Source organism: Mesorhizobium sp. M0029 (genome assembly GCF_040323735.1).
Taxonomy (GTDB): Bacteria; Pseudomonadota; Alphaproteobacteria; order Rhizobiales; family Rhizobiaceae; genus Mesorhizobium.
Map to the genome: position 1 here is coordinate 57,040 of NZ_JAMYVF010000017.1, position 81,642 is coordinate 138,681.

The 81,642-nt window shown below is 60.1% G+C and carries 79 protein-coding genes and 2 pseudogenes (1 of these 81 only partly in view); 40 read left to right on the plus strand and 41 right to left on the minus strand.

Features of this window, described 5'->3' with window-relative positions:
* The 4 genes from NKJ76_RS24450 to uxuA form a co-directional block, all read right to left on the minus strand.
* A protein-coding gene (locus NKJ76_RS24450; RefSeq protein ID WP_352538554.1) for an aldehyde dehydrogenase family protein crosses the window boundary here: on the minus strand, window positions 1-1,437 show its 5' portion. Its footprint begins 276 nt before the window's first position; 1,437 of the gene's 1,713 nt are visible here — the first part of the coding sequence; the start codon lies at window positions 1,435-1,437; its stop codon lies beyond the left edge, outside the window.
* Window positions 1,438-1,515: 78 nt separating this feature from the next.
* Window positions 1,516-2,688, minus strand: a complete 1,173-nt coding sequence (locus tag NKJ76_RS24455) for an alanine racemase (RefSeq protein WP_352538555.1) — start codon at window positions 2,686-2,688, stop codon at window positions 1,516-1,518.
* Complete coding sequence (locus NKJ76_RS24460) at window positions 2,685-3,974, minus strand: D-arabinono-1,4-lactone oxidase (protein ID WP_352538556.1); 1,290 nt, start codon at window positions 3,972-3,974, stop codon at window positions 2,685-2,687. Before NKJ76_RS24460 ends, NKJ76_RS24455 begins: the two co-directional genes overlap by 4 nt.
* 877 nt (window positions 3,975-4,851) lie before the next feature.
* Complete coding sequence (gene uxuA, locus NKJ76_RS24465; RefSeq protein WP_352538557.1) at window positions 4,852-6,036, minus strand: mannonate dehydratase; 1,185 nt, start codon at window positions 6,034-6,036, stop codon at window positions 4,852-4,854.
* Between the two features lie 83 nt (window positions 6,037-6,119).
* Here uxuA and NKJ76_RS24470 point away from each other — a divergent pair, with 83 nt between their 5' ends.
* Window positions 6,120-6,905, plus strand: coding sequence for an SDR family NAD(P)-dependent oxidoreductase (locus tag NKJ76_RS24470; protein ID WP_352538558.1), 786 nt, complete (start codon window positions 6,120-6,122; stop codon window positions 6,903-6,905).
* Between the two features lie 49 nt (window positions 6,906-6,954).
* On the opposite strand, the gene NKJ76_RS24475 is transcribed toward NKJ76_RS24470, so the two are convergent.
* Window positions 6,955-7,791, minus strand: a complete 837-nt coding sequence (locus NKJ76_RS24475) for an amidohydrolase family protein (RefSeq protein ID WP_352538559.1) — start codon at window positions 7,789-7,791, stop codon at window positions 6,955-6,957.
* A 69-nt stretch (window positions 7,792-7,860) separates the two neighbouring features.
* Entirely contained in the window at window positions 7,861-9,390 is a 1,530-nt protein-coding gene (locus NKJ76_RS24480; protein ID WP_352538560.1) for an MDR family MFS transporter, read from the minus strand.
* Window positions 9,391-9,507: 117 nt separating this feature from the next.
* On the opposite strand from NKJ76_RS24480, the gene NKJ76_RS24485 reads away from it, so the two are divergent.
* Entirely contained in the window at window positions 9,508-10,146 is a 639-nt protein-coding gene (locus NKJ76_RS24485; RefSeq protein ID WP_352538561.1) for a MarR family winged helix-turn-helix transcriptional regulator, read from the plus strand.
* Between the two features lie 74 nt (window positions 10,147-10,220).
* Here the strand turns inward: NKJ76_RS24485 and NKJ76_RS24490 are convergent, their stop codons facing one another.
* Genes NKJ76_RS24490 through NKJ76_RS24510 form a run of 5 tightly spaced genes read right to left on the minus strand, consistent with a single transcriptional unit; the run spans window position 10,221 to window position 15,151 of the window.
* Window positions 10,221-11,423, minus strand: a complete 1,203-nt coding sequence (locus tag NKJ76_RS24490) for a mandelate racemase/muconate lactonizing enzyme family protein (protein ID WP_352538562.1) — start codon at window positions 11,421-11,423, stop codon at window positions 10,221-10,223.
* An 8-nt stretch (window positions 11,424-11,431) separates the two neighbouring features.
* Window positions 11,432-11,758 carry an NIPSNAP family protein gene (locus NKJ76_RS24495; protein WP_352538563.1) on the minus strand — a complete coding sequence of 109 codons (327 nt, stop codon included), beginning with the start codon at window positions 11,756-11,758 and terminating at the stop codon, window positions 11,432-11,434.
* Between the two features lie 47 nt (window positions 11,759-11,805).
* Window positions 11,806-13,164 (minus strand): mandelate racemase/muconate lactonizing enzyme family protein, encoded by a 1,359-nt coding sequence (locus NKJ76_RS24500; protein ID WP_352538564.1) that lies wholly within the window; start codon window positions 13,162-13,164, stop codon window positions 11,806-11,808.
* Window positions 13,165-13,220: 56 nt separating this feature from the next.
* Entirely contained in the window at window positions 13,221-14,387 is a 1,167-nt protein-coding gene (locus tag NKJ76_RS24505) for a mandelate racemase/muconate lactonizing enzyme family protein (protein WP_352538565.1), read from the minus strand.
* Window positions 14,388-14,440: 53 nt separating this feature from the next.
* Window positions 14,441-15,151 (minus strand): GntR family transcriptional regulator, encoded by a 711-nt coding sequence (locus tag NKJ76_RS24510; RefSeq protein ID WP_027048643.1) that lies wholly within the window; start codon window positions 15,149-15,151, stop codon window positions 14,441-14,443.
* 205 nt (window positions 15,152-15,356) lie between these two features.
* Here NKJ76_RS24510 and NKJ76_RS24515 point away from each other — a divergent pair, with 205 nt between their 5' ends.
* The 6 genes from NKJ76_RS24515 to NKJ76_RS24540 all read left to right on the plus strand — a co-directional run bounded on the left by NKJ76_RS24515 (window position 15,357) and on the right by NKJ76_RS24540 (window position 21,947).
* Complete coding sequence (locus NKJ76_RS24515) at window positions 15,357-16,835, plus strand: ABC transporter substrate-binding protein (protein ID WP_352538566.1); 1,479 nt, start codon at window positions 15,357-15,359, stop codon at window positions 16,833-16,835.
* An 81-nt stretch (window positions 16,836-16,916) separates the two neighbouring features.
* Window positions 16,917-17,876, plus strand: coding sequence for a carbohydrate ABC transporter permease (locus tag NKJ76_RS24520; RefSeq protein ID WP_352538567.1), 960 nt, complete (start codon window positions 16,917-16,919; stop codon window positions 17,874-17,876).
* Window positions 17,873-18,763: a carbohydrate ABC transporter permease gene (locus NKJ76_RS24525; protein ID WP_023714612.1), complete on the plus strand. Its 891-nt coding sequence runs from the start codon at window positions 17,873-17,875 to the stop codon at window positions 18,761-18,763. Before NKJ76_RS24520 ends, NKJ76_RS24525 begins: the two co-directional genes overlap by 4 nt.
* 124 nt (window positions 18,764-18,887) lie before the next feature.
* Window positions 18,888-19,985, plus strand: coding sequence for an ABC transporter ATP-binding protein (locus NKJ76_RS24530; protein WP_027048644.1), 1,098 nt, complete (start codon window positions 18,888-18,890; stop codon window positions 19,983-19,985).
* 31 nt (window positions 19,986-20,016) lie between these two features.
* Window positions 20,017-21,180, plus strand: coding sequence for a mandelate racemase/muconate lactonizing enzyme family protein (locus NKJ76_RS24535; protein WP_352538568.1), 1,164 nt, complete (start codon window positions 20,017-20,019; stop codon window positions 21,178-21,180).
* A 23-nt stretch (window positions 21,181-21,203) separates the two neighbouring features.
* The gene (locus NKJ76_RS24540; protein WP_352538569.1) at window positions 21,204-21,947 is read left to right on the plus strand and encodes a ribonuclease activity regulator RraA; all 744 of its coding nucleotides are present in this window, start codon (window positions 21,204-21,206) and stop codon (window positions 21,945-21,947) included.
* Between the two features lie 83 nt (window positions 21,948-22,030).
* Here NKJ76_RS24540 and NKJ76_RS24545 read toward each other — a convergent pair whose 3' ends face one another.
* Entirely contained in the window at window positions 22,031-23,167 is a 1,137-nt protein-coding gene (locus NKJ76_RS24545) for a DUF930 domain-containing protein (protein ID WP_352538570.1), read from the minus strand.
* Window positions 23,168-23,308: 141 nt separating this feature from the next.
* Window positions 23,309-23,464 carry a YjiS-like domain-containing protein gene (locus tag NKJ76_RS24550; protein ID WP_023681184.1) on the minus strand — a complete coding sequence of 52 codons (156 nt, stop codon included), beginning with the start codon at window positions 23,462-23,464 and terminating at the stop codon, window positions 23,309-23,311.
* A 234-nt stretch (window positions 23,465-23,698) separates the two neighbouring features.
* On the opposite strand from NKJ76_RS24550, the gene NKJ76_RS24555 reads away from it, so the two are divergent.
* The 6 genes from NKJ76_RS24555 to NKJ76_RS24580 all read left to right on the plus strand — a co-directional run bounded on the left by NKJ76_RS24555 (window position 23,699) and on the right by NKJ76_RS24580 (window position 29,327).
* Window positions 23,699-24,568 (plus strand): LysR family transcriptional regulator, encoded by an 870-nt coding sequence (locus tag NKJ76_RS24555; RefSeq protein ID WP_352538571.1) that lies wholly within the window; start codon window positions 23,699-23,701, stop codon window positions 24,566-24,568.
* Window positions 24,569-24,886: 318 nt separating this feature from the next.
* Complete coding sequence (gene ftsZ, locus NKJ76_RS24560) at window positions 24,887-25,867, plus strand: cell division protein FtsZ (protein WP_023702103.1); 981 nt, start codon at window positions 24,887-24,889, stop codon at window positions 25,865-25,867.
* 454 nt (window positions 25,868-26,321) lie between these two features.
* Window positions 26,322-26,963, plus strand: coding sequence for a hypothetical protein (locus NKJ76_RS24565; RefSeq protein ID WP_352538572.1), 642 nt, complete (start codon window positions 26,322-26,324; stop codon window positions 26,961-26,963).
* Window positions 26,964-27,146: 183 nt separating this feature from the next.
* Entirely contained in the window at window positions 27,147-28,118 is a 972-nt protein-coding gene (locus tag NKJ76_RS24570) for an SDR family oxidoreductase (RefSeq protein ID WP_023687856.1), read from the plus strand.
* A gap of 269 nt (window positions 28,119-28,387) precedes the next feature.
* Window positions 28,388-28,705 (plus strand): hypothetical protein, encoded by a 318-nt coding sequence (locus NKJ76_RS24575; protein WP_023687854.1) that lies wholly within the window; start codon window positions 28,388-28,390, stop codon window positions 28,703-28,705.
* A 193-nt stretch (window positions 28,706-28,898) separates the two neighbouring features.
* Complete coding sequence (locus NKJ76_RS24580; RefSeq protein WP_081839719.1) at window positions 28,899-29,327, plus strand: GFA family protein; 429 nt, start codon at window positions 28,899-28,901, stop codon at window positions 29,325-29,327.
* A gap of 84 nt (window positions 29,328-29,411) precedes the next feature.
* Here NKJ76_RS24580 and NKJ76_RS24585 read toward each other — a convergent pair whose 3' ends face one another.
* From NKJ76_RS24585 to NKJ76_RS32445, 5 genes are all read right to left on the minus strand, one after another.
* Window positions 29,412-31,448, minus strand: coding sequence for a PAS domain-containing hybrid sensor histidine kinase/response regulator (locus NKJ76_RS24585; protein WP_352538573.1), 2,037 nt, complete (start codon window positions 31,446-31,448; stop codon window positions 29,412-29,414).
* Window positions 31,449-31,497: 49 nt separating this feature from the next.
* On the minus strand, window positions 31,498-37,209 hold the full coding sequence (locus tag NKJ76_RS24590; RefSeq protein ID WP_031198412.1) for a HAMP domain-containing protein: 5,712 nt from the start codon (window positions 37,207-37,209) through the stop codon (window positions 31,498-31,500).
* A gap of 446 nt (window positions 37,210-37,655) precedes the next feature.
* On the minus strand, window positions 37,656-37,931 hold the full coding sequence (locus tag NKJ76_RS24595; protein ID WP_352538574.1) for a hypothetical protein: 276 nt from the start codon (window positions 37,929-37,931) through the stop codon (window positions 37,656-37,658).
* 296 nt (window positions 37,932-38,227) lie between these two features.
* Window positions 38,228-38,848 (minus strand): cysteine hydrolase family protein, encoded by a 621-nt coding sequence (locus NKJ76_RS24600; protein WP_023687850.1) that lies wholly within the window; start codon window positions 38,846-38,848, stop codon window positions 38,228-38,230.
* Between the two features lie 23 nt (window positions 38,849-38,871).
* On the minus strand, window positions 38,872-39,672 hold the full coding sequence (locus tag NKJ76_RS32445) for a DUF6894 family protein (protein WP_502902336.1): 801 nt from the start codon (window positions 39,670-39,672) through the stop codon (window positions 38,872-38,874).
* Between NKJ76_RS32445 and ku the strand changes: the two genes are divergently transcribed.
* On the plus strand, window positions 39,571-40,398 hold the full coding sequence (gene ku, locus NKJ76_RS32450; RefSeq protein ID WP_023704640.1) for a non-homologous end joining protein Ku: 828 nt from the start codon (window positions 39,571-39,573) through the stop codon (window positions 40,396-40,398). The two genes, NKJ76_RS32445 and ku, sit on opposite strands and share 102 nt — an antisense overlap.
* Window positions 40,399-41,041: 643 nt before the next feature.
* Here the strand turns inward: ku and NKJ76_RS24610 are convergent.
* The 5 genes from NKJ76_RS24610 to NKJ76_RS24630 form a co-directional block, all read right to left on the minus strand.
* Window positions 41,042-42,088 (minus strand): ATP-dependent DNA ligase, encoded by a 1,047-nt coding sequence (locus NKJ76_RS24610; RefSeq protein WP_023714624.1) that lies wholly within the window; start codon window positions 42,086-42,088, stop codon window positions 41,042-41,044.
* A 128-nt stretch (window positions 42,089-42,216) separates the two neighbouring features.
* A complete protein-coding gene (locus NKJ76_RS24615) occupies window positions 42,217-42,723 on the minus strand; it encodes a YciE/YciF ferroxidase family protein (protein WP_023668075.1) in 507 nt (168 codons plus the stop codon).
* Window positions 42,724-43,055: 332 nt separating this feature from the next.
* Complete coding sequence (locus NKJ76_RS24620) at window positions 43,056-43,475, minus strand: HD domain-containing protein (RefSeq protein WP_352538576.1); 420 nt, start codon at window positions 43,473-43,475, stop codon at window positions 43,056-43,058.
* Window positions 43,476-43,513: 38 nt separating this feature from the next.
* Window positions 43,514-43,924, minus strand: coding sequence for a DUF427 domain-containing protein (locus NKJ76_RS24625; protein ID WP_352538577.1), 411 nt, complete (start codon window positions 43,922-43,924; stop codon window positions 43,514-43,516).
* Between the two features lie 632 nt (window positions 43,925-44,556).
* Window positions 44,557-44,877, minus strand: coding sequence for a hypothetical protein (locus tag NKJ76_RS24630; RefSeq protein WP_031195797.1), 321 nt, complete (start codon window positions 44,875-44,877; stop codon window positions 44,557-44,559).
* Window positions 44,878-45,079: 202 nt separating this feature from the next.
* Here NKJ76_RS24630 and NKJ76_RS24635 point away from each other — a divergent pair, with 202 nt between their 5' ends.
* On the plus strand, window positions 45,080-45,655 hold the full coding sequence (locus tag NKJ76_RS24635; RefSeq protein ID WP_023748078.1) for a GNAT family N-acetyltransferase: 576 nt from the start codon (window positions 45,080-45,082) through the stop codon (window positions 45,653-45,655).
* Between the two features lie 77 nt (window positions 45,656-45,732).
* On the opposite strand, the gene NKJ76_RS24640 is transcribed toward NKJ76_RS24635, so the two are convergent.
* Genes NKJ76_RS24640 through NKJ76_RS24655 form a run of 4 tightly spaced genes read right to left on the minus strand, consistent with a single transcriptional unit; the run spans window position 45,733 to window position 48,105 of the window.
* On the minus strand, window positions 45,733-46,065 hold the full coding sequence (locus NKJ76_RS24640; RefSeq protein WP_352538578.1) for a hypothetical protein: 333 nt from the start codon (window positions 46,063-46,065) through the stop codon (window positions 45,733-45,735).
* Window positions 46,066-46,067: 2 nt separating this feature from the next.
* Complete coding sequence (locus NKJ76_RS24645) at window positions 46,068-46,427, minus strand: hypothetical protein (RefSeq protein WP_023700045.1); 360 nt, start codon at window positions 46,425-46,427, stop codon at window positions 46,068-46,070.
* Complete coding sequence (locus NKJ76_RS24650) at window positions 46,427-47,647, minus strand: NRAMP family divalent metal transporter (RefSeq protein ID WP_352538579.1); 1,221 nt, start codon at window positions 47,645-47,647, stop codon at window positions 46,427-46,429. Before NKJ76_RS24650 ends, NKJ76_RS24645 begins: the two co-directional genes overlap by 1 nt.
* Window positions 47,644-48,105, minus strand: a complete 462-nt coding sequence (locus NKJ76_RS24655) for a hypothetical protein (RefSeq protein ID WP_352538580.1) — start codon at window positions 48,103-48,105, stop codon at window positions 47,644-47,646. Before NKJ76_RS24655 ends, NKJ76_RS24650 begins: the two co-directional genes overlap by 4 nt.
* 523 nt (window positions 48,106-48,628) lie before the next feature.
* Here NKJ76_RS24655 and NKJ76_RS24660 point away from each other — a divergent pair.
* The 4 genes and pseudogenes from NKJ76_RS24660 to NKJ76_RS24675 all read left to right on the plus strand — a co-directional run bounded on the left by NKJ76_RS24660 (window position 48,629) and on the right by NKJ76_RS24675 (window position 50,770).
* Window positions 48,629-49,426: an SDR family NAD(P)-dependent oxidoreductase gene (locus NKJ76_RS24660; protein ID WP_023696321.1), complete on the plus strand. Its 798-nt coding sequence runs from the start codon at window positions 48,629-48,631 to the stop codon at window positions 49,424-49,426.
* 37 nt (window positions 49,427-49,463) lie between these two features.
* Window positions 49,464-49,765, plus strand: a pseudogene (locus tag NKJ76_RS24665) (glutathione-dependent formaldehyde dehydrogenase); the annotation flags it as partial.
* Window positions 49,766-50,030: 265 nt separating this feature from the next.
* A pseudogene (locus tag NKJ76_RS24670) lies at window positions 50,031-50,433 on the plus strand (SDR family NAD(P)-dependent oxidoreductase); the annotation flags it as partial.
* A gap of 91 nt (window positions 50,434-50,524) precedes the next feature.
* The gene (locus NKJ76_RS24675) at window positions 50,525-50,770 is read left to right on the plus strand and encodes a hypothetical protein (protein ID WP_023691400.1); all 246 of its coding nucleotides are present in this window, start codon (window positions 50,525-50,527) and stop codon (window positions 50,768-50,770) included.
* Window positions 50,771-50,961: 191 nt separating this feature from the next.
* Here NKJ76_RS24675 and NKJ76_RS24680 read toward each other — a convergent pair whose 3' ends face one another.
* Window positions 50,962-51,378, minus strand: a complete 417-nt coding sequence (locus NKJ76_RS24680; protein WP_352538581.1) for a response regulator — start codon at window positions 51,376-51,378, stop codon at window positions 50,962-50,964.
* Window positions 51,375-54,482 carry a CheR family methyltransferase gene (locus NKJ76_RS24685; protein WP_352538593.1) on the minus strand — a complete coding sequence of 1,036 codons (3,108 nt, stop codon included), beginning with the start codon at window positions 54,480-54,482 and terminating at the stop codon, window positions 51,375-51,377. Before NKJ76_RS24685 ends, NKJ76_RS24680 begins: the two co-directional genes overlap by 4 nt.
* A gap of 158 nt (window positions 54,483-54,640) precedes the next feature.
* Here NKJ76_RS24685 and NKJ76_RS24690 point away from each other — a divergent pair, with 158 nt between their 5' ends.
* Window positions 54,641-55,195 carry a response regulator gene (locus NKJ76_RS24690; RefSeq protein WP_050588792.1) on the plus strand — a complete coding sequence of 185 codons (555 nt, stop codon included), beginning with the start codon at window positions 54,641-54,643 and terminating at the stop codon, window positions 55,193-55,195.
* A 2-nt stretch (window positions 55,196-55,197) separates the two neighbouring features.
* The gene (locus NKJ76_RS24695; RefSeq protein WP_352538582.1) at window positions 55,198-55,488 is read left to right on the plus strand and encodes a hypothetical protein; all 291 of its coding nucleotides are present in this window, start codon (window positions 55,198-55,200) and stop codon (window positions 55,486-55,488) included.
* A gap of 222 nt (window positions 55,489-55,710) precedes the next feature.
* On the opposite strand, the gene NKJ76_RS24700 is transcribed toward NKJ76_RS24695, so the two are convergent.
* The 4 genes from NKJ76_RS24700 to NKJ76_RS24715 all read right to left on the minus strand — a co-directional run bounded on the left by NKJ76_RS24700 (window position 55,711) and on the right by NKJ76_RS24715 (window position 58,735).
* Window positions 55,711-55,974 (minus strand): hypothetical protein, encoded by a 264-nt coding sequence (locus NKJ76_RS24700; protein ID WP_023681159.1) that lies wholly within the window; start codon window positions 55,972-55,974, stop codon window positions 55,711-55,713.
* A 340-nt stretch (window positions 55,975-56,314) separates the two neighbouring features.
* Window positions 56,315-56,479 (minus strand): hypothetical protein, encoded by a 165-nt coding sequence (locus NKJ76_RS24705; RefSeq protein ID WP_352497953.1) that lies wholly within the window; start codon window positions 56,477-56,479, stop codon window positions 56,315-56,317.
* Between the two features lie 246 nt (window positions 56,480-56,725).
* On the minus strand, window positions 56,726-58,219 hold the full coding sequence (locus tag NKJ76_RS24710) for an alpha,alpha-trehalose-phosphate synthase (UDP-forming) (protein WP_352538583.1): 1,494 nt from the start codon (window positions 58,217-58,219) through the stop codon (window positions 56,726-56,728).
* 291 nt (window positions 58,220-58,510) lie between these two features.
* The gene (locus tag NKJ76_RS24715; RefSeq protein WP_352538584.1) at window positions 58,511-58,735 is read right to left on the minus strand and encodes a hypothetical protein; all 225 of its coding nucleotides are present in this window, start codon (window positions 58,733-58,735) and stop codon (window positions 58,511-58,513) included.
* Between the two features lie 192 nt (window positions 58,736-58,927).
* On the opposite strand from NKJ76_RS24715, the gene NKJ76_RS24720 reads away from it, so the two are divergent.
* A complete protein-coding gene (locus tag NKJ76_RS24720; RefSeq protein ID WP_023729497.1) occupies window positions 58,928-59,398 on the plus strand; it encodes a GFA family protein in 471 nt (156 codons plus the stop codon).
* Window positions 59,399-59,453: 55 nt separating this feature from the next.
* Here the strand turns inward: NKJ76_RS24720 and ligD are convergent, their stop codons facing one another.
* The 3 genes from ligD to NKJ76_RS24735 form a co-directional block, all read right to left on the minus strand.
* Window positions 59,454-62,099, minus strand: a complete 2,646-nt coding sequence (gene ligD / locus NKJ76_RS24725) for a DNA ligase D (RefSeq protein ID WP_023712195.1) — start codon at window positions 62,097-62,099, stop codon at window positions 59,454-59,456.
* A gap of 153 nt (window positions 62,100-62,252) precedes the next feature.
* Window positions 62,253-62,558: a hypothetical protein gene (locus NKJ76_RS24730; RefSeq protein ID WP_352538585.1), complete on the minus strand. Its 306-nt coding sequence runs from the start codon at window positions 62,556-62,558 to the stop codon at window positions 62,253-62,255.
* On the minus strand, window positions 62,555-62,779 hold the full coding sequence (locus tag NKJ76_RS24735) for a hypothetical protein (RefSeq protein ID WP_156933724.1): 225 nt from the start codon (window positions 62,777-62,779) through the stop codon (window positions 62,555-62,557). The genes NKJ76_RS24730 and NKJ76_RS24735 overlap by 4 nt, the downstream gene beginning before the upstream one ends.
* A 194-nt stretch (window positions 62,780-62,973) precedes the next feature.
* Between NKJ76_RS24735 and NKJ76_RS24740 the strand changes: the two genes are divergently transcribed.
* Window positions 62,974-63,966 carry a YihY/virulence factor BrkB family protein gene (locus NKJ76_RS24740; protein WP_023681152.1) on the plus strand — a complete coding sequence of 331 codons (993 nt, stop codon included), beginning with the start codon at window positions 62,974-62,976 and terminating at the stop codon, window positions 63,964-63,966.
* A 73-nt stretch (window positions 63,967-64,039) separates the two neighbouring features.
* Window positions 64,040-64,336, plus strand: a complete 297-nt coding sequence (locus NKJ76_RS24745; protein ID WP_023668045.1) for a hypothetical protein — start codon at window positions 64,040-64,042, stop codon at window positions 64,334-64,336.
* A 91-nt stretch (window positions 64,337-64,427) separates the two neighbouring features.
* On the opposite strand, the gene NKJ76_RS24750 is transcribed toward NKJ76_RS24745, so the two are convergent.
* Window positions 64,428-65,828: a phospholipase D family protein gene (locus tag NKJ76_RS24750; protein ID WP_352500317.1), complete on the minus strand. Its 1,401-nt coding sequence runs from the start codon at window positions 65,826-65,828 to the stop codon at window positions 64,428-64,430.
* A 423-nt stretch (window positions 65,829-66,251) separates the two neighbouring features.
* Here NKJ76_RS24750 and NKJ76_RS24755 point away from each other — a divergent pair, with 423 nt between their 5' ends.
* The 6 genes from NKJ76_RS24755 to NKJ76_RS24780 all read left to right on the plus strand — a co-directional run bounded on the left by NKJ76_RS24755 (window position 66,252) and on the right by NKJ76_RS24780 (window position 69,048).
* Complete coding sequence (locus tag NKJ76_RS24755) at window positions 66,252-66,779, plus strand: YciE/YciF ferroxidase family protein (protein ID WP_023681150.1); 528 nt, start codon at window positions 66,252-66,254, stop codon at window positions 66,777-66,779.
* A gap of 63 nt (window positions 66,780-66,842) precedes the next feature.
* A complete protein-coding gene (locus tag NKJ76_RS24760; protein WP_155923313.1) occupies window positions 66,843-66,998 on the plus strand; it encodes a hypothetical protein in 156 nt (51 codons plus the stop codon).
* On the plus strand, window positions 66,995-67,207 hold the full coding sequence (locus tag NKJ76_RS24765; RefSeq protein ID WP_245259911.1) for a hypothetical protein: 213 nt from the start codon (window positions 66,995-66,997) through the stop codon (window positions 67,205-67,207). The genes NKJ76_RS24760 and NKJ76_RS24765 overlap by 4 nt, the downstream gene beginning before the upstream one ends.
* A 68-nt stretch (window positions 67,208-67,275) precedes the next feature.
* A complete protein-coding gene (xth, locus tag NKJ76_RS24770) occupies window positions 67,276-68,052 on the plus strand; it encodes an exodeoxyribonuclease III (protein ID WP_023696334.1) in 777 nt (258 codons plus the stop codon).
* Between the two features lie 114 nt (window positions 68,053-68,166).
* A complete protein-coding gene (locus tag NKJ76_RS24775) occupies window positions 68,167-68,736 on the plus strand; it encodes a hypothetical protein (protein WP_031207947.1) in 570 nt (189 codons plus the stop codon).
* Between the two features lie 15 nt (window positions 68,737-68,751).
* The gene (locus NKJ76_RS24780) at window positions 68,752-69,048 is read left to right on the plus strand and encodes a SemiSWEET family sugar transporter (protein WP_023681146.1); all 297 of its coding nucleotides are present in this window, start codon (window positions 68,752-68,754) and stop codon (window positions 69,046-69,048) included.
* Window position 69,049: 1 nt separating this feature from the next.
* Here the strand turns inward: NKJ76_RS24780 and NKJ76_RS24785 are convergent, their stop codons facing one another.
* Both NKJ76_RS24785 and NKJ76_RS24790 read right to left on the minus strand, forming a co-directional pair.
* Window positions 69,050-69,649: a cupin gene (locus NKJ76_RS24785; RefSeq protein WP_352538586.1), complete on the minus strand. Its 600-nt coding sequence runs from the start codon at window positions 69,647-69,649 to the stop codon at window positions 69,050-69,052.
* Between the two features lie 40 nt (window positions 69,650-69,689).
* Window positions 69,690-70,199 carry a pyridoxamine 5'-phosphate oxidase family protein gene (locus NKJ76_RS24790; protein WP_023691415.1) on the minus strand — a complete coding sequence of 170 codons (510 nt, stop codon included), beginning with the start codon at window positions 70,197-70,199 and terminating at the stop codon, window positions 69,690-69,692.
* A 16-nt stretch (window positions 70,200-70,215) separates the two neighbouring features.
* Here NKJ76_RS24790 and NKJ76_RS24795 point away from each other — a divergent pair, with 16 nt between their 5' ends.
* On the plus strand, window positions 70,216-70,518 hold the full coding sequence (locus NKJ76_RS24795; protein ID WP_155923928.1) for a hypothetical protein: 303 nt from the start codon (window positions 70,216-70,218) through the stop codon (window positions 70,516-70,518).
* A 172-nt stretch (window positions 70,519-70,690) separates the two neighbouring features.
* On the opposite strand, the gene NKJ76_RS24800 is transcribed toward NKJ76_RS24795, so the two are convergent.
* On the minus strand, window positions 70,691-71,608 hold the full coding sequence (locus NKJ76_RS24800; RefSeq protein WP_023691417.1) for a glycoside hydrolase family protein: 918 nt from the start codon (window positions 71,606-71,608) through the stop codon (window positions 70,691-70,693).
* 353 nt (window positions 71,609-71,961) lie between these two features.
* Here NKJ76_RS24800 and NKJ76_RS24805 point away from each other — a divergent pair, with 353 nt between their 5' ends.
* Genes NKJ76_RS24805 through NKJ76_RS24815 form a run of 3 tightly spaced genes read left to right on the plus strand, consistent with a single transcriptional unit; the run spans window position 71,962 to window position 74,848 of the window.
* Entirely contained in the window at window positions 71,962-73,134 is a 1,173-nt protein-coding gene (locus tag NKJ76_RS24805; RefSeq protein ID WP_352538587.1) for a glycosyltransferase family protein, read from the plus strand.
* A 2-nt stretch (window positions 73,135-73,136) separates the two neighbouring features.
* Window positions 73,137-74,279, plus strand: a complete 1,143-nt coding sequence (gene glf, locus NKJ76_RS24810; RefSeq protein ID WP_023691419.1) for a UDP-galactopyranose mutase — start codon at window positions 73,137-73,139, stop codon at window positions 74,277-74,279.
* Window positions 74,280-74,326: 47 nt separating this feature from the next.
* The gene (locus NKJ76_RS24815) at window positions 74,327-74,848 is read left to right on the plus strand and encodes a ferritin-like domain-containing protein (RefSeq protein WP_023817826.1); all 522 of its coding nucleotides are present in this window, start codon (window positions 74,327-74,329) and stop codon (window positions 74,846-74,848) included.
* Between the two features lie 69 nt (window positions 74,849-74,917).
* On the opposite strand, the gene NKJ76_RS24820 is transcribed toward NKJ76_RS24815, so the two are convergent.
* Window positions 74,918-76,075 (minus strand): glycoside hydrolase family 26 protein, encoded by a 1,158-nt coding sequence (locus NKJ76_RS24820; protein ID WP_352538588.1) that lies wholly within the window; start codon window positions 76,073-76,075, stop codon window positions 74,918-74,920.
* A 299-nt stretch (window positions 76,076-76,374) separates the two neighbouring features.
* On the opposite strand from NKJ76_RS24820, the gene NKJ76_RS24825 reads away from it, so the two are divergent.
* The 5 genes from NKJ76_RS24825 (at window position 76,375) to cyoD (ending at window position 81,512) form a co-directional block, all read left to right on the plus strand.
* A complete protein-coding gene (locus NKJ76_RS24825) occupies window positions 76,375-77,265 on the plus strand; it encodes an MBL fold metallo-hydrolase (RefSeq protein ID WP_023741832.1) in 891 nt (296 codons plus the stop codon).
* A gap of 233 nt (window positions 77,266-77,498) precedes the next feature.
* On the plus strand, window positions 77,499-78,428 hold the full coding sequence (cyoA, locus tag NKJ76_RS24830; RefSeq protein ID WP_352538589.1) for a ubiquinol oxidase subunit II: 930 nt from the start codon (window positions 77,499-77,501) through the stop codon (window positions 78,426-78,428).
* A 2-nt stretch (window positions 78,429-78,430) separates the two neighbouring features.
* Window positions 78,431-80,431 carry a cytochrome o ubiquinol oxidase subunit I gene (gene cyoB, locus NKJ76_RS24835; RefSeq protein ID WP_352538594.1) on the plus strand — a complete coding sequence of 667 codons (2,001 nt, stop codon included), beginning with the start codon at window positions 78,431-78,433 and terminating at the stop codon, window positions 80,429-80,431.
* Entirely contained in the window at window positions 80,428-81,105 is a 678-nt protein-coding gene (locus NKJ76_RS24840; protein WP_352538590.1) for a cytochrome (ubi)quinol oxidase subunit III, read from the plus strand. The genes cyoB and NKJ76_RS24840 overlap by 4 nt, the downstream gene beginning before the upstream one ends.
* Window positions 81,102-81,512 (plus strand): cytochrome o ubiquinol oxidase subunit IV, encoded by a 411-nt coding sequence (cyoD, locus tag NKJ76_RS24845; protein WP_023748059.1) that lies wholly within the window; start codon window positions 81,102-81,104, stop codon window positions 81,510-81,512. Before NKJ76_RS24840 ends, cyoD begins: the two co-directional genes overlap by 4 nt.
* Window positions 81,513-81,642 lie beyond the last annotated feature (130 nt).

Below are 81,642 nucleotides of genomic sequence, written 5' to 3' on the forward strand. Positions count from 1 at the left end.
GCTCCAGGAATTGATGCCGATGCCGCCATAGCGCAGTTCGGCAATGATTTCCTCGAAGCGCTGCCGGCCGATCTCGGCGATCGTCCTGGGATGGATGAGGATGTTGGCGGCAAGCGTGCCGTGCAGCTTTTCATTGGCGTAGGCGACAGCGGCGCGCAGATAGGATTCCGCATTGCCCGCCGGCAGCCGCATGACGCTGAGCGCCGGCGCGAACACCTCGGCATTTTCGAGATAGGTATCCGTGCCCGGCCGGAACGGCACCACCACGCAGGCCGGCCCGCCGGGCCGCTCGAATTTCTGTACGCTGTCGGCATGCGCCTCGAAGGCGGCGAGGCGCTCGGTCGCGCCGGGATAATAGGCCGGGCGCGACGGGGCTTTCTGCATCACCTTTTCGAGTGCTGCCAAAAGCGCATCGGATTTGCCCCAGCCTTCGGGCAACACGAGCATTTGGCAGGCGATGCAGTTGAAACCGGAATTGTTGAGCTTTTGGGTAGCGATCAGTTCGGCGTGGTAGGCGATATCGGCATCCGACCACGCACCGGGCACCACGATGGTGGGTGCCACGCCGCCAAGCTCCGAGGTGATACGCCGGCTGTTGCGTGGCGTGCCCGCCGCCTTGTTCTTGCGGCCCTCCTCGCCAGGCCCCCAGACGATCGCGTCATGCGAGGCGGCGGCACCGGTGATGTGGATGTCGTCGACGAGATCGTGGTTGCACAGATACGCGCCGACATCGGCGCCACCGCGCACGATGCGCAGCGCACCGAATTCGATCAGCGGCCGCAGCGCCGGCCGCAGGAAATCGATCAGATAGTCGTTGACTAGGTTCATCTTGAGCAGAACCACCTGGTGCTCGACCAAAAGCTTGTGCAGGCAGTCGAGCGGCGCGATCGAGGCGACGTTGCCGGCGCCGAGCACGAGGCCGATCTTGCCCTTGCGGCTGGTGCGCGGCGCGTCATAGGCCGAGGCGGTGTTTGCGGCGAGGTTCGCCTTGGTCACGCCGGGCTGCATCCAGATCTCGGCCTTCAGCCCGGTGAACAGCACCTTGTCCCAGAGCGAATTCGGAACCACCGTCACAGCCACCTGTCCGTTGGGCAAGGTGCGAACCGGCAGACTGTCAAGGAACTTCTTGCCCTCCATCAGGCTCAGCGTGTGGATGAACTGGTTGCAGCCATCCATCAGCGCCGCCGGGCCAGCCAGCCATTCCTCACCTTCCAGCGGCGAGCCGGTCGGGATGCCCTTCTTGCGCGTCGCGGTTTTGACCCACGCCTCGGCGACCTCGCGGATGTGATCCTTGACCTGCCGCAGCAAGGCGATCCGCTCGCCATTCGAGGTCTGCGCCCAGTCGTCCTTCCTGGCGTCGAGATCGGTGAGCGCGAGGTCGAGTTCGGCTGCCCATTCAGGCTGCACGGGCTGGGTTTTGACTGCCTTGGCAACCATCCTATCCTCCTCCACTTCGATCTCTTTGTTTGACGCAATTCCTGTGGGAAACCGCTTCACACTTTTCCTGGAATTGCTCTACGAAAACGGCAGTGCGGCCCATTGCTCGACGAATTTCCCGCCGGAATAGACCTGGATCGAACCGAACTGCTGTAGCACGAATTCGCTCTGCGTCGGACGCAGGAAGGCGTAGTCGTCAGGCCCGACATTGACGTTGTCGGGCAGCGCCATGAATTGCTGATTGGTCGAAAAGCCGAACGTCTTGTCGGTCTTCATCCCCACGGGATGGACGGGCTTCGCCATCCATTTTCCGCCATAGAGAAAACAGCCGCGCCGCGGCAACAGCCCGAGCTTCTGCAGCAGCCAGGAGCGCTGGTCGAGGCCCGGCGCCTGGACATCGACCACTTTCAGGATCGGCGTCGCGATGAATGCGGCAGACCGCAATTGGCTGAGGCTCGGCACATCGAAATCGGTCGGCAGCATAAAAGCCGATCCGATGGACAATTCATTGGCGCCGACCCAGCTGTCATAGAGCAATGCGGTGCTGCTGCCGCCAAGATTGAGGATCTTGCGCTGGTCGGCGGCAAGGCAAGCGACATACTGGCGAAACAGGCTGATCGCCTTGACGCGCGCCTTGGCCGGTCCTCCCAGCAGTTTTGGGATATGGCCGATATGCGCCTCGTAGGCCATGACGCCTTCGCATTTCAGCCGCGGGTAATTCGCCAACGCGGAAACTGCCCGGGCCAGTGAGTCGGGATCGCTGATACCGCCGCGATGAAGGCCGACATCGACCTCGAAGCAGACGCGCAGCTCGCGGTCGAGCTCGGCGGCAAGCGAGCCATAGGCGGCCAGCCGCTCCTCGGTATCGATCAGCCAGACGATGCGCGACGTAGCTTCGCCGAGCCCGGCGAGAACGCCCTTCGTCAGCGCGTGCCTGGCGCCGGCAACCGGCATCGGCTTGCCCAACAGGAGATCGACTTGGGGAAACACTTTCAGCATCTCGGCGCTGATCGGCAGATGAAAGGTCATCAGCCTGTCGGTCGCAAACGCCGCGCGGATATAGTCGATCAGCGGCAGGCATGGCAGCGACTTGTCGACGAGGCGCAGATCTAGGCCCGTGGCGAACTTCGCCTTGATCGCAGCGATGTTGTGATCGAGCCGGTCGAGATCGAGCACCAGGCAAGGCTGAAAGATCCCGGCTGCCCTGAGCGCGCCCGACATTTCCGCGAAATAGGTGTCGGTCAGGCTCATGCCGCGACGCCGAGCAGCCTGGCAATATAGGGCGACACGAAGCGGTTGTCCGGGTCCATCTCGCGGCGGACCGCCATCGCATCGTTCCAGCGCGGATAGAGCGCGCTCAATTCCCTTGATGTCAGGCCGTGCATCTTGCCCCAATGCGGGCGGCCGCCGCGCTTCCTGAAGATCGGCTCGGCGGCGTTGAAGAACGCCATCGGATCGCGCTCGACGCCGTGATGGATGGCGATGGAACAGGTTGGGCGCTTGTAGAAGGGGCTGAGCCAGACATTGTCGGGCGCGACGACGCGCACCTCCATCGGAAAATAGACCTCTGGAAACCGCGTCTCGAGCAGCGCAATGATTTCGCTGAGTGCGGCCGCCCCTTCCTCGAACGGCAGGTGGTATTCCATCTCGTTGAACTTGACGTTGCGCTCGGAGGTGAAGACCTTCAGCCACTCCTCGATATAATCCTCGGCCGGCACCTTGGCGAAGGCCGAGCCGATGAGACGGCGGCGCAGCCAAGGGAGCCAGCTGAGATAGTCGCGCAGTTTTCTCAGCGTCGTCACCGCATCGTCGTCTTCCGTCGGCGGACGCACCGTCGCCGGCGCCTCGGTGGTGTCGCTGGCAATCAGCAGCGCCTGGCCCGAAAACGGCACGTAGTAGAACTCGGCCGAACGATGCGCCGTCATGGTGCTTTCGAATTGCGCAAGCACATCGGCGATCGGCGCCGTCCAGCGGCGGTGCCGCATCCGGTAGCTCGCCACGTTGCGGATCGTCACTTCGGTGACGGCGCCGAAAGCGCCGAGCGAAGCGCCCATGGCTTCGATCATGTCGGGGCTCTTGGCACGGTCGAACTCTTTCAGCGCGCCACGCCCGTCGACGATCTGCATCGCCTCGAGCTGGGTGTGGTAAGCGCCAAGTGTGATGCCCGAGCCGTGCGTGGCGGTGCCGAGCGCCCCGCCGAACGCCTGCTTGTCGATGTCGCCCATGTTCGGCAGCGCCTGGCCGACGCCGTGCAACAGCTTTGCCAGCGCGCCGATCTTGGTGCCGGCGCCGACCCGCGCCGTCAGTTTTTCGGGATCGTGCGACCTCAGGCCCTCGAAGCGGTCGAGCGACAGGATGGTGCCGTCATTCTTGACCAGCGGCGTAAAGGAATGGCCCGTGCCGACAAATCGAACTGGTCCCGGCGAGTTGCGAATGGCACCACTCAGCTCATCGAGACTCTGCGGTTCGGCAAAAGCCTGCGGCGTGGCCGTGACATAGCCCGACCAATTGCTCCACTGGCTGATAGCCTCTCCCACGATCCCTCCCTGGGGCGCCGGCTTTGCCGGTCTTTCTCCTAGCGCTAGATAATATGATACATAGTCAGCTTTTCCGGATATGATACATTGTCAGCTTTCTGTCAACCTGGCAATCGGAGGTGTCTTGTGTGGTCCCGTGTTCAAGTGCATGGCCTTTCGCCATGATTGGGCGCATTCCATAGTGAGATTATCTCTAGGCAATTAAAAGGACAAACAAGGACACAAATATAATTAAAACAATCTGCTTAAATCTCATCACAAGAGCTTGCGCTCATCCCGTTTTATTCTGATTTTTGTTTCATGTTCGTCATGCTTTATATATCCATAAAACATGCAGCATGCTAACAAACCAAAAAAATACCTCTCCTACCATGGCTTTCTCGGAAGTCACTGCTGCCAAACGCAACCACCCATCCGCCAATTCCGTAAATAACCAATGTTGAAGTGAATAAAACGAAAAATATCGAGAAAACGTATAGTTTCTTTAACGCATTCCGACGACCGTCGTGCCCATCCATCACTACAGTTCCCTTGCTTGCACGAACGTAAATCAATACTGCATTATTCGTGATTCATACTTGATTTCCGAGTACCCCTCTAGCTCACCTCGGGGCAACGGAACTTCACTACACAATAGCACGCCGCCAGGTCGTGGGGCGAACGGCTAGGTTCCTCGTCCGTCAGCGAGCCGCGCGCCGTACTAAGGGCCGTGCAAATCCATGAGGGCAACCGGCTGTATCACGAGCCTCACCGCGACCGGGCGATCGTGATCGAGCGTGGTATCTGATTGTCATCGGACGACATTCCGCGCCGGCCGCATTATCTACAGCGACGCACGCTGAGCCGGCGTCGGCATTGAACGCAGTTCGTTGCCCCTTCAAGCCAGCCCAAACGTTTCCACGGCCCGCATGATGCCGCGCAATTCGGCCAAGCCCTTCAGGCGGCCGATCAGCGAGTAGCCGGGATTGATCCTTGTCTTGCCGATATCGTCGGCGAGCAGGTGGCCATGGTCCGGCCGCATCGGGATTTGCCAGTCGGCGCGGCCCTCCTTGCGGCGGCGCGCCTCCTCCTGCATCAGCGCCAGGATGACATGCGCCATGTCGGTGCCGCCTTCGAGATGCTCGGCCTCGTAGAACGAGCCGTCATCCTCGATGGTGATGTTGCGCAGATGGGCGAAGTGGATGCGGTCGGCGAATTCCTTGACCATGGCGACGATGTCGTTGTCGGCGCGCGTGCCGTAGGACCCGGTGCAGAACGTCAGCCCATTGGCCTGGCTGTCGACGGCATTGAGAATGAAACGCGCATCCTCGGCGGTCGAAACGACGCGCGGCAGGCCGTAGAGCGAAAACGGCGGATCGTCGGGGTGGATACACATGCGCACCCCCTCCTCTTCCGCCACCGGAATGATCTCGCGCAGGAACCACGCGAGGTTGCCGCGCAACTCCTTCGGCCCGATTCCGTCATAGTCCGCAAGCGCCTCGCGAAAACTGTCGCGGTCATACTTGCGCTCTGTAGCCGGCAGGCCGGCAATCAGATTGCGCTCGATCTGGTCCATCTTCTCTGGCGACAATTCCTTCAGCCGCGCTTCCGCTTGCGCAATACGCGCCGGCGTATAGCTGTCAGCACCGTTCTTGCGCTTCAGCACGAACAGATCGTAGGCGGCGAAATCAACGGCATCAAAACGCAGGGCGTAGCCTGTCGTCGGGAGACGGTAGGCTAGATCGGTGCGGGTCCAGTCGACCACCGGCATGAAATTGTAGCAGATCGTGGCGATGCCGGCCTTGGCCAGCACGCGGATCGAATCGCGGTAATAGCCGGCATAGCGCTCGCGTTCCGGCGCGCCGATCTTGAAGGAATTGTGGACCGGAATGCTCTCGACGACCGACCAGGTCAGTCCTGCTTCCTGGATAATGCGCTTGCGCTCCAGCACTTCGGCCTCAGGCCACGCCCGGCCGTCATATATATGGTGGAGCGCCGAGACCACGCCGGTGGCGCCCGCCTGCTTGACATGATCGAGCGTCACCGGATCATCGGGCCCATACCAGCGCCAGCATTGTTCCATTTTCGGCTTTCCTTCTGCGAGAGGTTGGCAACTTATTGTTGGACCCCGATGGGAGTCGATAGAAAATGGAGGAGTTTTTAGAAATGATGGATTTCGACGGCAAGGTCGCCCTGGTGACCGGGACGACCGGAATCGGCCTGGCAACCGCCACACGCCTTGCGGCCGGTGGCGCCGCAATCATCGCCTGCGGCATCGACCGCGCCGCCAACGCGTCATTGAAAGCGCAACTGGAAAGCACTGGAGCAGCAGCGCTGGTCATCGACACCGACGTCGCCGTTTCCGATCAGGTGCGCGACGCGGTCGCGGCTGGCGTCGCGAAGTTCGGCGGCCTGGATGTCATCGTCAATTCAGCCGCCGTCCATCCCTATGGCACCGCGACGACGACCGACTGGGAAACCTGGAACCGAACGATGACGGTCAATGTCGGCTCGATCTACCTGACCGCGCATTTCGGCATCCCCGAAATGATCAAGCGCGGAGGCGGCGCCATCGTCAATGTCGCCTCGGTGCAGGGCTTTGCCTGCCAGCAGAACGTTGCCGCCTATGCCACGACCAAAGGGGCCATCCACACGCTGACGCGCTCGCTGGCGCTCGACTATGCGGCATCAGGCGTTCGGGTGAATTCGGTCAGCCCGGGCTCGATCCGCACGCCGATCCTGGAGAAGGCTGCGCGCGGCGACGGCGGCAGCGATGCCGATGTCGAAGAGGCCTACAAGCGCTTCGGCGCGGCGCATCCGCTCGGCCGTATCGGCGAACCGGAGGAAGTGGCGGAACTCATCGCCTTCCTGTGCTCGTCGAAGGCCGGTTTCTGCACCGGCGCGGACTACAGGATCGATGGCGGCCTGACGGCAGGTATTGGCGTGAAGTAGCGCTATGATGGCGTTCTGCGCGCTTGCAGGCAATTGGTGTCCGACCGCGCTACAGCTTCCACATCAGCTTGGCATTGCCCGACAGCAGTTTCGTTCTCTCCTCAGGACTTGCTCCAGCGATCAACGCATGCGTCGCCGCCACCCAGGTCGCAAGGCCACCGCCAAGCGTGCACACCGGCCAGTCGCTGCCCCACACGACGCGGTCCCAGCCGAAGCAGCCGATCGTGTGCTCGACATAGGGGCGCAAGGTCTCGACTGTCCATGAGCCGGCATCGGCATAGGCGACGACGCCGGAGATCTTGCCGATGACATTGGGACGCCGCGCGATCTCACTCATATGCTCGCGCCACGGATGTTCCGCACTGGCCTTGATGTCGGGCACGCCGCAATGGTCGAGCACGAACTGCACATCCGGCGCCAGATCAGCGAGCGCAACCGCCCTTGGAATCTGATGCGGCAGGACGACGAGGTCGAAGGTCAGGCCTGTGCCGGCAAGCCGCTTGATGTTTTCGCGAAACAGCGCGCTGTCCGAAAGCTCGTCCGGCATGACATGCAGCACGCGGCGGAACCCCTTGACGAAGGGGTCGGCTTGCTGGCGCTCGAGATAGACGGCGAAGCCGGCCTCCTCCGGACGGCAGGAGGCGATCGCCCCGCGCAACAGACTACCTTTTTCCAGCGACTGCGCCTTCACATGGCTGGTCTCGGCCTGGATGTCGGCTTGATCGACATCGACCTCCATATGCAGCGCGGCCTCGATGCCGGCCCGGCGGGCCTGGATCGCATATTCTGCGTGCGGGAAATCGCGGTTGAGCGCCGGCTCGCGGCTGAGCCAGGGATAGCGCAGCGCCGACAGGTCGATCAGGTGCAGATGAGTGTCGATGATCATGGCTGTCCTCCTCCGTGATTTCAGATCATCGCCAAATGCCTAAACCCAGCGCATGACACAAGCTTTGGCTCAGGCCCGCTTCGGGATCTCTTTGTCCTCGAGCAGCAGCGTCAGCCCCATGGCGACGAAATAGAGCGCCGCCACCCAGATGAACATCACGTTGAAGCCACTGGAGTAATGGTCAAGCACCACTTCGCGGATCGCGCCCGGCAGGCTCGATGCGAGGTGCGGCGTCAACCCGTTCAGGCCACCCGGCAGCAGGGCGGCGGCGTCCGCAGGAAGCTCGGCTGTCTGCCGGTTCAGCGCCCAGATCATCACCGCGCCGTTCAGCGCCAGTCCGAGCGATGCTCCGAGCGTCCGCGCCTGCGTGATCAGCGACGTCACCGCGCCGATATCCTGCAGGGGTGCTGCCGCCTGGATCGCCACGATCAGCACCTGGAACTGCAGGCCCATGCTGATGCCGAACACTGCCATCATCGTCGCCAGCACCCAGATCGGCGTGTGCTGGTTGGTGAGGACGAAGCCCAGCATCAGAAACCCGCCGATACCCATGGCGACCACCGGCATCCATTTGTAGCGTCCGGTTGCCGCGATCACCCGCCCGGCCACGATCGAAATGACCATCGATGTCAGCGACGCCGGCAGGAACAGGAAGCCGACCTCGGCCGGGCTCAGGCCCGTCAGCGTCTGCATGTAGAGGGCGAAATAGAAGAACATGCCCAGCGTCACCGTTCCGGCGACCAGCGACACGCCCGAGACGATGCTGACCGTCGAATTGCCGAACAGCCGCAGAGGTAGGATCGGCTCTTCGGCCCGCCGCTCGACCATGACGAACAAGGTGATGGCGGCCACTGCCAGCAGCGGCAGCGCGAAGGTGAGCAGGTCCGGCCCGCTGGGGTCGAGCACATGATAGCCCCAATAGACGATCGCCGTCGTGCCGGTGGCGAGCAGCACGCCGCCGAGATAGTCGATGCGGTGCCGCTTTTCGTTGAACCGGCTGCGCATGGCGAAGGCCAGCACCGCCAGCACGATGATCCCTATCGGCAAATTGACCAGGAACACCCAACGCCAGCCGAACAGGCTGGTGATGTAGCCGCCGGCCAGCGGGCCGAGCACCGACGACAGCGCGAACACCGCCGAACTGTAGCCCTGATATTTCGCGCGGTCGCGCGGGCCGAACAGTTCGCCGATCATGGCGAAGGCGGAGACCATCAGACCGCCGCCGCCGATGCCCTGCAGCACGCGCGCGGCGATCAGGCTCTCCATCGACCATGCCATGCCGCAGACCAGCGAGCCCAGCAGGAACAGGCCGATCGCCGTCAGCACGACATTCTTGCGGCCATACATATCGCCGAGTTTGCCGTAGAATGGCGAGACCGCGGCGGTCGAGAGCAGGTAGGCGGCACCGACCCAGCCGAACAAATGCAGATTGCCGAGTTCGCCGGCAATGGTGGGCAAGGCGGTGACGACGATCTGCATGTCGATGGTTGCCATGAACATGGCGATCAGCGCGCCGAAATAGACGATCAAGGTCGTAAGGTCGGGCCTGACTTGGGCCTCCACGGGCGGCGCATCCGGCAGCGTCTGCTCGACAGTCATCGGTGTCTCCGTAGCTTGGGGCGCGATTTATGTCCCCACAACCAAGAGGTGTCAACCAGATATGTGCGCGTAGCATATAATTGACATCAGCATATATTCTTGCTAACGCGCTATGGGATGAGCAGCAACGCATCCGGCAGTCCGGACCGATTTCCAGCCCTGTTCCAGACGCGCGGCGACCGGGATCTCGCCGATCTGGCGCGCGGCAGCGGCCTGTCCGAACCGGCGGCCGAGGCCGTGGCCGCCATCGATGCGGTAATGAGCAAGGTGCGCCGCTCGATCCAGCGCCGCGACTTCGGCCGCATGATCCTGGCGCGCGTAGACCCTTCGCTGGAAGTGAGCCATCTCGATGCGATCAGCGCCATCGCGAACAATCCGGTTTTCAGCGCTACCCAGCAGGATGAGGTGACGGTTGGCGTCATCGCCGAGCGCCTCGAGATCGATCCGTCGCGCGCCAGCCGCATCGCGGCCGACCTCGTCGAACGCCGCTATGCCTGCCGTGTCGCATCGCAACGCGATGCCCGCCGCATCTGCCTCAAACTCACCGCCAAGGGTGAGCGCCTCGTGGCGGCGGTGCGCCAGACCAAATGGCGGATTTTCGCCGGATCGCTGGCACAGTGGGATGAGCAGGACCTAGTAAGGTTCGCCACCTTGCTGGAACGCTTCGCCGGTTGGGCCATGGACGAAGCCGGGATGAAAAGATCCGCCGAGGCCGTCAAGCAGTTGATGGACGAGATGCTGCCCGAAACGAAATAGGCGGCACGGCGTGGACGCTCACCCATGTGTGCGAGCCGTTCGATAGCCCTTGACGCTCGAGTCGCGTCGGATCGTTATCGGTCGAAGAAACCGGCGTCCTCTTCCGCGAGGTACTTCTTCGCTGCCTTGGCGTCGATGTCGAGGCCGAGTCCCGGCGCTTCGAGCAGGTCCACCATACTGTCCCTGACGATCTGCCCCTTGGGCAGGCCGATGACGATGTCCTCCCACCACGGGTCGGAGGCGCTGGGATATTCGAAGGCGATGTAGTTGGCCGGCAGCGTGGCGCAGACATTGATCAGCGCGCCGAGGCCCAGCAGACCGTTCGCCGTGCCGTGCGGCGCCATCATGATCGAGTGCATGTAGGCGTGCTCGGCCACCCATTTGAGCTCGGCGATACCGCCGATGTCGGCGGGGTCCGGGCCGATGACGCGCACCGCCTGTGTTTCGATCAGTTCCTTGAAATTATGGCGCAAATAAATCTGTTCGCCCGTATGGATCGGGGTGGACGTCGATGTGGTGAGTTCGCGGTAGGCCTGCGGATTGACCCACGGCACGTAGTCGCCGGTCAGCATATCCTCCAGCCACATCAGATTGTATTTTTCGACGGCCCGCGCGAAGCGGATGGCGTCGGGCAGGAACCAGCCGGGGCCGCAATCCAGCGCCAGCGAGACCTTATCGCCGAGCACATCCTTCATGGCGATGACGCATTCGACCATATGCGCCATGCCGCGCTCGCTGATCTGCCCCTGGTCCATCGCGCCGTGATAGGTCGGCGGCTGACGCACGCCGTAGTGGAAGTCGGGGACGCTGGTCTTCATGTTGGAATGAAAGCTGATGCCCTGCTTGACCATGAAGAAACCTTCCGGCCGATCCATCATCCATTTGACGTCGGCCGCGTAATCCTCCGGCCTGTCGCCGGTGCGCTTCTTGCGGATGGAGCCGTTATAGACCCGCACCTTGTCGCGCACCTTGCCGCCGAGCAGCTTGTAGACCGGAACGCCTGCCGCCTTGCCGGCGATGTCCCACAGCGCATGCTCGATAGCGCTGACGGCGGCGCCGTAGGGCTTGAACGAGCCGCGCTGGCGGATTTTCAACATCACGCGTTCGACATCGGTCGGGTCCTCGCCGATCAGCGCGTCGCGGAAATGCAGCACCCAGGGTTTCAGATAAGGCTTGGTGTACTCGACCTCGCCGAGGCCATGGAGGCCTTCGTCGGTGACGATGCGCACGATGGGGTGCCTGCCGATGACGGCGCACCTGAGATCGGTGATCTTCATGATGTCCTCTATTTCACCGACGAGAAGGCGGTTGGCGCGAGAAACTGGCTGGAAATATTGGCCAGGATCGGGCCGTCGCGCTCGGACTCGTCGCGGGCCTCGAGCCATGCCGGATCGGTGGTGAAGGCCTTCCATCTCACTTCGCGCTCGGCAAGGGATTCCCAGGCGACGAAATAGGTCAGTCGATTGCTGCTTTCGCCGACCACCGTGGTGAAGAACCCGGCCTGGCGGATGCCATGTCTATCCCACAGCGCCAAGGTATGGTCGTTGAAACGCTTGAGCAGCGCCGGCAGCTGGCCCGGCACGCAGTCGTAAATGCGAAGTTCGTAGATCATGGTCCATCCTTCTGTTCACCTCTCCCTCCGAGGAGAGAAGTGTAGAGTCAGCTCCAGGTGCGGTCCCAGGAGTATTCGTCGTCCCAGTGATCGGTCGGTTGCCAGATGCCGGTGACGCCGGGCTGCAGGTGCTGGCTGATCACTTCGTCGACGATGTCGTCGATGCCCAGACCAGGCTTGTCGGGCACGGTGATGAAGCCATCCTTGACCAGCGGCTTGGGCAGGCCGGTGACGATATCGTCCCACCAGTCGACTTCGACGCTGTGATATTCGAGCGCCATGAAGTTTTCCGTCGCCACCGCGACATGCGCGGCGGCCATTGCCGCGATCGGGCTTTCCGCCATGTGAATGGCCATGGCGACGCCATGCTCCTGCGCCGCGTCGCCGATCTTCTTGGTCTCGAGAATGCCGCCGGTGGTCAGCAGATCCGGATGGATGACCGAGATGCCGGCGTTGAGCAGCGGCTCGAAGCCTTCCTTGAGGTAGATGTCCTCACCCGTGCAGATCGGCACCGAGGTCGCCTGCTGCAACTGCCGATACTGCTCGGTGTACTGCCAGGGGATCACGTCCTCGAGCCAGGCCGGTGCGTATTTCTCGATCCGCCGGGCCAGACGGATGCCGTCCTGCAGCGAGATGTGGCCGACATGGTCGATGGCGAGCGGAACCTCGTAGCCGATCACCTCGCGGACCTCGTGGATATATTGGTCGAGCAGGTCGATGCCCTTTTCGGTGAAGTGGAGGCCGGTGAAGGGATGCGGCACGTTCTGCGCGTCATAGGCGGCATTACGCGCCCGGCGCTCGTCCAGCGTGCGTGCCGGACCGCGCGCGGCATGGCTGCGGAAACCGTCGAGCACGCCGGCCGGCGCCACCACTGCGCCCGATATGTGCGAAATCTGCGCCAGACCGAGATCCATCTTGAGGAAGGTGAAACCGAGATCCATCCGCGCCTTGAGCCGCTTTCCGGTCTCGGTGCCGCTGGGCTTGTCCGCGTCGGTGTCGCAATAGACACGCACCTTGTCGCGAAACCGTCCTCCCAGCATCTGGTAGATCGGCACGCCATACGCCTTGCCGGCGAGGTCCCAAAGCGCGATCTCGATTGCCGAGACACCGCCACCTTGCCGCCCATGGCCGCCAAATTGTTTGATGCGGCGGAACAGCCGGTCGACGTCGCAAGGGTTCTCGCCCAGCAACCGGCTCTTCAGCATCAGCGCATAGGTCGCGCTGGCGCCGTCGCGCACTTCGCCCAGGCCGACAATGCCCTGGTTGGTGTAGATCTTGACCAGCGCGGAGGTGAACGGCGCGTCGACGATCTCGGCAACGCGCAGGTCGGTGATGCGCAGGTCGCTCGGCCTGGAGTTCGTATTTACCCGATTGAGCGCCTCGCCGGCGCTACCCGTGTTTGCCATGGCTTATCCTCGTTCTGATTGGTGGCGCCCCGCACCCCCGGCCTGCATAAGCTTTGCTAGCCAAGCTCTATCTCGTGGGCCTGCAGGTAGTCTCGGTTCATCTCGACACCGAGACCCGGCTTCGACGCCAGCTTGAGGCTGCCGTTCGAGACATCGAGTGGCTCGTCGATGAGGTGATTATATTTGTCCAGGTTCCACTCCGACGTTTCCAGCTTGTAGAAGTTGGGAACCGTCATCATCACCTGCGCTCCCGCAACCACATTGATCGGTCCCGCGGCGTCATGGGGCGAGACCGGGATGTAGTAGGCTTCGCACAGGGCGGAAATCTTCTTCAGTTCGGTAATGCCGCCGGTCCAGGTAACGTCCGGCATGATGTAGTCCGCAAGCCTGTTCTCGAGCACCGGCACGAAATCCCATTTGGTGTGGCCGCGCTCGCCCCACGAGATGGCGGCACTGACCTTCTCACGCACCTGCTTGAGAGCATTGAGGCTTTCTGGCGGGCATGGCTCCTCGAACCAGTCGATCTGGCCGGCTTCCTCGAGGCTCCGGCAGAGGCGAATGGCGGTGGGCACATCGAAGCGGCCATGCGCATCGATCAGAATGTCGACATCGGGCCCCGCCGTTTCGCGGATCAGGGCCGTGAGTTCGGCGGCCTCGCGCTCGTCCTTGCGGGTCATGCTGCCATCGAGGTAGCCGTCCCGCTGTTCGCGCGCCAAGCCATCGGCGGTGCGACCCTGGTGGGGGAAAGGATCGAACTTCAGCCCGGTGTGTCCGGATTCGACAATGTCTCGAATTTCGCGGACCACAGCCTCCTTGCTGGTAAACCTGGCCTGGTTGGGGTGGGTATAGAGCGCGATTTCATCGCGTACCGGTCCGCCCAGCAGCTCGTAGACCGGCTTGCCTAGAACTTTGCCGCGAATGTCCCAGAGCGCTATGTCGATAGCACTCACGCATTCGACCGCGGCGCCGCGGCTGCCCATATAGGTGAAGCTGCGGAAAATCTTGTGCCAGAGATGCTCGATGCGCGCCGGATCCTCGCCTGTGACGGCAACACCGATCTGCCGCAGGATCGTGCAGAGTGCGCGGTTGGCGAGCCTTGTGGTGGTGGTGATTTCCCCCCAGCCGCTCACCCCTTCGTCGGTCGTCACCTCGACAAACAGGAACTCTCCCCAATAGGAAGCATCGGACTTGATCAGCCACGGCCGAACGCTCGTGATTTTCATCTCTCAACTACCTCTGTCTGTGGCCGGACCAATGATTTTCTGGGCTGGAAATTCTATCCGGCCCGAGCGGCGTTGCGCGCACGCATCTGTTCGAGAACGTGCCGGCCGGAACCCTCGACATGGCGGGCAATGAGCTCGGCCGCCTCGTCGGCATTTCCCGCTTTGATATGCGCGATGAGCTCGCGGTGTTCACGCATGATGGCGGCCCGCCGCGCGAGCGTGAAATTGAAACGCCGGCTCACGGCTCGCAGCACTTCGCGATGCTTCCACCAAAGCTCGGCAGCATGGCGGTTGTAGTGGCGCTGGTACATTACGGTGTGGAAGGCGGTATCAAGTTCACTGTGCCGCAATGTGTCGGTGAAGTTGTTCTCTTCGATCAGAGCCTGGATGCGTTCGAGTTCGGCGATGTCCTCGCTGGTCGCCATGTTCACGAACCATCGCGTCAGGGCCGGCTCGATCAGCACACCGATCTCGTAGATATCCCGGACGAAATCCTGATCGATGGGCCGGACGCGGGCGCCACGGTTGGCGACAAAGGTGACGAAGCCCTCCCCTCGCAACAGCTGCAGCGCCTCGCGTACGGGGTTGGTCGAGGTGCCGTGACGCCGGGCGAGATCGGTAACCACAAGTCGTTCGTTGGCGGCGAGCCGTCCCTCGATGATGTCTTCCCGGATCAGTTCATAAAGCGAGGCGCCCTCGCTGGACGCCCCGATGGGATCAATCCCCACGGGTGGCTCTGCTTTGAAATCGCTTGTTTCGGCCAAAGCCGGCTCCCCCGATTAGTACATCACATGCTCGATATCATACACGGGTTTTGCAAACAATGTACGATCGGGTGCGTTGACAGGCAATCCACGATCTGAAAACGTACCAGATGATCGAAGGGATACATTGAGCAGAAGGACGCATCCCGCACGGTCGAACGAGCCCCTTGGCGCACGGCGGCATGGGAGAATCTGGGAGGATACTATGACGAGGATTACACTCGGCGGTGCCGTCCTGCGCGGCACAGTCGCCACTGCTTTGATGGCGTCGCTCATGTCGGGATCGGCGCTGGGTTCGCCGCCGGTCGATTTGAGCAAGTGGTCGCCGGAATATGTGCGCTCCATCGCCGGCACACAGGATTTCGACACGGCCGCCGATTGCGGCAAGGTCACCCCGCTCGACTACAAGGGGCGACTGACGTTCTGGTATCAGGGCGTGTTCGAGGGCGACCCCGATCTCCTGCGTCAGTACTACAAGGATTTCTTCGAGACCTTCCGCAAGACCTATCCGAACATCCAGCTCGAGGATCAGGCCCTCACCTACAACGACCTTCTCGACAAATTCCGCACGGCGCTGCTGGGCAACGCGGCGCCGATGGCGGTCCGCCTGCAAATCCTGGGCGGAACCGAGTTCGCCTCGAAGGGTTATCTGCAGCCGCTCAAGCCGGAAGATGTGGGCTATCCCACAGAGGATTTCTGGCCCGGCGCCATGAAGGCGGTAACCTGGAATGGCGTGACCTACGGCATTCCCACCAACAATGAGACGATGGCGTTCATCTGGAACGCCGACATCTTCAAACGCGCTGGCCTCGATCCGGACAAGGCTCCGGCGACCTGGGACGACGTCGTCAAATATTCCAAGCAGATCCATGACAAGCTCGGCATTGCCGGCTACGGCCTCGTGGCGCGCAAGAACGCCGGCAACACGCCGTACCGCTTCATGCCGCAGCTATGGGCCTATGGCGGCGGTGTCTTCGACGAAGCCTCCGCGAACCCGACCTATAAGGAGGTCGAACTCAATAGCCCGCAAAGCAAGGCGGCGTTGCAAGCCTCCTACGACATGTATGTTCGCGACAAGTCGGTTCCGGTTTCGGCGCTCACCAACCAGCAGGCCGATAACCAGCCCCTGTTCGTCGCCGGCCAACTCGGCATGATGGTCTCGCACCCGTCCGACTATAACGTCATGCTCGACCTGCAGAAGAAGGCAACGGGCGCCGACAAGGACAAGGCGCAGACCGTCATCGACAACATGCGCTATGGCCTGATTCCGACCGGCCCCGACGGCAAGCGGGCCGTCGTGTTTGGCGGCTCGAACATTCACATCCTGAAGCCCGAATATGTCGAGGGCGGCAAGGTGGACGAGCGGGCCGCAAAGGCCATCATCTGCATGTGGACGAGCCCTGAATGGTCGTTGAAGATGGCGTATGCCGGCTCGAACCCGGGCAACCTCAACGGCTTCAAGACCAAATGGATGAAGGAACGTCTGGACAACATCAAGTTCCTCGATGTCACCACCTCGATGTTGCCATACGGCATTCCGTTCCCGGCGCTGCCGCAATCCCCCGAGATCATGAATATCATCGTCCCGGACATGCTGCAGAACGCCCTGACCGGAGCGATGACCGTCGACCAGGCAGCGGACGACGCGGCCGAGAAGGTGAAAAACCTGATGGACGGACTCTAGTCCGGGCCTGACCTGCGATCCGACCGGCTGCGCCGATAGTGCGTGCAGCCGGTTTGCTCCGAACAACAAGGGCACGCCATCGTGACGATCGTGACCGGCAAGGCCGAGGCTCGCCGAAGATTGCAACCCGGTAGCTCCGGCGTGCTGCGGAATATCTGGGAGCATCGCGCCGACTACGCTTACGTGCTTCCAGCGATCGCCGTGATGCTCATCGTCATCGCCTATCCGATCTACTACACGGTCGAGCTGTCGTTCTTTAAGACGCCGCCTGGCCTGCAGCTCCGCGACAAGACCTTCATCGGATTGGACAACTACACGGCCATCCTCACCAGTCAGGTGTTCTGGAAAGTTACCCTGAACACCCTGATCTGGACGATCGCATCCACCTTCGTTGCCTTTGCCCTGGGGTTTGCCGCCGCGCTGGCGCTCCACCGCGAGTTTATCGGCCGGGGCGTCCTGCGCGCTGTCCTGATCATTCCCTGGGTCATCAGCGCGGTTGCCGCCTCCTATATCTGGAAGTGGATCTACCATTCGGACTTCGGCATCATCGGCGCGGTGCTGGTCGGCCTCGGATTGGCCGACCGGCCGCCGAACTTCATCGACAACGTCAGCACGGTGCTGCCCTCCTTGATCGTCGTCAATATCTGGCGCGAGTTTCCGTTTGCCATGATCATGATGATGGCCGGCTTGCAGACGGTCCCCGACCAGTTGCTGCGCGCCGCGGAAGTCGACGGGGCCAATGCATGGCAGCGTTTCTGGCACGTCACCTTCCCGCATCTGCGCAACGTCTCGACGGTGACGATCCTGTTGCTCGCGGTGGCCAATTTCAATTCCTTCATCATCCCGTGGATCATGACCGGTGGCGGGCCGTCGAACGCGTCGCATATCTGGATCACCCACATCTATGAGCTCGCCTTCGGCCGGCAGCGATGGGGTGTCGCATCGGCCTATTCGGTACTCCTGTTCCTCATGCTGATGGTGCTGGGCTACTTCTACGTCCGTGCGCTGGCCGGCAACGAGCGCAAAGAGGGGAGCGCATGAGCACGATCGTCGAGACAGTCCCTCGACGTCCGGCCCGGCGCCGCATGCGCATCGACGGATGGCGTTGGGCCGGGCGCATCTTCCTCGTGTTCATGCTGCTTTACACCGCGTTGCCGATGATCTGGATGCTGATCACCTCGATCAAGTCCGGCTTCGCGGCGATGCAGTTCCCGCCGCAATGGTGGCCGGAAGAGCCTACCCTGGCCAGCTACCAGAAGCTGCTCGATCCGCAAAACAGCGTCGGCCAAGACTTCCTGCGTTTTTTCTGGAACAGCCTCTACGTGTCCACGGTCACCACAATCCTTTCGGTGATCGTGGCCGTTCCTGCGGCCTACGCGTTTTCGCGCTTTCGTTTCCCCGGACGAAACTTCCTGTTCTTCACCGTGCTTTTGCGCAACATGTTCCCGGCGGTGATCTTTCTCGTGCCGCTCTTCATCCTGATGCGCGCGATCGGGCTGGTGAACACGCATGGCTCGCTCATTCTCACCTATCTCACCTTCGGCCTGCCGCTGGCGATCTGGCTGCTCAAGGGCTTTTACGACAACATTCCGGTGCAGCTCGAGCAGGCGGCGCGGATCGATGGGGCGACCCGGTTCCAGGCCTTCATCCTGATCGTGATGCCTCTGTCGACGCCCGGTATCATCGCCACCGCGATCTATTCCTTCATTGGCGCCTGGAACGAGTACATCTATGCCTACACCTTCCTTTCCAAGAACGAGCAGTTGACCCTGCCGGTCGGCATACAGCGTTTCTTCTCGGAGAATACGACGGACTTTCCGGGCCTGATGGCGGCCAGCTTCATGATGAGCGTGCCCGTCGTGGTGCTGTTCCTCCTCCTGCAACGATACTTCGTACGCGCCCTTACAGAAGGCGCGGTCAAACACTAGAGCCGGATGATTTCAGGTCTGTTCGACCTGAAATCTGAATGCGCCTCTAAATCAAAGAGATATAGCATGATGTCGTCCGAAAACCGCTTCACACTTTTCGGCATCATGCCGTAGGGAGTTGCCGATGGCCCACGTGGTCCTGAGAGATCTCGTCAAGACCTATGGCGGCTTCAAAGCTGTCAACGACGTTTCGCTGACGGTCAATGACGGCGAGTTCGTTGCGCTCGTCGGCCCTTCGGGCTGCGGCAAGACAACCACGCTCAATCTTGTCGCGGGATTGATCCCGGTCACATCGGGCGACATCGTCATCGGCGACCGCGTGGTGAACGACCTCGACCCCAAGGACCGGGACATCGCGATGGTGTTCCAGAACTACGCGCTCTACCCGCAGAAATCGGTCTACAAGAACCTGGCGTTCCCGCTGCAGATGCGCAAGCTGCCCAGGGACGAGATCGACAGGAAGGTCAAGGAAGCGGCGCGCGTGCTCGACATGACGCACCTGCTCGAGCGCAAGCCGCGCGAACTTTCAGGCGGGCAGCAGCAACGTGTCGCCTTGGGGCGCGCCCTCGTCCGCGACCCTGCCGTTTTCCTCATGGACGAGCCGCTCTCCAACCTCGACGCCAAACTGCGGGTCCAGATGCGCTCGGAGATCAAGCGCTTCCACCAGGACCTCAAGGCGACCATCATCTATGTCACGCACGACCAGCTCGAAGCCGTGACCATGGCCGACAAGATGGCGGTGATGAACGGCGGCTACCTGTTGCAATACGATTCTCCGGCGCAGGTCTTTGCCCATCCGGTGAACATGTTCGTCGCCAGCTTCATCGGCAGCCCGGCGATGAGCCTTGTTCCACTGGAGGCATCGACAGCAAACGGCAACACTGCGTTGACCGGCGCGGAGGGCTGGAGCCTTGAGCTCTCGCCGCTCAACGCCCGGAAAGTTGCGGGGGCAACGTCGAGGAAAGTCGTGCTCGGCGCACGTCACTCGACCATCAGGCTCCACAAGAGCGCGGTGCCAGGCAGCGTCCCGGCCAGGGCCTATACAGTGGAGCCGACCGGAGACGTCACCTTCGTGCAGGCGTTGCTGTCAGGCGCCATCGTCAACATCAGCGTGTCCCCCAACATCGCCGTCGCACCTGACGAGCAGATCTGGCTCGAGTTCGACCAGGAGCGGCTGCATCTGTTCGATGGCGAAACTGAACTGGCCCTCAAGGCCGGCTGAGACAAGACGGGGTTCATTGGGAACGTTGGGGATGACTGAAAAGCTTAAGATCACCGCGATCAAACCCTATCCTGTATGGGTTGGAACGCGTAATCAGATGCTCGTCAAGATCGAGACCGACCAGGGCGTCTTCGGCTGGGGCGAGAGCGGCTTGAGCGGGCGCGAGAAGGCCGTTGCCGGCGCGGTCGAGCATTTTCGCGAGTTTCTCATCGGCCGTGACCCGATGCAGATCGGGCGGATCTGGCAGGAGGCATATCGCAGCCAGTACTTCGAAGGCGGGCGCGTTCTGCAGGCGGCTATCTCCGCCATCGACATCGCCCTTCACGACATCAAGGGCAAGGCGCTGGGGGTGCCGGTCTACGAACTGCTGGGCGGCAAGCAGCGCGACCGCATCCCCACCTTCGCCTCGACCGGAGACGAGGCCGAGGGCGACCTCGCCATCGAACGAGCCCGGGAGCTGCGCGCACGGGGGTGGCAGGCGATCCGCTTCTTCCCCATAGGGCAAAGCAGCAGGGACATCTTCGAACCCCGCGAGTCGATCGGCGCTACCGCGAGCATGCTGAACAAGGCGCGCGAGGCGCTGGGCGACGACCTCGTCCTCGGCATCGACTATCATCATCGGCTGTCGGTGGCAGAGGCGGCGAGCTTCTGCAACAAGCTCGGCCGCGGCGTGCTTGATTTTCTCGAGGAGCCGATACGAGACGAGACACCTGAAGCCTACGAATCCCTGCGCAGGATGACCGACATCCCGTTTGCCATCGGCGAGGAATTTGCCAGCAAGTGGCAGTTCCTGCCCTACATCGAGCGCGGCATCCATCAGTTCAACCGTCTCGATGTCTGCAATGTCGGCGGGCTCACCGAGGCGATGAAAGTCGCCGGCTGGAGCGAGGCGCATTATGTCGACCTGATGCCGCACAATCCGCTTGGTCCGGTGTGCACGGCCGCGACCCTGCATCTCGCCGCCGCGGTACCCAACTTCGCGTGGCTCGAGACCAGGGAACCCGAGACGAAGCTGGGCTTCGACAATTCCGACTTCTTCCCCGTGCAGCCACGGCTCGACGGTCCCGACTATCCGGTCAGCGACCTGCCGGGGCTCGGCGTCGAGGTCAACGAAGCGGCGGTCCGGGCGGAGGCTTTTCGTTTCTGGGAAGCGCCTCACCTCAGGCGCCGGGACGGGTCTGTTACGAACTGGTAGTTCCATCTCAACCGGAGTCCACAATGACGCATATCCCTGACATCACGCGACCGTCCAAAGACCTCATTGACGCCCTGAGGGAAATCGGCGCCGCGACGGTTGCCGGCACGCTGGGCCACATGGGTTTCCGCAATCCGCACATGGTCGGTCCGGTGGCGCAGAACCATGGGAAGTCGATCGTCGGGCCGGCGCTGACGCTGCAGTTCCTGCCGCAGCGGCCGGACCTCTTCAGCGAGGGAGAATACGCCGACCCGGAAACGCAACTGCACCGGCACGTGCTCTATCACGCGCAGGAAGGCGATGTGGTCGTCGTCGACGCGCGCGGTGACATGAGCTCGGGCGTCTTCGGCGATATGATGTCGACCTATTTCAAGGGCAGAGGCGGCGCGGGCATCGTCATTGATGGATGCATGCGCGACCGGCCGAATGTGGAAAAGCTCGATCTGCCGCTATGGCTGCGCGGCTGGACGCCCAACTACCATGTGCAAACCAGCATCTATCCGAACGCCGTCAACGTTCCGATCGCCTGCGGCGGTGTCACGGTGATCCCCGGCGACATCATAGTGGCGGACGACGACGGGGCGGTTGTGCTTCCCGTCGCAATGGCCGCAAAGGTGATCGAAGAATCCCGGAAGCATCACGATTGGGAAGAGTTCTCGCGAGAGAAGCTGATGAAGGGCGCACCGCTGCAGCGCTACTATCCGCTGCATGACGATGCCCGCGGCGAATATGAGGAGTGGCGCAAAGCCAATCGTCCGGCGGATTGAGATGCAACCACGCGGCACCCAATCACAGCGCCTTGGTGCTACATAAACCAGTCGCCCAGCGCGTGGGCATGATAACGCGCAGGCTATCCCCCCGAATTCTGCCGGCGAAGTTCCTGTTCAAGCTGAGCGCTTTCGGCTGGCGAGGCGGCAGACCCGACACGAGAGTCGAAGGACAACACTCGCGTCGCGTCGGTGTCGACCTCACACCGGAAGCTCACATGGTACCATCCGATCGTTGCGCGAAAGGCCGCATCCGGATCTATAACAATATTGCCCGACTTCAGCGGTCTCATTGGTAGCCACTCGGGAGAAAACTCGGCGCCCTTCAGCTCCTCGGCCAACACGTTGGCGCAAAGTGTGGCAACGCGCTCACCGCGAGACATGCCGTCGGTCGCGGTGGTGCCGAATGCATTGCCGGTAGCGCCGTGCGAGAAGAGCTCGCGGACGCCCGGAAGGCCCGAGTAAGCCCCGGCTGAGGCCACCTCCGTGGAGCTAGGCTTCCTGGCGCCTCCGCCTCCAGGCTTCGAGACCTTTGCAGGGCTGCGCTTCGGCGCGTTTTCGGGCCTGGCCTTCGGCGCCTGGGCCGATGCAGGAAGCTCGATCTCACCATCATCGCCGGGGGTGGCCAACGGCGTCGCGGCTGCCTGCTTGTCAGCATCTTGCGGCTCTTGTTTGTCTGCTCCCTGCTTGCTCGCGTCCTCGGTTGCCTGCTTCTCCTGGGTCGGCTCGGAGGCTGCGGTTGCCGGCTTCTCCTCGGTCTTGGTCGTACCCGCCGGCTCCCCGGAGTCTGGCGACGCGGCGGGTTTGCTCTCGACGTCCTTCGGCTCACCTGGCGGCTTCGTATCCTTGTCCTTGACCGGTGTCGGCGAATTATCCTGCGCGCTGGCTCCATCCAGGGATTTCCTGGGGCCGGTATCCTTGTCGCCGAACTGGAATACAGGTTTCAGCACCTCGAGCGCCGGCGGCTTTTCCGCTACAGGCTTTTCTACTTTCGGTTCCGGTTGCTTTTGCGCTTCAGGCTTTGGAGGCGGCGGGGGCTCAGGCTTCGGCGGTTCGGGTGGCGGGACGAGTGCGACATTGACCGGTTCCTCCTCCTGCGGCTGCTGGGCAGGAACGGGCAGGCCATAGACCAGGAACGCGGTGATGAGCGCATGCAGGACCAGCGATGCGGGCAAGGCCCACAGCATGGTCCGACGCCGCTCGGATTTCTCGGTCTTCATCCCTCACGATGTGGAGCGAAACTGCGGCGGCATCAAGCGTGGCAACCGTATTGGCGCATTCAGCCGCAGCTCAGCAGTGAGGAGACGACGCCTCATTGCTTCTCGCCGCCGGCTCCATTCTCTGCATGCCCGCCTCCACTCTCAGCGACGCAGGCTGGCGTCGCGGGCACGCTCGCGGAGCTCTTCGCGAGAAAGGCCCGCATCCGCCAATATGCTGTCTGGAAGCCGCCTCAAGCTCGCAAGCGTCTGGCGATAGGCAAGCCAGCGGGCGAAACGGTGTCGAAGTTCATGCAACATGATCGTCTCCTTGAGAGCGAAATACCTCACGCTCTTGAGTTGGTCGAAAACGCAAAGCAATCGCGCAAAGCGTATGCACGATCAAAGGATTGGACTGACTTCCTGGCCAACCGAGGTGCCTGTCATTGTCCCACCAGGGCAGGAATTTCCAGCGCCTCCAACGGCTGCATACTTGCGCATGATGTCCGCTTCGCGCTACAGCCACGGTCGCAAGGAGTTTTTCATTTCTGCAAAATGGATATCGGCTGGGACGATCTGAGGTTGTTTCTCGACGTTGCGCGGCTGGGTGGCCTGAGCGCGGCGACGGCAACCACGCGCCTCAGCGCAGCCACACTCGGACGACGCGTCACCGCGCTCGAAAAGCAGATCGGCGAAGCGCTGTTCGTACGTCAGCAGACCGGCTACCGACTAACCCCGGTCGGTGAAGAACTGCTGCGGCGCGCCGAAGACGTCGAAGCAGCAATGCAGTCGCTAACCCGCTGGCGCGAGGGAAACCTGCCCGACCGCATTGTCCGCGTCTCGGCCGGGCCATGGACCTCGGCCTTCGTTTCCACCCATATCGGCGAAATCTGGACCGTCGATGACGGCATCAGGGTGGAACTCGTCACCACCACCGACCGGGTCGACATCGGTCGCCGCGCCGCCGATATCGGCATCCGCAGCGAGCGCCCGACCGAACAGTGGCTGGCCGGCCGTCAGAGCGGCAAGGTCGCGTATGCCATCTATTCCGGACGCCACCTGATCAACGGCATCGCCGCCGGCTTGTTCGTCGGCGTCACCGGCGAAGGGGCAAACATTGCCTCGGCGCGCTGGCTGCAAGCCCATCACGGCGATCGCATCGCCGTGCGCGGCAACAACACCCATTCGGTGCGAGAACTTGTGGCCGCGGGCGCCGGCCTTTCCGTGTTTCCGTGCTTCGTCGGTGACAGCGATCCGCGGCTGGTTCGCGTCGCTCATCCTATCCCAGAACTCGAAACCGACCAGTGGATCGTCACCCACCATGAGGAACGCCACTCCCCGCCGGTACGAAAGATTGCCGACCGGATTGCCGCTCTGATGCGGGCCCATCAGCCGTTGTTTCGCGGCAAGATGCCGATCCGCTAAGCGTCAGGCGTCGATCGGCCGCCAGATTCTCAAGGTTCTGGCGCGTGAGGCGGGCGCGTGAAGCTTGAAGGGGTTGGATCCCGGATTGTGGATTTTCGCTGGCCAGAAGCCGGGCCAATTCCGGAAATTGGCTGGAGACTCGTCCAAAAGGTCGGCTCGTTCAGGCGTATATGGTACAAGTCCCACATCTTGTCTTGCCGCAAAGTTCACCCTCTGATTCCCTGTGCCAAGGCGATAGAACCTGATTCTTGCACCTGGCGTGTTCAAGCGGCGCGTTCCGGGAACTTTTTTATCGATCAATTCCAAGGAGACAAGACGATGAGCACCGCGGCAAGGCCCGTCATCTCGGAAATGCGGCCGAAGATAACCGTCATCGGTGTCGGCGGTGGCGGCGGCAACGCGGTCAACAACATGATTGCCGAAAATCTGCAGGGTGCGGAGTTCATCGTCGCCAACACCGATGCCCAGGCACTGACCATGTCGAAAGCATCGCGGCTGATCCAGCTGGGTGCCCATGTCACGGAAGGCCTGGGCGCCGGGTCGCTGCCCGCGGTCGGCCGCGCGGCAGCCGAGGAATCGATCGACGAGATCAGGGACCACCTTGCGGGAACCCATATGTGCTTCGTGACCGCCGGCATGGGAGGCGGAACTGGAACCGGTGCCGCGCCCGTCATAGCGAACGCTGCACGGGCAGCCGGCATCCTGACCGTGGCCGTCGTCACCAAGCCGTTCACCTTCGAAGGGAAGCGCCGCATGCAAGCCGCCGAAGAGGGCATCGAGCAGCTTCGCGAATGCGCCGATACCGTGATCGTTATTCCGAACCAGAACCTCTTCAGGATCGCCGACGCAAAGACGACTTTCGCGGACGCCTTCGCCATGGCTGATCGCGTCCTTTATTCCGGCGTCGGCTGCATAACCGATCTCATCGTCAAGGAGGGGCTGATCAATCTCGACTTCGCCGACGTGAAGTCGGTGATGCGCGACATGGGTCGCGCAATGATGGGTACCGGGGAAGCCACGGGCGAGGACCGCGCCAGGAAGGCCGCCGAAGCGGCGATAGCAAACCCGCTTCTCGACGAAGCCTCGATGATCGGCGCCAAGGGCGTCCTGGTCTCGATCTCGGGCGGCATGGACATGACGCTGTTCGAAGTCGATGAGGCCGCCACCCGCATCCGCGAGGAGGTCGACGCCGACGCCGACATCATCGTCGGCGCCATATTCGACCGGGCACTCGCCGGAAAATTCAGGGTCTCAGTCGTCGCGACAGGATTGCGGCAGGGCCTGGAGATACCGCAGTAGGCAGGATCCGGGCTGCCGATTTATGAGTCTGGTGGACCTGGTCATGGGCTTCGCCACCGAAAAGTCGGCCCGCAAGCCCGCACCATTGAACTTGCCGGTGAATTTGCGTTGCCGGCCTAGAGACCGAATTTGTTTCGAGGCCGCTGCCACGAATGCGCGAACTCGCATCAGCGCCGCCGCGGAACCGCTCCCAACTGCAACCGCGCCGCGAATGCGCTTCGACCCGGATCCCCAACAGGAGGCCATACAGATTGACCGCGGCAGACATTTCGCCTGCGATATGGCCAGCGTCTGCTGACCACATGATCGGCCCTTTCTGATCGGTGATGCGGGCTCGCTGGATATGGCACAATAAAACCGGCATGGGTCAGACGTCGGGAGCATCCAGTGGCGGCCAGCCTCGCAAGCGCTATATCGAAGAAAAACTCAGGTCGACCCGACAGGAGCATACTCCATGGCTGACACGCCGACACCCGATGCTTGGTTTCTCGCGGCCCTGACGACAGAGCATTTCGTGCAGCAGACAGCGATCAGCACGTCCATAAGTGAAATGGCGTCGCGGACGACCATCTACATTATGGCTCTGTCGAGCGCTCTGGTGGCAACGGGCTTTGTTACGCAGTCCTCCGAGTTCTTCCTGCCGTTTGTCGCGGTTGTGCTGCCATCGGTCTTTTTACTGGGTGCCTTTACCGTCTTGAGGTTGGTCGACATCGCCGCTGAGAACATGCAGGCCCATATCGGCATTGCCCGGATCAGAGCCTACTATCGAACTTTGGGCGACGAGGCTGCCTTCCAGTTTTCCAAGGAATTCGGTCGCTGGCCCGAAAATGACGCCGAACCTTCTCTTCGTACTGGGCCTCTCCTGGCGTACCTGACCACTGCAGCGACTATGATCGCATTCATAAATGCCATCGTCGCTGCGGCCGGCGTTACTCTGCTTGCGTTTCGTGTCGGTGCAGAACTATTGCTCGCGCTGTGTCTTGGTGCCGGAACAGCAATCGGCTTGATGACGATTTTCTATTTATACCAGCGCCTTCGGACGAAAGGCATGGTCCGCATTGCCAAACCCTATGGTTCTGAAAAGAGCGTGCTTTGAGCGGGTAATGAATGTGGTGTTTGTCTGAACGCCACCGGCATGGCAATTCCGATCTCATTGACGACCAATGCTCCACGCTCTTCGCGGGCTGTTCGCAATGGCGAGCCCCTTCGGGATCGAGATATTTGCGCAAACTTTTTTGCCCGGTATGCGTTGTTCGTTCTCCGAGCACAGGAGAAACCCATGCAGACTAAGTCGCAGACTTCAGCTGAAGCCGCCAAGCAACGCCATATCCAGCGTGGTATCGACGCCAAAGACGAGACGAAGAGCAATGGCAAAATGCAACAAGCGATGCAAGCCGGCGCCCGCAAATATCCCGAGCCACCTTTTCCCGAGCAGCATCAACCCAAACCGGGGCATGAATGGGCGATCGAGCCCGCTCCGCTCTACGATGCGCCTTACTACCTCGGATCGAAAAAACTCGACGACAAGGTAGCGCTTATCACGGGTGGTGATTCCGGCATCGGCCGTTCGGTGGCAGTCTTGTTCGCCCGCGAGGGCGCCGACATTGCGATCGTATACTTGAGTGAAGACAGGGACGCCGAAGCGACCAAAAACGCCGTCGAAAAGGAAGGCCGGCGTTGCATACTGATAAAAGCCGATGTCAGTGAACGCGAGCATTGCCGCAACGCCGTGGCGCTGACGGTCGAAAAATTCGGCAGGATCGACGTGCTGGTCAACAACGCCGCTTTCCAAATCCATTCCAGTGACTTCAACGACCTGACCGAGGAACATTTCGACACGACGCTGAAGACCAATCTTTACGGCTATTTTCATATGGCGCAGGAGAGCGTGCCGCACATGGAGCCGGGCTCCGCGATCATCAATACCGGTTCGGTGACCGGCATCGACGGTTCCAAGCAACTGGTTGACTATTCGATGACCAAGGGCGGCATTCATGCCTTCACGCGAGCGCTTTCGGGCAATCTGATCGGCAAGGGCATCCGGGTAAACGCGGTCGCGCCAGGTCCGGTGTGGACGCCGCTCAACCCTTCGGACAAGGAAGCCGACGACGTCTCGAAATTCGGCGCGGATACGCCGATGAAACGGCCAGCGCAACCGGAAGAACTTGCCCCGGCTTACGTGTTCCTCGCCTCGTCGCATTGCTCGAGTTACATCACGGGAGAGATCCTGCCGGTGGTCGGTGGCTACTGAGGTCGCGGAACGTATTTCATTGCATTGGGCTACCGAGTAGACGGCACGCGACGACGTCGTCTCCAGGGAGACGCTTGCCGTGCTCGGTCGCTTCAAGAAACGCGTGATCGGTGCCGTGCGCCGCCGCTACACGGCACCCGCCACGGCTCCGGAGCAATAGCGCTCCGCGTTGGTCGAAATCCTCGCCCGCGTTTTCAGTTTTCTGAATCTCCGCTTGGAACTCTCCCGCCGGCATCCCGTTCAAACATCATTGAGCCAGGAGAACGACCATGCCACGAGGCGACAAATCGAAATACAGCGACAAACAGGAACGCAAGGCCGACCACATTGCCGCAGGCTATGAGAAGCGCGGTGTTTCCGAGAAGGAATCCGAGCGCCGGGCATGGGCGACCGTCAACAAGGACGATGGCGGCGGCAAGAAAGAAGGCGGCTCGGGTCGTGGTAAACACACCGGACACCCCGCGGCCCACAAGGGTGGGAAAAGCGGCGGCAAGGCATCGGCTTCACGGTCAGCCGCAAGCCGATCGGAATCGGCAAAGAAGGCAGCGGCAACCCGCAAGCGGAATGCCGAGCACCATGCCCATTAACTGCCCCGCAACAGGTTCGGAACGCCATGAAACCCAAGCTCGCTAATCAGGTCAGCGGGCAAAGAATTTTCGTCGTCGTGCTCGACCTCGGCGACGAAGGCGTCGGCGCGCTGACCCTTCGCAACCGACCAAAACCTCGGCAGTGCCTCTTTGACTGCGATCGGAGCGTTCGGCGCCGCCTTGATCGATCTTAATGCGTGAGGTTGGCAAGCGCCTACCCGGCTCCTTGGCCATCAAGGGCGGATGTCTCTGTGGCAGGATCCGATTCAGCGCTGGGATCGAACCGAGGGTTCACTACTGCCACTGCGATATGTGCAGACGAGCGACCGGCAGCGCGTTTGCAGTTCTTGCCTGGATGCCCTGCCAAAGCCTGACCTGGAATTCCGGAACGCCAACATATCGAAGGTCTTCGCCGATCGCGCAAAGAGGCTTCTGCCCAGAATGCGGGTCGCCGCTCAGCCTTTGCTACGACGCGTCGCCAACCGAGATCGCGCTGCACGTCGGTACCTTCGATGATCCGGCTCATCTGGAGCCTCGGTACAACTATGGTTCAGCGCAGCGCCTTGGTTGGGTGTGCTGCGGAATAGACCTACCGGACCGCGACACCGAGGAACGCTGGTAGCGCCGCCTGTTGCGAATGACCAAGATTGCCGATCAGGAATGCGGCCCTTTGCGACGTGGCCAGACCGTTGACAACCCCTAAGCGCTAGCCGGTTTTGATCCTTTGGGGGGCCGCATTCTCTATCGCGAGGAAAATCGCTTCGAACAGATCCTCGTCGCGGAAGGGCTTGCCGAGCAAGGGCACGTCGGCCGGCCGATCGGCAATCTCCCGGGCATCGGCATAGCCCGTGATCATGACCGCTGGCCAGTCCGAGCGCAAATTGCGCGCGAAGCGGATCACGTCGACGCCGGATACGAGTGGCATGGCGAAGTCGGTGATAATGACGTCGAACTGGTTGGGAGTGCGCTCCATCATGGCCAGCGCCTCCGCCCCTCCTCCCGCGCAGGTCACCTCGAAACCACGTTGGCGAAGGGACTCGGCGGTCAATTGCCGCAAAACATGGCTGTCGTCGATCAGGAGGATTGATGGGTGCTCCATCCCGGCATCGGCGAACGCTCGTTCAATGTCGGGTTCCACCACAGGATCGACCGGCTGTTCGGTCGATCGTGGCAGCCAGAGTTGCATGGTAGTTCCGCGGTTGACGACGCTTTCTATGCGAAGTGTCCCACCTGACTGCTTCATGAAGCCGTAGACCGTGCTGAGGCCGAGGCCCGTTCCCTTACCGACCGGCTTGGTGGTGAAGAACGGTTCGACGACCTTGGCGACAAGATCGGGGGGTATGCCGGATCCGGTGTCCTTGACGGCGATCATGACATAGTCGCCCGGCGGAATATCCTCTGTTGGCGTCCCGATCGATCGATTCTGCGCATGCACGGTTATTGTCCCGCCAGAGGGCATGGCGTCACGCGCGTTGAAAACCAGATTCATCAAGGCCAATTCAAGTTGGCCTGCATCGACATGCACCGGCCAGATCGTGTCATCGATCTGCCAGTCGAAACGGATCAACCCCCCCAGCACGGGCGCCACCAATCCGTTCATCGTGTCGCCCAGCGCAGCAAGGCGCACCGCTTCCGGCTTCAGGGTCTGGCGCCGCGAGAATGCCAGCATTCGCGCGACAAGGTCAGCGCCTTGTTTTGCAGAACGCCGCGTCAGGTCGAGTACCTGTTGCGCCTGATCATCCAACGTAGCCCGGCGTTCAAGCAGCCCTAACCCACTGAGAATTGCGGCGAGCAGGTTGTTGAAATCATGCGCCAGGCCGCCGGTTAGCTTGCCGATAGCGTCGATGCGCTGGGATTGAAGCAGCTGGTCCTCAAGACCGCGCCGCTCGGTGATGTCAAGCAATGTGCCGATGATTTCCGGTTCACGGCCATCTGAGCCGTCCGACATCACGCCCTGGTCGAGAAAAATGCGATACTCGCCATTGGCGCATTGCCAGCGGAACTCGCACGTATAGGAGCCGGTGGTTTTTGCCGCCAGCAGCGCTTCCTTCAATCGCGGCAGATCGTCGGGATGAACGCGGCTGAGACCGAACTCCGGATCCGATGTCAGGTATTGAGGCGCAAAGCCGGTCAAGCGCTCGACGCCCTCGGTAACAAAGCGCGCCGCGAAGGGTGGCTCGGCTGCCCGAGCATGAAAGCAGACCGGCAACGAATTCAGGATGGCATCCTGCCGTTGCTCGGCGCTGCGCAGCGCGCGTTCGGCCTGAAGCTTGTCCTTGTGCGCCTGCAACGCCTGCGCCAATAGTCCCTGCTCGACCTCCGCCTTGCGCTGGATCTCGAGCGTCTTCTCGTGGAGTTCGACGAAAACCGCGACTTTCGAACGCAGCATGATCGGATCGAATGGCTTGAACACATAGTCGACCGCGCCGGCATCATAGCCGCGCAGCATATGCGCATCCTCCTTGTTGATGGCGGTCAAGAAGATGATTGGGGTGCGCTTGGATTGCTCGCGCTGGCGGATAAGTGCGGCCGTTTCATACCCGTCCAACCCTGGCATGAGGACATCCAGGAGAATGACGGCGAACTCCTCTTTCAGCAGAAAGCGCAGAGCCTCTTCGCCCGATTGGGCGCAGATGACCTCTCCGACAGTCGCGAGCACTTCGCTGATCGCCAGCAGATTGCGCTCATCGTCGTCCACCGCCAGGATGCGGGCTCTTGCCGGCCCTTCGGCAAGAGCTGCCACCTCAAGTTTCCTTACCCTGTTTCTTGCCAGCTTTTGCATCGAACGGCCGTCAGTTCGCTGCCAGGAGAATTTTTTCCGGGCTCTCGACACGGGATCGGGCACGCCCGATCCAGACACGAAGCAGCGCCAGCAGGAGATCCAGGTCGACGGGTTTGGCGATGTAGTCGGAAGCCCCGGCATCCAGACATTTTTGCCGATCCCCCTTCATCGCCTTTGCGGTGACGGAAATCAGCGGGATATGAGCAATCGCCGGTGTGCCGCGAATCCGCCGCATCGTCTCGTAGCCGTCCATCTCCGGCATCATGATATCGATCAATGCCACGTCGACATCGGGCGCCTGTTCAAGAAGCGCGATGCCATCACGGCCCCGCTCGGCATGCAGAACCTGTATGTCATAGGTCTCCAGAACACTGGTGAGCGAATAGATGTTGCGAATGTCGTCGTCGACGATGAGAACTTTCGCCCCGGCGAGATCGGACTTGCCGTTATGTTCAGTTCCTGCCCAGGCCTCTTGACGACCTTCTCCCGGCAGCGTTGCCGAAATATGCAGCGCCAATTGAGCGAAGTTCTCCGCCCGCGGTGCTTCCGCCAAGGCCGGGTTCAATGCCAGTACCTGTTCAAGCGCGTCCGGGTGAGGCGTAAAGAACAGCAGCTGCGGCAAGGCTTCGCCGAATTGGCCGGTGATCTCGTCCAGCGCCTTTGCGTTGTCCTTGGCGGAGCGTCCAAAGCCGAGCACGACGGCATCATAGGAGGCGAGGCCAACGTCTTCTGCATTTGCCGCAACACGACCGATCGCGGTGACCGACGTTACGCCGTCGCGGATTGCCTCGACCAGCGCCAGACGCCGCTCCGGGTCAGGGTCCACGACCAGAACGCGGCGCTGAACGCGGAGCTTCTTCGAGTGGATATCCTGAAACACCTTCATCAGCTCGTCCGAGGAAACGGGCTTGGTGGAAATGCTGGACGCCCCCTTGCGTGCGAGACTGTCGATGTCTTCGGCACCCGAGATGACATGGATGGGAATTCCCCTCGTCTTCTGGTCATGCCGCAGCAGATCGAAAAGCACCCAGCCATCGATATCCGAAAGTCCGAGATCAAGTGTGATTGCGTCGGGAACGAGCTTGCGGGCCAATGCCAGCGTGCCGGAACCTGCAGTCGACAGAACGCCTTTCAGCCCGGCCGACCGGGCGAGGCCAAGCAGCAACCCGCCAAAGGTCGGATCGTCTTCGACGATCAACACGATCCGATCGGTGGGTAGGATTGAATCGCGGTCGTCGATCAGCTCTGCCGAGGGCGGACTGCTGAGCAGAGCTGTCGCAGCAACTGCCTCCGCCGCCGGAGCCAAGGTCGACTGTACTGTCGTCACGCGGGGGCCGTCGAACGGGATGATGAGGGTAAATGTCGACCCCTTACCCGGCGTGCTTTCGACCCGCAATTCGCCGCCAAGCAAGCGAGCGATCTCGCGGCTGATCGAGAGCCCAAGGCCGGTGCCGCCATACTTGCGGCTGGTGGTGCCGTCGGCCTGCTGGAAGGCCTCGAAAATCAGCTTCTGTTTGTCTTCTGGAATGCCAATGCCGGTGTCGGTGACGGCGATCGCGAGAGCCTTCACCGGCTGCGTCGCGCCATTGCGGCGGCCGGCCTTTTCAACCCGGAAGTTCAGGCTGACCTCGCCTTCCGAGGTGAATTTGAATGCGTTGGAAAGCAGGTTGAGGACAATCTGCTGCAAGCGTTTCTCATCTGTGCGGACCGTGTCGGGAAGCGCCGGATCGACCTTGATGGTGAAGCCAAGTCCCTTGTCGGCTGCCAGCTGACGAAAAGTTCGTTCCATATGCTGGCGAAGATGCGTCACCGGCATATCGTTGATGTCGATGGAAACAGTGCCCGACTCGATCTTCGACAGATCGAGGATATCGTTGATGAGGCTGAGAAGATCGGTTCCTGCCGAATTGATGGTGCGGGCGAACTCTACCTGTTTTTCGTTGAGGTTGCCGTGCTGATTGGTCGCCAGCAGGTTTGACAAAATGAGCAGCGAATTGAGCGGCGTGCGCAGTTCGTGGCTCATATTGGCCAGGAATTCGGATTTGTATTTCGACGTGAGCGCCAGTTGCTCGGCTTTTTCCTCCAGCGCGCGTCGCGCCATCTCGATTTCGAGATTCTTGTTTTCGACCTGCTTCTTTTCGTTCTCGAGCAGCTGCGCCTTTTCCTGCAGCTCCTCGTTCGTCGCATGCAGCTCTTCCTGCTTTTTTGTCAGCTCGGTTTGACGCGCTTGCAATTCCGACGTCAGCAGTTGCGACTGCTTGAGCAGGCCCTCCGTGCGCATCGTCGCAGCGATGGTGTTGAGAACGATGCCGACGGATTCCATGAGCTGGTTGAGGAACGACTGGTGTGTGTCACGAAACTCGCCGAACGAGGCGAGCTCGATGACGGCTTTGACTTCATCCTCGAACAGGGCAGGCAGGATGATGACATTGGCTGGCGAGGCGCTGCCAAGACCCGATGTGACCCGAAGGAATTCTGGCGGCACATTGTCCAGCATGATGGCGCGCTTGTCGGCGGCACTTTGCCCAACCAGGCCCTCTCGCAGATCAAGCCGCTGCTTGATGGCAGCTTTGCTCTCGGCGCCATAGGAAGCCGCCAGCTCAAGATAGGATTCCTCCTCGTCGCGATTGGTGACGTAGAACACCCCATACTGGGCGTTCACCAGAGGAGCGAGTTCGGACATGATGAGCCGCGAGACGGTGGCAAGGTCGCGCTCGCCTTGCAGCATGCGCGAAAACCGGGCGAGATTGGTCTTCAACCAGTCCTGCTCGGCATTCTTCAGCGTCTGATCCTTCAGATTGCGGATCATTTCGTTGATGTTGTCTTTCAGCGCGGCGACCTCGCCGGAGGCTTCGACGCTGATCGAACGGGTAAGATCGCCCTTGGTCACCGCCGTCGAAACCTCGGCGATGGCACGCACCTGGGTGGTCAGATTGGCAGCGAGTTGATTGACATTGTCGGTGAGGTCGCGCCAGAGGCCGGCGGCACCTGGCACACGCGCCTGACCACCGAGCTTGCCCTCGATGCCCACCTCACGGGCGACGTTGGTCACCTGGTCGGCAAAGGTGGCAAGCGTCTCGATCATGCCGTTGATGGTGTCGGCCAGCAGGGCGATCTCTCCCTTCGCGTCGACCGTCAGTTTGCGCCTGAGATTGCCTTGCGCGACCGCCGTCACGACATCGGCGATGCCGCGCACCTGATTGGTCAAGTTCGTCGCCATCAGGTTGACGTTGTCGGTCAGGTCCTTCCAGGTCCCGGCAACACCTTCGACGCGCGCCTGGCCACCAAGCTTGCCCTCGGTGCCAACCTCACGCGCGACTCGGGTGACCTCGCCGGCGAAGGAGTTCAACTGGTCCACCATGGTGTTGATGGTCGACTTGAGCTCCAGGATTTCGCCCTTCACATCGACGGTGATCTTCTTCGACAGGTCGCCGCGCGCCACGGCGGTCGTGACTTCGGCGATGTTGCGCACCTGGCCGGTCAGATTCTCGGCCATCGAGTTCACATTGTCTGTGAGATCCTTCCACGTGCCCGCAACGCCGCGCACCTGCGCCTGGCCTCCCAACTTGCCTTCCGTGCCGACCTCGCGTGCCACGCGCGTGACTTCCGAAGCGAAGGAATTAAGCTGGTCCACCATTGTGTTGATGGTGTCCTTCAGCTCCAGGATCTCGCCGCGGACATCGACGGTGATCTTCTTCGAAAGGTCCCCGAGCGCCACGGCGGTGGTCACCTCGGCGATGTTGCGCACCTGGCCGGTCAGGTTGGCCGCCATGGCGTTGACGTTTTCGGTCAGATCCTTCCACGTGCCGCCGATGCCGCGCACCTGGGCCTGGCCGCCGAGCTTGCCATCGGAGCCGACCTCGCGCGCCACACGTGTCACTTCCGAAGCGAAGGAATTGAGCTGGTCGACCATCGTGTTGATGACGTCCTTGATCTGCAAGATCTCGCCCAGCGCGTCGACGGTGATCTTCTGGGTCAAGTCGCCGGTCGCAATGGCCGTTGCCACCTTGGACACGTCGCGCAATTGCACCGTCAAATTGCCGGCCATGGCGTTGACGTTGTCGGTCAGATCCTTCCAGGTGCCACCGACGCCTTCGACATGCGCCTGGCCACCAAGCTTGCCTTCCGATCCCACTTCGCGGGCCACACGCGTGACCTCAGAGGCGAAGGAGTTCAGTTGGTCGACCATCGTGTTGACGGTGTCCTTGAGCTCCAGGATCTCGCCTTTGACGTCGACGGTGATCTTCTTCGACAGGTCGCCGCGCGCCACGGCGGTGGTGACTTCTGCGATGTTTCGAACCTGGCCAGTCAGGTTGGCGGCCATGAGATTGACGTTGTCGGTCAAATCCTTCCATGTGCCGCCGACGCCCCTCACCTCTGCCTGGCCGCCCAGCTTGCCTTCGGTGCCGACCTCGCGTGCCACGCGCGTCACTTCCGAGGCAAAGGAGTTCAGTTGGTCGACCATCGTGTTGATGGTGTCCTTGAGTTCCAGGATTTCGCCTTGCACGGCGACCGTGATCTTCTTGGACAGATCGCCCGACGCGACCGCCGTCGTCACCTCGGCGATATTGCGCACCTGACCGGTCAGGTTCTCGGCCATCGAGTTGACGTTGTCGGTGAGGTCCTTCCAGGTGCCGGCGACGCCGCGCACCTGCGCCTGGCCGCCAAGCTTGCCTTCGGTGCCAACCTCGCGTGCCACGCGCGTGACCTCGCCCGCGAATGAATTCAGCTGGTCCACCATTGTGTTTATCGTGGATTTCAGCTCGAGAATCTCGCCCTTCACGTCGACCGTAATCTTCTTCGACAGGTCGCCCAAAGCCACCGCGGTCGTCACTTCGGCGATGTTGCGCACCTGGCCAGTCAGGTTCTCGGCCATGGAATTCACATTGTCGGTCAGATCCTTCCACGTGCCACCAACACCCTCAACGCGCGCCTGGCCGCCCAGCTTGCCTTCAGTGCCGACCTCGCGCGCCACGCGCGTCACTTCCGAAGCGAAGGAATTGAGCTGGTCCACCATCGTGTTGATGGTGTTCTTCAGTTCGAGGATTTCGCCCTTGACATCGACTGTGATCTTCTTCGACAGGTCGCCCGACGCGACCGCGGTCGTAACCTCCGCGATGTTGCGCACTTGCCCGGTCAGGTTCGTGGCCATCGCGTTGACGTTGTCGGTCAGATCTTTCCACGTGCCGGCGACGCCCTTGACCCGGGCTTGGCCGCCGAGCTTGCCTTCCGTACCGACCTCGCGCGCCACGCGGGTCACCTCGGAGGCGAAGGAGGCCAACTGGCCGACCATGGTGTTGACGATCTTGCCGATGCGCAGGAATTCGCCACGCAGCGGTCGGCCGTCAATTTCGACCATCATGGTCTGCGACAGGTCGCCCTTGGCGACGGCGCCGATAACGCGCGCAACCTCAGCCGTTGGCTGAACCATGTCTTCTATGAGATCATTGACTGAACGGACACTGGATTCCCAACTGCCGGTGGCATTGCGAACCCGGCCGCGCTCGCCTATCCGCCCTTCCTTGCCGACGACCCGGCTCAAGCGCTCGAACTCGCGCGTCACTTGGTCGTTGAGATCAGCGATCTCATTGAAAGTCTCAGCTATCTCGGAATCGAGGCCTTCATAAACATTGTCGATGCGGACGGAGAAATCGCCGCGCCGGAAGGCTTTCAGAGAATTCAGGATGCTTCGACGGTCCAATTGCTTCTTGGATGCCTGCACGGTCACAGCGCCACTCCCAGCCCTATGGATTTATACGGATAAAATTGCCCCCGCGGCCAATGGTGGATCGCGCCGCGAGACCCCAAACGCGGCATTTTCCATTTTGTTCCATCGTGCCGTGAATTCCAGGCCGACGATTGCGCCTTCGTTTGAACGCCGGATTTTATGATGCGGTTGTGGATTTATCGGGCTTTAGCCGACCACGACACGTCATCGCCGTTTGCCATTGCCAGAGAGGCATGAATTGCGTTGCGCAACTCGGAAGGCGAGGCAGGCTTTGCGACCCATGTCCCTTGAAGGAAAATCGGATCGTGAAAACCCGAATTGGCGTAGCTTGCCGAATGGACGACAAAGGGGATGTTTCGGGCGTCAAGCAACGTAGCTATTCGTTCGAGCGCGATAAACGCCTCGTCTTCCAAAATCGCAACGGACCTATGGTGGTCCAATTATCGCAGTCCTTTGCTCTCCGAAGCGATCGGCAGCGCAGCACGCCGCCTGACCGGTTCCACCCGGTGGTCGAAGCTCACGGCAATTTTCTTGCCGGACATGGCATGGACCATAAGCCCGACCAATTCCTCGTCGTCGCAGCGACACTCAGGAAACCTTGCGCCGATTTCATCGACCGCAAACGCCGTCGAGATAATGTCGTCAGCGCGATAGCCAGAGATCACCGCGTAGACTGCGCTATAGGTCTCAAGGTCAATGACTTCGGTTTTCAGCACATCACCCTCTTTGCGGAAGGCCGACGGCAGAGGCGCCGGATGTCTCGCAAAGATTGCTAGACGCCGGCATCGAGTCTTCGGCGCTGTATCCTGTTCATTTTATGACGGTTGGCCGCGCTGTCGATAGCTCTGCAAGGCTTTGTACGCTTCCAGACACTGATTTACGCGAGCGACCAGATCAGGCAATCGTGCCGTTCATATACGTTTTCCGGTTCACTGTAGTGCCGTCCGCCAACTGAAACAGTCCGCCCGACCAGAATGACGATTGTCGGCCCTTTCTCTTGAAGCCCCCCAGGTCAGCGAGTGAGTTGTGGCCAACACTCCAACACCTCCGCCATGCTGGCCGCCTCAATCTGCTCACTGAAGCGGGAATGGTATACTTCCATCAGTGCGTCATGGGTCTGGTCGGCAGAGCTGCAGATGGCATCGGTGACGAGAATGACGCGGAAGCCACGATCGATGGCGCCAAGCACGGTCGCGAGAACGCAAACGTCGGTTTCGCCACCGGTGATCACGAGCGCACGCACGCCGGAGCCACTCAGCAGCGCGTCGAGCCGCCCCTCGGTCCAGGGCGAATAGACATGTTTGTCGACCACCGTCGCCGGCGGTACAAATCGTGCAAGTTGAGGCATCAGCTCGATCAGGCGCGGATCGATGTTGGAAAGGGTTACCTCCGCCCACCGACGATAGTAGTTTGCCCACATTCCCGGCGCCTCGCCCGGGCGGGCGGCAGGAATGAAGCGCGTGAACAGGGTACGGCTGGCATGTCTGGCGACCAGTTCTTCGATCGCCGGGACCACCTTTTCAGCCCACGGCACGGGCCAAGGTCCACCCGGCGCAAACAGGCGCTGCATGTCGACGCACAGATGCAGGCCATCGTCGCCTATTGGTCCGTGAATCAATCCTTGGGCGGCCACTGGTGGATTCCGTCGGGTTTGGGTTACTGGCCTGCCTGCCGCGCTGCATCGGCCTCAGCCACATCAACAGTGTAAAGCAATTCACCGTTTTCGTTGGATACCCTCACAAGCCAGCCGGACAGAGCGTCCGTGCCAGGCTGCAGGTCGGCGAGAAGATCGATTGCGCAGCGGATAGCTTCGGACCGGGCCGCCTCAAGGCTCGCCATCCTCGACGGCGGTATGCGTCGGCTGGTTTCGCCATCGCGATACTCAAAGACATATACGTCGCCGGCGCCGTCGCTTGCAGAGGTTATCTCGACCTGGTCGAAATTGCCGTTGCTGCTCGCGTCATATTCATTGGCTGCGAGATCAAAGGTCGCTGTCTGGACCAGGATTGCCTTTGCGCGGGCAAGCACGTCATCTTCAGCTTGTATCCCGACGTTTGCCATGTCCACCGTAACGCAGTCGCCGCCCTCGCCGCAAAATATCACCCGGCGAACCGACTGCCCGTCTGGCGCCCTGGCATTCACCACTTCGGTCCGAACGACTTGCATGACACTCTCCTGCCTGTGTCTGACAATGTTCATGGTGCGCTTTCGGTTCCTGCGGATGCAGGCGCCGGCCCGGCTGTCGAGACCGACAGGATTTCCCCCCACCGGACATTCACGGTGCACCGAGCCCCCGCCGCAGGAACAATTCGAACGGAAACGCGTTGCCCTAGCTGGAAACGGGATAAGCGCAAAATGGCCGCGCCACGTGCTGCCTGGAAGGGCTTCTTGAAGGTTGGTTCGGTTACTTGCGGCGTGAAGATTGTCGGCGCAACCAGCGAAGCATCCAAGATCCATTTCAAGATTTTGAACCGCAAGGACGGTCTGCCGGTCAGGAGCGTCTACGCCGACGAGGAGACCGGAAAGCTGGTGGATGCAGCGGATCAGGTGAAGGGTTTCGAGATCGCAAAGGACGAATTTCTCCAGATCGAACCTGACGACATAAAGGCGTTGAAGCTGACGTCGAAGCACACGCTCGAAGTCGGCGAATTCGTATCGATTGACGATATCGATACGCGCTATCTCGAGAAGCCCTACTATCTGATCCCGGCCGACGGCGCCGCAATCGAAGCATACGGAGTGATCCGCGATGCCATGAAGAACAAGGGCGTGGCCGCTCGATCCTGCGTGGTGCTCTACCAGCGCGGCCGCGAAGTGCTGATTCAGCCCTATGGCAAGGGGATGGTGATGACCGAGCTTCGCAACCACAACGAAATGGTTTCGGAAAGCACTGTGTTCGATGGATTGGCCAAGCAGAAATACGACCCCGATCTGCTCGAAATCGCCGGCATGCTTATTGACAAAAAAGTGACGACCTTCGATCCCTCGAAATTTGAAGACACCTATGAAGACGCGCTGATCGCCATGATCGATGCAAAGCGCAAAGGCAAGAAGCTGCCGAAGCCCGCACCAAGGCCACAGGAGAATGTCATCAACCTCGCTGAGGTGCTGAAGAAGAGCCTCAAACAGGAAGGGCTGGCGAGATCCACAAAGAGAGCCTCACCGAAACGCAAGACAGCATAGTTGATAACTGCCCAGCCAGAAGGTCCGCACAGCAGCTCCAGCCGCCCTTAATAGCTCGGAACAATTCTCGCGGTTGCCCGTTGGCCACCAAGGACGATGCCTTATGGCCGAGATCAAGAACGTCGACAGGGCAGTCCTCAAAGAGCCAGAGGCAGCGGATGCCGACATTGCGCTCAAAGGAGCCGGAACGCAGGACTCTGATCGGGCCCCAGGACCGCTGGCCATCGGTAAAAATACATGGGGTGTGAAAAGACCCTTTCGCCTCCAGACTCGGCGACGCGCGACCTGTGGCGGGCAGAACCCCACGCCCAAGCGAAACCCGGAGAATAGATGTGCCCCCCAAACCAGAGCCAACCGAAGAGCCGCCAGTGGATGCGCCGACGTGGACCCCGGACATACGCGAGCCTGAGCCGGATCTTCTTCCCGACGAAGTGCCAGTTCCTAATCCGGACGAGAACCGTGAGCCGCCAAAGCGAGGCGTGGTGACAGACTGAACAACGGTTTGGTCCGGCATCCTCCTGCAAAGGCGTTTATCTCGCCGCCGGGTTCAAGATCGCCAGTGAAAAGCGACTGGATTTGGCTGCGCCGAATGCTTGACGGATTTGGTCTCGATGGTGTGGAACTATCGACGCTTCGCCAAGCCTCATTTTCCAAGTATCTGTTCGAACGTGCATTGCTTCGGGCTTTTGTCAGGACGCCATCGCAGAAATTTGGTGCCATGACGGAAACGATCGCCGGTGACATGATCGAACCGCACCTCCGCCACCAGTTCGGGCCGCAATGGCTCCCATTGTCCGCTTCTTTCCGTGCTCCACCGACTGGGACCGCCCGGCGCTTTTCCCGTGAAGCCAGGAGCCGATCGCAAAGCTTCAAGTTGTCGCGTAAGCTTGGCCCTGTCCTCCCGGGCGATGGTCGAAGTGAACCCGACATGGTCGAGTTGCCCCTGGTCATTGTACAGGCCAAGCAACAGGGAGCCGACTTCACGCGAATTCGCCAGGTAGCGGAACCCTCCGACGACACAATCGGCCGTGCGCAGGCGCTTGACTTTGACCATGGCGCGCTCGCCGGGTCGATATTCGTCATCGAGAAGCTTGGCAACGACCCCGTCGGTCGAACCTTGTCCGGATTGGCCAAGCCATCTGCCTGCCGCCGCCAAATCACGCGTTGCCCGAGACAGTTCGAGATCCTTTCGCCCGGCCGACTTTACGAACAGTTCGAGTGCAGCGCGCCGAACCGAGAGCGGCTGCTGCATCAAGGCGCCCTCGGAGGTCGCCAACATGTCAAAGAGGATCAGCTTTGCCGGCGTCGCGACCGACAGTTTCCGGATCCTGCTTTCCGCCGGATGCAGCCGCATCTGCAAGGCGTCGAAAGAAAGAGCGCCTGCAATTTCGATGACGATCTCACCATCGACCACGAACTCTTTTGTTTTCAGTTCATGCAACATCGCGACGACTTCCGGGAAATACCGCCCTAACGGCTTGCCGGATTTTGCACGCAACTCCACGGCCGCGCCGGCTTTAAAGGCCAGGCAGCGGAACCCGTCCCATTTGGGTTCGTATTGCCATCGGCCAGCATCGGCCGGCAACGTGTCGGCAGCCTTTGCTTCCATCGGCGCCGTGCTCAACGCCACGCCGAAAGACGATTTTACACTCGTCGGCAGATCGCGAGAGATGGCAGATTCGCCCGTCATGAAAGTTCCGTGGACAACGATGGAGATCGACTCAACGCAGCACTGGTGCCGGTTTTGGAAAAATCATGCTTCAACAGGGTTAGGTCATGATGAGATTTCAACCAGATCTCATCATGACCTGGGACGGTCTACTCGGCAGCCTGCATGTTGATCTTGCTTTCCGCCATTTCGGTGAGCTTGCGATCGGTCGCCTGCTCTTCCTTCAGGTTCTTGGCCAACACGTTGGCGCAGTCGCTGCGGCCAAGCTGCTTGGCCCAGGCGATGAGCGTGCCATATCTGGTCATCTCATAGTGTTCGACCGCCTGCGCCGAGGCTATCAGTGCCGCGTCTAGGACCTCCTTGTCGTCAACGTCGCCGCTCACATCGTCGGCTTCCTCCAGAATGCCGTCTATCGCCGGGCAGTTGACCTCCTTGGCCTTGACGCCATGCAATTCGAACACCTGTTCGACGCGCTCGATATGGCCTTTGGTCTGCTCGAGGTGTTTTTCGAATCCGGCCTTCAATTGCGGATCGGTTGCTTTGCCGATCATCTTCGGCAGCGCTTTCTCGATCTGCTTTTCGGCGTAATAGATGTCGCGCAGCGTGTGCACGAAGAGATCGTCGAGTGTCTTGATGTCCTTCGAAAAGAAGCCCATGGCCTTACCTTTCATTGTGCAGAAGTTCGGGTCCGGCGGCGGCTTGCCCGCCACCCGCGGAGGCCGGGAACTCGTCCCGGCTTGCTGGTCAACGCACCGGTGCCGGAGGAGTTCCTGATTCCGAGCCGGGCCGTTACTCCTTTTCGAGACGCTGCGATCCATTTCCGGAGGAGCTTTGACCCGATCACACGTTCCATGGTCCAGACGACGACCTTCAGGCGCACGCCGGCGCGGAAAAACTGACGGCCAGGAGAGCCGAAACGTGCTGTGCGCCGCAAGCTCTCGCAGGCGATGGCTGCCTCGGCAGATGCAATGCCAGCGTCGGGCGCGCACTATTGTCGGGAGAACTCTTGGTCAAGTATGCGAAGGCCCTCTTCATATTTGGCCGCCGACGCTCCGACCTGCCTCGACTGCCAGATGTTGTCCTCCAGATCGGCGCGTTTTACGGGGAGCGCCACTGGGTTCGACGCAGCCCGCCGGACAAAGGCGAAATAATCCTCATCCGGCCTGCGCGACATGGCATCGACCGCCGCGGTAATTGTAGGTCCGAAGCCTGCTTCTTCGAGCTTGGCGCGGGTCCAGCCTTCGCCTTTCTCCAGAACGTCATGAAGGTAGGCAACAGTCTTCTGATCGATTGTCTCGACGGCGTCGACGATACGGCGGCAATGCTCGATGTAGGGCCGCCCGGTCTTATCACGCTGCGACGCGTGAACCTCCTCCGCAATCTTTGCCGCCTGGTAGAAAATGCTCATCGCCTGTCGTTACCGCGATCGTCTCTGCCTGATGAAACCTATTCGACGATATGTGGCGTGTGTCGCTTGTCCTCGGCAGGATCGACATCGATACGGGCTTTTTCCGGATCGAAAGCGCCGTGACCTGCAATAGCCAGAGCGGCCGCATCGGGCGTTTCGTAGGCCCACATGAAATCGTCGGAAGAACTGCCGACGGCGTGGACACGCCAGTAGGTTGCGGTGCCTTTAAGCGGGCACCGGGTGGTGGTGTCGGTCTTTTCGAAAAGATCGAAATAGATGTCCTCGAAGGGGATATAGAAAACGGGCTCGTGCCCGTCTTCACGCAGGACCTTCGCCCGCTCCGTAGCTGCGACGATGGCGTCGGAAAACCGCACCGTCACCGTGCCGGAAAACGGTTCTATGGCAAATCGGCCAAGGTTTTTCTGTGAAGTTGCGCCTGAAGTTTGCATCTGAATTTCTCCCTGGCGATTTCCGCAAGATCGGTCACGCCTGGAGACGAAATGCGCGGCGGCGCTTCAGGTTCCGGCATGTCCGATGAAGCTGAATGGCAGCCGGCCTTAAAGCGCCTACCGCTTGCCGTATCCAGCAGTTCTCGTTGGTAAGGCGCGGTGAAATGCTCGTCCAACCCATTCGAAGACTTTGGAAGGACGACACGGTCGTCGCTTCCGTGGAGCGTCAGGGCTGGCACCGAAATGATCTTCGCCGCTACTTGCCGGCGGGCGAGTTCGTGGCTGGAGATGCTCCAGCTGTTTGGCCGTCGTCAGCTGCCGCCTCATGTACGGGCTCCGGGGCGGCCTCAGTTGCTGCCAAGTGGGCCGCAAGGTCCCTATAGACCTTGTCCCTGCCGCCATCGTGTTTAGCGATCAGGCCAAGTAGGTCATGACGGCTTAGCTTTGCAATCTTCATTAGGAATTCGAATTCGTGCTTCGGAATCGAGGCTGCTAAGCGATCGAGTTTGGCCCGCCGGGTCTCTTTGGACACATGTGCTCCTACGTATCCAGCCATGCGAGGCACGTACTCGGAGGCCCGCCATTGTCTTGATGGCGGGCCTTCGGGCGGCCGAAGCCGCTAGGTCCATCGGCTACTTGTTGCAATTTTGCACGGTCGAGGTCGTTGCGCCACTTGCAGTGTTGTTATCGATGTCATTGCCTGCGGCGTCCTTGCAACGGTCGGTCATGCCGTTCGATTTTGTAGTCGAGTTTGTGGAATTCGGATCGGTTGGCACGGCCGCATTCCCGCTGCCAGTGCCATTGCCAGCGGCGCCGCCGCTGCCAACAGTTCCAGTACCAGTTCCATTACCCGTGCCAGCCGTGCCGCCAGCACCCGTTCCATTTGTCTGCGCCAGGGCGGAACCGGCCAAGGCAATAGTTAGCACCGACGCGGCTAGAATTTTCTTCAACATTGGAGTCTCCGTGTTTGAATCGCCGAATTGCGATCGCTTTCCCAACGACAGGTTTTTCTCATTGTTCCCGGCGTAATGGATTGTGATCCGCAGCAGCCTTCGTCGAGGTGGACACTCTTGACGGCGCACGAATTGTGATGAGACCTGACAAGGGCAGGATGGGCTTTGTTCAACACCAAAGCGATATGTTGGGCGCGGCTGCATGCATCCGTCGCGGATCGCGATGCGGAATGTGGGCAAGACGGGTTACAACAGAAGCGGCGATCAGAGCTGCGAGCGAACCGGCCGCCTTGATGTTAATCTGACGGTTGAATCTCAAGACCATTCCGACGCAGGAGCAGAACGCATGCCGGCTCGATCCGAAGGATTTACAATCGCTCTGGCTCACAACGGGGATGCACGAACGCAGGCGGCCGCTGCGCTCTATCGACACAACATCGAACAAACCGGAATCGATGACCGGGCAGTGATCGGCGCGGAGCTTACCGACCCCTCGGGAAAGATCTGGGGTGGAATTTGGGGCAGAACGGAACTGGGGCTCCTGTTTCTCGACATGTTCTTCTTGCCTGAAAAATTGCGTGGCCGATCCTATGGATCACAGCTTCTTATGGCGATCGAGGAGGAAGCCGTTAGGCGTGGATGCAAGAGAGCCGTCGTCGAGACGAGCAGTTTCCAGGCGCCTCAATTTTACCGGCATCATGGGTTTGAGGAATTCGGCAAGGTCGAATTCGTTATTCCAGGACACGCCCGCATCTTCCTTCGCAAGAACCTGCAGTAATCTTTGCGGAGGCGCCATCTGCACGAACGGCTGTTCGCCGGCAAAACGCCGGCGCCTTAGCCCTCAGCCGTAGCCATCTACTCCCGAAGGTCCTTTTGCCCTTTCCATCCAGAAAGCTCGGTCATCGGGCATAGCAGCCGCGGTCGCGCCGGATCGGAGATATCGAGTTTATCCCAGGGAATGCGGTACAGGCCGTCGCGGCGGCGCAGCCGAAGCAGGTCGAGCATCGCGATGCCGATGGTCGAGGCCGACAGACGCTCGAAGGCGGCGTAGATGCCAACGTGGAATTCAGTAACGACGAGCTCGTCGCCACGCTGTTCGGCGAGAATCTCTTCGATGTGACCGATGCTCTTTCCGCGCTGCGAGAGCACGCGTCGCCCGGCAAGATGTTCGAGGTTGACTGTCCTCATCATCACGCTCCTGGGATGCGCCCGATGACATGATCGCGCAACCAGTCCTGCCAGGCGAAAATCGACGTCTCGCCCACCTCGATGTCACATTCGATGTCGAGCCCGTTGTCCTGCACCTTTTTCCACGCAATCCTGTGTGGCACGGCGTGGCGTTTGCCACCCACCCTCGTTGCCAGTTGCGCCATCCATTCCCCGGGCCGCGCGCCAAGGCGGCGCGCCAAAGTGATGGAGCCGAGTTCTATCGCGACAATCCTTGGTGGTTTGCCCCGCCGCAACTCGGCCACCACTCCGTCGACCTTGCCGATCTTGACCCGCCGGCGGTCGAACACCTGCTTGTCCAGGAGATCACGCATCAATTCCATCATGTGCCTCCGAATATCTGCAGCGGAATCGTCACCACGGCGAGCACGAAGGCAAGCGCGATAATGAAGACAACGGCGGCATTCGAAATGATGCCGTTGCGATGTTCGCCGACATAGCGTTCGTCATTCAGCAGGAAGAGAAATGGAACTACCGTCAGCGGAAGGCTCGCCGCCGTTACCGCCATGGAAAAGATGGTCAGCCTCAGTGGGTCGAGGCCAAGCATGATCGGAATGGCGGCCAAAAACAATGATGCCGTATAGACGGCACTGAAGCCCGGATCATCGCGCGGCTTGCGATCCTCGCCCCAGGTCCAGCCAAAGCCCTGTGCCACCAGATATGCCTGTTGCAACCCGACTTCGAGTGCGGCGCCGAAACAGGCAATGGCGAGCGAGGCAACGAATAGAACGAACCCCCAGAAGCCGAATATAGGGATCAGCATCAACGGCAGTTGGTGATAGTCGTCCACCTGGTCGATGCCGCGCGTCGCGAGAACGAGAGCAGCGACGATCAACACGCCGATCGAAATGGTCCCACCGAAGGTCATGCCCAGCCCGGCGATGGCACGATTGGCTCCCAGGTGGCTTTCATCCCATTTGTCCTCGATAGCTCCCGAGGAATAGAACATGAAAAGATAAGGCGATATCGAGGCGCCGAGAATGCTGGCCGCCATGAACCAGTAATTGATGCCATCGTGAGCCGGCAGCGAGGGCACGGCGCTGCCAGCGACCGCTGTCCAGTCGGGCTTTAACATCACCGCACCAACCACGAAGCACAGCGTCACGAGGCCGAGGACCGAAACGCCTTTCTCGATAAAGCCAAACGTGCCTTTCCACAGCAGCAGCCATGCCAGCAACGCCACCGGCAGTGCCCACCACTGGAAGCCTATGCCGGTGGCAAGTTCGAGTGCGATGGCCACACCGCCGATCTCAGCGGACAGCACCATGAAATTGACGAGAAGGACGACGAGCAACGGCCATAGGAAGACGTTGAACCCAAATCTTTCACGAATGCCCTCTGAGATCGTGTGATGGCTCATCGCGGCGAACCGACCGGCCATTTCAACCAAAAAGATGATGCATATGGTGCCGAGAACTATGGCCCAGATTAGCTGGAATCCGAAGGCGGCACCCGCCTGCGCCGCCGTAGCCATCGACCCGACTTCGAGGAAACCTCCGACACTGGTGACGACGCCAAGCGATATTTCCAGAAGCTTCTTCACGGCTTTGGTCCGAAAGCGCTGGTGTAAGCGGCGGCGAGCGAGCGCATGGCCGCCCGAAGATCCTGTTGTGCGCTTTTCACCTCAGTGCGATTGTTCACCCGCAATCCCGCCTCGGCATGCGCCACCGCCACCGACAAACTGTTGACTGCTGCCGTCAGTCCTGCTCGCCCGGCTGGTTCAGCGGTCTCGGCCGATCGAATTTGCGCCTCGACATCGGCCAGCGTTTTTCCGACCGAGTGCAGTGCGGCCGTGGCATAGGCGGACGGTGCCGCTCCCTCCACCCAGGCATCCAGCACCATCGATACGGTCTGTGCCGCGGAGGCCGCTGTTCGTGATTGCTGCGCCACCTGATTGGAAGACGAGCATCCGGCCAACCCGGCTAGAATCAGAAGCAAGCACAGGCAGCCAACCGGAAAATGACGGTCGTTATGGGGTACAGCGCGCGTTGGATGCGCCACGCGGATTTCCTCCCCGGCTCGAACCAACTGCGTCCGGCATCAATGATCTAGAGCGCTCGGAGAGCTCGTCAAACGAAACCGACGACGAGCCTGTGAGGTCGGCTAGTCCCACGTAACAAAACGCTCCATCCCGGACAGCCGTGAAAGTGCGGGGGCCCGCGCTTCTCTTTGGCGCGGAGAAGCGCGGGAGATCGGGCTGAGGGGATGACCCGATCGCGCAGCATCAACATGGGAGGGCAACAACGCTGCACGGTTCGAACTTCCAACCGGGCCACTTGTTCCAACTTCAACTGATTAGGCTCATTGCCGTTCTGAGTACTCAATCCATGCGTTTGGGGGCCTTTTGAAGGTAGGCCATGGCGAGTTCTCATTGCGTAGAACGGTTTTTGTCGCAACGGCTCTCTATGAATGCGCGCAAGGACCGCGACGACGACCGTCGCCTGACCGTCATGACAGCGCACGATCAATCCAGCCCAAACGCCGCGGAACAATTGTGCCCACTCGTGGTTCCGATGGCACGAAGATGGAGGATATGATGACGGACGCCAAACTCGCTGTGGTGACCGGCGCCTCGAGTGGCATCGGAAGGGAACTCGCAAAGCTGTGCGCTAAAGACGGTTACGACCTGATCATCGCCGCCGACGAGCCGGCTATCCGGCAGGCGGCAGAGGCACTTGAAACCCACAATGTAACGGTCGAAGCCATTGAGGCCGATCTGGCGACCGTCGAGGGCGCCGATCGGTTGATCTCCCAGATCGGCGATCGCGATATCGACCTGTTGTTTCTCAATGCGGGACGCGGGCTCGGCAACGGCTTCGTCGACCAGGACTGGCGAAAAGTCCGCCGGATCATCGACACCAATGTCACCGGAACGGTCTATCTGGCGCATGAACTCGGCGCCAAGATGGCCCGGCGAGGTCGCGGACGCATCCTGTTCACCGGGTCGATCGCCGGCTTCATGCCCGGAACATTCCAGGCCGTCTACAACGGCACGAAGGCGTTCATCGATTCCTTCTCGATCGCGCTCCGCCATGAGCTGAAAGATAGCGGCGTGACGGTCACCGTGCTGATGCCTGGCCCCACGCAGACGCGATTCTTCGAGCGCGCTGAAATGATGGATACCAAGGTCGGCTCCGATGAAAAGGACAATCCGGCCGATGTCGCCAAGACGGGTTACGAGGCGATGATGGCCGGTGATGAACAGGTCGTCAGCGGTTGGAAAAACAAGCTGCAGGTCGCCGCCGCGCATGTCACGCCGGCAGGCACCTTGGCCGAACAGCACCGTAGGATGGCCGAGCCGGGGTCGGCGTCCAGCGACTGAGCCAATATTCGCGTCATCAAAAGGGCTGGCATTCCCAAGGCCGCATGTGCTGCGCGAGGCAATCTATCGCTGCCGCAGGGGCGGCACCATCTCGGTTCCCGGCGTCTATGTTGGTCTGGTCGATCACATCCCGTTTGGCGGCAATGAATAAGGGACCGGCTTTCCGGATGGGCCAGACGCATACGCAACGCTACCTGGAACCTTTATTGGCCATGGTCCAGAACGGCGCAATCGATCGCTCCTTGTGATTACCCACCGGACCGATCTGAAAGCAGGGCCGGATCTCTACAAGACGTTCCGCGACAATCAGGAGGTTGTGTCAAAGTGGTGATGCGGCCTCACGGCCGAGACGGGCAAGGCGACCCACACCTCACTGCAATCACAAGGGAACATTCGCGTCGACGGCCGGTTAGGTGCCACTTCCGTAATGGTCACCTGCCGTCAAAGCGAGCCCATGATGAACCATGACCAGCATGACAATGTACCAGACGCAGCGCGTAGACTTGTCGTCGGAAGCATGGCGGGAGGAATTCTCGCCGCTTATGCTTCCACGGCGTCAGCCGATACGGGAACAGTGCCTGCTAAAGCAGGCCCTGCGAGCCCGATGCTCAAACAGAATCCGGTGACGCAATATCACCAGCCGCCTTTCAAGCCACAGGAACAGAAGTGGCCGGGTTTGGCCAGCAAGATGGTGCCGCGCCCGGACCACGGCGAAACGACCTACAAAGGATCAGGCAGGCTTGCCGGCCGCAAAGCGCTGATAACCGGCGGCGATTCCGGTATTGGTCGTGCGGCGGCGATTGCATTCGCGCGCGAGCGTGCGGACGTTGCTTTCGGCTACCTCCCCGAAGAACAGGAAGACGCCGACGAACTGGTGGACCTAATAAAAGCGGCAGGTCAAAAGGCTTGCCGGCGATATCCGCAATGAGGCCTTTTGCAGAAAGCTGGTCGATGAAGCAGCAACGCCCCTCGGCGGTCTCGACATCCTGGTCAGCAACGCTGCCCGCCTCACTCGAGTCCACGGTCCTCAAAAAGGGGCGCCAAGGCCACCGCTCCTTAGGCGTGGTGGGCTTTCAGACTGTCTACAGGAGGAACCAAATGGCTGGCGATGAAATAGAAAGAAGGCGACTGCAGATGTTGATCGAACAATATCTGGAGACCCGTAAGCGACGGCACGATTTCGTGTCGATCGCGAATGCCGAACTCGCGATCAAGGCGGTCATGCCGCATTGCCCGGTGTCGAGCGCAGCATTGGCAGAGATGATTGCCGCTGGCGCCGTCACTTACGGCCTTGGCGTCCTATTCGACGCGAAGCAAACCGAGGGCGAACTGCCCGTTGTTTGATAGGCTCATCGCCTGACCAATCGTCGCGCGGTCGCGAAATTTCGCCCAGCTCTGGAATACGCCAGACCGGGAGCATGCCAATCGTGCCGGCCGGATCGCAGGCACTTGCCGGCGACGCCGTCTCGGGCCTGGACCCGAATGTCGTCGCATATCTGGTGAAAAACCAGTGTCTTTGTCCCACGAGAAGTGCGTTACCGGGCTTCTCGTTGGGTTGGCACCGTTCCGCTGTCCTGGTGTCTTGCCAAAGCTGTCGGTTGAACACCGAGCATATTTCGCACGGCCTCGACCAGCGCAGCAGCCCACACGGGTTTTGACAGCATCTTGTGATGACGCAAATCTTGCGGGATGTCGGATGCCGTGTACCCACTGACGAAAACAAACGGAATTCCGCGTTGCGCTAGAAGTGGGACAAGGGCAGCGCTGGTCTCGCCGCCGAGACCAATGTCCAGGACCGCGGCAGATATGACTTCACTCTCGATCAGCTTTTTCGCGCGAGCAACGGACGGCACTGGCCCGGCGATGGCGAAGCCGGCCTCTTCCAGGATTGCGCGGTGCTCCTCCGCGACCAGCCATTCATCTTCGACGATAAGGATAAGAGATGCAGTCACGTTTCGCTCTCCCGATGATCGAACGGAAACTCAATCCGCAAGCTCAAACCATCGGAACCGAAAGATGTTTCAAAATTTCCGCCAAGCCGATACTCAATTTCGCCTTTCACCAGCGAAAGACCAAATCCCGTCTTCTCAGGCGGACTGACAGCGGGACCGCCGCTTTCTAACCATTCGAGCTGAAAACCGTGATCCGACGCCGACCAAGTCACGGACACCACGCCGTTTGGCACGGACAAGGCGCCATATTTTCCAGCATTGGTGGCAAGTTCATGGATCACCATGCCAAGGGACAGGCCCTGCTGAGGCTTGAGCCGAATGTCCTCGCCTGTGGTGTTGATGCGTTCCAGCCCAAACGGCTCGACTTCCTGCCGCACGATTTCCTCTACCGAGACCTCTTTCCAGCTTTCGCGCGAGAGCACTCCGTAGGCCCGCGCCATGGCGCGCAGGCGACCGATGAGCGCTTCGGCGAAAGCCTCCGAAGAGGGAGCATTTTTCAGGGTCTGACTGGCAATGCTGACCGTAACGGCCAGCATGTTCTTGACCCGATGATTGAGTTCCGAGATCAATACCCGCTGGTGGGCTTCGGCTTCAGCCATGGTCGTCACATCGACAAAGGTCACCACCACACCTTGGATTTTCCGCACGCTGTCGCGGTAGGGGATCAGCCGCACGAGATAGTGGATGCCGTCGCTATCGCGCGGTAGCTGGTGCTCGATCATCTCGCCGGCCCTGAAAACCTGCGCGATATGGTCGCGCAGGTGCGGATAATCGAGCCGGCTGGCAAGATCGGTAAGCGGTCTTCCGATGTCGGTCGGCAGCAAATTGAAGAACGAAGACGCCGCCGGCGTGAAGCTGCGGATAACCAGCTTGGTATCGAGAAAAACAGTCGCGATCTGTGTGCTCTCGAACAGGTTCTTCAGATCGCTGTTGGCCCGATCGAGATCCTCGATCTTGGAAACCAGTTCGGCATTGATGGTGTTCAATTCCTCATTGAGGGACTGCATTTCTTCCTTGGAGGCCTCAAGCTCCTCATTGGAGGACTGGGCTTCTTCGTTGACTGAGACGAGTTCCTCATTGGAAGATTTCAACTCCTCCAATGCGGTCTCATATTCTTCGATCGTCGATTGCAGGCGCTCGCGCGTATCGCGGAGCTCGCGCTCGAAATCAGCAATCCCGGATGGCTGACGAACCTTTAGAGCCTCCAGCCGCGGTTGCGGCTGGCCCACCGGTTCGAACAGGACGAGAAACAGCGGCTCGCCGCTGCCGCGATCAACCAAGGGCTCGATCGTCAATGTGACGAATTGGACACGATCTTCATCTTCTTCAATGGCTATCGCTTCGCGCACAACCGTGCGCCGGCCTTCGGCCGCTTCCCGCAAAGCGCCGCGCAGTTCCAGACGCAGGCCGCTGCGTGCCATTGTGAGCAATTGTCTGCTCGGCACCCCTTGCGGCGGCTCGAGATATTTGCCGGTTCTGACCGAGTAATAGACGACATCTCCATCACCATTGATGACGACATGGGCCGGAGCGTAGCGTTCGAGAACATGGGCTTCAACGGTTTGCCTTAGGGAATAAGACAACCCGCGGCGGGCATGAGTGTCATTGGCGCTGGAAAAGTTGCTTGCAGGCGCAGCATTCAACAAGATCGGCAGCCGCGGCGGCGCCGTATGTTCTCGTGCCTTGAATATCCGTTGTTTCTTGTCGACCGGTGCAAACAGATCGGCATGCTGGCTTATGCTCTCGGAGGTGCCAAGGAACAGATAGCCGCCGGGCTTCAGCGAATAGTGGAAGGTCGGAATAACCTGCTTTTGCACATCGGGGCCGAAATAGATCAGCAGGTTCCGGCACGACACCATGTCCATGCGCGAGAAGGGTGGATCACGGATGACGCTGTGCGCCGAGAAGATGCAGAGATCACGTACGCTCTTGCTCAAGATGAAACTTGTGCCGTCATTGCTGAAGAAGCGTTCGCGACGTTCAGGCGAAACGCCCGCAAGCAATGACTCCGGATAGCGCGCCGAACGTGCGATGCCCAACGCCGCGTCATCGATGTCCGTGGCGAAAATCTGGATGCGCGGCACAGCCGAAAGTGTATCCATATGCTCGCGCATCAGCATTCCGATCGAGAAGACTTCCTCGCCGGTTGCGCAGCCGGGCACCCAGACGCGGATCGTATCGTTGGCGTCCTTGCCTTCGAAAAGTTTGGGGATGACGGTTTCTTCCAGGGTCTTGAAAGCGTCCGTATCGCGGAAGAAATTTGTCACGTTGATCAGCAGGTCGCGAAACAGCGACCGCACTTCCTCCGCATTTGAACGAAGCAACTCTATATAGGCATCGATCGCGGTGTTCTGTGTTATTTGCATGCGTCGCCTGACGCGGCGCAAGAACGTCTTGGCCTTGTAGCCCGAGAAATCATGTCCCGAATGGCTGCGCAGGATCGCGTAGATTTCCTCCTGGCCCTTGCGGAGTTTCAAAGCACTGGCCTTGCCATCGTCAGCTTCGAGCTCGTCGAGCAGTTCAAAGCTATGGGCAAATTCCATGAGTTTCGCACCCATCTCATCGGCGGGGATGGCGATATCGATCAGACCGGAACTGATCGCGCTGCGCGGCATGTCGGGATTGCTCGGACCCGACTCGTCGGAGAGTTGCGCCAGCGTCAGGCCGCCATGCTCCTTGATTGCCTTGATGCCCAACGTACCGTCGGAATCGCCGCCCGACAGGACGACGCCGACGGCGTATTCGCCTTGATCCTCGGCCAGCGCGCTGAAAAAGATATCGATGGGCTTGCGCTCCCTGGACACCGAATTCGGTTGGCGCAGCTTTAGGCTGGAATTTTCGATGGTGAGGATCGCGTTGTGCGGCATCACGTAGACGGTGTCAGGATGGATATCCATTCCATCTTCAGCGACACGAACCGGAATTCCGGTGTAAAGCGCAATCACTTCGTGCAGCAGACTTTCCCGTTCCGGGCTGAGATGCGTGACGATCACGAACGCCATCCCGCTCGAAGACGGCATCCCGCGAAAAAATCCCTCCATGGCGGCAATGCCGCCCGCAGAGGCGCCAATACCGACTATGGGGAACCTCGGCAGCTTTTGCATCAATTGTCCTGCTTCAGTGAAATGCAACGCGGCAGCGCTGATTTCGATCCAATGTGTAAACCGTTCCTGGTCGAATTCCCATCCCGCACCGCCGATCGCCACGGAACCGATGGACGCGACCGCCGTTTAAAGCCCGGAGGGCTGCTATGTTATTAGGCATGCGAATTCTGCTCGTCGAGGACGAATTCTTGCTGGCAAGCGAACTTGCCTCTTATTTCAGCGATTGTGGGGCGACCGTTTTGGGGCCGGTGTCGTCAGTCAGCCGGGCTCGACGATATATCGATTCAGCGGATGGGGCGGTGCTGGACATCGATCTTAACGGTGAGACTGTTTTTCCCCTCGCCGATGAGCTGACGGACAGAGGCATCCCGTTCGTATTCTTCTCCGGAAACGATCAGATCACCCTACCGGAGCGGTTCCGGTACACCCAAAACCTCTCCAAGCCGGCCGGGTTCAGGACGGTTGCCGGGATCCTCGCCGCGCAATCAACGGCGCTTGGTGAAGACAATGTTTTCCGCGCTCTTCCAAAACTGAGGCTGTCCGCGCGGCTGCTGCTGGGCGACCCACAGGCGGCCGATCGCCTCGTCGAACGGACATTGAAGGCGGCGCTGGAGGAGCGGTTGTCGACGCGGCATGACCTTCCCTTGAGCGAATGGCTCAATACACTCATGGAGGAGGTGCTCCGCAACGACAGGTCTGGCATCATGAATTAAGATTGTCCGATAGTTTGCCGCAGGCCGCCCTGTCGACCGCCCCCGCTATGGTACCCCTCCCCAAGAGCGCTTCGCTTCGTCTTGCAAATACGGCCGCATTCCTGCTAGAAATCCTCGTGGCCAAACCTCCGCAAACCAAACCTGACTCATTCCGCGATCCTGTTGAGGGCGACGCACTCGCAGCGCTGCTCGACGAAATCGCGGAAGAGGAAACACCTGAACGGCTGTTGAAGCTCGCCCTTGAGCTGCAGCAGCAACTGCTGTTGTCAAAGCAGCTGAAAAATCCCAACTGAACGGCCTGCAGCTAGGCATCTTGATGTGCCTCGAGTTCCACGATGGCGTCATCGCCTCGTTCGCCAGACCGATGCTGCTGCGGTAATCTTTCTGCGCTCGATGTGGGCGAAACCCCAGCCTCAATAGCTCAGCGGTTCCTGCGCCCAGAAGGCCCTGATCCCATCATGACGCCGATGAGACCAGGAAGATCAGGGCCAACTTGGGTCGCAGCCCAAGGTCGATCACTGCTGCCCTGGCATCTCGGTATTTTCTTGCGGGTTCTTTTTAACGCCGGGCGCGGGTGATGTCTCGGCGGGGGCATTGCCGCCTTGGTTCTGTTCCGGGGTGCGCTTTACTGGCGATGTCTGCCACGATCCGCCTGAAAGGGGTATGAACACAAAGAAGGCTAGCAGTGCGACGAAGATCACAGCCGCAATGACGACGCCCCACCCGAGTACATTTCGGGTGCCACGCTGTTCTTCCTTCCGGGACACATGCTCCGTCATCACTGGACTCCTTTGTGTCATTCGATGAGATACAAATTTATCGTGCAGATCGACCGCACGGTCTGCTCTTCCCCGGCGCCGGCCACCGGCACAGCTGAAGAAAGCTGAAGCTAATCTTCTCCAGCTTTTCGGCTGCCTGGTTTGGCGACCCGCTTTGGCGTTTCCGGCACTGCCGGTTTCTGCTCGGGTGCAGGCGGATTGACCGCCTCATGCGCCAAACGGGCTTTGCGCAATCGCGCCGTTTTCTCTTCCCGCGCTTTACGCTCGGCTTCCATTACTGCTTGTGCGTAGAGGGTGGCTCGTGCGTCTCTGTCGTTTGCGGATCCACTGGCCGCCATAGTCAGCCCTCCGCCTTGTAATTTCTTGCTTCCTTCTTGGCGCCGTCTATGCCGTGCTCGGCTGCAAGCTCTTTGGCCTGCCCGGGTGACACGTCGGTGACTTCGGCCAACTTGATTGCCTCTTTTTCAGAGAGATCACTGTCCTTTCGCGTGGGGTTCCTTGTCATCGCAGATCTCCTATCAGAGCCCAAACGACCGGACCGGCGGTGTGTTCCGTGGAACCTTCGATAGTCCACCGATTGAGGCGGGCTATCGCGCTTCCGTCAAACGAGCGAAAAGGTTCTGATGCGGACGGACAAGATACACGATCAGCTTCAAGGCCTTTCGAACTGCTAGGCAAGCCGGGTTATGGCCGGGCTATGACCGTGTGGGACGCGTGACACACGGACGGGTTCAGGCATCGATGCCAGGCGCTAGTTCTCACCCGCGAGCGTGGCGAGAAATGACCGCCGCCATTCTGCTGCGTCATTGCGCGTGATGCGCTTGAGCAGTGCACTATGCCTTGCAATTCTTTCCTCAAGCGGCATCGCGAGCGCTTTTGCGATCGCATCGGCAACCTCGTCGACGGCATACGGGTTTACGATCAAGGATTCGGCAAGTTCTTCGGCCGCACCTGCAAAACGCGACAACACCAGCACTCCGGGATCGGCTTCGTCCTGCGCGGCTATGTATTCCTTGGCGACGAGGTTCATTCCGTCACGCAGGGGCGTGACCAATCCGACCTGGCTAGCGCGCAACAGGCCAGCAAGCCGAGAGCGTGATACGGCACGGTGGATGTAGCGGATCGGGGTCCAAGCCAAATCCGCGTATCTTCCGTTGACCGCGCCGGCGGTTGCCTCAAGCTGGGCCCGGATGTCGGCATAGGCGCTGACCTCCTCGCGCGTCGGCGACGCAATCTGCAAATAGGTTGCCGCCCGCTCTTGCTCCGGATGCCTTTGCAAAAGACGCGCGAAAGCCTGCATGCGGCCGGGGAGACCCTTGGAGTAGTCCAGCCGATCGACGCCGATGATTTGCTTGAGGCCCAGAATCTGGCGGCGCATGGAATCGATCTGCACATCCTCCGCCGCCTCATTGGCCATGCGTGCGATTGAATCGACGTCGATGCCTATCGGAAAACACCTCGATAACACCGTGCGGCCGTTCATCTCAGCCGAACCATTGATATCAAAAGTAGTGGAGTTGGCCGCCTGCACTGAGCGCCGGAAATTCCCCACGTCCGTTTCGGTCTGGAATCCCACGACGTCATATTGAAGCAGATCATCGATGAGTTCTTCATGGTCGGGCGTGGCTACAAACAAGTCAGGCGGCGGGAACGGTATGTGAAGAAAGAAACCGATCCGATTCCGGACTCCCAGCCGCCGCAACTGGGCGGCCAAGGGGATAAGGTGGTAGTCGTGAACCCACACCAGGTCGTCGTTGCCCGACAGCAGTCCTGCGAGCGCCTTCGCGAACCGCGCATTGATCTGCCGGTAGGCGTGTAGAAACTCTGCCCGGTGGTTCACCAGGTCGAGTCGGTAATGAAAAAGCGGCCACAGCGTGCTGTTGGCATAGCCATTGTAATAGAGCGAATACTCCTCATAGGGCAGGGTAAGCGCAGCCGTCTCGATCTTTCCCACGCGTTCCAAGCGGATCAGCGGTTCGTCGCTCGCGGCGTAGTCCTGATACTCAGCGCTTGCTCCTAGCCACAGGCCTCCACGCTCGGCCAACGCATCCCCGATGCCTACAGCAAGTCCGCCGGCTTGCGACAGATCGCGAATGTTCCCCAGCCTGTTCGAGACGACAACCAGACGACGCGGGATGGCGCGATCGCCAGTTAGCTCAGCCTCCCCACCTAAGGCGTCGCGCTCAAGGGGATCACCAACCGTTTGCGAGGCCTCGTTGAAAATTTCATCCGGTCGCTGCAACAAGAGCAAATCCTGAGCGTGAAGATCGCTTGGGGAACGGTCCGCGCGTGCGATTGTTCCCGACGTAAGTGTCCAGCCGGACTCGCTGGATCACATTCTCGGCCCGCTCGGCGCCTTTTTCAGCGGCTCTCGCAGGATCGTCGTCGGACGCACCGGTGATGAGACCCCGATCCAGCACGCCGAGCAGCCGCTTTGGCGACGGCCGGACTTACCGCTTTGGTATTCATGCTGCCGGATCCCCTGCCCTGTCATATCAACTCCCCACCTTGGCAAAAGCCCCAACTGACCAAACCGTCAGTCCACCTCGATTACCTTGCGCGTCGGCTTTCGTTGGCGGGGCGGCTGCTTTGCGGCTACGGGCGCGGGCGGGGTCTGCGCTATCGATGCCTCCAACAACTGTCGCTGTTCTCTAAGCCGCGCCGTCTTGGCTTCCCTGGCATGCCGCTCCGCTTCCAACAGCAACTTGGCTTCTCGATCCGCCCTCTCGAGCTTTTCCCTGTCGATGCGTCGTGTTTTCAAGGTCGCCTCCATTGGTCAGACGGCGAACAAAGTGCGGACCTGAAAAAATGTTCCCAACAAACTAAGGCCTGATCTGCCTCAAATGATATTGACGAGCAGCCCGCCGGTTGCGCGCATCTGCGGCTCTGTGACGTCCAAAGGAACTGCTTGCCGTCCGCGGCGTTACGCCACCACGCTGGCGGGAAGATTACCATGGACGACAAACCCCGAACGACGATCAGAAAACCGGCCCGGATTGATCGAGGGCATTGCTTTTGCGGAGCCATCACAGCTGAATTCAGTGGCGATCCCTTTTGGATTTGTTTCGACCACGACGATGACTGCCGACGAGCGATCGGCAGCCCACTGACGATCTGGATTGGCTATCGTCCAGATCAGGTCCATTGGCTCGGCCCAAAACCAAAAACATTCTCGAAAACCAGGGGCGTCGTGCGCTCCTTCTGTTCGGAATGTGGCACCTCGATTGGGTACACCGATGAAGGCTTGCCAAATGAGTTCTACATCTCGATCGGATTCATGGACGCGCCCGAGAAGTTCCATCCCCAAGCTCAAGCCTATTGGGAAATGCGGCTGCCGTTTATCAGGATGGATGACGGTTTGCCTCGCGTCGAGGGCTACACCCGGGCGCGCGACCCCGCCCTGGGCAATCCCAGAGACCGGTGAGGCAGGAGGTTGGACTTTGGGCCTCGTACCTGCAAGCCAGCGCGAACCGAGGTCGTCATGCGGCGAGCTTCGCTGAACCAATCCGTTTGATGGCACTGCTGATCGACCGTTCGCCATCGTCGTAGTCAGCCCAGGCGACGGTCTTTTTCAGGTGGCCCGGGACCGTGCGAACGGTGTATTTTTTCGGATCGAGATCCGCCTTCACCTGACTCCAGGTCAGCGGCATGGATACAGTCGCGCCTTCCCTGGCGCGAGGGGAGAGAGGGGCGACGGCTGTCGCCATGCGATCATTCCTGAGATAGTCGAGAAAAATCCGGGATGTCCGCAGCTTCTTGGCCATGTTGACGAGGTAGAGATCCGGGCTATCTGCCGCCATCTGGATGCAGACGGCCTTTGCGAAGGCCTTGGCCTCGGCCCATGTCGTCTTGCTGCGTTCGGCCGCCAATGGCGTCACGACATGCAAGCCTTTGCCGCCCGTGGTTTTGCAGAAGCTCACCAAGCCCAGATCTTCGAGACGATCGCGCATTTCCTTGGCTGCCGCGACCACCTTCGCAAAAGGGACTTCCGGACCGGGGTCAAGGTCGAAGACAAGTCGGCCAGGTATTTCGGGATGACCCGGCTGGCAATTCCAGGGGTGAAGCTCAAGGCCGCCTATCTGGGCGATCGCGGCCAGACCCTCGACGCGGTCGATTTGCAGATACGGTTTGTGGTCGCCGAAGACTTTTACCAGTTCCAGCAGATTGGATGTGCCTGGCATTGCGTGGCGCTGGAAAAACTGCTCGCCGGCGTAGCCATCCGGCGCACGCACGAGTGAACAGGGACGACCTTTGATATGTCTGATCATCCAGGGGCCAACGGTCTCGAAATATTCTGCAAGATCGAGCTTGTCGACGGGCTGACCGTCGCCGGCATTCGGCCAAAGCGGCTTGTCCGGCTTGGAAATGATGACGCCCATGACAACCGGGCTTTTTCCTGTCTTGCCAGTCACCTTGGCAGGGTCGGCAATCGGCGTCTCTTGAGGATCGGCTGGACGCTCGGCCTCGACGTCTTTTGCGGGCTTGTCTTCACGCAGGCCTTTGAAGGCGGCCTGCCGGATATTGCCACCCCCGGTCCAGCCGGCGAACTCGATTTCCGCGACCAATTCCGGCTTCGTCCAGAAGACGGTTGAATTCCTTTTCGGTGCGCCATCGCCGGTAAACGGCGACGTCGCGGCTTTCATCTCCTGCAGCCTGGGCATCAGCTGCTTGACCTTTGCCTCGCTGAATCCGGTCCCCACACGGCCGATATAGGCGAAATGTTCACCGCGATTGACGCCGACGAGCAATGACCGGAATTTGCCGTTGGTCGTCGACCAGCCGCCGATGACCACCTCATGCCCGGCGCGGCATTTCGATTTGGCCCAGGTGTCGGTCCTCCCCGAAACATAGGTCGCATCGGCCTTTTTGGAGACAATCCCCTCAAGCGACAGGCGACAGGCAGAACGCAGCACCGCGTCGCCGCCATTGCTGAAGTGCTCGACATAGCGGATGAGATTTTGCTCGCCGCGATCGACTTCGCCGAGCATCTCGCTCAGACGTTCCTTCCGTTGTGAGAGAGGCATCTTTCGCAGATCGACGCCATTTGCGAAGAGCAGGTCAAAGGCAAAGTAGATCAGGTCCTTCGTCCGGCGCTCCGACAGCGCTGCCTGCAGTGCGGCAAAATCGGGCGCCCCGTTCTCGCCAAGCGCTACGATCTCGCCGTCGATGATGACATTGGGAAGGCTGGCGGCCTCCTTTGCGATGGCGCCAAATTTCTCCGTCCAGTCAAGACCCTTGCGGGTCTTAAGGGCGATGTCCTTGTCTTCCACGCGCAACTGGACGCGATAACCGTCAAACTTGATTTCGTGAACCCAGTTCGTCCCGGCCGGCGGCCGGGAGAGCGTCGCGCAAAGCTGTGGTGGGATGAAGTCGGGCATCTTCGCCGCTGAGGCAGGACCGGCTCGCTTCGGCCGCGGAGCAGGCATTGCCGACCTGGCGGCGCGCTCGTCGGCCGCATGGCCGCGCTTGCTGTCCCAAACGGCATCCGCATCGGCCAACGATGAACCTTTCATCATGAACGGCTTCGGACCTGCCCCCTTCCCCGCTGCAATCCTCTCCATGCTCCGACCCGAGGCGACGGATCGATCCTGAGCCAGCACCGCATCGCCATTGCCCTCTGTCGCGTATTTGTCGCGGTGTTTTATCAGCAGCCAGTTGGTCCGCTTCCCGCCATTGCGGTCATGCTTCATGCGCACGAGGACGAAGCTTCCATGCAGGCGCTTGCCCTGCAGCGTGAATTTCAGGTCGCCTTTTTCCAACGCCTTTTCGGGAGACATGGCGCCTTCCGGTTCCCAATATCCGCGATCCCACAACTGCACCGTGCCGCCACCATATTGTCCTTGGGGAATCGTGCCTTCGAAGTCGCCGTACTCCAGCGGGTGATCCTCAACCTCCACGGCAAGTCGTTTGTCGTGAGGATCCAGTGATGGACCTTTGGTCACAGCCCATGATTTGAAGACCCCGCCAAGCTCGAGGCGAAGATCATAGTGCAGCCGCGTGGCCGCGTGTTTTTGGATGACGAACCGGAGTCGGTTCGAACCCGCAATCGAGCTTTCGCCGCTGGGCTCTTTCGTCTTCGCGAAATCCCTTTTGGCCCGGTAGGTGGAAAGCTCGCCCGTTTTCATGGAAGTGCCCCGACTAATGACGCAACGCCGAACTCAACGCAGTGGGTGAGATTTGGTTCGGTTCATAGCCGAGACGGCGCCGATGCTGCTTTTCCGCTTCAGAGTGGCATCGCCGTCAAATGTAGGCATTCACGGAGATTACACGTGATGTCGTCACCGCTGACGTTGAGGTTCCTTGGTTTGCCCAACCATTTTTGCAAGCTCTGGAAATGGTGGGATGTCCAGTTCGCCTTGCGCGTTGTTTGCGATCTGCAGAAGCCGGATCGGGAAGCAGATCGCGTCACGGTTGGCCGGTGACATATCTTCGTAGGTCCGCTCGTCACTTGTCATGGACGCCTCTGCCTTTCGCAGGGCGGTATCGATCTCGTCAATTGACAGCAGACCTTTGTGAACGAGCAGATTGTTGATTGACGCGACCGCCATCATCAACCCTTCAAGCTGAAGATTGGCAACGTTCATGGCTTGACCGTGTTTCCGCCGCCCGGCCTCGCCGGGGCGTTCTGGCCATCGGATTGGTGCGTCTTGTCATCCACCTCATTGACTGGCCGCGTCAGACCGACCCCACTCTTGGGTTTCTTGTTGCCGGCCGCATCCTGAGAGAACGCATCCGAAGGATCAGGACCTGTTCTAGCCGGGTACTTCGTTGCGCCGGTCTCGCGATGGTTTTCATTATCAGGCATTTTTTGATCACTCCAATCGGATGACCGATAACCGTTACGAGCCCGGCGAGTTCCGGCGCCGCATGGAACATTTCTGGCCGTTGGTGCAGAGACAAGCGGGCGTGTCTCGGCAATCGCGCCTCGCGCACTGGCGGCAGGTCTCGCTTTCGTTGCCGACAGCACTAGGTTGCTCGTTGAGGTAAAAGGAATTCCCCATGCGGGTGGCACGCGAAGCCTGGGTTCTTGGCAAGGAGAGCATCCTCGGATTCATCAACGACAATGCCCTCAGCCACGGTGCGGCGATGGCGTTCTATGCCGTTACGTCCCTGGCCCCGATCTTGTTGATCGTTGTTGCGATTGCTGGACTTGTCTTTGGGCATGAAGCAGCTCAACTCGCTCTGTCGGCCGAAATCGCAGGCGTGATGGGATCGCAAACCGGCGACCTTCTGCGCAGCACCATCGAAAGCGCTTCTCACAGAACCGCCGGCACTCTTGCCACCTTGGTGGGCATCGTCACCCTCTTCGTGACAGCCTCCGGGGTGTTTGGCGAAATGCAGCTTTCGCTCAACACAATCTGGAAGATTGACCCACCACCCATGTCTGTGTCGCGATTGGTGCGGGCGCGGGCGGCCAGCCTGGGTCTGGTTGCAGCGTTGGGATTTCTACTGCTTGTGTCGTTGGCGGCGAGTGCCGCCATTTCCGCGCTTGGCGCTGTCATCAACGCCCATCTGCCGTTCGGCACCATCATTCTCGCGTCGATAAACGGCATTGTATCATTCGTGCTGATTTCCGCTCTGTTTGCCGCGATCTTCAAGATCCTGCCGGACCGGTCGCTCGCTTGGCGCGATGTCGCAATTGGCGCGGCAGTGACCGCTTTGCTCTTCACCATCGGCAAGTCGCTGATTGGCTGGTATATCGGAACCAGCGCGATCGCATCCTCCTATGGCGCGGCGGGTGCACTGCTGGTCGTGCTGCTTTGGGTTTACTATTCGTCTGAGATATTCCTGCTCGGCGCCGAGTTCACGCGGGCCTATTCCGTCCGTCTCGGCAGTCGGTCCGACCTTCAACCGATAGTGGAGGCAGAGAGCCCGTCGCGACAGACATCGAACCCTGGGCCAACTATCCAACGCGAGGTGCAGGCCTGGATTGTGATCACGGGTTTGCTGACCTTCGTGGCGACACGGGTCTGGCCATCGCGGCGATCTTAGCTGCTTCCCACCAATTCTGTTTCTTTGGAACGCAACCCGGACACCGGAATTGCATAGGAACAGGAGGTTGCCCATGCCAAAATTCCGCTTTGAGACGACAGTATCCGGCCAGACTACCGCTCTCGAGGAAGAGCTAGCGAGTGCGGAGATGGCCAGTCCGAGAGCAATAGAGATGGCGCGCGTAGCGGTGGCGGCGGATCCTGGGTCAGGAACCAAGCAATCGGGATCGACTATCAAGGTCTACGATGAAGCCGGATACCTGGTCGCCACAGTCAATTTTTCCGACGTGTTGCCGAGTGATCCGGACGCCGGACAGCATGGGATTGGCGACGCGGTTGTCGAAGAACCGGGTGTGATGCGGTCTGGCTGACCCGTGGTAGATCAGGGTTTCACGTTTCGCTCACGCGATCCCCGGCAGGGCAATTTGCTGAGATCGCGAGGTCCTCGGCCATCGTCGGATGCTAGAGCTGAGATTCGATCGGGAGGTGACGGACGAAGACCGCCAGGATACGGCGAAAAAATCCGGCTTCTGGTTCATGCGTATAGTCCTGAATCTTGCCTTCGCCGCATCCATGCCAATGCAGAACATTGTGCTTCAGTTCGAGCCGATAGCTTGTTTCCGGAGATATTTCCGATTGGAATCGATGCCGCAGCTCGGCGACCAATTTCGGATCCTCAAACAGCACGCCCATTTCCGAGTTCAAGGACACTGACCGTGGATCGAAATTGAAGGAACCGACGAAGCCGATATTGTCGTCGACGGTGAAAGCTTTCGTATGCAGACTGGCGCCCTTCGAGCCAAACACCGAGATTGCGGAGCGCCGGTTGAACGGCTGAAGCTCGAAAATATTGACGCCATTCCTCAGCAGCCGCTTGCGATAGTTTGCGTAAGCGCCATGGACTGCGGCGACGTCCGTGGCGGCCAGGGAATTGGTCAGAACCGAAACGTCAACACCGGCGCCGACAAGGTCCAGCAAGATCGCTGTGCCCCTTTTGCCGGGGATGAAATAGGGCGACACAATTTCCAGACACCCGCGCGTGGATTGGATGATCGGACGCAGCTCTTTCATAAGCCAGCTGCGACGTCTCCAACCACGAACTTTCTCCGGCGGATCGGAGATGACCCGCACGCCATCCACCCAATGAACGTCGTTGCTGGCCGCAATAAACTCCGTGATCGAGCCCCGGTTGCCGATGCCGTTCAGGAATTTGGGATCGGGGCCGGTATCGCTTCCTTCAAGCCATTTGGCATGCTCATGCTCAGCCACTGATCCCAAGGTTTTGATTGGCTTGGCTTCATTGCAAGCCCAGAAGGCATCGAATATCGCCGCGGTTTGCCGTACCGCAGGCCCCAGGAGCAGCAGATCGAGATCCCGGAAATTGGTTTCTGCCGCATCGAAATAGGCATCGCCAACATTCCGACCGCCGACAATGGCAAATTTGTCGTCAACGATCCAAGCCTTGTTGTGCATCCGTCGCGTCAATGCAAAGAGCCGCAACAGCACTTCCACACCACGCATGATCCGGCCGCGCCTGATACCGCTCGGATTGAACAACTTCAGTTCGATGTTTGGATGGTGGTTCAGCGCCAGATATGCCGCATCATTTTTGCGCGGATTGACGTCGTCAAGGAGCATGCGCACCCGAACACCGCGCTCAGCAGCTCGAAAAACCTCGCGAAGCAGCAAGCGGCCGGTGTGGTCATCATGCCAAAGGTAATACATCAGGTCGAGGCTGCGCTCAGCGCTCCTTGCCGCCAGCACGCGCACGGCGAAAGCGTCATAATTGTCCGAGACAAGCAGCAAGCCGCTCTTGCCGGCCTTGATGTTGTCGTCTGCGGTTCGCGAAAGTGATACGTCCATAAAAATTGCCACCTTTGGACGGCGCTCGCTGCCATCCCGCTCAAATCATAGCTAGAACCATTCTGAGGTATTCTGGTTGCATACGCAGCGTCCAATCACCCAATTGCTGGATGCAAGTAGGGCCAGCAATCAAGCGGCTGCAGAGCGGTCAGGAGGCTTGAGAGGCGTTGCCCCGACTGCTCTGCTGCCGCCGCGGAACTTGCGTCTCCTGCAGTCCCAGGCCCTCAGACCGCACGACCGTTGGCGGGAGCCCGATGGCGTGCGCCCCGCCGCGGCTCTTCGACGAGAATGACGTGGTCGTTGTTCTCAGTGAAGCGCAGGACCCTTTAAATTTAGATATCTCCATTATCCCGGAACCGGGTTCGGGTTTCCGAGTTAAGAAAATGCTCGCGACGGGCAATTTTCAACAGAGGAGACGGCACAATGCCCACTGCCAAGAAAGCCAATGGCAACAACAAGGACCTGGAGGACCTTTTCCTCGATGGCCTCAAAGACATCTACTATGCCGAGAAGAAAATTCTGAAAGCCTTGCCGAAGATGGCCAAAGGCGCATCCGAAGAGCAAGTTTCGGCAGCATTCGAGAAGCACCTCGCTGAAACCGAGGGGCAGGTCGAACGTCTGGAGGAGGTCTTCGAGATTCTCGGCGCGGCCGCGCGCGGCAAAACCTGCCCGGCGATCGACGGCATCCTGGAGGAAGGATCTGAAATCCTTCAGGAGTACAAGGGTTCGACTTCGCTCGATGCAGGGCTCGTCGGTGCCGCGCAAGCCGTGGAGCACTATGAGATTGCCAGGTATGGAACCCTGATTGCCTGGGCTACGACGCTCGGCAAGGATGACGTGGTTGCGCTCCTCAATGCGACACTTGAGGAGGAGAAGGCCACCGACGAGGCGCTGACTGCCCTCGGTGAAGCCGGCGTCAACGAACGAGCGGCAGAACGGAAAGCGGCTTGATTGATCGCCTACCCAACCGCCTCGGCGACCTATGTGCCGAGGCGGTCCCGGGAGATGAAGGACATGATCACGCATATCTACAAAGGACTGGAATGTTTCCTGCTTGAGTGTTCGGCCGCGCTGGTCAGGCGCCGCGCCCTTGGTGGTTCGCGCAGCGATCCTCGGCAGTTGCGAGAACAGCGCAGAGATGAGTTCAGGGCCCGCAAAGTCGCCGAATGAGCGCCAAGATGGAGAGTCGGATGGGCTTCTTTGGAAAATATTTCTCAGGACTGTTGAGCAAGAAATCGACTGACGGCAAGGGGAGCGGCGATATGCGTAAAGCTACCGGCGCGGGTCCGGCGATTGCCGCGCATTCCAAAGATGCAAAGACATCCGCTGCTTCCGGTCAAAGCACCAATGCTTCGAGCAAAAATGCAGATGGACGATGACAAAAGGCAAGATTTGGCTACCGACCCTATGTCGCATCGAATCGGCGCAAAGACGTTAAATCGTCGAGATGACCCGCATCGCAACCTTCAACGTCAATGGCGTCAACGGCCGACTGCCAGTGCTTCTCAAGTGGCTTGGCGAAACCGGCTATGACATCGTCTGCCTTCAAGAACTGAAGACCTCTGACGAAAAATTTCCCGTCGATGCGATTAGAAACGCCGGCTATGGCGCAATCTGGCACGGACAGAAATCCTACAATGGCGTGGCAATCCTCGCTCGCGGGATTGAGCCGCTGGAACGTCGTCGAGGTCTGCCGGGCGATCCCGACGATTCGCACAGCCGCTACATCGAGGCTGATGTGAATGGGCTTGTTGTCGGCTGCCTGTATTTGCCCAATGGCAATCCAGCGCCGGGGCCGAAGTTCGACTACAAACTTCGCTGGTTCCAACGTTTGATCACCTATGGCCAGGTGCTGCTCGGCGATAGCTCACCGACCATCCTGTGCGGCGACTATAACGTCGTTCCAGGCCCGATCGACGCGGCGGTGCCGGGGCGCTGGGTTGGCGATGCCGTTTACTTCCCCGAGAGCCGGAGCGCGTACGCCGAAATGCTTGCTCAGGGCTGGATCGATGCCGTCCGTCGCATTCATCCAGAAAAGGGAATTTACACCTATTGGAACTTCTCCTACCGCGGCGGGTACGATCGGAGTTCCGGGCTCCGGATGGACCATCTCTTGCTGAGTTCATCCCTATTGGATCGCCTGAAGAATGCCGGAGTAGATGCCGAAACGCGTGCATGGGACAAGCCGAGCGATCATGCCCCAGCCTGGATAGAACTTGATTGAGCTTCCTCGGCAAGGAGCCTGAAGGCCTGGTGGCGCTCCTTCGTGATTAGATTTGGCCGCATGTCATGCCAGCAATGAGGACTTCCGGCGCCAAGCGATTCAAAGGACGCAATGATGACAAACAGTCAAAAGGAAGCTGAACTGATTGCGCGTCTTGCACGCCAGCATGGCGTCACCGATGGCGCTGTCATGGCTGTCCTCGAGGCGTTGCGGCGTGGTGGTGGAACCATGGCCCAGTTCAGCCACGTCGACTTCGGAGGAATGTCACAATGGTCTTCCGGCATGACGATGGTCGGCGACATGTTCAATGACAGCCTCAAGGCGAAGCTCAACGCTATCGCGGCGGAGCTCTCGGCCTACCTGCTCGATCATCCCGCCAAGCCAAAACGCGCCGACACGAATGTGAGCTATCGTTCTGCAGCTATGGCCCACGCCGGCTCATGGTGGCCTGAGGAGCTTGGGAGCCCGTCTGCCGCTGGTTCTCAAAACAATATGCGCTACGCAGCGTTTCCTGAGCGAAGCCGCCTGGTCATCGACGATCATGGAAAGATGGAGATTTATGACACAGGCGACCATCGCATATCCGGCGTTTCGCAGCGCCAGAGCACGGCCTCCACCCTGACCTTTGTCAGCCAGCACGGCGTGGTCCGCGTATCTGATCTCAAGCGCATATCTGCGACGTAGGCCAGGGCCGCTTCCATGCAGACAGTCACGCTCATCGGCTATCTCGCGACCGTCTGCTCGATGAGCAGTTTCACCCCGCAAGCCTGGAAAATCATCAGGACACGGGAGACAAGCGGCATCTCCGCGCCGACGTATGCCATCACTGTGTTGGGCTTCGCCTTGTGGCTGGCCTTCGGCATCATGAAGGCAGAGTGGCCGATCATAATCACGAATGGCGTCTGTCTCCTGCTGTCAGCCTTCATTCTCACAATGACAGTCCTGCCGCAGGCTGAGAAAGACGCAGTTGCCAAGGCTTTCGACCCCGACGACTAAATTAGCGCTTCCAACTTTTCAGCAGCGGACCTTGGCTGCCATATGCAGGATCCTTGCGCGGACGCCCCACGCTGGGGATGGTTGCGAGCGCATCGCTATGCTGATCCTTGCTCCTACATTCGTCATAACTCCCAAACGGAGGATACGCGCCGACAACCAAAAAATCATCGGATGCCGAGAGGCATTGGTGCCCGGTCCCTGCCGGGAGGACCGCGACGTCACCGGCCTTCAGCGACAGCGTTCGTCCTTTCTTGCCGCCAAATCGGACTTCAGCATTTCCGCGCGCAATTCCCAGAACCTCGTGTATTTGCGAATGATAGTGAACGTAATCATAGATGCCGTTTCGCCAGCTATCGCCCCATCCGTTTGCATCGAAAAGCACCTCCATGACGGCTGCTGGATCAAGTCCTTCGGGCAATTCGACGGCGCCGCGATAAACGACGAGCGGCCATGCTGGATGATTGGGTACAAGTCCATCATCCTTGAACCAGAACTCATTCGACTTTCGCTGCCTCACAAATCCGGCGACAGCTTGCTTGCGCGGTATTGCGAAACCGGTGACGTTCTCGATCACTTTCTTGCTGGTTTCCAAAATGCTCATCGACGCTGCCTCTAAAGCAGAGGTTAGTTTAGCCGCTCGCTCAGAGCTCGACCTTCGCGTTGTCGCCCACATTCGGCTTGGCGCCGGTAAAGGCCGCAAACACCATCGTTGCGGTAGCCATCATTAGCCCCGGGCTGTCCCACAATTCGCCTTCGTCGGGTTTGACCGTTATCAGACGAATCTCGGGATCATCGGCATTATCCCACCAGGCTGAGTCAGTTTTCTCCCAGAGCTCGGCGATCTTTTCCCTATCATTTGTCACTGTGGCCGGGCCTGACATCGTGACGTATTTGTAGTGGCTGTTGTCACTCCAGGCCAATGTGACCTTTGGATAGGTCGACAGCTGCTTGCTCTTGGCGCTGTCGTCATTGACGAGGAAGTATATGGCGTTTTCTTCACGGACCACACGCGCAGATAGCGGACGGGCTCGATTGTACTCGCCGTCCCAGGTCACAAACATGCAGACGTCGATGTCCTCGGCGAGTTCCCAGATGCGGTCTGTTGCCTCGGCGGGCGTGAGGTCCGTCTGCTGCTCTCGGCGGTTAGCCATAAGCGTCCTCCTGCGGGTGAATATCCTCGCTTACAACTCACGTCCCGCCACGACGTTCCAACTCACTGGTTCCTTCGACCTGCTAAGCGGCGGTGGAACTTTCGAAATTGCCGGAAGTTTGGATGGCAAACGCGAGGCCATGATGGTGGACAAGACGCTTCGAACATCAAAACGGACACCCGAGCAGGACGCAAAGGGTCAGTCGGAAAAGGACCACAAGGGCGGGGGAAGCGATGGCGTCGCCAGCGCCGATCCGCGGGTGATCTCCGGCAAAAAAGACGGCGACGCGACATTCCCTGTCAAGGGACCGAAGAAATAGCTATGAGCCCATCTGGCGGTGTCATCGATGCGCGGAGACAATTGACGAACGGGCTGAAATCATTTCGCGATGACACTTTGCTACCGTCACCGACGCGGATCACCTTCAACCCTCCGGAGTTCCATGGCCGCATGACGCGGATCCGCCTCAAGGCGCTAATGGCAGCCTGGAATCACGCGACCTTTGAAAAGAGAGCGACGTCGCATCTGGCCAAACCATAGCGCCATCGGTGATCGGTTGTGGCAACCCGGCTCTGGTAGAACAGTGAAAGCTGACTGCCATCGATCATCACTGTCGAGTGGCCGTTCTCGCCCGGTTGACCTGGCTCCAGCACCGGGCCGATCGAAACGTAAGGTCCGCTGACCTCGTCGGCTATGGCAAAAAACACCCGTTGCCGGTTTCCCCGAAGGCCGTCCGGAAGAAAGCACGTGGCATTGAGAAGCACCCGGCCGTCCGGCAATTCGATCAGTTGCGCGCCCTCAATGCCCCATTCGTAGTCGGGATCATCTCTGGTGTTATGGTGGGGAACGTCGTTGTGGTCGAGGATTTTGCCGATCCGCTTCCACGGACCGAACCACGAGTCGGACTGGCTACGCGCCAGATAGATGTCGGGCTGAGGCACCCTGGTGAATTTTGGCATAGCCGAATAAACGAGGTAGCGCCCACCGCCAATGACTGCCGGATGCGGATCGTAAATTCCGTCCTCTTCCGTGTCCGGGATGGCCAGAATGGCCGGACTGAGGACTACCCAATGGAACCCGTCGTTGGAAACCGCATGCTCGCAACGGCCACCCGACTTCATGAATTCCGTCTGGATGAACATGTGGAAGACGCCGCACTCGTGGGTCACACCGGGAGCCGCAACACCAGTGCCGTTGATTGGAAGTTCGATCGGCTCATGCTCGGCCCACGGTCCATACAGATCGGGCGCCGTGGCATGCAAGATTCTCCACGTCTCAGTGGTGACCGTGCCGCTTGACCCGAAGACGTGCCAGACACGGCCATCGAAGACAGGACACGGGTCCTTGAGATCATCCACGCTTTGCGGATGAAACAGTGGAAAAACGTTGGTTTCAAAGTTGATGTTCATGTCAGCCCCGGAATTCGCCTCGGCAGTCGGAGACGCGCAGAGATACAGGCGAATCATTGATGTTAGGCACATTCTATAGCCAACGAGTTCAACGCAAATACGGCAATGCCGCTGTCCACCAGCATTCCTCGTTGAACCACGCTTTCAGTGGCGGCCGGGTTCCGACAGCCGCCCTCGCCTCCGCAACCAGATCCCGCTTCGTGCGTGGAACAAGCGGGCGACCGGGCCTTCTTCATTTCAGTTGGAACAACTCACCTGATCGAAAGTTAGGAGCTGGAACTAAGTAGTTCTCTCCATTCGCGATTAACAAATGTTAATCGTAACATAAATAGTGTCACAGAGGGAGTATGTCAATGGATGCGGCCTTTGGCGGGGTAACCGGCAGTCAATATGTTCGTCGCGAAAATATACTGGTCTGCTTCTCCCACTTACGATGGAATTTTGTTCACCAGCGTCCGCAGCATCTCCTCACTCTCGCATCCGCTCAGCAGCGAGTGGTCTACTTTGAAGAACCCGTTTTCGAAGAATTGCCGCAGCCGCTGATGCGGACGAGCGTGGCATCGGAAAACATTCTGATTGTCACACCAGTGCTGCCGCTCGGCACGTCGGCCGCGAAAGCAGATGCCGTCCAGCGGAGATTTGTGCAGCAGACCATCGCTTCTATGCCGCATAGCCGGCTGATCGCCTGGTACTACACCCCAATGGCTCTTCGCTTTACGGAATTCCTCGACCCAGACATATGCGTCTATGACTGCATGGACGAACTCTCTGCGTTCAAGAATGCGCCCCCCGAGCTGGGCCAGATGGAAAAGGCGCTTCTGCGCCGCGCGGATCTGGTTTTCACCGGTGGTCTAAGCTTGTTCGAGACCAAGCGTCACCTGCATCCTGCCATCTTTCCATTTCCGAGCAGCATCGATGTGAGGCACTTTCACACCGCAAGACGGCCAGGAAGGGACCCAGCCGACCAGGCCGGCATTCCTTCCCCGAGGGTTGGATATTTCGGCGTCATCGACGAGCGGCTGGACGTCGATCTCGTGGCGCTAGCGGCAAAGACAATGCCGGACGTGCATTTCGTCATGCTCGGTCCGGTCGTCAAGATCGACCCTGCAAGCCTGCCGCAAGCCGAAAACCTGCATTGGCTTGGCCCGAAAGCCTACTGCGATCTGCCCGACTATTTGCGCCATTGGGACGCCGGATGGATGCCGTTTGCCCTCAACGAGGCGACGCGTTTCATCAGCCCGACCAAGACGCCGGAATTCCTCGCCGCGGGTCTGCCGGTGATCTCGACGGCAATCGTCGACGTGGTGCGCAGTTACGGTGCTGCCGGGCTGGTGGAAATCGCCGACTGTGACGATCTGGAAATCAAGCTGCGCTCCGTCCTTTCGCGACCCCGTCAGATGCTCCTGCAGCAAGTCGATGCCTATCTTGCGGACATGTCCTGGGAACGGACATGGAATGCCATGGCAGCTCACATTGAGCGCGCCTATCAACGCAAGAAGGTCGTGCCCCTTCGCAGGAGTGCATAGCCATGTTCGATTGGCTGATCGTCGGCGCGGGTTTCGCCGGCAGCGTGCTTGCCGAAAGGATAGCGTCGCAGCGTCAAGAAAGCGTTTTGCTGATCGATCGCCGCAGCCATGTGGGAGGCAACGCCTACGACTGCTACAATGAAGCCGGCATCCTCATCCATCGCTACGGCCCGCACATCTTCCACACCAACAGCCAAACGATCGTGGACCACCTTTCGCAGTTCACGCAATGGCGGCCGTACGAGCACAGGGTGTTGGCGGCCGTGGACGGGCAACTGGTTCCCATCCCGATCAATCTCGACACCATCAACCGGCTTTACGGGCTGGACCTGACCTCGGCACAGCTGGAGGATTTCTTCGCGTCGCGACGCGAAACGGTGGAGGATGTCCGAACGGCCGAGGACGTCGTCGTCAGCACCGTGGGGCGCGAGCTCTATGAAAAATTCTTCCGCGGCTACACAAGAAAGCAATGGGGCGTCGATCCCAGTCAGCTAAGCAAATCTGTCACGGCACGAGTGCCGACCAGGACCAACCGTGACGACCGCTATTTCAGCGACAGCTTCCAGAAAATGCCGGCCGGCGGGTACACGCGGATGTTCGAGCGCATGCTCGACCATCCGAATATCAAGATCATGCTGCAGACCGATTTCCGTGAAATTCGTGAGAAGATACCGTTCAGGCGCATGGTTTATACCGGCCCGATCGATGAATATTTCGGCTGGCAGCTCGGGCACCTTCCGTACCGTTCGCTTCGTTTCGAGCACGTTACACTGGATCGCGAGCAATTTCAGCCGGTTGCCGTGGTCAATTATCCCCAGACGGAAGATTACACGCGCATTACCGAGTACAAACATCTGACCGGCCAGCAGAGTTCGCGGACCAGCCTGACCTACGAATATCCCACGGACATCGGGGACCCGTACTATCCCGTGCCCCGGCCCGAAAACGAAGTGCTCTACAAGCGCTATGAAGCGCTCGCGGCAAGCTGCCCAGACGTGTGGTTTGTCGGTCGGCTTGCAACTTACCGCTATTACAACATGGACCAGGTAGTCGGACAGGCTCTGGCCACTTTCGCGCGCATCCAAAAAAGCCTCCCGGCCTGGGCGCGCACGGAGGAGCCGTTGTTGGCCGAGCCGAGAAGATAGTTTCTTCCAAGACGGAAGATCGGGCGGGTATCAGAAGGAGAAACTCGATGGATACAAACTTCAACTCGGAAAGCCGTGAGATATTTATCGTCGGCTTGCGCAACGCGCACGCCATGGAAAATCAAGCGCTGTCGATCATGAAGCCTCAGGTCGAGCGTATAGAGAACTATCCGGAGGTGGCCGATCGCTTGCGCCGGCACATTCAGGAAACCGAAGGCCAGATCACGAGACTCGAGTCCGTCCTGGAGAGCCTTGGTGAGGAGCACTCCACCCTCAAGGACACTGCCTTGTCGATGGTTGGCAGCGTGGCCGCCATTGGACATTCGATGGCCGGCGACGAGATCATCAAGAACAGCCTGGCGAATTTCGCATTCGAGAACTACGAGATTGCTGCCTACAATTCGCTGCTGGTACTGGCCGACGCCGGGGGCTTCCAGGATGCTGAAAGGGCCCTCAAGCAGAACCTGAACGAAGAGGAAGCCATGGCCAACTGGCTCAAGGAAAATCTGAGCGACGTTACCATGCGATATGCCAGGCTGCGCGAGGCTGGGGCGACTGCAAAAAGCTGATGCACCGCACCGGCGCGGGCGGCGTTTCGAAACAGACGCCCGCCCGCCCCTCCCCCGTTTGAGGCCCCTTCAAGGCGTCGTGTCCGCCACGAGAAGAGCTTGCTGACGGGCCAGTTCATCTGCTGTGGGTTTGCGCAGGTGTCGCCTGCCATCAGCCTGGATGACGGAAAACAAACCAACCTCGGCATGTCGCGAATTGTCCCAGCCCGGGTAGGCCGTTATCGGGTACAGGCAAATACCCTCGATCGGCGCTCCGAGACTGATTGCGGAACGCACCTCGTCGCAGACATAGTGGAGCCAAGCCGGCCCGCCGGATCCCTCGGAGCCGGTCTCCGCAATGAACATCGGCTTGCCGTACCGGTGAGCAACTTCTAGCAACATTTCCGACAGGGCGCGGTACTCGTGGTGTCCCATCGGAATCGTCGGCCCGTTTACGTACCATTGATTGTGCGGGTAAAAATTCAAGCCCACGACATCGACAACATCTTCGCTCCCGCCCAACTCAGGTTCGACGCGGCCCAGCAACATGTCGTAAGCTTCGAACTGTCCCTGTCGGGCGTTTTCGGCCCGGCGCCGTTCGCTGCGGGTCCGGTCACGAGGGGCGATATGGATAAGCGGCTCGGCCCAGACAAATCTGCAGGCGGGATCGATCTCCCGCATTGCATGAACACCCGCGATGGCGGCCTTGACGAGGTGCCGCTTGAACCATCCACGTTTGTTCGGCCCCACGCGCGGGAAATAGCCGACCTCGACAGCCCATGCGAAAAAGGAGATTTCGTTGATGGGACACAACAGAGGCGATGTTCCGGTGATCGAACGGTGTACCTTGACGGCTTCCGCCGCGAACGAGGCATAGGCGTCGATGAAATGCAGCGAGCCCTGATCGACATGGTCCGGAGATCCGTAGTGAAAGATGTCCCAGATTACCTGAACACCTGCCGATCGGGCTGCCTCGACCATTGGCGCCCAACTTGACCAGTCATAGGTTCCGGGAGCGGTTTCGATCAAATGCCAACGCAGGCCGTCGCGGATGGTGCGAAGGCCGAGTTCGGCGCAGCCGCGGTAGTCGCCCAGGGCATGCAAATTATGCGAGGTCGCCCGAATAAGATCGAGGCGAACGCCGTCCTTGCGCCGGTGCGAGGAGCATTCAAAGCCTGCCATGAAAAAACTGGCGAAGCGCGAAGCTTCCGGAACCGAGGCCTCCGTCTGGCGTCCCACTTCGCTCATTTTTCGAAGTCTCCTTTGGGCAATCGGCTTCGAACTCGGCCGCCTTGTCCGGACCGGGAACCGCGTTGGCGAAATACCGAATTCAGTCGGGCGCGCCCCATGTTCGTTGCTCAGTCCAGCTCGTCCTTGCGTGGCCGGGTAGTGCCGAACCCATTGGTAGAGCCTTTGTTCCGGTGGTGAACTGTCCGGGCGCCGCGTGCAAATGAGGAACAAGGAGGCCCGTCCCAAGTTCGGGGCGATGTACCGCCGCCGTCATCCACTCGAGCGGCTGCTCGGCAACAACAGAGGCATGGGATCACATGACCGTTCAGATTCGACTTTCCGAGATCGACCACGCCAGGCGCGAGGATCGTGGCGACGGCGCTTGGAGCATCGCACCGGACCTGGGTTACTTGCGGCTAGCAATCGTCAATGTCGTGTTCTTCGGCGCACCGGGCAGCGGAGATCGGAACTGGGTGCTGATCGATACCGGGTTGCCGACGTCTCGCAGCAGCATTCTAGCGGTCGCGGAAAAGCGGTTCGGCGTCAACGCACGGCCGGCTGCAATCATCCTGACCCATGGCCATTTCGACCATGTGGGAACGGTTCTAGAACTCGCAAATGGCTGGGACGTGCCTGTCTTCGCCCATCCACTCGAGCACCCCTATTTGGACGGAACCACATCCTATCCGCCACCGGATCCCTGGGTTGGGGGTGGACTGATGGCGCTGCTTTCACCGCTTTTTCCACGTGGGCCAATCGATCTTGGCAGCCGTTTGGAACCCTTGCCCGCCGATGGATCGATCCCCGGAATGCCCGGATGGCAATGGCTGCACACACCCGGACATGCCCCTGGGCATATCTCGCTCTGGCGCGAGCAAGACCGCTCGCTCATCGTAGGAGACGCTTTCATCACCACCGGTCAGGAGTCGGTCTATGAAGTCGCCATTCAGGATCTCGAGATGCACGGTCCGCCGCGCTATTTCACGCCAGACTGGGATGCAGCGGAAAGGTCCGTGAAGCATCTGGCTGCCTTGGGCCCCCAGATGGTCATCAGTGGACACGGTGCGGCTGCTGCGGGAGTGGGAATGCGTCAGGCTCTCGATAACCTGGCTGAGCGATTCAGGGTATTCGCCGTCCCGCCGAAATTGAAATTCGTGCGCGAGCCAGCGTCGCCGATAGCTAGGCCAATCGAGCCGCCATCGTTCTGAAATTATGGTCGGATTGGCCAACGCGGGACCATCGGACAGAGCAACTCGGTCCAGCGGAACAAACCCGGCCGGCGACAGTTGGGGCACGCGCTCAGGGGGCGACACCCTGCGAGGTGCCGCGAGGTTCCGCGCCATGGGGAGGCTCAGATGGAACCCGATGAAACGCATGCCCCTAGCACGCGTTCCCGCAAAGAGAGATTGCAGAACCGGTGTTGTTGCCATCCAGCCCTAAGTTGACACGCCAACTGCTCTGGATCCTCGGAGGCGCATTCTTGCCCGGTTGCGCGGGGGGAGTGCTCGATCCCCAAGGACCAATTGGCGTCGGCAATCGCACGATCCTTTTGAACTCGCTGGCGGTGATGCTGGTGATCGTTGTTCCCACGCTTGTTGCACTTCTGGCATTCGCCTGGAAGTTCCGCGCCTCGAACAGCAACGCCCGCTATAACCCGGAGTTCACCTATTCGGGACGCGTGGAGTTGATCGTCTGGTCGATCCCGACGCTCACCATCCTGTTCATTGGCGGGCTGATCTACTACGGATCGTATCAGCTCGATCCACGCAAACCGATCCCTTCTAGTCAGCCGCCGCTCGACATTCAGGTGGTGGCGCTCGACTGGAAATGGCTGTTCCTCTATCCCGAGCAGGGCGTGGGCGCTGTCAATCAACTGGTTATCCCCGCCGGTGTTCCAGTGCGTTTCAAGTTGACCTCGGCCAGCGTGATGAACACGTTCTTCGTGCCCCAGCTTGGCAGCATGGTCTACGTCATGAACGGCATGCAGACCGAATTGCATCTGCAGGCCGACCGCGAGGGCAGCTTTTTCGGCCAGTCGGCGCACTTCAGCGGCGACGGCTTCTCGGATATGAATTTCAGTGTGAGCGCGGTTTCAGCCGATGCCTTCACCCGCTGGGCGTCATCGCTGCGTGGCGGGGGCGGCGTGCTCAATGCCAATGCCTATCGCGAACTCGCCCGGCAAAGCACAAATGTGGCGCCGGCTTCCTTCGGTCATGTCCAGCCTGGGCTGTTCGAAGCGGTCGTCCAGCAGACGCTCCCACCGGGTCCGGGGCCCGCTGAGAGCGCAGCCAGCGGCGAGCCACAGGTGAGCCCAAGGGCATTCCCCGCGGCGGCGGCAACGATGACCCATCATCCACAAGGGGCAGAATGACGATGCTGGGCAAGCTCGACTGGTCGGCCGTTCCTTTCGATCAACCCATCCCCCTCGGCGCAGCCCTTGGCGTCTTTCTGGCAGCAGCCGCCGTGCTTAGCTGGATAACGGTGAAGGGCTACTGGCCATATCTGTGGAGCGAGTGGATAAGCTCGGTCGACCACAAGCGCATCGGCGTGATGTACATTGTGCTGGCGATGCTCATGCTTCTTCGTGGCTTTGTCGATGCTATCATGATGCGCACACAACAGGTGCTGGCGATTCACGGGCCGGGCTACCTCCCCCCGGAGCACTACGACCAGATCTTTTCCGCGCACGGCACGATCATGATCTTCTTCGCCGCGATGCCGTTCATGATCGGCCTGATGAATTTCGTCGTGCCGCTGCAGCTTGGCGTACGCGATGTCGCTTTTCCGACGCTCAATTCCGTCAGCTTCTGGCTGACGGCTTCCGGAGCCCTGCTGGTCAACATCTCGCTTGTGGTCGGCGAGTTCGCGCGCACCGGCTGGCTGCCCTATGCCCCTTTGTCGGAAACCACCTACTCGCCGGGCGTCGGTGTCGATTATTATCTGTGGGCGATCCAGATCTCCGGCGTCGGCACGCTGCTCACCGGCGTCAACCTGGTGACGACTATCCTCAAGATGCGGGCGCCGGGAATGGGCTATCTGCGAATGCCGATGTTCTGCTGGACCTCGCTCGCGTCCAACCTGCTCATTGTCGCAGCCTTCCCGATCCTTACCGCCACGCTCGCAATGCTGACGCTGGACCGGTATCTCGGCTTCCACTTCTTCACCAACGAAGCCGGTGGAAATCAGATGATGTTCGTCAACCTGATCTGGGCGTGGGGCCATCCCGAAGTATACATCCTGGTGCTTCCCGCCTTCGGAATCTTTTCCGAGATTTTCTCGACTTTTTCATCGAAGCCGCTGTTCGGATACCGTTCGATGGTCGCGGCCACGATGTTCATCTGCATCGTCTCGTTCATGGTCTGGCTGCATCACTTCTTCACTATGGGTGCCGGAGCAGACGTTAATGCCGCCTTCGGCATCGCCACGTCGGTCATTGCCGTGGGAACCGGTGTGAAAATCTACAACTGGCTCTTCACCATGTATGGCGGGCGCGTTCGTTTCGACACGCCGATGCTTTGGGCACTGGCTTTCGTGACCACCTTCACCGTCGGCGGCATGACTGGCGTCCTGCTTGCCGTCCCGCCGGCCGACTTCGTGCTACACAATTCCCTTTTCCTCGTCGCGCATTTCCATAACGTCATCATCTCGGGCGTGTTGTTTGGAGCATTCGCCGGCTTCACCTACTGGTTCCCCAAGGCGTTCGGCTTCCGTTTGCACGAAGGCTGGGGAAAAGCGGCATTTTGGGTCACCTTGGCCGGCTACATGCTGGTCTTCGTACCGCTCTATATTGTCGGTCTGCTCGGCATGACGCGGCGCCTGCAACATATCGATATGGACCTTTGGGCACCGTGGCTGGTGGTGGCCGCTTTCGGCGTGGTGGTGATGATCGCCGGCGCGGCGCTGCAGATCACACAGCTTTTCGTTTCGATCCGGCATCGCGACAAGTTTCGCGACGAAACCGGCGACCCGTGGGACGGGCGTTCGCTGGAGTGGTCGACATCTTCTCCTCCTCCTGTCTTCAATTATGCACGGCTGCCTCACTTGGAAGACGAAGAGCCCTACTGGAGCATCAAGCAACGAGGGATCGAACAGAGCTCGGACGAGGAAAAGGCATATGAGCCGATCGAGATGCCTCGCAACAGCCCGACTGGCTTCGTCACCGCCTTCTTCAGCACACTGATCGGCTTCGCGCTGATCTGGCATATATGGTGGCTGGCGATCGTCGGCTTCATCGGCGCCTACGCAACCTTCGTCGTATTCGCCTGGCGCGATCATGGAGACTACGAGATCCCTGTCGACGAGGTCGCCCGCATCGACCATGACCACAAGGCAGCCCAGTTTGCCTGGCTGCGCGGGTGGGAGCGCCCGGCATGAGCGATCATGCATTCTCCAGCGTCGGCACCCAGGCACGGGACCCGTATCGGCTCAATCACACCGGTCGGCACGCGGTGCGCTCTGCGACCGGCCACGGAGAAGGCGGCCCGGCCTCAAAGTTCGTCACAGTGACTTACGGCTTCTGGATCTTTCTCCTGTCCGACATCATCATGTTCTCGGCATTTTTCGCCGCCTACGCCGTGCTCGCCAAGGCAACCGCCGGCGGACCGACAGGCAAGGATCTGTTCGAACCGACACGCGTTGCGGTCCAGACGGGCCTTCTGCTCACTTCGAGCTTCACCGGCGGCGTGGCAACACTCGCCACCCTTCGCAGATCAATGGCTGCCACGCAGTTCTGGCTTCTCGTCACGGGGTTGCTCGGGGCAGCGTTCCTGTTCCTGGAACTGCAGGAGTTCGCGGCAATGATCGGCGAGCAGGCAGGCCCCTCGCGCAGCGCATTTCTTTCTGCCTTCTTTGCGCTCGTTAGCTGCCACGGTGCCCACGTCGGTCTCGGCCTGCTCTGGCTGGGAACGATGATGGCGCAGCTGTGGGTCAAGGGCTTTCGGCCCGACATCTTGCGGCGGCTCCACTGCTTCGGGCTCTTCTGGCACGCCCTCGACATCATTTGGGTTGCCATCTTCACCCTGGTCTATCTGCTGGGAGCATCGCCATGACCGAGATCGAGAGCAAGACCGGCGAGTTGCAGGACCCCCGCGATTCAGCGCCGGGCGAGGAACACATAAGCGAGCACGAAACGGCTGGGGGCCTCTCGGGCTATGTGCTCGGCTTCGGCCTGGCCATCCTGCTCACAATGGCGACATTCCTGGCGGCGCGAACCGATCTGATTTACCAGCCCGCGGTCATCTCGGCCCTGGTGGTGCTCGCTGTTGCGCAGATGGGCGTGCATCTTGTCTTCTTTCTGCACCTGACCACCGGGCCGGACAACACCAACAACATCCTGGCCCTGGCCTTCGGCGTGCTGATCGTCGCGCTGGTGGTTCTGGGCTCTATCTGGATCATGGCCCATCTGAATCAAAACATGGCTGCCATGACACCCCATCAAGCCGGAACGATGCCTTGAACGCTGCCCTGCGAACGCACGGCCGCCGGTTGTGTGCGTCAAGTTCTGCAAAATGGGGCAGCCATGATGCTGGTCATGCGGCTTGGCGCAGAGCGAGCTTCTTGTGCTCGCGCAGGTCGTCCATGTTGAT

Excerpts from the sequence above, each read along its gene's own strand:
- xth (WP_023696334.1), top strand. The coding sequence starts at position 67,276 with ATGACCCGCATCGCAACCTTCAACGTCAATGGCGTCAACGGCCGACTG.
- NKJ76_RS24550 (WP_023681184.1), bottom strand. The coding sequence starts at position 23,464 with ATGTTGCATGAACTTCGACACCGTTTCGCCCGCTGGCTTGCCTATCGC.
- ligD (WP_023712195.1), bottom strand. The coding sequence starts at position 62,099 with ATGAAAACGGGCGAGCTTTCCACCTACCGGGCCAAAAGGGATTTCGCG.
- NKJ76_RS24610 (WP_023714624.1), bottom strand. The coding sequence starts at position 42,088 with ATGACGGGCGAATCTGCCATCTCTCGCGATCTGCCGACGAGTGTAAAA.
- NKJ76_RS24475 (WP_352538559.1), bottom strand. The coding sequence starts at position 7,791 with ATGATCATCGACACTCATCTGCACCTGATCGACCTGTCGGCGCTGCGC.
- NKJ76_RS24755 (WP_023681150.1), top strand. The coding sequence starts at position 66,252 with ATGCCCACTGCCAAGAAAGCCAATGGCAACAACAAGGACCTGGAGGAC.
- NKJ76_RS24740 (WP_023681152.1), top strand. The coding sequence starts at position 62,974 with ATGCGGGTGGCACGCGAAGCCTGGGTTCTTGGCAAGGAGAGCATCCTC.
- NKJ76_RS24620 (WP_352538576.1), bottom strand. The coding sequence starts at position 43,475 with ATGAGCATTTTCTACCAGGCGGCAAAGATTGCGGAGGAGGTTCACGCG.
- NKJ76_RS24645 (WP_023700045.1), bottom strand. The coding sequence starts at position 46,427 with ATGGAATTGATGCGTGATCTCCTGGACAAGCAGGTGTTCGACCGCCGG.
- NKJ76_RS24805 (WP_352538587.1), top strand. The coding sequence starts at position 71,962 with ATGGATGCGGCCTTTGGCGGGGTAACCGGCAGTCAATATGTTCGTCGC.
- NKJ76_RS24735 (WP_156933724.1), bottom strand. The coding sequence starts at position 62,779 with ATGCCTGATAATGAAAACCATCGCGAGACCGGCGCAACGAAGTACCCG.
- NKJ76_RS24615 (WP_023668075.1), bottom strand. The coding sequence starts at position 42,723 with ATGGGCTTCTTTTCGAAGGACATCAAGACACTCGACGATCTCTTCGTG.
- NKJ76_RS24635 (WP_023748078.1), top strand. The coding sequence starts at position 45,080 with ATGCATCCGTCGCGGATCGCGATGCGGAATGTGGGCAAGACGGGTTAC.
- NKJ76_RS24555 (WP_352538571.1), top strand. The coding sequence starts at position 23,699 with ATGGATATCGGCTGGGACGATCTGAGGTTGTTTCTCGACGTTGCGCGG.
- NKJ76_RS24785 (WP_352538586.1), bottom strand. The coding sequence starts at position 69,649 with ATGAGCATTTTGGAAACCAGCAAGAAAGTGATCGAGAACGTCACCGGT.
- NKJ76_RS24820 (WP_352538588.1), bottom strand. The coding sequence starts at position 76,075 with ATGAGCGAAGTGGGACGCCAGACGGAGGCCTCGGTTCCGGAAGCTTCG.
- NKJ76_RS24660 (WP_023696321.1), top strand. The coding sequence starts at position 48,629 with ATGGAGGATATGATGACGGACGCCAAACTCGCTGTGGTGACCGGCGCC.
- NKJ76_RS24790 (WP_023691415.1), bottom strand. The coding sequence starts at position 70,199 with ATGGCTAACCGCCGAGAGCAGCAGACGGACCTCACGCCCGCCGAGGCA.
- NKJ76_RS24515 (WP_352538566.1), top strand. The coding sequence starts at position 15,357 with ATGACGAGGATTACACTCGGCGGTGCCGTCCTGCGCGGCACAGTCGCC.
- NKJ76_RS24825 (WP_023741832.1), top strand. The coding sequence starts at position 76,375 with ATGACCGTTCAGATTCGACTTTCCGAGATCGACCACGCCAGGCGCGAG.
- NKJ76_RS24700 (WP_023681159.1), bottom strand. The coding sequence starts at position 55,974 with ATGACGGAGCATGTGTCCCGGAAGGAAGAACAGCGTGGCACCCGAAAT.
- NKJ76_RS32445 (WP_502902336.1), bottom strand. The coding sequence starts at position 39,672 with ATGGATCTTGGATGCTTCGCTGGTTGCGCCGACAATCTTCACGCCGCA.
- cyoD (WP_023748059.1), top strand. The coding sequence starts at position 81,102 with ATGACCGAGATCGAGAGCAAGACCGGCGAGTTGCAGGACCCCCGCGAT.
- NKJ76_RS24540 (WP_352538569.1), top strand. The coding sequence starts at position 21,204 with ATGACGCATATCCCTGACATCACGCGACCGTCCAAAGACCTCATTGAC.
- NKJ76_RS24490 (WP_352538562.1), bottom strand. The coding sequence starts at position 11,423 with ATGAAGATCACCGATCTCAGGTGCGCCGTCATCGGCAGGCACCCCATC.
- NKJ76_RS24455 (WP_352538555.1), bottom strand. The coding sequence starts at position 2,688 with ATGAGCCTGACCGACACCTATTTCGCGGAAATGTCGGGCGCGCTCAGG.
- NKJ76_RS24815 (WP_023817826.1), top strand. The coding sequence starts at position 74,327 with ATGGATACAAACTTCAACTCGGAAAGCCGTGAGATATTTATCGTCGGC.
- ftsZ (WP_023702103.1), top strand. The coding sequence starts at position 24,887 with ATGAGCACCGCGGCAAGGCCCGTCATCTCGGAAATGCGGCCGAAGATA.
- NKJ76_RS24800 (WP_023691417.1), bottom strand. The coding sequence starts at position 71,608 with ATGAACATCAACTTTGAAACCAACGTTTTTCCACTGTTTCATCCGCAA.
- NKJ76_RS24690 (WP_050588792.1), top strand. The coding sequence starts at position 54,641 with ATGCGAATTCTGCTCGTCGAGGACGAATTCTTGCTGGCAAGCGAACTT.
- cyoB (WP_352538594.1), top strand. The coding sequence starts at position 78,431 with ATGCTGGGCAAGCTCGACTGGTCGGCCGTTCCTTTCGATCAACCCATC.
- NKJ76_RS24485 (WP_352538561.1), top strand. The coding sequence starts at position 9,508 with ATGAGCAGCAACGCATCCGGCAGTCCGGACCGATTTCCAGCCCTGTTC.
- NKJ76_RS24575 (WP_023687854.1), top strand. The coding sequence starts at position 28,388 with ATGCCACGAGGCGACAAATCGAAATACAGCGACAAACAGGAACGCAAG.
- NKJ76_RS24675 (WP_023691400.1), top strand. The coding sequence starts at position 50,525 with ATGGCTGGCGATGAAATAGAAAGAAGGCGACTGCAGATGTTGATCGAA.
- NKJ76_RS24625 (WP_352538577.1), bottom strand. The coding sequence starts at position 43,924 with ATGCAAACTTCAGGCGCAACTTCACAGAAAAACCTTGGCCGATTTGCC.
- ku (WP_023704640.1), top strand. The coding sequence starts at position 39,571 with ATGGCCGCGCCACGTGCTGCCTGGAAGGGCTTCTTGAAGGTTGGTTCG.
- NKJ76_RS24545 (WP_352538570.1), bottom strand. The coding sequence starts at position 23,167 with ATGAAGACCGAGAAATCCGAGCGGCGTCGGACCATGCTGTGGGCCTTG.
- NKJ76_RS24640 (WP_352538578.1), bottom strand. The coding sequence starts at position 46,065 with ATGAGGACAGTCAACCTCGAACATCTTGCCGGGCGACGCGTGCTCTCG.
- NKJ76_RS24840 (WP_352538590.1), top strand. The coding sequence starts at position 80,428 with ATGAGCGATCATGCATTCTCCAGCGTCGGCACCCAGGCACGGGACCCG.
- NKJ76_RS24580 (WP_081839719.1), top strand. The coding sequence starts at position 28,899 with ATGCGTGAGGTTGGCAAGCGCCTACCCGGCTCCTTGGCCATCAAGGGC.
- NKJ76_RS24530 (WP_027048644.1), top strand. The coding sequence starts at position 18,888 with ATGGCCCACGTGGTCCTGAGAGATCTCGTCAAGACCTATGGCGGCTTC.
- NKJ76_RS24495 (WP_352538563.1), bottom strand. The coding sequence starts at position 11,758 with ATGATCTACGAACTTCGCATTTACGACTGCGTGCCGGGCCAGCTGCCG.
- NKJ76_RS24760 (WP_155923313.1), top strand. The coding sequence starts at position 66,843 with ATGATCACGCATATCTACAAAGGACTGGAATGTTTCCTGCTTGAGTGT.
- NKJ76_RS24765 (WP_245259911.1), top strand. The coding sequence starts at position 66,995 with ATGAGCGCCAAGATGGAGAGTCGGATGGGCTTCTTTGGAAAATATTTC.
- NKJ76_RS24745 (WP_023668045.1), top strand. The coding sequence starts at position 64,040 with ATGCCAAAATTCCGCTTTGAGACGACAGTATCCGGCCAGACTACCGCT.
- NKJ76_RS24685 (WP_352538593.1), bottom strand. The coding sequence starts at position 54,482 with ATGCAAAAGCTGCCGAGGTTCCCCATAGTCGGTATTGGCGCCTCTGCG.
- NKJ76_RS24730 (WP_352538585.1), bottom strand. The coding sequence starts at position 62,558 with ATGAACGTTGCCAATCTTCAGCTTGAAGGGTTGATGATGGCGGTCGCG.
- NKJ76_RS24705 (WP_352497953.1), bottom strand. The coding sequence starts at position 56,479 with ATGACAAGGAACCCCACGCGAAAGGACAGTGATCTCTCTGAAAAAGAG.
- NKJ76_RS24500 (WP_352538564.1), bottom strand. The coding sequence starts at position 13,164 with ATGGCAAACACGGGTAGCGCCGGCGAGGCGCTCAATCGGGTAAATACG.
- NKJ76_RS24775 (WP_031207947.1), top strand. The coding sequence starts at position 68,167 with ATGACAAACAGTCAAAAGGAAGCTGAACTGATTGCGCGTCTTGCACGC.
- NKJ76_RS24525 (WP_023714612.1), top strand. The coding sequence starts at position 17,873 with ATGAGCACGATCGTCGAGACAGTCCCTCGACGTCCGGCCCGGCGCCGC.
- NKJ76_RS24630 (WP_031195797.1), bottom strand. The coding sequence starts at position 44,877 with ATGTTGAAGAAAATTCTAGCCGCGTCGGTGCTAACTATTGCCTTGGCC.
- NKJ76_RS24480 (WP_352538560.1), bottom strand. The coding sequence starts at position 9,390 with ATGACTGTCGAGCAGACGCTGCCGGATGCGCCGCCCGTGGAGGCCCAA.
- NKJ76_RS24565 (WP_352538572.1), top strand. The coding sequence starts at position 26,322 with ATGGCTGACACGCCGACACCCGATGCTTGGTTTCTCGCGGCCCTGACG.
- NKJ76_RS24720 (WP_023729497.1), top strand. The coding sequence starts at position 58,928 with ATGGACGACAAACCCCGAACGACGATCAGAAAACCGGCCCGGATTGAT.
- NKJ76_RS24505 (WP_352538565.1), bottom strand. The coding sequence starts at position 14,387 with ATGAAAATCACGAGCGTTCGGCCGTGGCTGATCAAGTCCGATGCTTCC.
- NKJ76_RS24780 (WP_023681146.1), top strand. The coding sequence starts at position 68,752 with ATGCAGACAGTCACGCTCATCGGCTATCTCGCGACCGTCTGCTCGATG.
- uxuA (WP_352538557.1), bottom strand. The coding sequence starts at position 6,036 with ATGGAACAATGCTGGCGCTGGTATGGGCCCGATGATCCGGTGACGCTC.
- NKJ76_RS24570 (WP_023687856.1), top strand. The coding sequence starts at position 27,147 with ATGCAGACTAAGTCGCAGACTTCAGCTGAAGCCGCCAAGCAACGCCAT.
- NKJ76_RS24750 (WP_352500317.1), bottom strand. The coding sequence starts at position 65,828 with ATGGACGTATCACTTTCGCGAACCGCAGACGACAACATCAAGGCCGGC.
- NKJ76_RS24535 (WP_352538568.1), top strand. The coding sequence starts at position 20,017 with ATGACTGAAAAGCTTAAGATCACCGCGATCAAACCCTATCCTGTATGG.
- glf (WP_023691419.1), top strand. The coding sequence starts at position 73,137 with ATGTTCGATTGGCTGATCGTCGGCGCGGGTTTCGCCGGCAGCGTGCTT.
- NKJ76_RS24470 (WP_352538558.1), top strand. The coding sequence starts at position 6,120 with ATGATGGATTTCGACGGCAAGGTCGCCCTGGTGACCGGGACGACCGGA.